Here is a 114,146-nt window from a genome sequence, read left to right on the forward strand (position 1 = left end):
GTCCTCCCTGGAAGGGCCGCCGTGGGCGGGGCCGGGAGGGGCTTGCCGAGGCGGCCTTCAGAGCGGCTCCCACGGGAGCCCCGGACGGAGGAGTCCGTCGGTACCCCGGCTTCAGGCCGTCTCCGTGGGGGCTCCCCGGGCCCGGCGGCGGGTGGCGACCAGTGCCGCCGCGCCGGTCAGGACGGCGACCGAGGCGGCCAGGACCAGGGCGTACAGCGCGCTGCCGGTGCGGGGCAGGGGGCCGGAGCCGCTGCCTGAGCCCCCGCCGGTTCCGGCGTCACCGGTACCGCTCGAACCACTGCCGGATCCGCTGCCCGAACCGCCGCCGGATCCGCTGCCTCCCGGGTCCCCGGAGTCTCCTGAACCACCGGAGCCCCCTTCGTTCCCGGAGCCGCCGCCGAAGGAGACGGGGACGAACACGTCCTGGCCGCGGTCGCTGGAGCGGGTGTGGTCGTTGCGCGTGACCACCGCGCACTCGGTTCCGCGGGCGGTGCAGTCAGTGTTCTCGTCGCTGGCCCGGACCCTCAGTTCGACGCTGAACCCGCCGTCGGTACCGCCGCCGGTGTAGGGGACGGCCAACCCTTCCCCGTAGGGCGGCGGGTTGCTGGAGACCCAGACCGAGGCGCCGCTCGACCCCTCCATGTCCACTCCGCCGACGCAGGGGCTGGGCGCCCGGTCGGGACCGGCGCCGCTGGTGTCGCACAGGGCCACGTAGATCCCCTTGGCGGTGTCGTATCCGGAGCCGGTGACCGTCACGGTCTCGCCCTCGGGGTCGAGTCCGCTGGTCTTGGAGACGCTCAGGGCCGGGTCGCCCGGCTCACGGGGCACGGGGGCCGCGGGCACGGCGGACTGCGGCCGGCTCTGCGGGCTCGTCCCGGGCTCGGTCCGCGGGGCGGGGGCCGAGAAGGCCAGCGGGATCCGGCCCACGACCGCGTCGGGGGCCGGTGCCGAGGGCAGGGCCGCCGGGGCGCTCCTGCCGGGGCCGGCGAGGACCTCCGGAGCCCGCCGGGCGGTGTCCCCGCCCCGGGCGCCGGTGGCCGCCCCCGCCGGGTCCGCGTCGGCCGCGTCGGTCGTCTCCGCGGCGGCGCGGTCCTCCTCGAAGGGCTCCGCGCCCGCGTCGGTCTCCGGGGCCGGGGGAGCGCCCTCGGCGGGGTCCTCGCCGTCCGGCCCGGTGCCGACCTCCACCAGGCGCACCTCGAAGGGGGCGTCTGAGTCGTCCAGGCCGGCGTCGGCGGCGAACTCGGTGCCGGTGTCCAGGCTGAGGCTGAAGGTGCCGCGCTCGTCGACCTCGGCGGTCACCGCGTTCGCGGTGTCGGCGACCGGTTCGCCCCCGCCGTCCTCCGCGTCCGGGACGGCCCAGGTGGCGGCCTCCAGCAGGGAACCGGGCTCGTGTCCGATCCCGGAGACGGTGACGGTGTCGCCCCCGGGGTCCAGGTGCCGGGTCCGGTCCACGGTGGTGACGCGCGGACGAGCGGGATCCTGACCGGGGTTCTGGCCGGGGGAGGGGACGGGCTGGGCGAGTGCCGCCGCCGGGGCGGACAGCACCAGCGCGGCGGTGAGGACCAGGGGCGGGACGAGCCCGCGGCGCCGCCCGTTCCTCGGGCGGAGGGAAAGCGCTGCTTGCATCGGGGGCCTTCGCGTTCGTGCGGGTTCGGTCGGGGTCCGCCACCCGCGTGAGGAGAACTTCGGTGAGGTTATGCTTACCTTTGCGAAGTGAGCCTTACCTAACCTGAAGTCCGAGCCGGAACAGTTGAACACCGAACCATCGGGCTTGTCAAGATGATGACGAGGTGTCATAAAAAGCGTCGTCGCATCCCGCTCTCCCGGCGACAGCGCCCGTGCCCCGGCACACGGAACCCCGAAAGCGACCGCCATGCCCCACACCGTCCCCCGGCCCCTTCCGCGCGAACGCTCCCGACCCGCCGACTCCCGCCCCACCGGCCCCCGGCCCGCCGCACTCCGGGGCCGCCCCGCCGCTCCCCGCGCCCTCGCCGCCGCCTGCGCGCTCGTGCTCGCCCTGACCGGGTGCACCGGCGGCGCCTCCGGAGGCGGGGACCCCGCGGACTCCGGCGACGCGCCCGGCATCCCCGACCTCGCCGAGAACCGCCTCCAGGTCCTGGAGGAGCCCGCGGTGCCCGAGCTGCCCGTGACCGTCGACTCGGTGGTCCTGGACCCCTACCGCACCGGCTCCGACCCCCTGGAGTACGAGCAGGTCGAGGTCACCGACGCCAGCCGCGTCCTCCCGCTCACCGGCAGCCTCGCCGAGATCGTCTTCACCCTGGGCCTGGGCGACAACGTCGTCGGCCGCGACGTCGGCGCCACCTTCGAGGAGGCCGCCCACCTGCCCACGGTCAGCGAGGCGCACGAGGTCTCCGCCGAGAGCGTGCTGTCCCTGGAACCCACGGTCGTCCTCGCCGACACCCAGACCGGGCCGCCCGAGGCCATCGAGCAGATCCAGAGCTCCGGCGTCCCCGTCGTCATCGTGGAGGAGGCCTGGTCCATCGACGACATGTACCCGCGCTTCGAGCGCGTGGCCGAGGCCCTCGGCGTCCCGGCTAGCGGCACGGCCCTGGCCGAACGCACGCGAGGGCAGATGGCCGAGGTCCGGGCCGACTCCACCGCGGTCAGCGGCGACCCCCTCGTCGCCTTCCTCTACCTGCGCGGCACCGCCGGGGTCTACCTCATGGGCGGACCCGGCTCGGGCGCCGACGCCGTGCTGGCCGAGATCGGCGCCCGCGACGCCGGGGTCGAGATGGGCCTGACCACACCCTTCACCCCCATCACCACAGAGGCCCTCATCGCCGCCCAGCCCGACGTGCTCCTGGTGATGACCAAGGGACTGGAGTCGGTCGGCGGGATCGAGGGGCTCGTCCAGATCCCCGGTGTCGCCCAGACCCCGGCCGGTGCCGCGCGCGCCGTCCTCGACTTCGAGGACGGCGTCCTGCTCAACTTCGGCCCCCGCACCCCGCAGGTCGTCGCGGCCCTCGCCGACGAACTCGCCGCCGTCAGCGCGGGGGAGGGGGAACGGTGACCGCTCCCGGCAGGCCCGCGGACGGCGCCGCGGGCGACGACGCCCGGGGCCTCCCCGAAGGGTCCATTCGGGCGGCCAGCGGCACGCCCTCCCCCGGGCAGGGCGGAACCAGCACCCGCGAACCCGGTCCTCCCGCAGTCCCGTCAGGCACGTCATTCACTCCGGCCACCCCGAAGGCCCCTTCCGAAGCAGCCGCTCCCACAACCGCACCGGCCGCCTCGAAAGCCGCGACCGCACCAGCCGCCCCGCGGGACCGGCGCGCCCTGCGCCGCCTGCGCGCCGCGCTCCTGCTCGCCTCGCTCACCGGCGGCCTCGTCGCGGTCGCGGTCGTCGCAGCCGGGGCCGGGGCCTACCCCATCCCGCCCGGTCAGGTCGCCGCCTCGCTCCTGCACGCCCTCGGTCTGGAGGCGGGCACCCCGCCCGACCGGATCGGCCACACCGTCCTGTGGGACGTGCGCCTGCCCCGCGTCGTCCTGGCCGTCATGGTCGGCGCCGCCCTGGGCGCGGCGGGCGCCATGATGCAGGGCGTCTTCGGCAACCCCCTGGCCGAACCCGGCGTCATCGGCGTCTCCTCCGGCGCGGCCGTCGGCGCCATCGCCGTCATCTTCACCGGCCTGACCGTCCTCGGCCACTGGACGATCATCGCCTCCTCCTTCGTGTTCGGCCTGGCCACCACCCTGTTCGTGTACGTGTTCGCGCGCTCGCGCGGGCGCACCGAGGTCGTCACCCTGCTGCTCACCGGCATCGCCGTCAACGCGATCGCCGGCGCGGCCATCGGCCTGATGACCAATTTCTCCCAGGACGCCGAGATCCAGACCATCACCTTCTGGCAGCTCGGCAGCGTCTCCACCGCCACTTGGGCCAAGGTCGCCGCCATCGCCCCGTGCCTGCTGCTCGGGCTGTCGGTCATCCCCTTCCACGCGCGCCGCCTGGACCTGCTCGCCCTCGGGGAGGGGCCCGCCCGCCACCTGGGCGTGGACGTGGAGCGCACCCGCCTGGTCCTCATCTGCGCCATGGCCCTGCTGACCTCGGCCGCCGTCGCCTTCGCCGGGATCGTCTCCTTCGTGGGCCTGGTCGTCCCGCACATCATCCGCATGGTCACCGGCCCCGGGCACCGGGTCCTGCTGCCCGCCAGCGCCCTGGGCGGCGGCCTGCTCCTGCTCGCCGCCGACCTGCTCGCCCGCACCGTCGCGGCCCCCGCCGAGATCCCCCTGGGCGTGGTCACCGCGGCCCTGGGCGGGCCGTTCTTCTTCTACCTGCTGTACCGCACCCGTGCCCGGCAAGGAGGCTGGTCGTGAACGCCCTCGTCCGACTGCGGCGGCGGGTCGCCACCGCGGCCTCCCCGCTGTACCGGCCGCCCGCGCGCCCCGCCCCGGTCCCACCCGGCGAGGAGATACTCCGGGCCGAGGGCGTCACCGTCCGCCGGGGCGGCCGCGCCCTGCTCGACGGGGTCGGACTCACCGTGCGCGCCGGGGAGCTGCTGGCCCTGGTCGGGCCCAACGGGGCGGGCAAGTCCACGCTGCTCGCCGCCCTGTCCGGGGACGTCACCGGGGCGCCCGGCCGGGGGGAGGCCGACAGCGGGACCGTCCGCCTCCACGGCCGCCCGCTCGCCGACTGGACGCCCCCCGAGCTGGCGCTGCGCCGCGCGGTCCTGCCCCAGGAGGCGGCGGTCAGTTTTCCGTTCCCCGTCGCCGACATCGTGTCCATGGGCCGCGCCCCCTGGGCGGGGCTGGCCGCCGCGGCCGAGGACGAGGCCCTCACCGCCGCCGCGATGGAGGGCACGGGCGTGGCCGACCTGGCCGAACGGCGCTTCCCGACCCTGTCGGGGGGTGAGCGCGCGCGGGTGATGCTCGCCCGCGTCCTGGCCCAGGACACCCAGCTGCTCCTGCTGGACGAGCCGACCGCCGCCCTGGACATCCGGCACCAGGAACTCGTACTGGATCTGGCTTCCCAACTCGCGGAGCGCGGCGGTGCGGTTATCGTGGTCCTGCACGATTTGGGGCTTGCGGCAGCCTACGCCCATCGTGTGGCGATACTCTCCCGAGGACGGGTCGCCGCGCAGGGCTCCCCCGCCGACGTGTTCACCGCGTCGCTGCTCAGCTCCGTCTACCAGCACGAGGTCGAAGTCCTACCGCACCCGCGTACCGGAGTCCCGCTGGTCGTCCCCCTCAGGTAGGGGACGGGTGCACACGGAAGCGTCCACAGGAGTAGGTCGTATTGGTGTCCACAACTGAACGGCAGTTCCACGAGGGTCCCCGGCCCGGACGCGGGGAGGGGCGTGGACGTCGGGCCTCCGGCGGCCGACGGCGCCGCCGCCCCAAGCCCAGGGCCACCCCCGGCGACGTCGTGCGCGGCATCGTCCGGTTCTTCGGCGAGATCATGCTGACCGCCGGTCTGCTCATGCTCTTCTACGCCGGATACGAGGTGTACGGCTCCCAGTGGGAGACCGACCGCGAACAGCAGGACCTGGCCCAGGGGCTGGAGGAGGCCTGGTCCGCCGAACAGGCGGCCGCGGAGGCCGGTCCGGACTCCGAGCCCCTGCCGGGCAGCGCCGACAGCCGCCTGTACGTGCCGAGCCTGGACCTGGACTGGGTGGTGGTCAACGGCACCACGCAGGAGGACATCCGCTACAGCCCCGGCCACTACACCGAGTACCCCAGCTCTCCCGGCGGCGAGGGCAACTACGCCGTGGCCGCCCACCGCACCCCCGGCCTGTTCTGGGACCTGGACCTGCTCCAGAACGGCGACGTCATGGTGCTGGAGGACGGGGAGAACTTCTACACCTACGAGGTCTTCCGCGACGAGACGGTCCTGCCCACCGACGTGTGGGTGATCGAGCCGGACCCGTTCGACGAGGCCACCGACGAGGAGCCGGGCAGGTCCCTGCTCACCCTCACCACGTGCGCGCCCAAGCTGAACAACACGCACCGCCTCATCGTCTGGGCGGAGCTGGTGGAGACCACGCCCAAGTCCGAGGGGATGCCCGACTCGATCGCGCACATGGCTCCCCAGGCCAGCGAGTAAGGAACGCGAATGTACGGTCTGATCTGGCGTGTCCTGCCCGGTCCGTGGATCGCCAAGCTCATCATGGCGCTCGGGCTGGTGGCGGGCGCCGCCCTGCTGCTGTGGTTCTTCGCCTTCCCGGCGATCTCGCCGCACATGCCCTTCAACGACGGCGCCGTCGACGTGGGGGGAGTCCAGACCGGGGGCGGCGCGGAGCCCGGGGCCGGTTCCGGCGGGGAGGCGGGGACGGACGGGGCCTCCGGGTAATCCGTGACGATCGTGGACGACGAGGCGACCGGCGGGGACCGGCGGCCTTCCGGGCGGCCGGGACACGCCGTGTGCGCGGCGCCACTGGCCTGCCTCCCGGAACGGTCCACGGTGCCCGCTAACCTCATGGGGGTGAGTAACGGGGGACGATTCGCAGCATGACGGTGACGCAGACCACGACGGAGGACCGGCTCAGAGGCCTCCGCGCATGGCAGCGGGAGGCGTTCGAGGAGTACTTCCGCCGGGAACCGCGGGACTTCCTCGCCGTGGCCACCCCCGGTGCGGGCAAGACCACCTTCGCCCTCACCCTGGCCAGCGAACTCCTCCAACGGCACACGGTGCGCGCCATCACCATCGTGTGCCCCACCGACCACCTCAAGAAGCAGTGGGCCGAGGCGGCCGCCCGGTTCGGCATCGCCATCGACCCCGAGTTCCGCAACGGCCAGGGCGCCCTGGGCCGCCAGTACGTCGGCGTGGCCGTCACCTACGCCCAGGTCGCCGCCCACCCGATGCTGCACCGCAACCGGACCGAGGCGCGCAAGACCCTCGTCATCTTCGACGAGGTCCACCACGCCGGGGACGCCCTGTCCTGGGGCGACGCGGCCCGCGAGGCCTTCGACCCGGCCGGGCGCCGCCTCTCCCTGACCGGGACCCCCTTCCGGTCCGACATCAACCCCATCCCCTTCGTCGACTACGTCCAGGACAGCGCCGGGGTGCGCCGCTGCTCCTGGGACTACAGCTACGGGTACGGGCCCGCCCTGGCCGACGGGGTCGTGCGCCCCGTCATCTTCATGGCCTACTCCGGCGAGATGCGCTGGCGCACGCGCGCGGGCGACGAGCTCGCCGCCAGGCTGGGCGAACCCCTCACCCAGGACGCGCTCTCCCAGGCGTGGCGGGCCGCGCTGGACCCCAAGGGCGACTGGATCAAGCGCGTGCTCCAGGCCGCCGACCGCCGCCTGACCGAGGTCCGCAAGACCCACCCCGACGCGGGGGCCCTGGTCATCGCCAGCGACCACGAGAACGCCCGCGCCTACTCGCGCATCCTGCGCCAGATCACCGGCAAGGGCGCCACGGTCATCCTGTCCGACGACCCCGGGGCCTCCAAGAAGATCTCCCGCTTCGCCGCGGGCGACGACCGCTGGATGGTCGCGGTGCGCATGGTCTCCGAGGGAGTGGACGTGCCCCGGCTGATGGTGGGCGTGTACGCCACCTCCACCAGCACCGCGCTGTTCTTCGCCCAGGCCATCGGCCGCTTCGTGCGCGTGCGCCAGCGCGGCGAGGTCGCCTCGGTCTTCCTGCCCTCCGTGCCCACCCTGCTGGAGTACGCGGGCGAGATGGAGCGCGAGCGCGACCACGTGCTCGACCGGACCCCGGGGGAGGGCGACGGGTACCCGGAGGAGGACCTGCTCCGGGAGGCCAACAAGAAGCGGGACACCCCCGACGCCGGGGAGGAACTGCCCTTCGAGACCATGGAGTCGGCGGCGGAGTTCGACCGCGCCCTCTACGACGGGGCCGAGTACGGCGGTGTGCCGGGCTCCACGGAGGAGGAGGACTTCCTGGGTCTGCCCGGTCTGCTCGACCCGCAGCAGGTCTCCCAGCTCCTGCGCAAGCGCAAGGCCGACCTCAAGGCGAGCGAGGTCAAGGCCCGCAAGGTGGAGGAGCCCGCCGAGGAGGACGGGCCCACCCACCAGGTCCTGGCCGACCTGCGCCGCGAACTGAGCGGTCTCGTGGGCGCCTGGCACCACCGCACCGGCAAGCCGCACGGGGTGATCCACAACGAGTTGCGCCGCGCCTGCGGCGGGCCGCCCGTCGCACAGGCCACCCCGACGCAGATCCGCGAGCGGATCGCCAAGATCCGCGTCTGGGCCGTCGGCGGGCGATAGGCCACCCGAAACGGGCAAACACTTCGCAAGCTCGCGCATGTCCCATAAGCCCCTCGTGTCCGCTTCATTACCTTGTGTGAGATGAGTGGACACAGCCCTCGCGGCGGCTCAGCCGCGCTCTGCACCGGACTGCTGATGTGCGGGTTCGCCCTGGCCGGGATGGTCACGGTCACGGCTCCCGGCACCGTGGCGACCGACTCCCCGCGCGCCCAGCTGGCGCCGGGGGAGTCCGAGGCTCTGGAGCCCTGCCTGCCCGGCGCCGCCAGGGTCACCGACCCCGAAGCGGCCGATCGGCCTCCCGGCGGCAGCGAGGTGACGCCGCGTCAGGCGGCCCTGTACGAACAGCAGCTCCAGGAGGCACTCGTGCCCCTGCGAGGACAGGACCTCCAGCCGCCCCACACCGTCCCGGTCGTGGTGCACGTCATCTCCGCCGAGGACGGCCGCGGCGAGGTCAGCGACGAACGCGTCCAGCGGCAGATCGACGTTCTCAACGCCGCCTACGGCGGCGACACCGCGGCGGACCCGGCCCGGGCCGCCGAGGCGGCCCGCCGGGCCGGGGGCACGAGCGACGCCGAACCCATCGACACCGGTTTCCGCTTCGAGCTCAGCGAGGTCACCCGCACCACCAACGACGAGTGGTTCACCAGCTTCGCCGAGCACCGCGACACCGTCCACGCCAGACTGCGCCAAGGTGACGCGGCGACCCTCAACATCTACACCTCGAACCTGGGCACCGGCCTGCTCGGCTACTCCTCCTTCCCCCAGGATTACGAGGACGCGCCCGAACAGGACGGCGTGGTGATCTCCCACGACACCCTGCCCGGCGGCGACCGCGACCGGTTCAACCTCGGCCACACCGGCACCCACGAGGTGGGCCACTGGCTCGGGCTCTTCCACACCTTCCAGAACGGCTGCTCCTCGCCCGGCGACTACGTGGACGACACCGCCTACGAGCGCGAGGCCGCCTCCGGCTGCCCCGAGGGCCGCGACACCTGCCCCGAGCAGGAGGGCGAGGACCCCGTCACCAACTTCATGAACTACAGCGACGACGCCTGCATGAGCCACTTCACCAAGGGCCAGGCCGAGCGCATGGTCGAGCACTGGGCGGCCTTCCGCGCCTGACGGCCGCGGCTCCGCGGCGCGGGACCGGGGCGTGGCCGGGACCGTGCGCGGGCCCGGCCGCCGCTAGGCTTGGTCCCATGGCAGCGAACACGTACCTGACCGGGATCAAGCCCACCGGCGACTTCCACCTGGGCAACTACATCGGCGCGATCAAGCCCGCCCTGAGCGCGGCCACGGCCTACGACACCTACTACTTCATCGCCGACTACCACGCGCTCAACACCATCAAGGACGCCGACGAGCTCCGCCACAGCATCCGGTCAGGCGCTGCCACCTGGCTCGCGTGCGGGCTCGACCCCGAGCGGACGATCGTCTACCAGCAGTCCCGGGTGCCCGAGACCTTCGAGCTCACCACCATCCTGAGCGCCCTGACCCCCAAGGGCCTCATGAACCGCGCGCACGCCTACAAGGCCGCCCGCGACCGCAACAACGAGGCCGGGATCACCGACCTGGACGCCGGGATCAACATGGGGCTGTACAACTACCCCATCCTCATGGCGGCCGACATCCTCGTCATGGAGGGCACCCACGTCCCCGTGGGCCGCGACCAGTCCCAGCACATCGAGTACACCGCCGACATCGCCGGGTACTTCAACCACCGCTTCGGCGGGTCCTACAGCTTCCCCGTCCCCAAGGGCGTCATCGACGACAGCGACGCGAGCATCCTGCCCGGCGTCGACGGCCGCAAGATGAGCAAGTCCTACGACAACCACATCCCGCTCTTCCTGCCGGAGAACAAGCTCAAGAAGGCCGTGCGCCGCATCCCGACCGACTCCACGCCGGTCGAGGACCCCAAGGACCCCGACAGCTCGGTGCCCTTCCAGCTGCTCACGCACTTCGCCGACGCCCAGAAGGTCTCCGAGGTGCGCAAGCGCCTGGAGGCGGGCGGCATGGGCTGGGGCGACCTCAAGAACGAGCTGTTCGAGGCGATCAACGCCGAGCTGGGCCCCAAACGGGAGCGCTACGAGGAGCTGATGGCCCACCCGGCGCGGATCGACGCCATCTTGGCGGCCGGGTCCGAGCGCGCCCGCGAGCGCGCCCGCGCCACCCTGGAGCGCGTGCGCGCCGCCGTCGGCGTCGTCTGACACGCGGGGGCGGCGGGTCAGCGCGCTGACCCGCCGCCCCCGGCCCCCGCGGGAGACCTCAGCCGACCAGCGGCTCGCCCTCCAGCTCCACGCCCGCCTCGCGCAGCCGCTCCAGCGCCGCGTCCACGGTCGGGCGCGACACCCCGGCGGTCATCCCGAGCAGCACCCGCGTGCGCAGGCCCTCGGCCACCGCGTCCAGGGCGGTCGCCTTCACGCAGTGGTCCATGGCGATGCCCACCACGTCCACCTCGTCCACGCCGCGCTCGCGCAGCCACGAACCCAGCGTCACCCCGCCCTCCCCGGTCACGCCCTCGAAACCGCTGTAGGCAGCCGTGTAGTGCCCCTTGTCGAAGACCTCCTCGGCCAGCGAGGCGTCGAAGCCGGGATGGAACTCCACCCCCGGCGTGCCCGCCTCGCAGTGGCGCGGCCAGCTGTCCACGAAGTCGGGCTCCTCCGAGAAGTGCTCCCCCGGGTCGATGTGGAAGTCGCGCGTGGCCACCACGTGGTCGTAGTCGCTCGCACGGGCGTACTCGGTGACGGCGGCCGCGGTGCTGGCCCCGCCCGCCACCCCCAGGTTCCCTCCCTCGCAGAAGTCCTTCTGCACGTCCACCACGATGAGCGCCCTCACAGCGGCACCCCTTTCCCTGTCGTCGGATCCGCCCGGGCCCGTGTACCACCGCCGCCCCGACCCGCGCTGACCACCGTGTCCGAGGTCACCCGGGCGGTCGTCCGCCGGTGCGCGGGCCCTCACGCACCATCCTCTAGTGGAACACCGTCGGCAGCGCGGCCTCGCCACGCGACATGCGCAGGGCCTCCTCGGGCAGTTCCGCCACTGCCGCCCGGTGCCGCTCCCGGGCCTCGTGCACGCTCTCGTGGCCCACCACCACGCCGTCGGCGACCAGGGGCCGCAGCAGCGGCCGCGTTCCCACCTGCGAGGACGGCGGGTGGGGGTAGATCTCCTCGGACACGGCCGTCCCCTTGTCGTCCAGCCGCCGCACCGCCCACTTGCGCCCGCCCCGGCTCGGCTTGCCCACCGAGCGCTTGGCCACCGGCTCCAGCGGGGCGTCCTCCTCCAGGCCGCGCGCCCGCGCCACCAGCTTGTACACCAGGGACACCGTCGGCGCGCCCGAGCCGGTCACCAGGGAGGTGCCCACCCCGTAGCCGTCCACCGGCGCCACCGCCAGGGCCTGGATGGAGTGCTCGTCCAGGTCCCCGGTCACCACGATGCGGGTGTCCGTCGCGCCCAGGGAGTCCAGCTGCGCCCGCACGCGCCCGGCGTGGGCGGCCAGGTCGCCCGAGTCGATCCGCACCGCGCCCAGTCCGGGCCCGGCCAGCTCCACGGCGGTGCGCACCGCGCGCTCCACGTCGTAGGTGTCCACCAGCAGCGTCGTCCCCTCGCCCAGGGACTCCAACTGCGCCTTGAACGCGTGCCGCTCGCTGTCGTGCAGCAGCGTGAACGCGTGCGCCGCCGTCCCGCCGGTCGGCACACCGTGGGAGCGCCCGGCCTCCAGGTTGGAGGAGGTGGAGAACCCCGCGACGTAGGCGGCTCGGGCCGCGGCGACCGCGGACCGCTCGTGCGTGCGCCGCGAGCCCATCTCGATCAGCGGCCGACCGCCCGCCGCGACCGCCATCCGCGTCGCGGCCGAGGCGATCGCGCTGTCGTGGTTGTACACCGACAGGGCCAGTGTCTCCAGGAGCACGGCCTCGGCGAAGGAGGCCTCCACCACCAGGATCGGCGAGCCGGGGAAGTACGCCTCGCCCTCACCGTAGCCCCACACGTTGCCCGAGAACCGGTAGTCGGCCAGCCATTCCACGGTGCGCTCGTCCACGACCCCGTTGTCGGACAGGAAGTCGAGTTCCTCCGTGCCGAACCGGAACCGCTCCAGCAGTTCCAGGAAGCGGCCCGTTCCGGCCACGACCCCGTACCTGCGTCCCTCCGGCAGCCGCCGGGCGAACATCTCGAACACCGAGTGGCGGGCTGCGGCGCCGCTGTGCAGCGCCCCCTGGAGCATCGTCAGTTCGTAGTGGTCGGTGAGCAGCGCGCTGCTGCTGTCCTCGCTCATGCGCACGAGCCTAATCTGTGCCGGGTGGGACGGAGGAGGTCGCCCCCACCAGCACCGGGCCGCCGCGGCCTCGGCGTTCGCCAACAATACCCATTTGGTTGGTAGGGAACCGGATGTAGGTACCCTGGGGAGCATGCTGAGGATTGATCGCGCGATCTACGACAGGATCGTCGCACACGCCCGCCGCGACCACCCGGACGAGGCGTGCGGCGTCGTGGCCGGACCCGAGGGCTCCGACAGCCCCGAACGCCTCGTCGAGATGGTCAACGCCGAACGGTCGCCGACCTTCTACCGGTTCGACTCCCTCGAACAGCTCAAGGTCTGGCGGGAGATGGACGACCGCGACGAGGAACCCGTCGTGATCTACCACTCCCACACCGCGACCGAGGCCTACCCCTCGCGCACCGACGTCTCCTACGCGTCCGAGCCGGGCGCCCACTACGTGCTCGTGTCCACACGCGAGCCCGACACCGTCGAGTTCCGCTCCTACCGGATCGTCGACGGCCAGGTCACCGAGGAACCGGTGGAGGTCACCGGGCCCGGCGACGGCGCCGCGACCGCCCCGTAGGTTCCACACCACACCGGGCGGCGCCCAGGAATGGGCACCGCGCGCCCCCTGTTGGCAATGAACGCACACCAACGACCGCTAACGGAGAAACCCTCATGGCCATCGAGGTCCGCATCCCGACCATCCTGCGCAACCTGACCGGCGACGCCAAGGTCGTCGAGGGGTCCGGCGACACCCTCGGCGAGCTGTTCGCCGACCTGGACAGCCGACACCCCGGCATCGCCGAGCGCCTGGTGGACGATGGCAAGCTGCGCCGCTTCATCAACGTCTACCTCAACGACGAGGACGTGCGCTTCGTCGGCGGTCTGGAGGCCAAGCTCTCCGACGGCGACAACGTGACGATCCTGCCGGCCGTGGCCGGCGGAAGCCGCTAGGCCGCACATGCGCTACGACTCCCTGCTCGACTCCCTCGGCGGCACGCCGCTCGTCGGCCTGCCCCGGCTCTCGCCCTCGCCGCAGGTCCGGCTCTGGGCGAAACTGGAGGACCGCAACCCCACCGGCTCGATCAAGGACCGCGCCGCGTTCTTCATGATCGAACAGGCCGAGAAGGACGGGCTGCTCTCCCCGGGGTGCACCATCCTGGAGCCGACGTCGGGGAACACCGGCATCTCGCTGGCCATGGTCGCCAAGCTGCGCGGCTACCGCATGGTCTGCGTCATGCCGGAGAACACCTCCGCAGAGCGCAAGCAGCTGCTGGCCATGTGGGGCGCCGAGGTCCACTTCTCCGACGCCGCGGGCGGCTCCAACGAGGCCGTCCGCGTCGCCAAGGAGATGTCCGCGGCCCACCCCGACTGGGTGATGCTGTACCAGTACGGCAACCCGGCCAACGCCCGGGCCCACTACGAGACCACCGGGCCCGAGATCCTCGCCGACCTGCCGGGGATCACCCACTTCGTGGCGGGGCTGGGCACCACCGGCACCCTCATGGGCGTGGGCCGCTACCTGCGCGAACACCGGCCCGGCGTGCAGATCGTGGCGGCCGAGCCCCGCTACGGCGAGCTGGTGTACGGGCTGCGCAACCTCGACGAGGGGTTCGTGCCCGAGCTCTACGACGAGTCGGTGCTCACCACCCGCTTCTCCGTGCCCTCCGAGGCCGCTCTCAGGCGGACCCGGGAACTCCTGGACAAGGAGGGCATCTTCGCGGGCGTCTCCACCGGCGGCGCCCTGCACGCCGCGCTGGGCATGGCCCGCAAGGCCGAGAAGGCGGGGGAGAGCGCCGACATCGCGTTCGTCATCGCCGACGCCGGGTGGAAGTACCTGTCCACCGGCGCCTACGAGGGCACGCTGGAGGAGGCCGAGGAGCGCCTCGACGGCCAGCTCTGGGCCTAGGCTCCAGGGTCTGCACGGACCCGCCCGGCACCCGCCGCGACCCCTCCGGAAGCGGCGGCCCGGGCACGGCGGAGGCCGGCACCTTCGGGTGCCGGCCTCCGTGCCGTTCTGAACACCGGGGAAACACGCCCTGAACAAACAAGACATACGTCGTCAAGCGGTGTGAAAAATTCACACGTGATCGAGGTCGCGTGAGACGCGGGCCACATTTTGTACCACCCGGGCGGGCATTGGGGTACACCCGTAACAACGGGACATCCGCAGAACCAGCCGCCATCCGCACTCCGCACAGTCTCTCGGCGGGAGTGCCACGGACGCCGCGCGGCCCATCGAGAAGGCGACGACGACGTGCGACTCACGATTATCGGGTCCTCGGGGAGCTTCCCCGGGCCGGACAGCCCGGCTTCCTCCTACATGCTCGAAGCGGACGGCTACCGCCTCCTGCTCGACATGGGCAACGGCGCGCTCGGAACTCTCCAGCGGCACGTCGACATCTACTCGGTCGACGCCGTCTACCTGAGCCACCTGCACGCCGACCACTGCTTCGACCTGTGCTCGTACTGGGTGGCCAGGGCGTACCACCCGGGCGGCGCCAAGCCCCGCATCCCGGTCTACGGGCCCGGCGGCGTGGCCCGGCGGATGGCCGAGGCCTACGGTCTGGAACCCGACCCGGGTATGACCGAGGTGTTCGAGTTCCACGAACTCTCCCCCGGGCCGTTCCGGATCGGCCCCTTCCAGGCCCGTGTCGACCACGTCAACCACCCGGTGGAGGCCTTCGGCATCCGCCTGGAGCACGGCGGCGCGTCCATGGCCTACTCCGGTGACACCGGGGTGTGCGACTCCCTGGTGGACCTGGCCGCCGACACCGACCTGTTCCTGTGCGAGGCCGCCTTCCAGGACCACCTCGACCACCCCAAGGACATGCACCTGACGGGCAGCGAGGCGGGGGAGCACGCCAGCCGGGCCCGCGCCCGCAGCCTGCTGCTGACCCACCTGGTGCCGTGGAACGACGACGACGTCACCCTCACCGAGGCGCGCTCCACCTACGACGGGCCCATCGGCCTGGCCCGCAGCGGCCAGGTGCACGAAGTCGGCGGCTGACCGGGGACCGGGCCGGGGCGGACCGCGGGGTTGCGCACTCCAGCACCGCGGGGCACTCCACGGATATACGCTCTTGTCCATGGCCCGACCTGACGGACGCGTTCCGACCCAACTCCGCCCTGTGACCATCACCCGCAACTGGCTCCGCCACGCGGAAGGCTCCGTACTCGTCGAGTTCGGCGACACCCGCGTGCTGTGCGCCGCCAGCGTCGAGGACGGCGTCCCGCGCTGGCGCCGAGGCACCGGCGAGGGGTGGGTCACCGCCGAGTACGCGATGCTGCCCCGCTCCACCGACACCCGGGGCTCCCGGGAGTCGGTCCGCGGCAAGATCGGCGGCCGCACCCACGAGATCTCCCGCCTGGTCGGCCGCTCCCTGCGCGCCGTCGTGGACTTCAAGGCGATGGGCGAGCACACCATCACGCTGGACTGCGACGTGCTCCAGGCCGACGGAGGCACGCGCACCGCCGCGATCACCGGCGCGTACGTGGCGCTGGCCGACGCGATGAAGTGGCTGCGCAAGCGCCGCAAGCTCAAGAACAACCCGCTGACGGGCTCCCTGGCCGCGGTCAGCGTCGGCGTGGTGCAGGGCCAGCCCCGGCTGGACCTGAACTACCTGGAGGACTCGGTCGCCGACACCGACATGAACGTCGTCATCACCGGTGACGGCAAGTTCATCGAGGTGCAGGGCACCGCCGAGGGCGCCCCCTTCGACCGGGACCTGCTCAACCAGCTGCTCGACCTCGCGGTCTCCGGCTGCGGGGAACTGACCGCGATCCAGAAGAAGGCGCTGTCGGAGTGACCGCCACCCCACGGGCCGGTGCCCGTATCGGCGGTGCGCCCCGGGGAGGGGGAACCGTGAAGATCGTCCTGGCCACGCGCAACGCGAAGAAGGTCCCGGAGATGCGGGCCATCCTGGCCGACGCCGGGGTGGAGGCGCAGGTGCTCTCCCTCGACGCCTTCCCCGACGCGCCCGAGGTGCCCGAGACGGAGCCGTCCTTCCTGGGCAACGCGCTGCTCAAGGCCCGGGCCATCGCCGCGCACACCGGGCTGCCCGCCGTCGCCGACGACTCCGGCATCGCCGTGGACGAACTGCGCGGGATGCCCGGAGTGCTGTCCGCGCGCTGGGCGGGCCGCTTCGGCGCGGGCGACCAGGACCGGGCCAACCTGGACCTGGTCCTGGACCAGATGGCCGACACCCCGGCCGAGCGCAGGGGCGCCGCGTTCGTGTGCGCGGCGGTGCTGGTGATGCCGGACGGGACCGAGGCCGTCGCCGAGGGCGTGCTGCGCGGCCGCCTGGTGCGCGAGCGCCGCGGGGAGAACGGCTTCGGGTACGACCCGGTGTTCGTCCCCGAGGGGGAGAGCCGCACCACGGCGGAGCTGTCCCCGGAGGAGAAGAACGCGATCAGCCACCGGGGGATCGCCTTCCGCAAGCTCGCCCGGGAGCTGGCGGACATCCTCTGAGGCCCCGGACGTGTTCCGGGGACCACGTCGGTCCCCGTCCCCGGAGCGGTCTCGCCCCGGGGACGGAAAATCCCGTCCTCCCGTGTTTGGCCCCGCGGCTCCCGGGAAGGGTCTGTGTCAGACGACAAGCAAGCCGACGAACGACCAGGCCCCGGACTGGAGTCCCCTCCGAGTCCAGGCGGATTTGACGCCGCCGCTGAGGTTGCCTAAACTCGATCGGGTCGCTGCGGGACGGCGAGACACCCCACGGGGTCGACTCGGAACCGGACCGCTGTCCTGACCTTCTCTCCAAGCTTCGATGGTTCGAGCACGTGCTCGGGGCGTGTAGGCTCGGGGAGTTGCCTCGAAAGAGGAACTGGTCTTCTTGATCCGGTGCAATTTCGCAAAAACCGCCGATTTGGCGGGGTGCGGAACACCTGATAAAGTAAAGACACAACAAAGCGGAAACGCACAACGCCTTCGGCGGAAAAGCTCACAGCAGCTTGTAAGCGAAGAGCGGTTGTTTCTTGAGAACTCAACAGCGCGTGTTTGATTTTCTTTAAGCCATGTTTGTTTTGGCCCCGTCACACAGAACCATCACGGTTCGTGTGCGGAGGTTCCTTTGATTAGCCGGGGTAACCCGGTTGGTCAGGATTACTTCTAGGTTTACCCGCCCAGACCTTCACGGTCGGGTCGGGTTGAGTGACCTTTATGGAGAGTTTGATCCTGGCTCAGGACGAACGCTGGCGGCGTGCTTAACACATGCAAGTCGAGCGGTAAGGCCCTTCGGGGTACACGAGCGGCGAACGGGTGAGTAACACGTGAGCAACCTGCCCCTGACTCTGGGATAAGCGGTGGAAACGCCGTCTAATACCGGATACGACCCGCCACCTCATGGTGGAGGGTGGAAAGTTTTTCGGTCAGGGATGGGCTCGCGGCCTATCAGCTTGTTGGTGGGGTAACGGCCTACCAAGGCGATTACGGGTAGCCGGCCTGAGAGGGCGACCGGCCACACTGGGACTGAGACACGGCCCAGACTCCTGCGGGAGGCAGCAGTGGGGAATATTGCGCAATGGGCGAAAGCCTGACGCAGCGACGCCGCGTGGGGGATGACGGCCTTCGGGTTGTAAACCTCTTTTACCACCAACGCAGGCTTCCAGTTCTCTGGAGGTTGACGGTAGGTGGGGAATAAGGACCGGCTAACTACGTGCCAGCAGCCGCGGTAATACGTAGGGTCCGAGCGTTGTCCGGAATTATTGGGCGTAAAGAGCTCGTAGGCGGCGTGTCGCGTCTGCTGTGAAAGACCGGGGCTTAACTCCGGTTCTGCAGTGGATACGGGCATGCTAGAGGTAGGTAGGGGAGACTGGAATTCCTGGTGTAGCGGTGAAATGCGCAGATATCAGGAGGAACACCGGTGGCGAAGGCGGGTCTCTGGGCCTTACCTGACGCTGAGGAGCGAAAGCATGGGGAGCGAACAGGATTAGATACCCTGGTAGTCCATGCCGTAAACGTTGGGCGCTAGGTGTGGGGACTTTCCACGGTTTCCGCGCCGTAGCTAACGCATTAAGCGCCCCGCCTGGGGAGTACGGCCGCAAGGCTAAAACTCAAAGGAATTGACGGGGGCCCGCACAAGCGGCGGAGCATGTTGCTTAATTCGACGCAACGCGAAGAACCTTACCAAGGTTTGACATCACCCGTGGACTCGCAGAGATGTGAGGTCATTTAGTTGGCGGGTGACAGGTGGTGCATGGCTGTCGTCAGCTCGTGTCGTGAGATGTTGGGTTAAGTCCCGCAACGAGCGCAACCCTTGTTCCATGTTGCCAGCACGTAATGGTGGGGACTCATGGGAGACTGCCGGGGTCAACTCGGAGGAAGGTGGGGATGACGTCAAGTCATCATGCCCCTTATGTCTTGGGCTGCAAACATGCTACAATGGCCGGTACAATGGGCGTGCGATACCGTAAGGTGGAGCGAATCCCTAAAAGCCGGTCTCAGTTCGGATTGGGGTCTGCAACTCGACCCCATGAAGGTGGAGTCGCTAGTAATCGCGGATCAGCAACGCCGCGGTGAATACGTTCCCGGGCCTTGTACACACCGCCCGTCACGTCATGAAAGTCGGCAACACCCGAAACTTGCGGCCTAACCCCTTGTGGGAGGGAGTGAGTGAAGGTGGGGCTGGCGATTGGGACGAAGTCGTAACAAGGTAGCCGTACCGGAAGGTGCGGCTGGATCACCTCCTTTCTAAGGAGTCTTTACAGGTCGGCATTACTTCTACAGCCGGCCGGACTCGAAAGTGGACCTGGTGCTGCGTGCAGTATCCAGGATGGCTCAAAGACAAATCGGACTTGACCTCGGGCGACTAGAAGCGTCCGGGGGCGCGCTGTTGGGTGTCTGAGGAAACAACCTCTGCTCCAGTACGGAGTGGGTGTTGGTTCCCGCGGACCGCCTCTGAGAACTCTCGGGTCCTTGCCGTTGCGGCTGGGGATGTGAGTGGTGTCGGGGTGTGCGGTTGGTGTTTTGATTTGTGAATAGTGTGCGCGAGCATCTTATTATCTGTAGTGGCCAAGTGATAGTGGCACACGGTGGATGCCTTGGCACCAGGCGCCGATGAAGGACGTGGGAGGCCGCGATAGGCCACGGGGAGCTGTCAACCGAGCTGTGATCCGTGGGTGTCCGAATGGGGAAACCTAGCCCGAGTTGTGTCGGGTTGCCGCCACCTGAATGTATAGGGTGGTTGGTGGTGACGCGGGGAAGTGAAACATCTCAGTACCCGCAGGAAGAGTAAACAACAGTGATTCTCCTAGTAGTGGTGAGCGAACGGGGAAGAGGCTAAACCGCAGGCGTGTGATAGACGGCAGTCGTTGCGTGTGCGGGGTTGTGGGATGCGTCTGTCTGGGTCTGCCGACTCAGAGCGCTGAGTGGTTCTTGTAGCTGAAACCGTTGGGAAGCGGTACCGGAGTGGGTGAGAGTCCCGTAGGTGTAGGAAGAACCTAGGTGTTGGACGTATTCCCGAGTAGCGCGGAGCCCGTGAAAGTCCGTGTGAATCTGGCAGGACCACCTGCTAAGCCAAAATACGTCCTGGTGACCGATAGTGCACTAGTACCGTGAGGGAAAGGTGAAAAGTGCCCCGGTGAGGGGTCGTGAAATAGTACCTGAAACCGTGTGCTGTCAAGCCGTCAGAGCTGAACTTCGTGTTTGGTGATGGCGTGCCTTTTGAAGAATGAGCCTGCGAGTCATGGTGTGTGGCGAGGTTAACCCGGGTGGGGTAGCCGTAGGGAAACCGAGTCTGAATAGGGCGTTGGAGTCGCATGCTGTGGACCCGAAGCGGAGTGATCTACCCATGTCCAGGGTGAAGCGGGGGTAAGACCTCGTGGAGGCCCGAACCCACCAGGGTTGAAAACCTGGGGGATGAGGTGTGGGTAGGGGTGAAAGGCCAATCAAACTCCGTGATAGCTGGTTCTCCCCGAAATGCATTTAGGTGCAGCGTCGCGTGTTTCTTGCTGGAGGTAGAGCTACTGTTTGGCTGATGGGCCCGACAAGGTTACTGACGTCAGACAAACTCCGAATGCCGGTGAAGTGAAGCGCGGCAGTGAGACTGCGGGGGATAAGCTTCGTAGTCGAGAGGGAAACAGCCCAGATCATCAGCTAAGGCCCCTAAGCGTGTGCTAAGTGGGAAAGGTTGTGGAGTTGCTGAGACAACCAGGAGGTTGGCTTAGAAGCAGCCATCCTTTAAAGAGTGCGTAATAGCTCACTGGTCAAGTGGTTCTGCGCCGATAATGTAGCGGGGCTAAAGCACACCGCCGAAGCTGTGAAGCTCAGGACTAGATTCCTGGGTTGGTAGGGGAGCGTCGTGCGTCCGGTGAAGCTGCCGAGTGATCGTGTGGTGGAGGGCGTGCGAGTGAGAATGCAGGCATGAGTAGCGATAGCAACGTGAGAAACGTTGCCGCCGATTGACTAAGGGTTCCTGGGGCAGGTTAATCCGCCCAGGGTGAGTCTGGACCTAAGGCGAGGCCGACAGGCGTAGTCGATGGATAACGGGTTGATATTCCCGTACCCGTGCACGAGCGTCCAGTACTGAATCAGGTGATGCTAACCACGCTGGTTCTTGGTGGTTCCTTCGGGAACTGCCTCTGAGCTGGTCTGGGAACCGAGCTTGTAGTAGGTAAGTGATGGGGTGACGCAGGAGGGTAGCTCTACCCGGCGGTGGTTGTCCGGGGGTAAGCGTGTAGGCCGGTGTGTTGGCAAATCCGCACACCATGAAGGTTGAGACGTGATGCCGAGCCGTTTTTGGTGAAGTGAGTGATCCCATGCTGTCGAGAAAAGCCTCTAGCGAGTTCGTGTGTGGCCAGTACCCTAAACCGACGCAGGTGGTCAGGTAGAGAATACCGAGGCGTTCGGGTGAACCATGGTTAAGGAACTCGGCAAATTGTCCCCGTAACTTTGGGAGAAGGGGAGCCCTGTCTGGTGACGGATCTTGCATCCTGAGCTGGGTGGGGTCGCAGATAGCGGGGGGAAGCGACTGTTTATTAAAAACACAGGTCCGTGCGAAGTCGTAAGACGCTGTATACGGACTGACGCCTGCCCGGTGCTGGAACGTTAAGAGGACTGGTTAGTGGGGGTTCGCCCTTGCGAAGCTGGGAATCTAAGCGCCAGTAAACGGCGGTGGTAACTATAACCATCCTAAGGTAGCGAAATTCCTTGTCGGGTAAGTTCCGACCTGCACGAATGGCGTAACGACTTCCCCACTGTCTCAACCATGGGCCCGGTGAAATTGCACTACGAGTAAAGATGCTCGTTTCGCGCAGCAGGACGGAAAGACCCCGGGACCTTCACTATAGCTTGACATTGGTGTTTGGGATGGTTTGTGTAGGATAGGTGGGAGCCGGTGAAGCTGTCACGCTAGTGGCGGTGGAGGCGTTGGTGAAATACCACTCTGACTGTTTCGGGCATCTAACTTTGGACCGTGATCCGGTTCGGGGACAGTGTCTGGTGGGTAGTTTAACTGGGGCGGTTGCCTCCCAAAGAGTAACGGAGGCGCCCAAAGGTTCCCTCAGCCTGGTTGGTAATCAGGTGTTGAGTGTAAGTGCACAAGGGAGCTTGACTGTGAGACGGACGTGTCGAGCAGGAGCGAAAGCTGGGACTAGTGATCCGGCACCGGCGTGTGGAAGCGGTGTCGCTCAACGGCTAAAAGGTACCCCGGGGATAACAGGCTGATCTTCCCCAAGAGTCCATATCGACGGGATGGTTTGGCACCTCGATGTCGGCTCGTCGCATCCTGGGGCTGGAGTTGGTCCCAAGGGTTGGGCTGTTCGCCCATTAAAGCGGCACGCGAGCTGGGTTTAGAACGTCGTGAGACAGTTCGGTCCCTATCCGCTGTGCGCGTTGGAGACTTGAGAAGGGCTGTCCCTAGTACGAGAGGACCGGGACGGACGAACCTCTGGTGTGCCAGTTGTCCTGCCAAGGGCATGGCTGGTTGGCTACGTTCGGGAGGGATAACCGCTGAAAGCATCTAAGCGGGAAGCTTGCTTTGAGATGAGGTCTCCTGCCTCCTTGAGGGGGTAAGGCTCCCTATAGACGATGGGGTTGATAGGCCGGGTGTGGAAGCCTTGTGAGGGGTGGAGCTGACCGGTACTAATAGGCCGAGGGCTTGTCCGCTGCAGATAATTGGATGTTCGCGCACACTTTTCACGGAGCTTGCTGCTCGCTGTGATTCCTTGCTCCTTTGTGGGGGTGGGTGGAGTCGGGTGGGTGGTGTGTGGTTTCCGTGGTGGTTATTGCTGGAGGGTCACACCCGGTCTCTTTCCGAACCCGGTCGTTAAGTCTCTTTGCGCTGATGGTACTGCCCTGTGGTGGGGTGGGAGAGTAGGTCGCTGCCACGGTTTTTTGTGAGAGGGGGGTCGCCTGTTGGGGCGGCCCCTCTTTTTTTGTGTGGGGGTGGGGTTGTCGGGGAGGCTTCCCCACCCCCTTTTTTTTGTGGGGTTGTTTGTGCGTTTGTGAATGTGGGGGTGGGTGGGGGTGCGGGTCCTTGGGTGGGCCCCCTGTGTTCCAGTGAACCGGGTGCGGGGGTGGGGGCGCCAGGGCCTCTTGCGCGCTGTGGACAACCAGCCGCCCCCTCCGCAGGCGCGGCAGTCCGCTCGCACAGGCCACTGCCCGTTTCTGTTTTCGCTGGTGGGACAATTTCCGCATGACGAAGACAATCCCCTCAGAGCTTCTGGCCGCGGCGGAGGCCGCGAAGGGCTTCATGCCCACGGACGAGGGCACCGCCCTCTTCGAGACCGCCGTCTCCTACGCCCAGGTCGGGCCGATCGTGGAGATCGGCACCTACTGCGGCAAGTCCACGATCTTCCTCGGAGCGGCCGCCCGCGCCACCGGGGTCAAGGTCCTCACGGTCGACCACCACCGGGGCTCGGAGGAGCACCAGGAGGGCTGGGAGTACCACGACGCGTCCCTGGTGGACGAGGCGACCGGCAGGTTCGACACCCTTCCGCACTTCCGGCGCACGATCACCGAAGCGGGCCTGGACGAGGAGGTCATCGCGCTCGTGGGCCGGTCCACCGATGTCGCGGCCGTCTGGGGCACCCCGCTCGGCATGGTCTTCATCGACGGCGGTCACAGCGAGGAGGCCGCCCAGAACGACTACGATGGCTGGAGTCCCCACGTCGCCCCCGGCGGGGCCCTCGTCATCCACGACGTGTTCCCCAACCCCGAGGACGGCGGCCGACCGCCCTACAACATCTACCGGAAGGCCCTCGACTCGGGGGATTTCAAGGAGATGCGCGCGGTGGGCTCCCTGCGGGTGCTCGAACGCACCCCGGGGAAGTGAGCGGGCTAACAGCCTTTCCGATGCACAGCTGCCCAGGGTAAGCCTTGGGTAAGAAGTGACAGTACGCTTACCCGTTCGGACTTGACATGGTTACGGGCGGGTATCGTGGCCTGGAGGGCTGAGCGATGGCGGCGTTATTCCCCGAATTACCGCTTCGGTCCTGACTCGAACTGAACGATCCGGGGCACTCGCGCGTCAAACATCAGGACGGCACGGTGCCGGACGTGATTTGCCATGGGGGCGGGGAACTGAGCGAGAGCACACACGGCGAAAGCGGGGCGGATGGACAGCGTCCCGGGAAGGACACGCCGGACACCAGGAACACCTCTGCCGAAGAGCTGTCCAACAAGCACACTCCCGAGAGTGGAGTACCCAACGTCGAGGGGAACCAATCCACTCATGGCGCTTCTGGAGGAGAAGAAGGCGTAGGAGAACAGCCCGAACCGGAGTTCATCAATCCGGTCACCTTCAAGACCAGCGGTACCTTCCTCCGTGACAAGGTCGCCCAGAACCTCGCGGAACAGGGCTTCGGTTCCGACGACACCGGCGACGAGGACGCGGAGGCCTCCGGCGTTCCCGCCGACGCGCACGGTGCCGATGCCGTCCACACCTCTCCCGCGGCCGGCTCCCCCGCCTCGGCCGGCAGCGCGGGAGCGGAGGAGCCCGACACGCACGAGGACGGGGTCCGGGGGGACGGAGGGTCCTCCCAGGCCGCCTCGCCCTTCGCGGCCGACGACGCGTCCGTCAACCAGGACGGTACGGCCGGCGCCGACGAGCCCCCATCGCCGGTGTCCGACCGGACCGAGCCCATCTCGCTCGACTCCGTCCGCGCCGCCGCCTCCGCGGAGACGGCGGAGACGTCCGACGACTCCTCCGGGAACGCCGGTGCCGAAGAGGGCGGGACAGACCTCTGGAGCCCGCGCGGGCAGGAGCGCACGGGAGCTCCCAAGAGCCCCGTGGCCGGAACCGTGACCGACGTCCAGGACTTCGATGACGAGTCCGCCGAGGCCGCCACGTCCGCTGTGCCCGCCGCACCGGACGCGGTCGCTCCGGACCGTGACGGAGAGCAGAGGATCGACGAGTCCTCCGCGGCCGAGACCGCGTCCCTGTGGCCCGAGCCGCGTCGCCTCTCCTCCTACGTGGCCGATTCGCCCTCCCGGAATCAGGACCGGGGTGCCCGCCCCGGTTCCGCCGCGGCCGCGGCCGGAGCTGCGGGTGCCGCGGGAGCGGCCGCCGCCCACTCCGGGGCACACGGCGACCCCAGCGGTCCGGGTGCCACCACCAGTTCCAGCAACTCCGGTGGACCCAGCGGTCCCACCGGCCCTGGCGGCCCCAAGGGTCCGGCTGGTCCCGGCGGTACCGGGCCCGGCGGGCCCAAGGGCCCGGGTGACCCCAAGGCGCGGGGCAAGAAGAAGGGCGCCGGCCAGAAGGCCAAGAAGCCCCTCTGGTGGAGGATCCTGCGGGTCTTCCTCATCGTCGCCGGCGTGTTCTTCATCATCGGGTGCGGTGTCTTCGCCTTCTTCTACAGCACCGTGGAGGTCCCGGACGCGGCCAAGGCCGACGTCCTGGAGGAGGGTTCGACCTTCTACTTCGCCGACGGCGAGACCGAGTTCGCCTACCGGGGCACCCACCGGGAGATCCTGTCCTACGACGAGATGACCGCGGGCGGCGACCATGTCGTCGAGGCGGTCATCTCCGCGGAGGACCGCGGTTTCTGGACCGAGCCCGGGGTGTCCGTGAGCGGCACCGGCCGCGCGGTCTGGTCCACCGTCACCGGCCAGCAGGTCCAGGGCGGCTCCACCATCACCCAGCAGATGGTCCGCAACTACTACGAGGGCATCTCCCGGGACGTGTCCATCACCCGCAAGGTGCGGGAGATCATCATCGCCCTCAAGGTCGACCGGAGCGAGTCGAAGGAGTGGGTGATGGAGCAGTACCTCAACACCATCTACTTCGGTCGCAACGCCTACGGAGTCCAGGCCGCCTCGCAGGCGTACTACCACAAGGACGTCCAGGACCTGGAGCCCGCCGAGGCCGCGTTCCTGGCCGCCGCCATCCAGCAGCCCACCCCCTTCGGTGAGGCCGACGTGGAGACCACCCCCTCCATGGAGCGGCGCTGGGAGTACGTCGTCAACGGCATGGTCACGACGGAGGCCATCACCCAGGCCGAGGCCGACGCGATGGAGTTCCCGGCGCCCGAGCCGGAGCGGCCCAGCGAGGGCACCGACCTGAGCGGCTACAAGGGCTACATGCTCCAGGAGGCCATGAACGAGCTGGAGCGGCTCGGCTACACCGAGGACCAGATCAACCGCCAGGGCTACAGGATCGTCACCACGTTCGACCAGGACATGATGGACGCCGCCTACGCCGCGGTGGAGGAGATGGTCCCGCTCGAGAACCGGCCCGAGGGCGTCAACGTCGGCCTGACCACCGTCGACCCGGCGACGGGCGAGGTGCTGGCCTTCTACGGCGGCCACGACTACTGGGAGAACCAGTACGACAGCTCCTTCCTCGGTGCCGCGCAGACCGGTTCGGCGTTCAAGCCCTACGTGCTCGCCACCGCACTGGAGCAGGGCTACAGCCTCAACTCCACGGTGGACGGGCGCGGGCCGCGCACCATCGCGGGATCGCGCATCCAGAACGCGGGCAACGCGCCGGGCGGAATCATGACGCTCACGCAAGCCACCCAGCACTCCAACAACCTCGGCTTCATCGAGCTGGCCCAGGAGGTCGGTTTCGAGAACGTCCGCGACACCGTCTACGCCGCGGGCTGGCCCGAGGGGAGCGTCCCCGACAGCCAGCTGGTTCCGGTCATGCCGCTGGGCGCCTCCAGCGCCCGCACGGTCGACCAGGCCAGCGGGTACGCCACCTTCGCCAACGGCGGCGTGCACGTCGAGACGCACGTGGTGCGGGAGATCATCGACTCCGAGGGCGAGAACGTGCGTCCGGAGGTGGAGAGCAACAGGGCCCTGGAGGAGGCGACCGCCGCCGACGTCACCCACGCCCTCCAGCAGGTGGTCAACGCCGGTACCGGTACCGCGGCGCGGCTGGCCAACCACCCCACCGCGGGCAAGACCGGCACCACCGACGGCAGCGTCGCCGCCTGGTTCGTCGGTTACACCCCGCAGCTGTCCACGGCGGTGGGGATCTACAGCGGCAACAACGAGAGCTTCAGTATCCCGGGATACGGCTCCCTGTCGGGCGGTACGCTCCCGGCGTCGCTGTGGAACCGGTACATGAGCACCGCCATGGAGGGTTACGAGCCCGGTTCGTTCCCGAGCCCGGCCTTCAGCGGCACCACCGAGAACTGGGCTCCGGAGGTGTCCACCGAGCAGCCCCAGCAGCCGCAGCAGCCGGAGACGCCGGTGGAGCCGGAGACGCCGGTGGAGCCGGAGGCGCCCACCACGCCGGAGACGCCGGTGGAGCCGGAGGTGCCCACCACGCCCGAGTGGCCGGAGATCCCCGGTCCCGGGACCGAGCCGGGTCCCGGTGACGGCGGCGGCGGAGAGGAAGGCGGCGGCGGTGGCGGCGGCGGTGAGAGCCCGCCGGCCAGGCGCGACGACCTCTGGTGAGGTCCGGGTCCGGTGGTGACCGGAGCCGGTGAGAACGGGTGGAGGGCCCGGCGGTGCGCACCGCCGGGCCCTCCCCGTGTGTCGGGTCCTTGGTGTTCGGCCTCCGCCGCTCCCGTGCCGGTCGGCGGACCGGCGGGTCCCGTCCGCCCGGACCGGCCTCGGTTCGCGGGGGCGGGCGCACACCGGGTGCCGGAGGCGGCGCGGGCGGGACCGGAGCGGAACGGGGCCCGAGAGCACCGCCTAGTCGGAGGGGTCCCCGTCCCAGGTGTGCAGGAAGACCCGCGAGCCCGGTGTGGTCCCGGTGAGCGCGTCCACCGCCAGGATCACGGCGGCCGACGTCCACGTGCTGCGCTCCACCGGCCAGCGCACCTGCTCGGCGAACTGGTAGCCCGTCCAGTACACGCCGTCGTCGGCGTCGCGCAGGTGCTGCACGTCCCGCAGGAGGCGCACGCCCGCGTCCACGTCGCCGACGGCGGCCAGGGCCAGCACCAGCTCCGAGGTCTCCGCCGCGGTCACCCACGGCTGGTCGCTCACGCAGCGCGCGCCCAGCCCGGGCACCACGAAGCGGTCCCAGCGCTCGGCGATGCGCTCCTTGGCGGCGGCGCCGCGCACGGCGCCGCCCAGGACGGGGTAGAACCAGTCCATCGAGAAGCGCCCGCGGTCGGCGAACAGGTCCTCGTGCCCGTTGATGAGCACCGCGAGGCGGTCGGCGGCGGCCGTCCACGCGGGGCGGGAGCGGCCCAGGCGCGCGGCCAGGGCGGTGCCGCAGCGCAGCGCGTGGTGCACGCTCGCGCACACCGTGAGCAGGGCGTGGTCCCCGGGGGCGCCGTTCTCCGAACGGGCCCACAGGATCTCGCCGTGCTCGCCGCGCAGGGCCAGGACGAACTCCAGGCCCTCCTCGACCACCGGCCACATCCGCTCGGCGAACGCGGTGTCGCCGGTGACGAGCAGGTGGTGGAACAGGCCCACCGCCGGGTAGGCGGCGTGGTTGGCCTCGCGCAGCCGCGTCACCGGGACGCCCTGGCGGAACTTGGCGGGCCACCCGCCCCCGGGTGCGCGGCTGTCGGCCAGCCACAGGTAGGCGCGCCGGGCCGCTTCGGCGTGTCCGGGCGCGCTGCGGCCGGTCACGGTCAGGGCCATGGCGCACTCCACGTGGTCCCACACGTCGGTGTGCCCGCCGGGGAACCACGGGATGGCCCCGCTGTCCTCCTGGCAGCGCGCGAGGTAGGAGGCCGAGCGGTGCAGCTGCCCGGCGTCGAGCACACCGGGCAGGCTCAGGGCGTCGTGAGGGGCCGGTCCGGCGGTGGGCGCGGGCGCGGGGGTGACGGACATCAGGCGTCGTGCGGTTTGCGCACGTACACGACCACGCTCTTGCCGATGACCGGGTTGAGCAGGCGCTCGGCGACGCGGGTCACCGCGGGGGCCTTGAGCATGTCCCAGACCAGCATGTCGTGGTAGGCCTTGGCGAGCGGGTGGTCGTCCCGGTCGGTGCCCACCGCGCACTTGATCCACCAGTAGGGCGCGTGCAGGGCGTGCGCGTGGTGGTGCGGGCCGATCTCGAAGCCGGTGGCCTTGAGCTTGGCCTCCAGTTCGGCGCGCGTGTAGATGCGGATGTGCCCGCCCTCGTTGGTGTGGTACTCCTCCGACAGGGCCCAGCACAGGCGCTCGGGCAGGAAGCTGGGTACCGTCACCGCGGCGATGCCGCCGGGCCGCAGTACCCGGAAGAGTTCGGCCATCGCGGCGGTGTCGTGCGGGATGTGCTCGAAGATCTCGGCCGCGACCACCCGGTCGAAGCTGGCGTCGTCGAAGGGCATGTCCAGGGCGTCGCCCTTGACGGTCTCGGCCCTAGCCTCCTCGGGAGCCTCGCCCTCGTGGCGCATCGCGGCGAACATGGTCTCGACCTCGGCGAGGTCGGCGACGTTCTGGTCGAAGGCCACGATGTCGGCGCCGCGTCGGTAGACCTCGAAGGCGTGGCGGCCGCCGCCGCAGCCCAGGTCGAGCACGCGGTCGCCCGGGCCGACGGGGAACAGGTTGAAGTCGACGGTGATCAGTGGAGGCTCCCTGGGGATCTGGCTCGGGGATCTGGGTTCGGGGCTCAGCGGCCGCGGACGCGGGGCGGTGGGCCGCCGCGTGGCCCGACGGGGCGGCGCGCGGCTCGGGCCGGTCAGGCGCCGTTCGCGCGGGCCCGCTCGGGTGCTGGCGCGGCCGCGGGCTCGGCGGGGCCGGGCCGCGTGTCGCCGTCGGCGGGGTGGTTCCCCCGCACGGCGTCGATGGTGGAGGCGTAGCGGCGCGCGGTCAGCTCGGCGACGGCCCTCCAGGTGAAGCGCTCCTGGACCCGGCGCCAGGCGGCGGCGCCCATGCGCTCGCGTTCGGCGTCGTCGTCGAGCAGGGCGGCGAGCGCCTCGGCGAGCGCCTCGGGGTCGCCCGGGGGCACCAGGCGCCCGGCGTCCCCGTCGGTGCCCACGACCTCGGGCAGCGCTCCGGCGTGGCTGGCCACCAGCGGCGTGGCGCAGGCCATGGCCTCCACCGCGGGCAGGGAGAACCCCTCGTAGAAGGACGGGACGACCGCCACCTGCGCGCTGGCGATGAGTTCGGCCAGGGAGGTGTCGTCGATGCCGCTGACGAACTCGACGCGGTCGCGCAGGCTCAGCTCGTCCACCAGCTGGTCGGTGGGGCCGCCGGGCTTGGGTCTGCTGACGACGGTCAGGGTGATGTCGCGTTCGGTGGCGAGTTTGGCCGCGGCCCGCAGCAGGACCGCCACGCCCTTGAGGGGGCTGTCGGCGCTGGCGGTGCACACGATGCGTCCCGGTACGCGCTCCAGTGCGGGGCGCGGGTGGAAGTGGCGGGTGTCCACGCCCAGCGGGGTGACCTCCATGGCGGCGGGGGCGACGCCGAACTCGCGGGCGATGTCGTCGGCGGAGGACTGGGAGGGCACCAGGATCGGGTCGAGTCGGCGGGCGACCCTGGCCTGCATGCCCACGAACCCGTACCAGCGGCGCTTGGTGAGCCTGTGCAGGCCCCGGGCCTCGGCCAGTTCGATCCTGCGGTCCACGCTGATGGGGTGGTGGATGGTGGTGACCAGCGGCAGCCCGGCGGACCTGATGCCGAGCAGTCCCCAGCCCAGTGTCTGGTTGTCGTGGACGACGTCGAAGTCGTCCAGGCGGCGGCGCAGTTCGCGGTTGGCGCGCAGGGAGAAGGTGAGGGGCTCGGGGAACCCGGCGGTCCACATGGTGGCGACCTCCAGGGCGTCGATCCAGTCGCGCCACTCGCGCACGGGCGGGGCCTTGAAGGGGTGGGCGTCGTTGTACAGGTCCAGGGAGGGGACCTTCTCCAGGGTCACGCCCTCGTCCAGGACGGGGTAGGGCTGGCCGGAGAGGACGGTGACCTCGTGGCCCAGGGCGGCCAGTTCGCGCGAGAGGTGGCGGACGTACACGCCCTGTCCGCCGACGTGCTGCTTGCTGCGGTAGGACAGCAGGGCGACGCGCAGGGGGCGCTCGGCAGGGGGCCGTGGGCTCGGTGTGGTGCCCGACTGGGTCAAGAGTCCACCTCTTCGTTGGGTCGCGGGCCCGGTCGCCGTGGGCGCGGATGCCGTCGGCCGGTGACAGGCGTGCGCGTGCCTATGTTACTCGGCAGTTGTGTTCGGACCGGCGTCGGGCCGGTTGGTAAGGGATCCTATGCCGGGCGCCTCGCGGCGGCGTTCCGGCGGGGCGCGTCGCCGCGTTCGGCGCGGCGGGCGCCCGGACGGCCGGGGGAGGGGCGGTGTTCATGTGCGGTACACAAATGAGAACAAATTCTACAAAGCCTGTCAGGCGATCCGAAAACCCCGGTCCTCTTTTCGTATTGCTACTGCTACGTCGGGCGATGAGGTGAGGATCATGGGCTTGGCCGGCCGTCTTCGGGGGAATCCGTTGGATAACGTGTTCTCGTAAAAGCCGCCGCCTCCGGGTGGGCGTCGGCGACGGGCATCAGCGCCGCGGCGAGCGGGCAGCGCGCGGGCTGACGACGAAGGGGAGATCCTGTGGCGGTGCGGGCGGCGAGCGGAACGATGTCACGAAGTCAGACCCAGCGCCGCAGGCGCATCGTGCAGACCGCGGCCGCGCTGGCCGTGCGCGGTGGTGTCGAGGCCATGCAGATGCGTTCGGTGGCCGAGCGCGCGGGTGTCGCCCTCGGCACGCTCTACCGGTACTTCCCCTCCAAGATGGACCTGGTGGTGGCCGTGGTCACCGAGGAGCTGGACCTGTTGGAGGGCGGTATCGTCCGCCGCCCGCCCACCGCCGACACCCCCGCCGAACGCGCGGTCGACGTCCTGCTGCGGGCCACGCGCGGGTTGATGCGCGAGCCGGAGCTGGCCGACGCGCTGGTGCGCTCGCTCATCATGGCCGAGGTCAAGATCGAGCTCGACGTGCGCATCTCCGACCTGGTGTGGCGGGTGGCCACCGGCAACCTGGAGGGCGCCGAGGAGGAGGGCGGCACCGAGGTGGACCGCGACAGCACCGGCTACGTCCTGGTGGGCTCGCTGACCAGCGTGTGGATCTTCGAACTGGTGGAGGTCCTCAAGGGGCGCCGCGACGTGGACGAGGTGGAGCGGCGGCTCCAGACGGCGGCCGAGCGCCTGCTCGCCCCGTTCTGACCCGCTCATCCTCCCCCGCGCCGGCGGGGGACCGGTGTCAGCCACCGCCGAAGAGCAGCCCCAACAGCCCGTCGAGCAGTCCTGTGCCGCCCCCGTCGTCCCCGTCCTCCTCGGGCGGGCCGCCGGGGGCGTCGTCGTCTCCGGGATCCTCGCCCTCGGGCGCGTCCGGGCCGCCGTCGGGGCCCTCGCCTCCGGAGGGCGGGCTCGGCTCCTGCGCGGGCGGTGCGGGCGTGGTCCGCTCCGGAGCCGGGTCGGGGACCTGGTGCCCGCTGCCGCCGCCGTCCTCCGGCCCCGGCTCCGTCGCGGTCCCGGGTTCGGTGGGCTCCGTCGGCGCGGCCGGGGGCTCCACGGTCGGTCCGGCCTCCGGTTTGGTGTCCGCGCTGGTCGCGTCGGTCTCCACCTGCGGGACCAGCGGACCGCGCCCGGCCTCGTCGGGACCGGAGCCGATCATCGTCGAGGGGCCGCCCACGGCGCTGGCCCAGCCCCACAGCGCGACCGCCAGCGCCACGGTGGCGAGGCCGGAGACGGCGGGCAGCGGCCAGCGGCGGCGGGCGGTGCGCTGGTCGTCGGGGTCGTCACCGGAGTCGGGACCGGTGGGGGCTCGGGGTCCGGCCAGCGGGGTGACCGCTTCGTCGCGCACCGGGTGGTCGCGCGTGGTCAGCCGGTCGCCGGGCAGGGCGCGGGGCGGCGCCTCGGGGCCGGGCTCGGCCGCCTCGGCCTCCTCCTCGACCGCCCCGGCGGCGCGGGAGCGGTGCATCGGGTACCCCTCGCCGGTGAGGGGGTGCATCTGCGCGGCGATGCGCTCGCGGGCCGCGGCGAGGCCGGGATCGGTGCAGGTGCGCACCACCGCCTCGCGCAGGCCGGGCGGCGGGCCGGGCGGGCGCAGCAGGGCCAGGGCCTGGGAGACGTCGTGCACCTGGGCGCGCCAGGCGGCGGTCCCCGGGCCGCCGGTGTCCCCGGCGCCGTCCGGTGCTCCCGCCTCCCGGGAGGGGCGGGGGTCCGGGACGCGGCGCCCGCCGTCGCGGCCGTCCAGGTTCTCGGCGGCGCGGCGGATCGCCGAGCGCGACAGCTCGCCGCAGATCTGGGGGTCCAGGCCCAGGACGCGCGCGACCGCGGAGGTGGGCAGCGCGTGCCGCAGGTTCAGCTCCACCAGTTCGCGGTGGCTGGCGGGCAGCCGGGCGAACATACGGGCCACCGGTTCCTCCGCGGGCACCGTGGCCAGCCGGGTGTAGGGGCTCACGTGGGCCAGGCCGCGGCGCTGGCAGGCCGAGCGGACCAGGGCGTACAGCCAGGAGCCGAGGTCGGCCGGGTCCGCGCGCCGCGAGTCGAGGACGACACCGGCGACGAGGCCGTCGTGCACGGCCTCCGCCGCCTGTGCGGTGTCCTCCTCACCCAGTAGCGACCAGGCGTACCGGTACAGGGACGGGGCGAAGGCGTCGTAGAGCGCCTCGACCGTCGACGGTTCGCCTGGTTCGCTACCTCTGGTCACTTTTCAACCCCCCGTTACCCGTGACGGTAGCGAGGGGCGCGGCGACGCGTGGGTGAATCGTCTACCTGTGTCTTGAAGGTAAGTCTTCTGTAACCTCGGGGCCGGACGCGGGACCCGGCGGTCGCGGATCGGCTACTCTCCGCCGCGTGACGGTGACCCGATGGCGATCATCCGCTCGACGGAGCGGCGGGCGCGCGCGGAGGTGTCGGCGTCGACCGTGATCTCGGTCGTGCCGAACCGCAGCGCGTTGAGCAGCTTGTCCGCGTCGATCATCTTCATGTAGTGGCACTCGGCGCGCGAGTTGACCGCCTCGAACTCCGTGTTCGGGTTGGCGTTGCGCAGCTGGTGCAGCATGCCGGTCTCGGTCGCGATGAGGACCTTCTTGGCGCTGGTGTTCTCCGCGGCGGTCAGCATCCCGCCGGTGGAGAGGACCTTGACCCGCTCCTGCGGGACGGCGCCGCTGCCCACGAGGTAGAGGGCGGAGGTGGCGCAGCCGCACTCGGGGTGGACGTAGACCTCGGCGTCGGGCTCGGAGGCGACCCGCTCGCGCAGGGTGTGCCCGTCGATCCCGGCGTGCACGTGGCACTCGCCCATCCACACGTGGATGTTGTCGCGGCCGGTGACCCGCTTGACGTGGGCGCCCAGGAACTGGTCCGGCAGGAAGAGGATCTCGCGGTCCTCGGGGATGGAGCGGATGACGTCCGCGGCGTTGGAGGAGGTGCAGCAGATGTCGGTCTCGGCCTTGACCGCGGCGGTGGTGTTGACGTAGGCGACCACGACCGCGTCGGGGTGCTCGGCCTTCCAGGCGCGCACGTCCTCGGCGGTGATGGTGTCGGCCAGCGAGCACCCGGCGTTGGGGTCGGGCAGCAGGACGGTCTTGTGCGGGGCGAGGATCTTGGCGGTCTCGGCCATGAAGTGCACGCCGCAGAAGACGATGGTGCTCGCGTCGACACCGGCGGCCAGACGGGACAGCGCCAGGGAGTCGCCGGTGTGGTGGGCGACGTCCTGGATTTCCGGGCGCTGGTAGTTGTGCGCGAGGATGACAGCGTCGCGCTCCTTCGCCAGGCGGTGGACCTCTGCGGCCCATTCCTGCCTGGTCATGGTGTCCGCCGTGGCGGTGACCGGTGCCATGTCCAACTACTTCCTTGAGGCTGTGGGCAACGCCGCGCGGGCGCCGTGCCGGGGAGGGTCGGTGCGGATGAGGACAAGTTTTTGTCTGTCAGGCACAAACCTGATGAAGCTTAACATGACGGGTAACGGAAGGGACAGGGTGGACATCCCTCAGGAAAACGGACAGGTCGCGGCGTCCGTCTGCTCCGCGTCCGACCACGCGGAGCTGTCGGTGCACGAGGCGCTCGCGGTCGTGCTCCAGATCCGTGCCGGAGAACTGTGCGTCCTGCTGTGGCGCAGGGCCCTGCCGCCCTGCGAGGGCGCCTGGGCGCTGCCCGGCGGCAGGCTCGGCCGGGGGGAGAACCTGGGCGCCTCCATCCGGCGCCAGCTCGCCCAGAAGGTCGACGTGAGGGATCTGTCACACCTGGAGCAGCTGGAGACCCGCAGCGACCCCGACCGCGTCCCCCGGCGCCGCACCCTGGCCACCGCCTACGTGGGGCTGGTCCCCGCCGACGTGGACCCGGTCGTGCCCGACGACACCGGCTGGCACCCGGCCGCCGACCTGCCGACCATGGCCTTCGACCACGCCTCCATCGTCCGCTCCGGACGCCAGCGGCTGCGCGCCAAGCTCAGCTACACCAACGTCGGGTTCGCCCTCGCGCCGCCGGAGTTCACGATGTCGGAGCTGTCCGGCTACTACCGGGCCGCGCTGGGCCACGACGTGGCCGCCACCAACCTGCGCCGCGTCCTGCTGCGCCGGGGGCAGATCGAGGAGACCGGCCGATCGGTGCCCTCGGGCCGATCCGGGGGCAGGCCCGCCGCCCTCTTCCGGTTCCGCGACCGCAGCCTCCAGGTCACCGACGCCTTCGCGGTGCTGCGCCCGCCCAGCTGAGGGCTCCGCGGGTCGGCCCGCCCGGTTCCGCCCCCCGTGGGGCCGGTCCTCCCGGCCGGACGCCGCGGCCGGTCCCGGGCCGCGGCCCCTCCCCTGCCCGGGGACCGTCGTCGGCGGCTTGTACACTCCCTGACCGTGGCAATTCGTACTGCGGTCTTCGACGTCGGCGAGACACTCGTCGACGAGACGCGGATCTTCGCTCGCTGGGCCGACCGCTTCGGCATCCCGCACATGGCCTTCTTCGGGACCATCGGCGGCGTGCTCGCCTGCGGCGGCACCCTCACCGACGGCTTCCGCCTGCTCGTGCCCGGGTTCGACCTCGCGGCCGAGAGCGCGCGCTGGCGCGCCGAGGACCCCGACGGGGAGCGCGAGCACTTCGGCGAGGCCGACCTGTACCCCGACGTGCGCCCCGCCTTCGCGGCCATGCGCGCGTCCGGGATCTCCCTGGTCATCGCGGGCAACCAGCCGCCCGAGGCCGGGCCCGCCCTGACCGCCATGGACCTGGGCGTCGACGGCATCGGCATCTCCGACGACTGGGGCGTCAAGAAGCCCGAACCCGCGTTCTTCGACCGCGTCCTGTCCCTGGTCCGGGCCGCCCGCCCCGGCACCGAACCCGGCGAGATCGTCTACGTCGGCGACCGCGTCGACAACGACGTCCTCCCCGCCCGCGCCGCCGGGATGCGCACCGTCCTGCTGCGCCGGGGCATCTACGGCTACCGCCACGCCGCCGCCGAGGAGGCGGCCCGCGCCGACGCCGTCCTGGACGACCTGCACCAGCTCGCCGACTGGATCGGCCGTCAGGACTGAGGCGGCACGCCGAGGGGCCGGGTCGTGGGACCCGGCCCCTCGGCGTGTCCGCGCCACCTTCGGTCCCGGTACGGTCACGGCCTCCACCTCACGGTTTGACCAGCGTGCGCGGGGGTAACGTGCGAACGGCCTGCCCCTCGCCACACCTCACCTTTCCGGACCCTCCGGTTCCCCGAATGGAGACGACACCGCCGATGATCGCGTTCGAGGGCGCCGCCAAGCTCTATCCCGACGGCACGGTGGCCGTCGACCAGCTGGACCTGACCGTCGAGACCGGCCAGACGACGGTCTTCGTGGGTCCCTCCGGCAGCGGCAAGACCACGTCGCTGCGGATGATCAACCGCATGGTCGAACCGACCGGGGGCACCGTCCGCATCGACGGCGAGGACGTGCGCGAGCGCGACCCCGCCGCGCTGCGCCGCTCCATCGGCTACGTCATCCAGCAGGCCGGGCTCTTCCCGCACCGCACCGTGCGCGACAACATCGCCACCGTGCCCCTGCTGCTCGGTTGGGGCCGGGCCAGGGCCAGGGCACGCGCCGCGGAGCTGATGGAACTGGTCGGTCTGGAGCCCGCCCAGGCCCGGCGCTACCCCCACCAGCTCTCGGGGGGACAGCAGCAGCGCGTCGGCGTCGCCCGCGCACTGGCCGCCGACCCGCCCATCCTGCTGATGGACGAACCCTTCAGCGCGGTTGACCCCGTCGTGCGCGCCAGCCTCCAGGACGAGCTCCTGCGCCTGCAGAAGGAGCTGCACAAGACCATCGTCTTCGTCACCCACGACATCGACGAGGCCGTCCGGCTCGGTGACCGCATCGCCGTCTTCCGCCCCGGCGGGAGGCTCGCCCAGTACGACACGCCCCAGAACCTGCTGGCCGCGCCCCGGGACGCCTTCGTGGAGTCCTTCATCGGCTACGACCGGGGAGTGCGGCGCCTGTCCTTCTTCCCGGCCGACAGGCTCTCCCCGCGCCAGGACGCCGTCCTGGAGGAGAGCGTGCGCGCGGGCGCCGCGGCCGCCCCGCTCGGGAGCGAGCCCTGGGCCCTGGTCGTCAGCGGAGACCGCATGCCCCTGGGCTGGGTCAGCGCGCGGCAACTGGCCGACGCGCCCGCCGACACCGCCCTGGGCTCACTCGAACTCGCGCCCTTCGGCCACACCTTCGACGTGGGCACCGACTCCCTGCGCGCCGCCCTGGACGCGGCGGTGCTCTCGCCCGCGGGCCGCGCGGTCGGCGTCGACGCCGACGGTCGGGTGGTCGGCGTGGTCTCGCAGGACGACCTGAGCGCCGCCCTGTGGTCGGTGACCGAGTGATCGCCGAGGCCGTCGCCGGGGTCTGGGACGCCGGGTCCGCGGCCGGATCCGGCACCGGGGCGCTCGCCGGGGCGTGGGACTGGGTCGTGCGCGTCGTGGACTGGGGCGTCGAGAACTGGAGCCACCCCGGCGACCCGGACCGGGGCGTCCTGCCCCGCCTGACCGAGCACATGCGGCTGTCCTACCTGTCCATCCTCATCGGACTGGCGGTCGCCCTGCCCCTGGGCCTGGCGTGCGCGCGCTGGAAGCCCCTGTACCCGCCGGTGCTGACCGGTGTGAACGTGCTCTACGCGGTGCCCTCCATCGCCCTGTTCTTCCTCATGCTGCCCTACACCGGGTTCAGCGACTGGACGGCCGTCGTGCCGCTGGCCCTGTACACCCTGGTGATCCTGCTGCCCAACGTGGTGGACGGGCTGCGCCAGGTCCCCGACCACGTGCGCCAGGCGGCCGTCGCCATGGGCTTCGGCCCGCTGCGGCGCCTGCTGTACGTGGAGATGCCGGTGGCCGTGCCGGTGGTCATCGCCGGGTTGCGGGTGGCCTCGGTGGCCACCATCAGCATGGTCAGCGTCGCCTCGCTGGTGGGTCTGGGCGGGCTCGGCCGGCTCATCCTCAGCGAGGGCTTCCGGCGCCAGTTCGACGCGCCCATCGTGGTCGGCATCGTGCTCACCGTGGCCCTGGCGTTCGTCACCGACGCGGTGCTCGTGCTCGCCCAGCGCCTGCTCACCCCCTGGTCGCGCCGCGACGGCGCCGTACCGCGCCGCAGGCGCCGGGCGGTCGCGGCGGAGGCGGCCGCGGCGGACCCGGCGGCGGGTCCGGCAGCGGAGCCACAGGCCGCGGCCCCGGCGGGGGGACGGTCGCCAGCGGACCCGGACACCGGTGACACGGCGGGGGAGAGGTAGCCATGGACATCCTCAACGACCTGGTCGCGTGGTTCGCCGACCCGGCCCAGTGGACCGGCGGCGCGGGCATCCCCGCGCGTCTGGGAGAGCACGTCTACTACTCGCTGCTCGGGCTGCTGCTGTCCGCCGCCGTCGCGGTCCCCCTGGGGCTGCTCACCGGGCACACCGGTGTGGGCGGCTTCCTCACCACCAGCCTCGCCAACTTCGCCCGCGCCCTGCCCACCATCGGCGTCCTGTTCCTCATCGTGCTGGCCGCCGGTATCGGCATCGTGCCCGTGCTGTGCGCGCTGGTGGCGCTGGCCGTGCCCCCGATCCTGGTCAACACCCACGAGGGCGTGCGCGGTGTGGAGCCCCGGCTCAGGGACGCCGCCGTCGGGATGGGCATGCGCGGCCACCAGGTGCTGCTGCGCCTGGAACTGCCCGTGGCCGCGCCGCTCATCCTCATCGGGATGCGCACCGCCGCCGTCCAGGTGGTCGCGACCGCGACCATCGCCGCCTACGTGGGGGTCGGCGGCCTGGGCCGCTACATCGTCGACGGCCAGGCGCGCCAGGACCTGACGATGATGCTCGGCGGATCGGTGCTGGTGGTGCTGCTCGCGGTCCTGACCACGCTCGTGTTCGCCGGACTGCGGCGGCTCCTGGTCGCCCCCGGTCTGCGCCAGGCCGCGCCGCAGGGCTAGGCGGAGCCGGACCGCGCCGCGGAGCCGGGCCACACCACAGAACCGGGCCGGGTCACAGGGCCAGGCCACCCCAGAGAGAAGGTCCCATGTACAAGAGAATCGCCCTGCCCCTGGCCGCGCTGCTCCTGACCGGGTGCGGCGCCAGCGACCCCTACGCGGAGGAGGGCGGCGGCGGGTCCGGAGGCGGCTCCGGCGACGCGGTCGTCATCGGCTCCGCCGACTTCCCCGAGTCCACCCTGCTCGCCGAGATCTACGGCCGGGCCATGGAGGCCGAGGGCGTGGAGGTCGACTACCAGCTCGGCATCGGCAGCCGCGAGGTCTACTACTCGCAGATCGAGTCCGGCAACCTGTCGGTGTTCCCCGAGTACAACGGCGCGATCCTGGCCTACCTCGACGAGGACGCGCCCACCGGCGGCAGCGAGGAGACCAACCAGAGGGTCACCGAGGCGCTGCCCGAGGGCCTGGAGATCCTGGACTCCTCCAGCGCGGAGAACAAGGACTCGGTCACCGTCACCAGCGAGGTCGCCGAGGAGCACGGCCTGGCCAGCCTGGAGGACCTGGCCGGCGCCGCGGGGGAGCTGACCCTGGGCGGTCCGCCGGAGTTCGAGACCCGCCAGCAGGGCGTGGTGGGCCTGGCCGACGTCTACGGGGTGGAGTTCGGCGAGTTCCGTTCCCTGGAGGTGGCGCTGCTGACCCAGGCGCTCCTGGACGGTGACATCCAGGCGGCCAACCTGTTCACCACCGACCCGCAGATCACCGCGAACGACTTCGTGGTCCTGGAGGACCCGGAGAACCTGTTCGGCGCGCAGAACATCACCCCGCTGGTCAACGGCGAGCAGGTGGACGAGACCGCCCGGGGCGCGCTGAACGCCGTCTCCGCCGCCCTGACCACCGAGGTCCTCACCCAGCTCAACGAGCGGGTGGTCATCGGCAACGAGAACGCCGCCGACGTCGCCCAGGAGTGGCTGGAGCAGGAGGGGCTGGCCTGAGTGGTCGGTTCCCGGCGGTCGCGGGGGAGCCGGGGCCGAGGCGGCGGCGCAGCCCGCGCGCCTCGGCCCCGCGGGGTGAGCCGCCCGCGCGCGCCCGCCCCAGGGGGGCGCGGCCCTTCGCCCACCGCACCGGCCCGTCTGCCGAACCGGCCGCCTACTCCACCAGCCGGTAGCGGCCGGAACGGCGGGCCAGGGCCGCGCCCTCGCCCCGCACCCCCGGCAGGTTGGTGACGTCGGCGAAGAAGACCACGTGGTCGCCGACCGCTACCCGCTGGCGCACGGAGCACTCCAGCGCGGCCAGGGCCTCGTCCAGCACGATCGCGCGGGTGCGCTCGCCCCGGTGGTGGGGCTGGTCCGTCACCAGCAGGCGCGCGCTGGGACGGCCCTCGGCGGAGAAGCGCCCGGCCACCGCCCGCTGGCCGCCCCCCAGCACGTTGACGGCGAAGGCGCCGACCTCCTCGATCACCTCGGCCATGTAGCCGCTGGCGTCCACGCTGACCGACACTACGGGCGGGTCGGCCGAGACCGACCCGAAGGCGCTGACGGTGGCCCCCACGTCGTCGCGGCCGTCGGCGACGGTCACCACCGTGACGCCGACGGGCAGCAGGGCCATCGCTTCCAGGTACGTCAACGGATCTCCCACAGCCCCGGCATCATCAGCGGGCCGCCGACCGGCAGCCCCATCGACACGGCCACGTGCTCCAGGGGACCCCAGGCGCTGACCACGGTCTGCGGGCCCGAGGCCCCCACGTCCTCGCTGGACTCGTGCTGGCGGATCCGGTCGAGCGGGTGCGGGCGGGGGAAGGGCCGTACCGGGAGCGGTCCCGCGCCGGCCTTCTCACGGGCCAGCCGAACGGCGGTCTCCAGGCCGCCCAGCTCGTCCACCAGGCCGCGCTCGTGGGCGTCGCGGCCGGTCCACACCCGGCCCCGGGCCACCTCGTGCACCTGCTCGCGGGTCATTCCGCGCGCGGCGGCGACCTTGCCGGTGAAGTCCTCGTAGATCTCGTCCAGGAGCGCGTTGACCCGCTCCCACTCGGACTCGGTGAAGGGCCGGTCGGTGTCGAACATGCCCGCGTGCTCGCCGGTGCGCACGGAGTCGCTGGTCACGCCGTACTGCTCCTTCAGCGCGCCCAGGACCGGTTTGCCGGTGATCACGCCGATGGAGCCGGTCAGGGTGCCCGGCTGCGCGACGACCGCGTCCGAGCCCAGGGTCACGTAGTAGCCGCCGGACGCGGCGACGTCGCCCATCACGGCCACCACGGGGATGCCCGCCTTGCTGGTCAGCTCGGTCTCGCGGCGGATCGCGTCGGAGGCGGTGGGGGAGCCTCCCCGGCTGTCCACCCGGAACACGACCGCCTTGACCTGGGGGTCCTTGCGCGCGGCGCGGAAGGCCGCCGCCACGGTGTCCGAGCCCATGACGGTGCCGCCGCCCAGGGGCGAGCGCCGGGTCCGGCCCAGGCTGATCGTTCCGGTGGCGGAGATCAGCGCGATGTGGCCCTTGGGGTTGCGGGACAGCTGCTGGGGCGCGGTGTGCTTGCGGTGGTAGCGGGTGACGAACTGCAGCTGCGGCTCACCGCCCAGCTCCCCGAACAGCTGCGCGTACACCTCGTCCCGGTGGGCGAGCCCGTCCACCAGCTTGTGCTCGACCGCCTCGCGGGCCAGGAACGGGCCCTGGGAGACCAGCGCGCGCACCTCCTCCCGGGGCAGCCCCCGGGCCAGGGAGACCGCCTCGACGATCTGGTCGCCGAGCGAGGTGACGATCCGGTCGCTGGCCTCGCGCTGGGCGGCGGTGTAACCGGTCTCGGTGACGCTGTTCATCGCGTTCTTGTACTCGTGGCGCGCGCCCACCTCGTAGGACACGTCCAGCTTGTCCAGGGCGCCCTTGACGAAGGTCGTGCGCATCATCAGGCCGGTCAGGCCGAGCACGCCGGTGGGCGCCATGACCACGCGCGAGAACGCGCAGGCCAGGTAGTAGGGCAGGTTGCCCTCGCCGGTCTCGCCGAAGGAGTCGGCCCAGGCCACCGCGGGCTTGCCCGCCGCGCGGAAGTCGGCGACGGTGTCGCGCAGCTCCTGGACCTTGGCGAATCCCAGGGAGCGGGCGTCCACCCGGACCAGGAGGGCCGCCACCCGCGGGTCGCGCGCGCCGCGGCGGATCCCCTCCAGGACGTCCAGGTACTGCTGCCTGCGCCGGTTCATGATCTGGCTGAACGGATCCCCGGGGGCCTGGTCGGCGACCCCCTCCGTCAGGTCCAGCTCCAGCACCAGCGGCCCCTGGGGGCGCTGTCGGGTCTTCATGATCTTCGCGAGGTCCACCATGGGCCCAGCGTAGTGCTCCGGGGGTGTGGAACGCCGTCCGGAACGGGCCGAATCGGGCGATGCGGTCGTCGGGCGCGCTAAGGTCAACGGTGGTTCGAGCACGGGATCCACGAGAGGGACGACGGCATGGCGGGCATCCACGGGCGACGGCGGCGGGCGCGCGCCGCACGCGTCGGCACGGGAACGGGCGCGGCTGCCGCGGCGCTGCTGGTCCTGTCGGCCTGCTCCGGAGGGAGCGAGGCCGAACTGCAGCTCGGCGAGAGCGGGCCCCTGCCCGCGGCGGAGCCCCCGGCGCCGGAGGAGTTCGCCACCGAGAGCATCGAGGGCGTGTCCCTGAAGGTCCCCGAGGGCTGGCAGACCCAGAACGAGGGCGGTGTGCTCTGCGTGAGCCCGCCCGGACAGGAGCCCTGCGGGTACGGCTCCGTGCAGCTGACCCCGCACGCGGCCGAGAAGCACCCCCAGGGCTGGCCGGGCGAGGGCGAGGCGTTCAGCAAGGACGGCGGCTGGGCGGCCGACACCGGCAGCTGCCGCAGCCTCAACACCGCCGCCTCCGGGGGCATCGGCGTGGAGGGGGCCGAGCTCGCGGTCTCCGACTTCACCGACCACGCCGACGGCCTCACCTCGCACCACTCGGTGTGGAACGTGGCGTGCGTCAACGGCGACGCCTTCGAGGTGCGCATGTGGTTCCTGCCGGTCAGCGACGTCCTGCTCTACGTGTGGTCGGCCGACTCCCAGTACTCCGCCGTGTACGACGAGATCGCCCTGTCCATGGACACCAGCGAGTACCAGAGCTGACCGCCGCGGTTTCGGTTCGACCGATTACCCGATCGGGTGTCCCCGCGGTCCGATGAGGCCGTAGGGTCGTACTCGTTACGACGACGGCCGCCCGCGCGGGCGGCGCGGTCGCAGGCGACGTGAATCGGGGGCAGCACTGGTGACCACCATCGGAGCGGCGGGACGTGTCGTTCAGTACACGCTCGACAACGGATTGCGTCTGGTGACCGCTGCGGCCTCCACGGGCCAGGTCGCCTCCGTGAACCTGTGGTACGGCGTGGGGTCCCGGCACGAGGTCCCCGGGCGCACGGGGTTCGCGCACCTCTTCGAGCACCTGATGTTCCAGGGCAGCGGCGGTGTCGCCAAGGGCGAGCACTTCGAGGAGGTCGAGCGGCTCGGCGGCGACATCAACGCCTCCACCTCGACCGACCGCACCAACTACTACGAGACGGTCCCCGAGCACGCCCTGGACCGGATCCTGTGGCTGGAGGCCGACCGGCTGGCGACCCTGCGCGAGGGCATGACCCAGGAGGTCCTGGACAACCAGCGCGACGTCGTCAAGAACGAGCGCCGCCAGCGCTACGACAACCAGCCCTACGGCACCGCCCTGGAGCGCATCCTGCGCCTGGCCTACCCCGAGGGCCACCCCTACCACCACCCGACCATCGGCTCCATGGCCGACCTGGACGCCGCCGACCTCGACTACGTCAAGTCGTTCCACAAGGCCCACTACGGCCCGGACAACTGCGTGCTCACCGTGGTCAGCGACCTCGACCCCGAGGACGTCCGCGGCCGCGTGGAGAAGTTCTTCGGTCCCATCCCGGCCCGCGAGAGCGTCCCCGAGGCGCCCGACGCCGCCCTGGAGGCCCCGCTGGGCGGCCCGGTCCGCGACGCGGTCACCGAGACCGTGCCCGCCGCCGGGGTGTTCCTCGGGTTCCGCGTCGCCCCCTACGGCGAGCGCGGGTTCGACGTCATGCACCTGGCCTCGGCCGTCCTGGGCCAGGGGCAGGGCAGCCGCCTGTACCGCTCCCTGGTGGTGGACCGCCCCATCGCCGCCGACGACGGCGGCGGCGCCGCCGACATCCTGCCGTTCCGCTACACCGACAGCCTGATGCTGGTGAACATGCTCGCCCGCGAGGGCGTCAGCGGCGACGTGCTGGAGGAGGCCATGCGCGAGGAGATCGCCAAGCTGGCCGCCGGGATCACCGAGGAGGAGCTGGACCGGGCCCGCGCCGTCCTGGAGCGCGACCACCTCCAGTCCATCTCCAGCCCCTCCGGGCTCGCCGACAGCATCAGCAGCTGCACCCAGCTGTTCGACGACCCCGAGCTGGCCTACACCTGGCCCCGGCGCTGGGACGACATCACCGCCGAGGAGGTGCGGGCCGCCGCCGAGCGCGTGCTGGTCGACGACAACCTGCTCGTCGTCCGCTTCGACCCCGAGGAGTCCGAGGCCGCCGAGGCGGCCGGGGCCGACACCGTCGACGCCTGATCCGGGTTCCGTTACCGCAAGCCGCAGAAAGAGCCGCAGAGCATGCCGCAGACACGCCCGGACCTCGGTGCCGTAGCGTCCTACACCTTTCCCAAGCCCCGCCGCCTCACCGTCGGCGGCGGCACGGTCGTCGCCATCGACGTACCCGGCCAACAGCTCGTCTCCCTCCGCCTCGTGCACCCCCACGGCGGTGCCTCCGAGCCGCTCGACGCCATGGGCGTCGGCGCTCTGACCAGCGAGGTCCTGGAGGACGGCCCCAACGGCAACAGCTCCCTGGCGCCCGCCCTGGAGCGTCACGGCGCCGAGTGGGTCTCCCGCGTCAACTGGGACGCCTTCATCACCGGCCTGGACGCCCCCGCGGGCCGCCTGCCCGAGGCGGTGCGCCTGTTCGCCGACGCGGTGCGCCGTCCCGCGCTCGACCCCGACGACGTCGTCCGCCGCCGCGACCAGCTGCTGGAGCGGTTCTGGCTGGAGGCGGCCTCGGCCGGCACCCTGGCCATGCGCAGCCTGGGCGGTCAGCTGTTCACCGGCCGCTACGCCACGCCGCTCGCGGGCGGCCCGGTCAAGCTGGCCGACGTCACCCCCGAGACCGTGGCGGCCTTCCACGCCGACTCCGTCGCCTCGGTGGCCGGAACCCTCGTGGTCGTCGGCGACCTCACCGGGATCGACCTGGAGGACCTGGGCAAGACCGTGTTCGGCGACGCCGCCGCGGTGCGCGCGCCCGAGCCGACCGAGCCCGCCCCGCCGCCCGGGGAGCTGCCCCGCGTGTTGATCGTGGACCGGCCCGGCTCCGTGCAGTCCGCCCTGGTCATCGCGCACCGCGCCCCCTCCCGCTCGCAGGTGGACCTGCCGCGCGCCGAGGGCGTCAGCGAGGTCCTGGGCGGCATGTTCACCTCCCGGCTCAACCTGGAGCTGCGCGAGCGCCTGGGCTACACCTACGGCGCCGGGTCCCGCTTCGACCTGCGCCGCGACAGCGGGGTGTTCTTCATGTCCGCCCAGGTCGAGGCGGACACCACCGCCCACTCGGTCACCTCCTCGCTGGAGCAGGTCGCCAAGCTGCGCGAGTCGGGGGTCACCGAGGAGGAGCTGGCCGCCGTGCGCGACTCCAACACGGTGGGCCTGCCGGTCACCTACGCCACGGCGCGCGCCATGGCCGGAGCCCTGGTCGACATGGTGGTGCACGACCTGCCCGAGGACCACGTGGACCGCGTCCGGGCCGGGTACGAGAGGCTCACCAAGGAGTCCCTGGACAGCGCCGCCACCGAGTACCTGCGCCCCGAGGAGTCGGTCGTGGTGGTCGTCGGCGACGCCGAGCGCCTGCGCCAGCCGCTCACCGACACCGGGGTCGGCCCGGTCGAGGTGCGCACTCCCGACTCGCTCTGGACCTGAGGCCGACGGGTGCGCGGACGGTCCGCCCGCGCACCCGCGCCACCCGCGCCAACAGGCACGGGAGCCTCGGAGTGAGACCCACGTCACTGCATGCTCGGGTCGTCGTCGGACATAACGAAAGCGAACCTATGTGTCCGTGATGTGGCAACCACCAGCATGGATCCGGCGTCCTGCTGGTATAACGAGTGATCCGTGCACCTACGTGGTGACAGCGACCGCAATGCTCCCGCAGGAGGCCACCATGGCCGGTGAATGGACCCGTGGATAACCGTGTCCTCCCTAGAGAACCCCCACACGCAGCGCCCTGAGGCGTCGCGCTCCTCCGCACGGGCGGAGGCGGCCGACGCCGCCGAGCCCCGTCCCGAGGGACGCCTGCTCAAGGGGCGCTACCAGTTGGTGTCGGAGATCGCCCGCGGCGGTGTCGGCACGGTCTGGCGCGCCACCGACCTGGTCATCGACCGCGAGGTGGCCGTCAAGGAGCTGCGCCTGCCCGCGGACCTGAGCCGCTCCGAGCGCGAGTCGCTCCTGCAGCGCACCACCCGTGAGGCCCGCGTCGCCGGACGCCTCACCCACCCCAGCCTGGTCACCGTCCTGGACGTCGTGGACGAGGACGACCGCCCCTGGATCGTCATGGAGCTGGTGGAGGCCTCCACCCTGGAGGAGCTCATCCAGGTGGGCGGCCCGCTGCCCTACCAGCGCGTGGCCGAGATCGGCCTCCAGCTCATCGACGCCCTCAAGGTCGCGCACGCCGAGGGCATCGTGCACCGCGACGTCAAGCCCGACAACGTGATGATCAGCCAGGCCGGGCGGGTCGTGCTCACCGACTTCGGGCTGGCCGCCTGGAACGGCGAGTCGGCGCTGAGCGCGTCCGGGCGCATCATCGGCTCCCCGGCCTACATCCCGCCGGAGCGGGCCAAGGCGGGCCCGGTGGGACCCGAGTCCGACCTGTGGTCCCTGGGCGCCACCCTGTACGCGGCGGTGGAGGGGCACCCTCCCTACGACCGCAAGGGCTACATCAAGATCCTGCGCCAGGAGCAGCTGGACGAGCCCGCCGAGGCCGCCAGCGCGGGCCCGCTGGCGCCGGTGCTGGCCGGTCTGCTCCGGGTGGAGCCCTCGGAGCGGTTGACCGCCGAGAACGCCACCAAGATGCTGCGGATCGCCGCTCTCGCGCCGTGGGCGCCCGAGACGAGTCCGGAGACGGCCGCGAAGGGCACCGCCACGCCCGCCGAGCCCCGTCCCGAGGGCGAGGAGCGCGAGTCGGCCCGCGAGCACTTCAAGGCGGGCGCGCACGTGCTGGCGGAGTCCATCAACGAGCGGCTGCGCAACAGCCCCGAGGCGATGAACTCGATCATGACCTCGATCCGCGAGTCCACGGACACGCTGGGGCTGACCAGTTCGGGCAAGCACGCCGAGCGCAGCCGCCTGCCCGCGGTGGCCACCATCGCCGCGGTCTCCCTCGGCGTCCTGCTGCTGCTCGCGGTCATGCTCTGGGCGCTGCTCGGCCGGTAGCGCCGCCGCGGAGGGATCCCCCGCGCGGGCTGGGCGGGGTGGGCTGGGTGGGGCCGGCGGGATTCGAACCCGCACTGTACAGCACCTAAAGCTGCCGTCTCCTGCCAGTTGGACTACGGCCCCTCGCGGACAACTGTACCGGTGCCGGGCGCGGGGCCCGGCCGCGGCGTGCACACGGGCCCGCCGCCCCCGGGGGCCGCCCCCGGCACCCGTGTCACAGGCCCAGTTCCCTCTTGATCCGGTCGACGTGGCCGGTGGCCTTCACGTTGTAGAAGGCCTTCTCCACCCGGCCGTCGGTGCCCACGACGACGGTGGAGCGGATGACGCCCTGCACGACGCGGCCGTAGTTCTTCTTCTCACCGAAGGCGCCGTAGGCGTGCAGGGTGTCCTTGCCCGGGTCGCCCAGCAGCGGGAAGGTCAGCCCCTCCTTGTCGCGGAACCTGGCCAGCTTGTCGCTCGTGTCCGGGGACACGCCCAGGACGGTGAGGCCCGCGGAGTCGAAGTCGCGCAGGTTGTCGCGGAAGTCGCAGGCCTGCGTGGTGCACCCGGGGGTCATGGCCGCCGGGTAGAAGTACAGGACGACGCGCTTGCCGGTGGAGGCCAGCACCTCGCTCAGGGTGACGGGCTTGCCGTCGGCGTCGTCGAGGGTGAAGTCGGGTGCCTGGTCGCCGGGCTCCAGGCGGATCGGATCGCTCACGTGGTGTCCCCCTTGGGTTCGCGGGCGGGGCGCCGCCCCGCCGACTCTCGCACTCACCCTAACCACACCCGCCTTCCGGTGCCCCGTGAGTCGACGCTTCGCGGGCTGTGCCAGGCTGGAGGCACGGTGTTCGGTTGCGATTCCGGTTCGGTTCGCCCGCATCCGGAGTGACCAGCGACGCGATCACCTATTGTTGACCGCACTCGTCCCGTCGTTCGGCCCCGGCGACGTCCGCCGCGCACCGGGGACGCCGCGTCGGCGGCGCCCGGCGGGCCGGAACACACCCGCTTCGCTTGGAGAGTATTGGCGACGATGCCTGGATTCACACTCGACGAGGTCAGGGCCCGGACCCTCAAGGAGCGCGACTCCTGGTGGACGGTCTACCTCGTGGACCCCATCGCGGTCCGGCTCGTGCGCCTGGTGGCCAACCGCACCTCGATCACACCCAACCAGCTGACGGTGGTCGCCCTCTTCCTGGGGCTCGGCGCGGCCGTCTGCTTCTCGCTGGGCTACCGCCACTTCCTGGCGCTGGGCGCGCTGCTGTACCTGCTGTCCTTCCTGATGGACTGCACGGACGGCAAGCTGGCCCGGCTCACCGGCTCGGAGTCGCTGTTCGGCTCCTGGATGGACTACGTCTCCGACCGGTTCCGGGTGCTGGTGTGCGTGGTCGCCCTGATGGGCGGGCAGTACGTCGTCGCCGAGAACGCCGAGGGCGACGGGCCGGTGTGGTTCGTGTGGCTGGCCCTGGCCGTGGTGTTCCTGGACATGCTGCGCTACCTCAACGCGCTCCAGGTGTACAAGGTCCGCAGGGAGATGCGCTCGCACCTGGCCGCCGCCCTGGAGAGGGCCCGCGCCACCCTGTCGATGCTGGAGCCGGAGGAGGACGACACCGGCTCGGCCACCGGCGCGGGCGGGCGGACGATGAGCGACGGCGGCGAGCAGGCGGTGCTGCGCCACGGCATCGGCGTGCTGGAGCAGATCCTGCACAGCCAGAACGAGCGCGAGGCCCGCAACCAGCGCACGGCGGGCAAGCAGCCCGACCTCACCCTGCCCAAGGTGGACCTGCACCAGGAGTTCCGCAACCGCTTCCCGTGGTACCAGCGGTTCTGGTCGTCCCTCAGCGCCAGACGGGTCAGGACGCACCTGGTGGGCGGCATCGAGTTCCAGATGTCGGTGTTCGTGATCGCGCCGCTGGCGGTCGCCGCCTTCGGCGCGCCGTCCCTTATCGGGTGGATCACCGCTGTGGCGGGCGTTTTGCTCCTCGCCTTCGAGATCGCCATCATCTATAAACTGTGGTTGTCCACGCGGGACTTCTTCCGCGTGGTCGACGGAATCGACAGCGCGCTGAGATTCTCCGGTCCGTCCGACGGCGCGGAGGAAGGGAGCCGGGACACCGGCTCGGACACGGGTTCTCAGACGACCCTGCGCTAGTGGAGAGAGGCACCCATGACGGGACGTGACACCGAACCGCGCCTGACCCCGGCGGACGTCGTCGCCGAGATCAACCGCGAACAGCGCCAGCTCGCCGAGACCCTGGACGAGTTGAGCGTGCAGGCCCGGCCCGCCAACATCGCCCGCAAGCAGATGGAGAGGGTCCGCGAACGCGGCGCCCGGATCGTGGACGAGGCGCGCGCCCTGGTGGTCGGGGGCGGCGCGGTGCGCGTGGAGAGCCACCCGGTGGAGCCCGAGGAGGGCAGCATCGTCGTCAAGGGCGACGGCCACGTCGTCACCACCTACCAGTCGCGCGGTCAGCTCCCCCCGGAGGCACTGCTGCTCGCGGTCGGCGTCGGCGCGGTCGTCGCGGTGGGCGTGGTGGCCTGGGCGGTGCACCGCAGGAGGAAGTAGCGCCGGACCGGCGCACGTTCGGAGGGGTCCGCGTCAGCGGGCCCCTCCGTGTGTGCGGCCACCGCCGGGCCGGGTGTCCAGGGGCCGCTGGGGCGGTGTCCGGCACGGGCCGCGCCCGGGCCCGGGGGCGCCGCCTTCAGGCGGGAGAGGAGGTCAAAGGAAGGTCTGGCCCTCGCCCCGGTAGGTGGGCACGGCGCCCGCGTACTCGCCGGTGTCGGAGTCCACCAGGTGCAGGGTGTCGAAGCGCTCGCACAGTTCTCCCGCCTTGGCGTGGCGCATCCACACCCGGTCGCCGACGGACAGGCCGTCGGCCGCGGCGCCGAGCAGGGGCGTCTGCACCTCGCCCGCGCCCTCGTTGACGCTGTAGGAGAGCCCGGCGGGCAGGTGGGGGAGCGGGGCGCGGTGGGCGTTCACGGGGCCCGAGGCGGGGTAGCCGCCGCCCAGGGCGGTGGCCACGCCCGGTCCGGGCCGGCGCACGACGGGGAGCGCGAACAGGGCGGCGGGGCGTCCGCCGAAGGAGCGGTAGTGGTCGAACAGGTGCGGGTGGTAGAGCCCCGAGCCCGCCGCCAGCTCGGTCACCGCCTTCTCCCGGCCGGTGGTGTGCAGGCTGCCGGTGCCGCCGCCGTTGACGAAGCGCAGGTCGGCGACCTCCCTGACGGCGTGGACGATGGCGGCGCGGCGCTTGGCCAGCTCCACGGCCGAGCGGCGCTGGACGGCGCGCAGGAGGCGTCCGTAGAGCGGCCTGCCGGGCGGGGCGTCGCCCACCCCGGCGATCTGGCCCTCGTAGGCCATGATCCCGTCCAGCTCCAGTTCGGGGCGGGCCGCGACCGCGCGGGCGAACGCGGCGGCCTGGGCCGGGGTGCGCACGGGGGAGCGGTAGGTGCCCACGCGCAGGCGCGGTCCCACGGGCTGCCAGCTGGTGTCGACGTCCAGGCACACCCGGACCGGCGGGGCGTCGGGGCCGCGGGACCCGGCGGCGTCGGCGACGGCGGCGCCGATCAGGTCCAGGTGCGCGGTGTCGTCCACCATCAGGGTGATCGCTCGGGCGGCGCGGGGGTCGCGCACGAGCCTGGCCAGGGCCTGGCGGTCGACGGTGGGGTAGGCGACGAGGACGTCGTCGCTGAGGGGGCGGTCGCCGGTGGCCAGCCAGAGGGCCTCGGGCAGGGTGAAGGCCATGACGCCCGCGTAGCCGGGCAGGGCGAGGACGGTGCGCAGCAGTTCGCGGCTGCGCACGGACTTGCTGGCGATCCGGATGGGCCTGCCGTGGGCGCGGCGGGTCAGGTCGGCCGCGTTGGCGCGCAGGGCGGCGAGGTCGACGAGGGCGAAGGGGGCTTCGAGCCCGCGTGTGGCGGACTCGTACGTTTCGCGCAGACTTGTCATGTCCTGAGCATGCCAGAACATGAATGTCTTTCATATTCTCGGCGCAAAAGGGGACGCGGTACCCCGCGGCGGGCGGTCCGCGGAGGGCCTCGCGACAACCGGTCCCCGGTGTCGCGGGGGCGATACCCTGGGGTGTCACGGCTGATCAGCCGTCCGACCCCGGGAGTGGTTCTTTCCATGAGTGAGCGTGAGTACGTCCTGACCCTTTCGTGCCCCGACAGCCGGGGCATCGTCGCCGCTGTGGCCAACCTGCTGTCCGACCACGGTTGCAACATCACCGAGAGTCAGCAGTACGGCGACCACTACACGGGACGCTTCTTCCTGCGGATGCAGTTCGTGGCGGAGCGGGGCGGCGACGGCGTGGTGGGGGAGGACGTCCTGCGCGGCGCCTTCGCGGCGCTGGCGGGCGACTTCGGCGGCCGGGGCGGCGACGCGTTCGTGGAGTGGACCCTCAACCCCCGCGACGTGCGCCCGCGCATGATCGTGATGGTGTCCAAGTTCGGCCACTGCCTCAACGACCTGCTCTACCGCCAGCGCAGCGGCCTGCTGGACGCCGACATCGCCGCCGTGGTCTCCAACCACCCCGACCTGGAGTTCCTGGCCGACTCCTACGGTGTGGACTTCCACCACCTGCCGGTCACGGCCGGGAGCAAGAAGGAGCAGGAGGCGCGCCTGCTGGAGCTGGTCGACTCCTACGACGTGGACCTGGTGGTCCTGGCGCGCTACATGCAGGTGCTCTCCGAGCAGCTGTGCGCCAAGATGTCCGGCCGCATCATCAACATCCACCACTCCTTCCTGCCCAGCTTCAAGGGTGCCCGGCCCTACCACCAGGCCCACGCTCGCGGTGTGAAGCTGATCGGCGCGACCGCCCACTACGTCACCGCCGACCTCGACGAGGGCCCGATCATCGAGCAGGAGGTGTCCCGGGTGGACCACACGCACAGCCCGGAGCAGCTCACGGCGATCGGCCGGGACCTGGAGTCGGTGGCGCTGGCGCGAGCGGTCAACTGGCACGCGCAGCGCCGCGTGCTGCTCAACGGGGACAAGACGGTCATCTTCGGCTGAGCCGGACGCCCGCCGCGCGGCGGCGGGGTGCGGTCCGCGCACGGGGGCGCCCACGGGCGCCCCCGTGCGTTTTCCTGCCCCGACCAGATTCTCGACGCTGTTTTGGGTCGGAGATGGGACTGACCTTGCCCGTTCCGACCAGGAAAAATTACTCACAGTGCTTTGTCGGATACAGTGTGTATGTATATGGTGTGGTCAGTTCGACATCCTTCCGGCCATGACACGGGCCCGGGTTTCGGTCCGGCTCTCTGGGAGGGCACATCCGCCGGGAAGGCGCGGGGAGCGGTCCGGGGGCGCCTTCGGCGCCGCGACCGCCCGTGCGGCCCGCACACTGCGTAGGGGGATCCAGTGACGGACATGAGAACCGAGACCAAGGTGCCGGGAGCCCGCGAGTCGGGCCGGACCAGCCGGGGGGACTCCTCGCGAGAGGAGGGCGGGCGCACCCAGATCGCGGACGGCGTGGTCGCCAAGATCGCCGGCATGGCCGCGCGGGAGATCGGCGGCGTCCACGCCATGGGCGGCGGGACCGCGCGTGCGGTCGGCGCGGTCAGGGACGTCGTGACCCGGGGCGGCGACAGCGGTTCGGTCGCGCGGGGCGTCGCGGTCGAGGTGGGCGAGCGCCAGGCCGCCGTCGACATCGACCTGGTCGTCGAGTACGGCGTCGCCATCCAGGACCTGGCCGCGGCCGTGCGCCGCAACGTCACCTCGGCGGTGGAGCGCATGACCGGGCTGGAGGTCACCGAGATCAACCTTCGGGTGGACGACATCCACCTGCCCGACGACGACCGCGGCGAGGACGACGGCGAGTCCGCGCCCCGAGTGCAGTGATGGCGGCCGCCGACGGGGACCCGGGCGAGGTCGCCCGGCGCCTGGTGCGGGAGGCCGAGCGCTTCCCGGACGTGGTGGAGCTGTCCTCGGGCGGTTTCGGCACGCTGACCACGCCCGTCCCCGGAGGACGGGTCCTGGGGGTGGCGGTACGCGACGACAGCGTCGAGGTCGGCGTCGTGCTCCGGTTCGGGCGGCCCCTGCCGGAGATCGCCGCCGAGCTGCGCCGCGGCCTGACCCCGGTCGCCGGGGGCCGTACCGTCCACGTGTCCGTGGAGGACGTGGTCGCGGGACTGCGGGACGGCGCCCGTACGGGCGGTTGAGCAGGCAGCATCGGGTGCTGGACAAGAGGGGGAAGCCATGTGGCCCATCGTCGGACTGTCCTACGGGACGGTACTGGGTCTGGCCGCCGCGTTCGGCGGGTTCACGGCCTTCGCGCTGGTCCTGATCCTGGGGCTCGCGGGGTTCGTCGCCGGTCGGGCGATGGAGGGCGAGATCGACCTCACCGCGATGTTCTCGCGGCGCTCCGCCTGAGACGTGAGGGAGCGGACGTGGCCGGAGTGCGGACCAGTACGGTTCCCCGACAGAGGGAACGCCCGGGCGACGAGGTCGCCCGGGAGCGGAGCGGGGGCGGGGGGGAACGCGACCCCGGCGGCCGCACCGTCATCGAACCCGGTGTGGTCGAGAAGGCGGCCGCGCGCGCGGTCCGCGAGGTCCCCGGCGCCCTCCCCGCCCGGTCGCGCACGGCGCGGGCCCGGGTGAGCGGCGAGGTCGTGCTGCTCAGGCTGAGGGTCGGCGTCCGCTACCCGCACTCGGTGCGCGAGGTCGCCGCGCGGGTGCGCGGGCACGTGGGGCGGCGGATCGAACAGATCACCGGAAAGCGGGTCCACCACATCGACATCGAGATCGCGGAGTTGGTGCGCTGACATGACCACCGTGGAAGAGGTGCTCGGACGCCCCGACCAGGGCGTCGACCGCCGGGCCAGGCGGGTGGCCGTCCACACGTTCCGTCCGCGGCGGTCCTGGCCCGCGGTGATCACGGGCTTCGTGATCCTCCTCGTGGCCGTCGTGGCCGCCGCCGAGGTGATCTCGGCCCTGGCGGGAAGCCCGCTGGGGCTGATCCCGGTCGGCGCGGCCAGCGGGTACGCGGCGACCACGACCTGGTCGATGCCGTCGGTGCAGATCGCCTCGGCGGTCCTGGCGCTCATCGGGCTGGCCCTGATCGTGGCCGCCCTGGCCCCCGGACGGGGGCGCTGGACGGCCCTGCGCACCGACGACCCCGCCCTGGTGGTGGGGCTGACCCGGCCCGCGCTGCGCCGGGCGGTGGCCGCCGCGGCCGAGGGCGTCAGCGGCGTCGACGGCGTGCACGTGACGGTGCGCGGAAACAGGATCCGGGTGCACGCGCGCACCGGGATGCGCGGGTCGGAGGGGCTGCCCGCCGAGGTGACCGCGGCCGTGGAGCGGCGGTTGGAGGAGCTGGCGCCGCTGCGCAGCATGCGGATCGCCACCCACGTGCGGTACGCGGAGGGTTGACCATGGCTGGTGACAGGTCGCGCAGGTCGGCGCGGGGGAATCGGTGGGGGCTGGCGGTCGTGGGGGCGGTGCTGCTCGTCGCCGGGCTGGCGTCGCTGGCCGCCGGGCGCGGCCTGTTCGGCGGGGGAGCGGCCGACAGCGTCCTGCTCGGCCCCGGGGCCCGGGAGGCGCTCGACCAGCAGTGGGTGCCCTACGCGGTGGTCGCGGTGGCCTTCGTCGCCGGTTTCCTGGCCCTGCGCTGGCTGATGTCCCAGGGGCTCAACGACACGGTGGGGCGCCTGGTCCTGGAGCGCGGTGAGCAGGGGCGGGTGGAGATGTCCGAGAACGTGGCCCGCGGCGCCCTGGAGCAGGAGGTCGCCGACTACCCGGGCGTGCGCCGCGCCCGCGCGAGGCTGACCGAGTCCGCCGAGGCGCCGCACCTGCGCCTGGCGCTGACCCTGGACGACGACGCGGACGTGGCCGGGGTGTGGCGGCGGGTGAGCTCGGAGGCGCTGGCGAACCTGCGCCGGGCGCTGGACCTGGAGCAGGTCCCGGCCGTCGTGCGGATGTCGATGACGGCACCGGCCAAGAACCCGCGGCGCAGCCTGGCCTGAGCCGTTGCCGCCGATTGTCGGCGCCTGCTGTTAGCTTCGCCACATGACTCGAACGACTTTCGTGAACCTGCCCGTCAAGAGCGTCGACGCCACCCGGGAGTTCTTCAGCGCGCTGGGCTTCGGCTACGACGAGGCCTTCTCCGACGACAGGGCGCTGTGCATGGTCGTCAGCGACACCTCGCGCGTCCTGTTCCTGTCCGAACCCTTCTTCGCGGAGTTCACGCCCTCGGGGATAGCCGACACCTCCGCGGGCGCGGAGGTGATCACCTGCCTGAGCGCCGACAGCCGTGAGGACGTGGACCGGATCGCGGAGGCCGCCGCCGTGGCCGGGGCGACCCACGCCAGGACCATCGAGCACACCGGCATGTACTCGCGCTCCTTCGCCGACCTCGACGGCCACCTGTGGGAGTTCCTGTACATGGACGCGACCGCCGCCATCTCCTGAGCGACGGCGGGCACGGGCCCCGGGGCCCGCACCCGCCGATCGCGTCAGCGCACGGCGTCGCGCTCGTGGCGGATCCGGCCGTCGCGCAGCACGGTGCGCACGCTCGTCTCCGGCGAGGCCAGGACCCCGATGTCGGTGAGCGGGTCGCCGTCGACCACGACGAGGTCGGCCCGCGCCCCGTCACGCAGGGTGCCGACGACCCCCTCCAGCCCCAGCAGCCGGGCGGCGTTGACGGTGGCGGCGCGCAGCACGTCCGCGGCGGGCTGGACCCGGCCGCGGATGGCGAACTCCTGGCTCTGGCGGTCCTGCATGCCGCCGAGCAGGTCGCTGCCGAAGACCAGGTTCACCCCGGCCTCGTGGGCCATGCGCAGGGCGTCCAGCCCCCGGTCGAGCACGGTGTCCACCTTGGCCTGGCTGGCCGCGGGCAGCCCGTTGGCGGCCCCCTGCCGGGAGAGTTCCTGGTAGGTGACCAGCGTGGGCACCAGGTAGGCGTCGTGCTCCAGGAACAGCTCGATGCTGCTCTCGTCGATGAGGTTGCCGTGCTCGATGCAGCGCACGCCCAGGCGGAGCCCGCGGTTGACGGCGCGGGCGGTGTAGGCGTGGCCGGTCACGTAGCGGTTGGCCGCCTCGGCCTCCTCCACCACGGCCCGGATCTCGTCCTCGGATGACTGGGTGGAGTCGATGCGGTCGGTGGGGGAGGCGACGCCGCCCGAGAGCATGATCTTGAGGTGGTGGGCTCCGGTGCGCAGCTGCTCGCGGGCCGCGCGGCGGAACTCCACGGGCCCGTCGCAGACGATGCCCGCGCCGGGGCAGCAGGCGTGGGTGTCGTTGCCCTGGCGGCCGGGCGTGCGGAAGTCGCCGTGGCCGCCGGTCTGCGACAGCGCCTTGCCGCCGAACATGAGCCGGGGGCCGTCGACGAGCCCCTCCTCGACCGCCCTGGCCAGCCCCCAGTCGCCCCCGGCGACGTCGCGGACGGTGGTGAAGCCGCGCCTGAGCATGTCGCCCAGGGACCGTCCCGCGTAACTGGCGACGTAGGCGGGCGACTGGTCCATCGCGGCGCCGAGGTCGGCGCTGAAGGCGGTCGGGTGCACGTGGGCGTCGATCAGGCCCGGCATGAGGGTGGCCCCCGCCAGGTCCACGGTCGGCACCTGCGGTCCCACCTCGGGCGGAGTTCCCCGGCCGCTGCCCGCGACGAGGCCGTCCCGCACCAGGAGCCAGGAGCCGGGGGTCCTCGTGCCCGCCTCGGGGTCGAGCAGCCCGGCTCCCGTGAAGAGGATGTGCGGTTCTGACTGGCGGGTCATGGATACCTCCGTCGGGGTTCGCGTTGTTGCAATATATGTTGCACCACGGGGAGGGGGCCACCCCGCGGGGGTGGTATCGCTTGGGGGTGCGGCGCGGTCCGGGGCGCCGGGACGGAGGGGTGATGGCGGACTGGATCGAGGCCGCGCTCGGCGGCGGACGCCTGGGCCGCGCGGCCGAGCGCGTGGTCAGGGTGCTGCGGGACGAGCCGAGGTTCGCCTCCTACGCGAGCACCGCCGAGCTCGCCGAGCGGGCCGGGGTCAACGTCGCCACGGTCGTGCGGGCCGCGCAGGCCCTGGGGTTCACCGGCTGGCCCGCCCTGCGCGTCGAACTGCGCTCGCGCTACCTGGCCTCGCTCAGCGCCGGAGAGGTCCTGGCCGAGCACGCCGGGTCCGACGCCGACCCCGTGCGCGAGGCCTTCCGCGCCGACCGCGAGGGGCTGCGCGACCTGGAGCGGACCCTGGACCCCGCCCGGGTGCGCGCCCTGGCGGGCGCGGTGCACGGGGCGCGCCGGACGCGGGTGGTGGGCTCGGGCACCTTCGCGGCGCCGGGCGTGCAGCTCGCGCACGCCGCGGGGATCATGGGCTACGACGTGGAGCGCCTGGATCTGGGCGGCACCGGCCTGGTCAGCGCGCTGGCGAGGATGGGCCCCGGCGACCTGCTGCTGGCGTGCGACCTGTGGCGGCTCCCGGTCGCGCTGCGCTCGGCGGCGCGGGTGGCCCGTGAGCGGTCGGTGCCGGTCGCGGTGATCACCGACCGCAGGGACTCCCCGCTGGTGGAGGGGGCGGCGCACGTGCTGCTGGTGCCCAGCGAGGGCGTGGGCATGTTCCCCTCGCTCACCCCGGTGATGGCGGTCGTCCACGCGGTGCTGGCCGAGCTGGCCCGCCTCGGCGGGGACGCGGTGCTGGCCGCGGTGCGCGACACCGAGCGGCTCTGGGAGAGCACGGAGCTCTTCTGAGCGACGCAGGGGGGAACGACCTGGGAAGACGCGGTGACACGACTGTGACGTGATCAGGGTCACGTTCGCTGCAATAAGTGTTGCACTTCACGCGGCGGGGCTGCTTACATGGCCCGGTCGGACCGCCTCCGGAAGGCCGGTCCCTCGCGTCCACATCCCCTGCTTTCTGAACCTCGCCGCGAAGGTGGCCCATGCAGACGACCCATCTCGTGATCCTCGCCGTGTACATCCTGGCCATGATCGGGATCGCCCTCTACTTCGCGCGCTCGGGCAGGCTGCGCGGCGGTGACGACTTCCTGTTCGCCGGACGCAGCCTCCCCCGTCCCGTCATGATCGCCACCATGCTGGTCACCTGGGTCGGCTCGGGCACCATCATCGGCGGCGCCAACTTCGCCTACACCTACGGCCCCATGGCGGGCATGGTCTTCTTCGCGGGGACGCCGCTGGGCATCCTGGTCCTGCTCCTGGCGGCCCGCCGGATCCGCCGGGCGTCCCGGCACACCATCCCCGAACTGCTGGAGGTGCGCTTCGGCATCGGGGTGCGCACCGTCGCCGCCGTGGTCACCACCATCGCCTTCCTGGGGCTGACCGCCTCGCAGTTCGTCGGCGGCGGGTACGTCGTCAGCCTGGTCACGCCGCTGACCGCGACCCAGGGGACGCTGTTCGTCGCGGCCGTCGTGACGCTGCTGACCGTCACCGGCGGCCTGTTCTCGGTCGCCTACACCGACTTCGTCTCGGCCATCCTCATCGTGCTCGGCCTGTTCGTGTCGCTGCCGCTGGTGTTCGCCACGGTCGGCGGCCCCGGCGCCTACTGGGAGGGCCTGCCCGAGCAGGCGACCACCTTCAGCGGCGGGCTCACCGCCCTCCAGCTCCTCGGCTACTTCCTCCCGCTCTTCCTGCTGCTGCTCGCCGACCAGAACATGTACCAGCGCCTGGCCGCGGCCAAGGACGAGCGCGAGGCCCGCTCCTCGACCGCGGGCATGCTCGTGGGCAGCTTCTTCGTCTTCGTGCCCGTCGTGCTGCTCGCCACCTGCGCCGCCATCCTCATGCCCGGCATCAACGGCGACATGGCGGTGCTCAGCCTGGCCTCCGAGGGCTACCTCCCGGTGGTGCTGGGCGGCCTGATCCTGGCCGGGGCGGTCGCCTTCGTCATCACGACCGGGTCCTCGTACATGCTCTCCTGCGCCTCCAACGTCGCCTACGACCTGTACGCCCGCTTCGCCGGGGACGGTGTGGACGAGCGCCGCAAGCTCGTGGTCCAGCGCCTGTCGGTCGTGGGCATCGCGCTCGCGGGCCTCGCGCTGAGCCTGTTCTTCCCGACCGTGCTGGAGCTGCAGATGTACTCCTACACGGTCTACGGCGCCGCGATCACCCCGGTGGTCCTGTCGGTGCTGTTCTGGAAGCGCGCGACCACCGCGGGCGCCGTCGCGGCGCTGGTGGTCGGCGCCGCCACCACCATCGGATGGCAGGTCGCCGGGACCCCGGGCGGCCTCAACGCGGTCATCGCCGCCCTGCCCGCCGCCCTGGTCGCGCTCGTCGTGGCCAGCCTGGTCACCAAGGCCCCCGACCCCGCGCGGGTGGCCGCGGCCGAGGCGCCCGCACCCACCGGGACCGACGCCTGACACACGCGGGGACCGCTCCCGACCGGGCGCGGTCCCCGTGCTCTCCTCCCACGCCCCGGCGGGCGGGCCACGGCGGCCGGGAGGAAGACCGGCCCCTCAGCACTCGATGACGTTGACGGCCAGGCCGCCGCGCGAGGTCTCCTTGTACTTGTCCATCATGTCGCGGCCCGTGTCGCGCATGGTCCGGATGACCTTGTCCAGCGACACGAAGTGGCTGCCGTCGCCGCGCAGCGCGATACGCGCGGCGCTGATCGCCTTCACCGAGGCCAGCGCGTTGCGCTCGATGCACGGCACCTGCACCAGGCCGCCGATGGGGTCGCAGGTCAGCCCCAGGTTGTGCTCCATGGCGATCTCGGCGGCGTTCTCCACCTGCGCGGGGGTGCCGCCCAGCACCTCGGCCAGCCCGGCGGCGGCCATCGAGGAGGCCGAACCCACCTCGCCCTGGCAGCCCACCTCGGCGCCCGAGATCGACGCGTTCTGCTTGAACAGGATGCCCACGGCCCCCGCGGTCAGCAGGAAACGCACCACGCCCTCGTCGCCCGCGCCCGGGCTGAAGTGCAGGTAGTAGTGCAGTACGGAGGGCACGATGCCCGCGGCCCCGTTGGTCGGCGCGGTCACCACGCGGCCGCCCGCGGCGTTCTCCTCGTTCACGGCCAGCGCGTAGAGCGTGATCCAGTCGCTGCCGCGCATGGGGTCGGAGTCCACCCCCGTCGGCGCCAGCAGCCCCGACTCGTCGCAGTTGCCGCCCAGCTGCCGGTACAGGCGGTGCGCCCGCCGGGGCACCTTCAGCCCGCCGGGCAGGCTGCCCTCGGTGGTCACCCCGCGGCGCACGCACTGGCGCATCGCCTCCCACAGCACGAGCAGCTCGGCCCTGATCCGCGCGGGGGAGCGCCCGAAGGCCTGCTCGTTGGCGAGCATCACCGCGCTGATCGACATCCCGGTGTCGGCGCAGATCCCCAGCAGCTCCTCGGCGCTGGAGAAGGGGTGGGGCACCCGGGTGTCGTCGGCCTTGATCCGGTCCGCGCCCGCAGCGCGCTCGTCCACGACGAACCCGCCGCCCACCGAGTAGTACACCTTCGCCGCCAGTTCGGCGCCGGAGGAGTCCAGTGCCACGAACCGCATTCCGTTGGGGTGGTCGGGCAGGCTCTCCCTGCGGCGGAAGTCCACGTCCACGGCCGGGTCGAAGGCCACCGGCGGCCCTGCGGGCCCGCCCAGGTACAGGGTCCGCTCCCGGCGCACCCCCTCCACCAGTTCGGGCACCGCGTCCACGTCCACGTGCTCGGGGGTGTGCCCCATCAGTCCCAGGACCACCGCGCGGTCGCTGCCGTGCCCCTTGCCGGTGAGCGCCAGGGAGCCGTACAGCTCCGCGCGCACGCGGGCCACGCCGTCGAGCAGGCCCTCCTCGCGCAGTCCGGCCACGAACGTGCGCGCGGCCTTCATCGGCCCGACCGTGTGCGAGCTGGACGGTCCGATTCCGATCTTGAACAGGTCGAACACGCTGATGGCCATGGCTGTCCTCCTCGTCGAGTACAGGGCCCGGGGCATGAGATCGCCGTGCGGGGCCGCCCGGCCCCGCACGGCACGGCTCTACAGGTTCGGGTAGAGCGGGTACTTCGCGGTCAGCGCCTGGACCCGGCCGCGCAGCGCGGCCTCGTCGAACTGCGGCTTGAGCGCCTCGGCGATGACGTCGGCGACCTCGGCGAAGTCCTCGTCGCCGAAACCGCGGGTGGCCAGCGCCGGGGTGCCGATCCGCAGGCCGGAGGTGACCATCGGCGGACGCGGGTCGTTGGGCACCGCGTTGCGGTTGACCGTGATCCCGATCGAGTGCAGGCGGTCCTCGGCCTCCTGGCCGTTGAGCTCGGAGTTCACCAGGTCCACCAGGACCAGGTGCACGTCCGTGCCCCCCGAGAGCACCTTCACGCCGACCTCGGCCGCGTCCGGCCGCGTCAGCCGCTCGGCGAGCAGCCTGGCGCCCGAGACCGTGCGGCGCTGGCGGTCGGCGAACTCCTCGCCCGCGGCGACCTTGAGGGCCACCGCCTTGGCCGCGATCACGTGCTCCAGCGGCCCGCCCTGCATGCCGGGGAACACCGCGGAGTTGATCTTCTTGCCCAGCTCGGCCCTGGCCAGGATCATGCCGCCGCGCGGGCCGCCCAGGGTCTTGTGCGTGGTCGTGGTGACCACGTCGGCGTGCGGCACCGGGTTGGGGTGCAGCCCCGCCGCGACCAGACCGGCGAAGTGCGCCATGTCCACCATCAGGAGCGCGCCGACCGAGTCCGCGATCTTGCGGAAGCGGGCGAAGTCCAGCTGGCGCGGGTAGGCCGACCACCCGGCGACGATCATCTTGGGCCGGTGCTCCTCGGCGAGCGCCTCGACCTCGTCGTAGTCGACGGTGCCGTCCTCGTCGCGCACGTGGTAGGCCACCGCGTTGAGGATCTTGCCGGAGTAGTTGATCTTCATGCCGTGGGTCAGGTGGCCGCCGTGGGCCAGGTCCAGGCCCAGGATGGTGTCACCCGGCTTGAGCAGCGCGAAGTACACGGCCGTGTTGGCCTGCGCGCCCGAGTGCGGCTGCACGTTGGCGTGCTCGGCGCCGAACAGCGCCTTGGCGCGGTCGATGGCGAGCTGCTCGACGACGTCGACGTGCTCGCACCCGCCGTAGTAGCGGCGGCCCGGGTACCCTTCCGCGTACTTGTTGGTCAGGACGGTGCCCTGAGCCTCGATCACCGCCTGGGGGGCGAAGTTCTCCGAGGCGATCATCTCCAGGGTGTCGCGCTGGCGCGCCAGCTCCGCGTCGACCGCGGCCGCCACCTCGGGGTCCAGTTCGCCCAGCGTCTGGTTGAGCGTGTTGTCAGTAGCCATCGGGGGCCTACTCCTCGCCTTCGGTCAGCTTGGTGTACTCCTCGGCGGAGAGAAGGTCGGAGGGCTCCTCGGAGATCCGGGCCCTGAACAGCCAACCGTCCTCGAAGGGCGAGGAGTTGATGGTCTCGGGCTCGTTCTCCAGGATCGCGTTGACCTCGGTGACCTCACCGCTCACGGGCGAGTAGACGTCGCTGACGGACTTGGTGGACTCCACCTCGCCGCACGGCTCGTCCGCGGTCACCTCGCTGCCGACCTCGGGCACCTCGACGTAGACGATGTCGCCCAGGGACTCGGCGGCGAACGAGGTGATCCCGACGGTGGCGATCCCGTCCTCGACCACGACCCACTCGTGTTTGGCGGTGTAACCCAGCTCCGTGGGAACGCTCACTTCAACTCTCCTTGGAGGTGTTCCATTTTCCTGCCGCGCGCCCGTACGGCTGCCCGGCCCGGCCTACGCCCGGTCGCGCCCCGTGCGTGCGGGTCCCCTGTGGGGGGATCCCGCCGTGCCGGGGGCGTGCGGGCCTTCGGGGTGTGAAGGCCCCTGCTCCTACGACTGCCGCTTGTAGAACGGCAGCTCGACCACGTCGACGTCCTCGCCCCGCCCGCGCACGTCCACGGTGAACGCGCCGGTCGAGGTGTCGAGGTCGCCGTCCACGTAGGCCATGGCGATGGGGCGGCCCAGGGTGGGTGAGGGCGCGCCGCTGGTGATGGTTCCGACGGGGGTGCCGTCGCGCAGGACCTCCTGGCCCTGGCGCAGCGGGCGGCGCCCGCGCGCGACGAGGCCGATGAGGCGGCGGGGGCGGGAGGAGCGGGAGGCCTCCTCCAGGGCCGCGCGGCCCACGAAGTCGCCCTTGTCGAACTTCACGACCCGGCCCAGACCGGCGTCGAAGGGGGTGAGGTCGGCGGTCAGCTCCTGCCCGTACAGCGGCATCCCGGCCTCCATGCGCAGGGTGTCGCGCGCGGAGAGCCCGGCGGGGACGAGGCCGTGCCGTTCGCCCTCGGCCATGAGGGCCTCCCACACCTTGGGGGCCCTGTCCGCGGGGCTGACGAAGATCTCGAAGCCGTCCTCGCCGGTGTAGCCGGTGCGGGCGAGCAGGACGGGCTCACCGGCGACGGTGTGCTCGTACCCGGCGTAGTAGCGGATGCCGTCCAGGTCGGCGTCGGTCAGCGGTGCCAGGACGTCGACGGCTCGGGGTCCCTGGACGGCGATCAGCGCGTACTCGGCCGACTCGTCGCGGACCTCGACGTCGAAGTCCGCGGCCCGCTCGGCCAGGGCCGGGGCGACGACCGCGGTGTTGGCGGCGTTGGCCACGACGAGGTACTCGTCCTCGCGCAGCCGGTAGACGATGAGGTCGTCCAGGACACCGCCGTCCTCGGCGGTGATCATGGAGTAGCGGGCGCGTCCCACCTTGACCTGGGACAGGTGGCCGACCAGCGCGTGGTCGAGGGCCTGGGCGGCCTGCGGGCCGGTCAGCCGGATCTCGCCCATGTGGGAGAGGTCGAACAGGCCCGCGGCCTCGCGCACCGCCCGGTGCTCGGCGGTCTCGCTGCCGTAGCGCAGCGGCATGAGCCATCCGGCGAAGTCGACGAGGGTGGCGCCGGCCTTCTCGTGGACCTCGCGCAGCGCTGTCGCGCGCGGCGCGGATGCGGCATCTGACATGGGCACTCCCGAGAGGATGGGCGTCGTGACGTGCGTGGCGTTGCCATCCTCCCCCTCTGTCATCTGTGCCTGAGAGCTTCGCCGCGCGCTCGGCGCGGCTTGCACCTTCGGCGAGGGACGGCTGTCCCTGCTTTCCAGAGTGGTCTCGCCCGTACGGTCCGCTGTGCCTGAGAGGTTGTCTTCGGGGAGGGATTGCTCCTTCGGCGGCCCGCGCTGGATACGCGGGCACTCTCCCGTACGGGGTCAGCAACACGTTCAGCCTAGCAGCGGCCGTGAACGGCACCCAAGGGTGCCCGGCGCCGCGCGGGAGCTCCCGCGCGGCGCCCGTGAGCGGCACCGTCGCGCGCCGTCCGCGCCTGTCCGCCGCGCTCCCTCCGGTCTCCGACACTCCGGCCGCCTCCACCCTGGAGCGGGAACGCGGGGATTAGCGTGTGCGGAGAGTTGCGGAGAGTACCGAGCGGGGAGGGAGACGGATGCGAACCGACACCGGGAGGGCGGCGCGCGCGCTCGCGGCCGGATGCGTCCTGTCCCTGGCCGCGGGCACGGGGTGCGCCGGGGCCGTGGACGGACCGCGGGAGCCGGACGGGCACTCCCGGGAGGGGGCGGAGGCCGGGCCCCCGCCCCTGACGCGGGGCGACGTGGCCGCCGTCGAGCGCGGGGACCTGGAGGCGGTGTTCGCCGACGCGGGCGTGGAGGGCACCTTCGTGCTCCACGACGTGATGGAGCGGGAGGCGACCGTGGTGGGGCCGGAGCGGGCCCGCGAGCGCGCGGTCCCCGCGTCCACCTTCGACCTCGTCAGCACCCTGGTGGGGCTCCAGACGGGCGCGGTCGGGGACGTGGACGAGGCGGTGCCCCACGGGGGCGGATCCCGGCCCGTCGACCGGCGGGAGCGGGACACGGCCCTGCGCGAGGCCCTGCCCGCCTCGAACGTCCCCGTCTACCAGGAGGTGGCCCGCCGGGTCGGGCACGGCCCGATGGCGGCCTGGGTGGACCGGCTGGACTACGGCAACCGTTCGGTGGGCGACGCGGACGCGCTGGACCGGTTCTGGCTGGAGGGACCGCTGGAGATCTCCGCGATGGAGCAGACCGCCTTCCTGGCCCGGCTGGCCCGCGACGAACTGCCCGTGGACGACGCGCACCAGGAGGCGGTGCGCGCACTCGCCGCCCTGGAGGAGGGCGACGGCTACGCCCTCCACGCCAAGGCCGGGCGTGGCCGGGAGGCCGACCCCGCGCCGGGCTGGTGGGTCGGCTGGGTCGAGCGCGGCGGGGACCTGTACACGTTCGCGCTGCGCGTCGAACCGGAGGGGGACCAGGACGCCGAGCTGGGCGAGTCCCTGGGACGGGAGATGCTCGTGGAGCTGGAGGTCCTGCCCGAGGAGGGGCGCACCGCCTGAGCGCCGCGCGGGCCCCGCGACGCGCGTCGGCCCGCCCCCGTCACGGGAGCGGGCCGACGCGCGTCCTCCGGGGGAGGCTAGGCCTTGCGGCGCTGGCGCACGGCCTCGGCCAGCTGGGTCAGCACCTCGCCGGTGGTCTCCCAGCCCATGCACTTGTCGGTGATCGACTGGCCGTAGGTCAGGGCGGCGGGTTCGCCCAGCTTCTGGGCCCCCTCGACGATGAAGCTCTCCAGCATCACGCCGATGACGCCCTTCTGGCCCTCGGCGACCTGGGCGGCGATCGCGGCGGCCACACCGGGCTGGCGGGTGTGGTCCTTGCCGCTGTTGGCGTGGCTGGCGTCGATCATCAGGCGGCGGGGCAGCCCGGCGCCCTCGATGACGTCCAGGGCGGCGTCGACCTGCCCGGCGCCGAAGTTGGGGCCGCTGCGGCCGCCGCGCAGGATGACGTGGCAGTCCGGGTTGCCCTCGGTGACGACCACCGAACCGGCGCCGGTGGGGTCGATACCGAAGAAGGTGTGCGAGGCGGCGGCGGCGCCGACCGCGTCCACGGCCACCTGGACGTCGCCGTCGGTGCCGTTCTTGAAGCCCACGGGCGTGCTCAGGCCACTGCTCAGCTGGCGGTGCACCTGGCTCTCGGTGGTGCGCGCCCCGATCGCGCCCCAGGAGACGACGTCGGCGATGTACTGCGGCGTGATGGGGTCGAGGAACTCGGTCCCGGCGGGCAGCCCGAGCGCGTTGATGTCCAGCAGCAGCTTGCGCGCGGTGCGCAGGCCCCGGTGCACGTCGTAGGTGTCGTCCAGGCCGGGGTCGTTGATCAGGCCCTTCCAGCCGACGGTGGTGCGCGGCTTCTCGAAGTACACGCGCATCACGACGCACAGCTCGTCGCGCAGGGAGGGCACCAGCTCCTTCAGGCGGCGGGCGTAGTCCATGGCGGACTCGGGGTCGTGCACCGAGCAGGGGCCCACGACGACCAGCAGGCGGTCGTCGTCACCGTCCAGCACCCGCTTGACCTCGGCGCGGGACTCCTCGACCAGGGCGCTGCGCTCGGCGCCCAGCGGGAGCTCGGCCAGCAGGTCCCGGGGCGCGATGAGCGGCTTGTAACTGGCCACCCGGGTGTCGTTGGTGCTCGGCATGGTGTTCCCCTCGGGTCCCGTCTGTCGTGTTTTCCGCTGTAGCCACGAAAACCGTCTTATGAAAACAGTAGCGCGGACGGTTCGGCGCTCCGCTGCCGCGTCGGCCGGCACGGTTCGGGTGACAGAAAACACCACACCGGTTTCGGGCGCCGAAAAGCGTCTCATAGCGTGAGACGGAATTCTCCCGGCTCGCGCGGCCATTTCCGTCGGGGGCGGCTCCGGAGCCCGGTCGGTCACCGCTCCAACCCCGGGAGGTCCTCCTCCCAGTACTCGCGCGGGTTGCGCGCGCCGTCGGCGACCGTGCCGCGTTCGGCCTCGGCCCGACGCAGCTGCACGCGACGGATCTTACCGGAGACGGTCTTGGGCAGCTCACCGAACTCCAGGCGGCGCACCCTCTGGTGCGGTGACAGGCGCTCGCGCGCGTGGGCCAGGATCGACCGCGCGGTCTCGGCGTCGGGGGCCACCCCTTCGGCCAGGGCCACGTACGCCTTGGCCACCGCCAGCCGTAGCGGGTCGGGAGAGGGAACGACGGCCGCCTCGACCACGTATTCGTGCTCGACCAGAACGCTTTCGAGTTCGAATGGTGAGATGCGGTAATCTGAGGCCTTGAACACATCGTCGGATCGACCGATATAGGTAATGTAACCGTTCGAATCCCGGCTGGCGATGTCACCGGTGCGGTAGCGGCCCCCGCGGACCACCTCGCGGCTGAGGCCGGGGTTGTCGGCGTAGCCTTTCATCACCCCCACCGGCTCCCGGGCCAGGTCCACGCAGATCTGCCCGGTGTCGGCGGGCTCGTCGGTGGCCGGGTCCGTCAGCACCACGTCGTAGCCCGGCATCTCGCGCCCCATCGACCCGCGCACCACCCGCTGACCGGGGCCGTTGCCCAGCAGTACGGTCGTCTCGGTCTGCCCGAACCCGTCGCGCACGGTCACGCCCCAGGCCTCGCGCACGCGGTCCACCACCTCGGGGTTGAGCGGCTCCCCGGCGGCCACCGCCTCGCGCAGCCCCACGTCCCACGCCGCGGGGCCGGCCTGCGCCAGCGTCCGCCACACCGTCGGCGGCGCGCACAGCGTGTCCACCCCGCAGCGCACGACCGCGTCCAGCAGCCCCGCCGCGTCGAAGCGCTCCTGGTTGACGACCAGCACCGTCGCCTCGGCGTTCCACGGCGCGAACACGCTGCCGTAGGCGTGCTTGGCCCACCCCGGCTCGGACACGTTGAGGTGGACGTCGCCCGGCCGCACACCCAGCCAGTACATGGTCGACAGGTGTCCCACCGGGTACGAGCGCTGGGTGTGCACGACCAGCTTGGGCAGGGCGGCGGTGCCGGAGGTGAAGTACAGCAGCAGGGGGTCGTCGGGGTGGGTGGGGTGCGGGGGGTGGAAGTCCAGACCGGCGTGCTCGGAGTCGGCGTAGTTCAGCCACCCCTCCATGTAGCCCGTGCAGATCCGCGTCCAGTGCCCCCGCAGCGGGGCGAACTTCTCGGTCTCGGCGGCCGAGCACACCACGTGCGCGATCTCGCCGCGCTCCAGCCGGTCCAGCAGGTCGCCCTCGGACAGGGAGGTGGGGGTCGGGCAGACCACGGCGCCGAGCTTGGTCGCGGCGAGCAGGGTCTCCCACAGCTCCACCTGGTTGCCCAGCATCAGCAGGATCCGGTCGCCCGGGCGCACGCCCTGGTTGTTCAGCCAGTTGGCCACCTGGGCGGAGCGCTCCGACATCCGCCGGTAGGTGTACCTGGCCTGGCCGCCGTCCTCCTCCACGATCCACAGCGCCGTCCTGTCCGGGCGGCGCCCGGCCACCTCGTCGAAGTAGTCCAGCGCCCAGTTGAACCGGTCCGACCGGGGCCAGGCGAACTCCCGGTGCGCCCTCTCCTGGTCCTCGCGCAGGTCCAGGAGCAGGTCCCGGGCGGCGCGGAACTCGGCCGCGCCCTCGGCTGCCGTCTCTCTCGACATGTGGCGACCTCCGGTTCGTGGACAGGGCGCCGACCGCACTGTCCGCCGGTCCCGCCCGGGCGGGGCGGTGCAACGGGTGTGCCCCGCTGGTCCTACCCGGGATGCGCCGCCGTGACGCTTGGGGCCCGTGGTCCGGACGGGCCCTTGACCTCGGGGGACGGTCCGGGCGTCCGGGCGGGGGCGGTGACCGCATGCGGCCCCGCGGGGCGGGTCCCGCTGGCTCTAGGATGTGTGGACATGGAGGAACTTCGCGGACACCACGGAACCTGGCGGATCGACGACGAGACGATCCGTGTCCGCTTCGACTCCGGCCGCAAGGTGCCCGCCCTGTTCCGGTCGCTGGGGAGCTGCTCGGTTCCGCTGGCCGCCGTCCGCGAGGTCGACTTCGACCGGGGCACCCGCAAGCACGGGTGGCGGCTGCGTCTGCGGCTGCTGGAGGGCGGCGACCCCTACGCGCTCCTGGGAGTCCCCGGCCGGGACGCGCTCACCCCGCTGCTGATCACCGGCCCGCACGACGGAGAACTCCTCGCCGAGTACTACTCCGAGCAGATCGCCTCCTCGGCCCGCTTCGCCCGCGAGACCCTGGCCGGGGAACTCGACCCGCGCGAGGTCGCCCGGGGGCTGGTGGCCCGGCCCCCGCTCCAGGTCCGCACCGCCGAGGGCACGGCCTCCTTCGACGGCACCCGCGTGCGCCTCCAGTGGGACAACTGGCTGGCCAGCACGGCCAAGCAGAAGGAGAAGGCCCGCGACTACCAGCTCTCCGAGATCGAGACCGCCCACTGGCACCCGCCGGTCGACGTCACCGAGGGTTACCTGCGCATCGTTCTGCGCGGGGTGACCCTCCCCGAGGCCACGGCGCTGGACCACGACTTCTTCACGCTCGCCTCGCACGGGACCAAGGGCAGCGAGGAGACCCTGCTGATGGCCGCCACCGTCAACGCCCACGTCGCGGCGGCCGAGGACCCCCGGCAGGAGCGCGTCGCGCTCGGAGCGGCGGACGACGACGGCAGCGAGGCGATCTTCGCCAAGATCCGCGAACTCGGGCGGCTGCACGCCGAGGGCCTGCTCACCGACGACGAGTTCAGCGCCAAGAAGGCCGAGCTGCTCGACCGCCTCTGACGGAGTCCCGCGTGTGTTCGCGCCCGGTGGACGCCTGGGACGCCGTACCCTCTCCTCGTCGTTCCCCGTCAGGCGTCCGCCGGACACCTCCGTCCGCGGCGCCCGACTCCGCCGGGGTCCCCGGGGAGGAACCACGTCCACGAACACGTCCACGAAAGGCCCCACGCTTTGCGTACCTTGTACCCGCCCATCGAGCCGTACGACTCGGGGATGCTCGACGTCGGCGACGGACACCGCGTCTACTGGGAGCTGTGCGGCAACCCCGCGGGCAAGCCCGTGGTGTTCCTGCACGGCGGCCCCGGCGGCGGATGCGTGCCCGACCACCGCAGGCTCTTCGACCCGGAGCGGTACCGGATCCTGCTGTTCGACCAGCGCAACTGCGGCCGCTCCACCCCGCACGCCAGCCAGATGGACACCGACCTGTCCACCAACACCACCTGGACGCTGGTGCAGGACATGGAGCGGCTGCGCGAGATGATCGGCGCGGAGTCCTGGCAGGTCTTCGGCGGCTCCTGGGGCAGCTGCCTGGCGCTGGCCTACGCCCAGCGCCACCCCGACCGCGTCAGCGAACTGGTCGTGCGTGGAATCTTCACCCTGCGCGAGAGCGAGCTGCGCTGGTTCTACCAGGAGGGCGCCTCCCAGCTCTTCCCGGACCTGTGGGAGTCCTACCTGGCGCCCATCCCCGAGGAGGAGCGCGGCGACCTCATCGCCGCCTACGCGCGCCGCCTGAACTCGCCCGACCGTGAGGAGCGCCTGGCCGCCGCGCGGTCGTGGAGCGTGTGGGAGGGGTCCACGGTCACCCTGCTGCCCAACCACGAGCTGCGCGAGCACCACGCGGACGAGGACTACGCGCTGGCCTTCGCGCGGATCGAGAACCACTACTTCGTCAACCGCGGGTTCCTGGAGCCCGACCAGCTCATCGACGGGGCGGAGGCGATCCGGCACATCCCCGGCGTGATCGTGCAGGGCCGCTACGACGTGTGCACCCCGGCCCGTACCGCCTACGACCTGCACAAGGCGTGGCCGGAGGCGGAATTCCACATCGTGGACGACGCGGGGCACGCGTTCAGCGAGCCGGGCATCCTGGACCACCTGATCGAGGCGACCGACCGCTTCGCGAAGTAGGCGGTCCGGCCCCGGGGCGGGAGGGCCGCCCCGGGTCTGCGCGCGGGACGCGGGGGTGGGGCCCCCACACGCCCCGCGCCCCTGGGCCCCGCGCCCCGACCGGTCCGGCCGGGGCGCGGACGCGGCCGGGGCCGTGCGCGGGAGGGGCAGCGCGAGGCGTTCGCCGGGAGCGGGGCGGCGGGGACGTGCGCCCGCCGCCCTCCCTAGTAGCCGCGCTCGTAGGAGCAGCTCATCCCGGCCTGGCCGCCGATCTCGAACAGGCCCAGTTCGTCCAGCTGCTGGAGGCCCCGGTGGCGGGACAGGTTCCACGACGCGAACCCGGCGTCGTCGGCCTCCTCCACGAGGTCCTGGAACCCCACCAGGGCGCAGTCGCGTTCGCCGCCCTCCAGTTCGAGCAGACCGGGGATCGCGTCGGCGGACAGGTCGCGCAGGTACCAGGTGTCGACCGTGGACAGGTCCAGGTCCCGGTGGCTCTCGGCGATCCGCAGGTCCGGGTTGCCGTAGGCGAACACGGCCAGCGCCGTTCCGGCCAGGGCGGCCGTGACCCGGGGCAGCCAGGCCGCCGACCGGCCCAGGGTGTCGAGCGCGCCCGCCACGAGCAGCAGGCCGAACACCCCCGCGCTCCACACGATCCACGCCTCGGCGCTGGCCCGCATCCGGGTCAGCCCGTAGGTGTCGATGTACAGCTGCAGGCGCAGCATCGCCGAGGCCAGGATGACCAGGGTGAGCGTGCACAGCAGCCCGAGCAGGGCGTTGCGCAGGACACGGGTGGTGCTGGAGGGCAGCACGCGCACGACCACCGCGATGACGCACAGGACGAGCAGGCTGACCACGACCAACTGGAAGAAGCCCTGGCGTGCGTACTCGGCGTAGGTGACCCCGGCGACGCGCTGGACGTACTCGTCACCGCCGAACATCGCTACGGCCTGCACCGCGAGGAACGCGGTGAACAGGAGGACCAGGGCACCGAGCGGGATCGTCCACACCCACACCGGCAGGGGAGTCCGCTCGCGGGAGGGGCTCAGGGGGAGGGGGTCCACGGGAGTGGTGTGGGGGGCGTGCCTCTGCGCGTGGCGGCGGCGCGCGGCCAGCACGGCGGAGCCGGTGAGCAGCATGGCCGTCACCATGGCGAACAGGTCGCCGAACGGGTTGAAGTCGCCCTCCCGGAACAGGTCGGTGAACATCCGGCCCAGGTAGCTGCCGAACACCGGGTCGGCGAAGGCGAAGAGCACGCCGAAGACGAGCAGCAGCCCGACGGTGGCCACGGTGGTGACCAGGACCGGTCCGACCAGGCGGCGGGACCGCGAGCTCTGTAGCGGCGCGGCCAGGAACCGCGGTGTGGAGGGCAGGTTGCGCAACAGGGCGAGCGAGCCGGTGACGACGCCCACCGCGCCCTGGCGGGAGGCGGGGTCGCGCGCGGCGAAGGCCATCGAGGCGAAGAGGAAGGACGCGGTCAGGGTCCACAGGAGCACCCAGCCCGCGTCGCGGAACACCGCCGTGAACAGCAGGGCGGCGGCGAGCGCGCCGTAGACCGCCGACCAGGTGTAGGAGTAGCGGTCAGGTGCGGATTCGGGGGCGGGGGCGGCGGAGGAGTGAGGAACAGAGGGGTGAGGAGTAGGGGAGACGGGGGCGTGTGGGGCTGCGGGGTCGGCGAGGGGCCGGGGTGAGGGCGTGACGGCTGGAGCGGTCCCGGTGGCCCCAGCGGTTTCGTCAGCACCGGCGGGGGCGGCCTCGGCGGCCTCACCAGGCTCGCCGGTCTCGGTAGTACCGGTGGCCTCCTCGCTTCCAGGAGCGCGTGTTCCGCTGGTGTCGGACCCGCTGTCCTCCGCGGCCTCGGGCCTGCCTGCGGCCCCGGTCGAGGGGGCGTCCCCGGAATCCTCACGGTTCTGTGCGGCCTCGGATGTGTTCCCGGTGTCCTCGGCCTCCGTCGCGGTACCGGAGGAGCTCCCGGACCGCGGTCCCCCGTGGTCCCCCGCGGGGTCGGGGAGGCCGGGGGCCTCGGTTGTGCGGGCCTTCGCGCCCCCATCGGCGTCGGAGGGGTTCTCGGGTCGCGGTTGCCCGTCGTCTTCGGCGGGACCGCCCTGTGCGACCGGACCGGAAACACCCGAACCCTTGGCCACGTGGGCTTCTGGAGCCCCCATGGTGCCAGAAGCGCTCCCGGGCCCGGGTTCCCCGCTTCGCTCCTCCCCGTCCTCCATGCCGCTCCCGGGGATGGCCGGGCGCGCCATCAGCGCGGCGAAGGCGGTCAGACCCGCGACCACACCGGTGATGACCAGGCCGATCCCGGGCCGGTCGAACGTGGCCAGCAGCGCGGCCACCACGCCGACGCCGAGCACGGCGACCGGCAGCCACGCGGGCGCACGGGGCAGGGGCACCCGCGGCCGCTCCCGGTACCGGTAGGCCGGGTCGTGGTACGTCTGCTGGTAGTGCTGCGCGTAGGACAGGTGCGCGAACGTCGTACCGTACCGCTGCGGTTCCTGGTGGGGGCTCCGCGGCCTTGCCTGCCCCGCCTGTCCCGGGTGACCCGTCTGACCCGGAGGGACCGGATACCCCCCATGCTCCGGCGGGCCCGGCTGTCCTGAGGCTTCCGACGGACTCGGCCGCCCGGTTCGTAACGGTGGATCCACCTGCCCTGGTCGCCCCTCCCGCTCCACCCGCCCCGGTGGACCCGGTGGCACGGGGGTCCCGTGCGGTCCCGGCACGGGGGCGGCCTCCGCCGCCGACCCACGGCTCTCGGGATTCCCGGTGGTCTCGTCCTCGCTCACCCGTGTGCCCCTTTCCCGACGGCACCGGACGGCCCGGTGCTGTCGGCAGTGGGACAGCGTGTGCGCACTGGTGGTTCACACAACATCCGTTTTATGGACAAAAGCGAAGTTTTGGACGTGCGTCGGTGTGCCCGTCCGAGCCCGTACAGCACGGCCGTCCCGGCTAGAGTCGGGGGTCACACCCCTTCCGCGCGAGGAGTCCAGCGACGATGCGAGTCGAGGTCGACTACGACCAGTGCGAGAGCAACGCCCTGTGCATGGCCGCCGCACCGGAGGTCTTCGAGGTCCGCGACGACGACTTCCTCTACCTGCTCACCGAGGAACCCGCCGCCGCGTCCCACGAACGCGTCCGCCAGGCCGAGCGCATGTGCCCCAAGAGGGCCATCACCGTGCGGGAGTGACCCCCGCGGCCGCCAACGCCTCGTCCCACGTCGTCGGCTTCTCCAGCAGACCCCGGTAGCGCATGGTCTTGGGCGTGGAGCGCAGCCCCAGCACACCGGTGAGCATTCCGCTCCGGCCGAGGAAGGCCACGAACTTTCGGTCCTCCGGGGAGCCGTGCACGAAGGCGACCTGATCGGCGGGCGCGCCCTGGCCCAGCAGCTGGACCTTCATCTTGTATTGGTCGGACCAGAAGTAGGGCACCGGAGTGAAGGGCGTGCGCCCGCCGTCGCCCGCCAACAGGTTGTGGGCCGCGGCCTCGCCCTGCTCGCCCGCGTTGGTCCAGTGCTCCAGGCGGATCCGCCCGCCGTAGCGCGGGTGCGGCCAGTTCGCCAGGTCGCCGACCGCGTACACGTTCGGCACCGAGGCCGCGGAGTACTCGTCGCACGCCACCGAGCCGTCGGCCAGCAGCTCCACCCCGGACCCGCGCAGCCACTCGGTGTTCAGGTGCACGCCGATCCCGGCGACCACGAGGGAGGCCTCCACCGCCGAGCCGTCGGCGAGCCGGACCCGCTCCACCCGGCCCCGGCCCTCGAAACCGGCCACGCCCACGCCCAGACGCACGTCGACGCCGTTCTCCCGGTGCAGCTCCGTGAGGACCTCGCCGATCCTCGGGTCCACGACCCGGGTCAGCGGTGTGGGCGCCGCCTCCACCAGGGTCACGTCCATGCCCACCGCGCGGGCGCTGGCCGCCACCTCGGCGCCGACGAAACCGGCCCCGACCACCACCAGGCGGCCGCCGGAGTCGAACTCCGACCGCACCGCCTCGGCGTCGTCCAGGGTGCGCAGCACGTACACGCCCGCCAGGTCGGTGGCGGGGCGGCGCGCCCGCGCGCCCGTGGCGATCACCAGGCCGTCGTAGCGCACCGTCGAGGCGGCGCCGCCCGGACCGGACACGCTCACCTCACGGGCCGCGGTGTCCAACCCCACGGCCCGGCTGCCCGGACGGAAGTCCAGGTCCAGCGCGTCCACGGCCTCGTCCTCGCGCAGGCGCAGCGCCCGGTGGCCCACCAGCCAGCCCGGGCCGCCGCCCGCGGGCTCCATGCCCACCCCGGTCAGGACCTCCTTGGACAGCGGAGGCCGCGAGTAGGGCCGGTGCGCCTCCTCTCCCAGGAGCGTCAGCCGCCCCTCGTACCCGCGTTCGCGCAGCGCCTCGGCCGTGTGCAGCCCGGCCATCCCCGCGCCGACGACGACGATGTCGTTGAGGGTGTCCCGCACGGTGGTGTCCCTTCCGGTGGTGGTTCCCCGAGGTCGGGGTCGGTCAGAGCGGGCGGACCTCGCCGACGGGGGCGCCACCTCCGAGGACGTCCACGCGCAGCCGGTCCTGGACGGGGGAGACGTCCACACCGAGGGTCCGCAGCGCGTCGAGTGCGACCAGCGTACGCGCCCGCTCCTCGGCGTCCCCGTCGCTGATCTTGACGGCGACGGTCTCGCCGGTGGCGGCGCTGAGCACCAGCACCCCGTCGGCGCCGATCTTGGACACCAGGCCGGGCATCCGCCTCATGAGGTCGGTGTCGATCCGGTCGCTGCCCGCCACGTACAGCGGGTGGGCGCTCATCGCCTCGACCACGGCCCGTTCCGGGCCGCCCTCGGGGGCGGTGCGCATGCGCCACAGGCCGCGGGCCAGACCGGTCAGGGAGACCGCCATCTGGGGCGCCCCGCAGCCGTCCACGGCGGTGTGCGCGACCGGCTCTTCGCACAGCTCCTCGATGGTCTCGCGGACCAGGACCTGGAAGGGGTGTTCCGCTTCCAGGTAGTCCCCGGTGCTCCACCCCCGGGCGACGCAGGCGGCGAGCATGCCCGCGTGCTTGCCCGAGCAGTTCATCAGCACGCGCTCGGGCTCGCGTCCGGCGCGTACGAACGCGGCGCGCGCCTCCTTGCCGCCGGGGGCGGCCGGGGGGCAGCCCAGGGCGTCGGCGGTGAGCCCGGCCGCGGCCAGGATGCGCTCGGTCTCGGCGGTGTGCGCCTCCTCACCGGAGTGGCTGCCCGCGGCGATGGCCAGCGAGGGCCCCTCCAGGCGCGCGCCCGCCCGCAGCATCGCCAGCGCCTGGAAGGGCTTGGCCGAGGAGCGCGGGAACATGGGCTGGTGCACGGGGCCGCGCGCGTAGGCGATCCGGCCGTCCGCGGCCAGTCCGACGACCGCGCCGTAGTGGACGCTCTCCAGCATTCCGGACCGGAGGACCTGTGCCAGGGGGACGTACTCGGGCAGCGGGCTCTGGGGCATGCGGGCTTCTCCTCGCCGTTGAGGTCGGGTCAGGGTGCGCGTGGAGTGTCCGCCTGTGGGTGGACACGACTGAGAACGTTACATAACCCCCCTTTCTTCCGGTCGCCGCGCGGTCGCGGAACCGGCCCGACCGCGGGCGCCCCGCGGCCTGGGGGCCCGCCCGGAGGGGTCGGCCGTCCCGCCGCCGGGAGGGGCCCGCCACGTGCGCGGGGTCCGCTGTCGGACGCGGGGAGTAAGGTCGTTGCCGGTACGCGGCGAGGTGGGACGGCCGTTCGGCACGAGGTACGAGGGAGTGGGGCACACGATGGGAACGCTGCGGATGGGCGCGCTGACCCGGCGCAGGGTCGGCATGCGGGCGGCGGACCTGGAGTACGCGGTGCTCGACATGGAGACCACCGGCCTCGAACCGCGCGAGGGCGCGCGCATCGTGGAGATCGCCGTGGTGCGCGTGCGCGGCGACGGCAAGTTCGTGGAGGAGTTCAGCACCCTGGTCGACCCGCGCGCGCCGGTGGGCGGCCGGGAGTTCCACGGCATCGGCGAGGGCGACACGGTGGGCGCCCCGACCGCGGCCCAGGTGGTGCCCAGACTCACCGAGCTGCTCTCCGGGGCGGTCGTGGTCGGCCACAACCTCGACTTCGAACAGCGCTTCCTCGCCTCGGAGCTGGTGCCCGCCGGGCTGCCCACGGGCCAGGCCGGGCTGTGCACGCTGCGCGCGCTGCGCTCCCAGGTGGAGCTGGAGCGGTACTCGCTGCCCAAGGCCTCCCACCGGCTCAGCGGCGACTGGCCGACCGGACAGCACACCGCGCTGGGCGACGCCCGGGCCTGCGCCAAGCTGCTCGCGGAGATGCTCGCCAACGCCCCCGGCGAACTGCGCTACGGCGGTCCCGCGCCCAAGCGGCTCGCGGTGCCGGACCCGGTCCCCGGCCCGGGCGGTGCGGCGGGGTCCGTCCGCTGGAAGCCGCGCACGTCGTCGGCGCCCGGCGGACTGCCCCCGCTGAGCCCCTGGCAGGCGCGGTGGCGGCCCCAGGAGCTGGACCCGCTGCTGTGCGGCGGGGCCTTCGGCGCCACGGACCGCGCCATCGCGGAGATGGCCGCGCACCGCGACACCCGCTTCCGCGAGCGGCTGGCCGCGGCCGCCGCGGTGACGGGCGGGCTCGCGGCCACCGCCGCGGGCGGCCTGCTGCTGCGCATGGCCGGCGGCGGGAGCACGCGCGACCCCGGTTACCCGGCCGGACGCGGCGACGGGTCCCCGGCGCGGCTGCTCGGCCGGATCGGCCGGTCCGTGCTCAGGGACCGGCCGGGGTTCACAGACCGGACAGGGTGAGGAAGAACGCCACGATCAGCGCGCTTCCGCCGAGTGTGGTGAGCAGCGCCTTGCCCGGTTCGGTGAGCCGGGCCGACACCAGTCTCACGCGGGGGCGCACCATCTCGGGGCTTCGCACGGCGGCCACGGAGCCGCCGCGGGCGGGGCGGGGCGCCGGAATCCGCCCGGGGACGTAGCTGGGGACCTTGTTGAACATGGCGACCGCCACCAGGACGGCGCCGAGGAGGATCAGTACGAGGGACACGTCGGAGAGGGCCTCACACTCGGTCGAAGGGGCGACCGCCCCGAGGGGCGGGCGGGGTCACCGATTCTGACCGATGTCGCCGTACCGTTGCGACTTGATATCGCCTCGCCAACGTTGTGGCGCAGGTTATGGGCCAGCCCTTATGACTGCTTGCTCACGAGTCACCACTGTGGGTGTTCCTCGCGGCGGTTTGCGGAAGAACGGTGTCCACGGTTTCGGTCGCCACGCCGAGGGCGCGGAGCACGAACCGTGTGACCAGGGCGTGGGTCTCGTCGAGGTCGATCTCCCCGCTGACGAGGGGCAGGCGCTGGGAGCCGACCATCGACAGGGCCAGCCGGGAGACGGGCTCGGCGGGCAGGGGGTCGAACTCTCCCGCGGCGGTGCCCTCCTCCAGGATCTCGGTCAGCAGTCGCTGCATGGGCGCCACGTGGGCGGCGAGCGCCTGGTAGGCGTCCGGGCCGAGGCTGGCCCCGAGTTCGGCGGCGGGCGGGTGCGGATGCGCCATGATGCCCTCCAGCTGGAGGCGGACGAACGCCGAGAGCCGCCGCGCCGCCGAGACGCCCGAGGGGAGTTCGCGCCTGTACCGCTCGACGAACGCGCTGTTGATCTGCTCGGTGAAGGCCAGGAGCAGCGCGGGCTTGTCGGGGAAGTAGTTGTACAGGGCGGTACGGGTGATCCCCGCGGAGTTGGCCACGTCGGTCATGGAGATGCGGTCGATCCCCTGGGTCCGGATCAGCTCGTCGACGGCGTCCATGATGCGATCCCGTGTGCGGGCACGGTGGGCGGCGATGGTCGGCGCCGTGATCTTGGGCATCCTCCTATGGTGTCACGCCCGGGGGCGGACCGTGGCGGTGTTCGGTGACCGTGCGCGACGGTGGTGACAGGGCGGCGGGGAGGGCCGGCGGGCGGTCGGTGGCGCGCACGCCGGCCACCGGTTCCGCCCGCGCGGGCGTCATCCCCGGGGCGCCGTCAGCGTACGGGTCAGGAAGTCCCGGATGTGGTCGGCGGTGCCGTCCAGGTGGCTCTCCAGCAGGAAGTGGCCGCCTCCGGGCACCAGGCGGATCTCGGCGTCCGGCAGGTCGCGGGCGAAGGCGCGCGCGCCGTCGGGGCCGAAGATGCGGTCCTCGGCTCCCCACACGGCCAGGAGCGGGACGCGGCTCTCCCGGAAGTACGCGTGCACCCGCGGGTAGAGGGGCGGGTTGGTGGCGTAGTCGCGCAGGAGGGCGAGCTGGACGAGGTCGTTGCCGGGGCGGCTGATGTCACGGTGGTCGGCCGTCCAGGTGTCGGGGTCGACCAGTTCGGGGCGGTCCACCCCGTGCAGGTACTGCCAGCGGACCGCGTCCAGGCCGAGGGCGGTGCGGACCGCCGGTTCCGTCGCGGGCCCCGGGTCCTTCGCGTAGGCCCACACGGGCGCCCAGAACTCGGGGACGAAGCCGTCCTCGTAGGCGTTGCCGTTCTGGGTGACCACCGCGGTGACCGCGTGCGGGGCGCGCAGCGCGAGCCGCCACCCGACGGGAGCGCCGTAGTCCTGTACGTACATGGCGTAGCTGGTGACGCCGAGCCCGGCCAGGAGCGCCTCCGTGACGTCGGTGAGCGCGTCGAACGTGTACGCGAACGCGTCGGCGGGTGGGGCGTCGGAGTGGCCGAAGCCGAGGTGGTCGGGGGCGATGACGCGGAACCGGTCGGCCAGCCGCGGGATCAGTCGGCGGAACATGCGCGAGCTGGTGGGGAACCCGTGCAGGAGCACCAGGGCGGGCGCGTCGCGGGGTCCGGCCTCCCGGTAGAAGACGCGGTGTCCGCGCACGGTGGCGTACTGGTGGCGGATCTCCGTCATGACTAACCCTCCAGGGGAACTTTGATGGTTATCTCCGCCCCCAGTGGAGCGGATGCGGGGTAACCTGTCAAATCGTTGAATAGGGTTAGCTTGGGAGGCGGGTGGACATGGTCGACGAGGAGGCGCTGCTCGAAGCGCTGAACAGCACCCCGGTGGTGGACGGCCGGCGGCGGGACCTGTGGGCCGACGACGCCGCGCCGCGGCGGTGGGCGCGCGAGCACGGCGGTTCCGATGACGCGTCGGCGATCGACTGGCTGCGGACGGCGAGGGACGTGCTCCAGGCCGCCACGCGCGGACCCGTGCCCGAGGCGCGGATGCGGCGGATGCTCGCCGGGGTCTCCCGGACCCCCGACGTCGACGGGTCGGACCTGCGGTGGACCCTCCGGGCGCCGCCCGAGCGGACGCTCGCGGTGGAACTGGTGCTCGCCTGGTACGACGTCCAGGAGCGCAGGCCCGGGCGGCTGCGCCCCTGCGGCAACGACGAGTGCCGCCTCTTCCTCCTCGACCGCAGCCGCGCCAACACCGCCCGCTGGTGCTCGATGAGGACCTGCGGCAACCGCCTGAAGGCCCGCCGCCACCAGGAGCGCGCCCGTCAGACCCCGGAGCCCTGACGGGCGCACGCGGTCGGGGTTCAGGCGGCGTCGGCGTCGGCCCCGGTCCCCGGCGCGTACATCCGGCCCAGGTCGGCGAACACCTCGGTGTTGAGCTGGTAGGCCAGCCGGGTCTCGGCCACCAGGCGGGCGGCCGCGGCCCCGTCCAGGGCCAGGGAGTCGAGCCGCTCGCGGTACCCGGCGCGGAAGCGGGGCAGGCTGCCCAGCGCGTCGAAGACGTAGAAGGAGACGCCGGCCGCGTCGGTCAGGCCGTAGGCCTTGGCGGCCGCGCGGCGGATGAACTGCCCGCCGGACACGTCGCCCATGTAGCGGGTGTAGTGGTGCGCGACGAACCCCTCGGGGTGGTCGGCCATCTGCTCGATGCGCGCCGCGTAGGTGCGGGTGGCCGGGGTGGGGGCGATCCTGTCGCGCCAGTCGGCGCCGAGCAGGTGCTCCAGGTCGCGGACCAGCGCGGGGACCCGCTCCAGCTCCGGGTGGTGGAACCTTCCGGCGACGGGGTCGTCCGCCAGGCGCCGACCGGTCTCCTCCAGCGCGACGTAGGCGAAGTAGTGCTGGGCGACCATGCCGGTGTACCCGTCCAGGGAGAGCGTGCCGTCCATGAGGGCCCGGGTGAAACCGTGGTCCTCGGCGGCCTGGTGGTCGCTCCAGGTCGCCGCGCGCAGGCGTTCGGAGAACGTCCCGGGGGTGTCGGGGGCGGTCGTCGCGGGAACCTCGGCCGTTGCGCTCATCGGTGCTCTTCCGCCTTCCGTCCGACACGTTTATGACATCATGTCATTTAGACGGAGGCCGCTGTCAAGGGGTATATGACACCCTGTCATGAAAATCTGCCGGCGCGCCGAGGGGTGCCGAGCCCGACTCCCCTCCGCCTCCGGGCCCGCCGACCGGCACTTCCTCCCGGAGGCCGCCGCGGCGCTTCCGGGCGCGTCTCACGCAGGGGCGCCGACCCCTCCGGAGGGGTCTCGGGTACGCTCGAAGAAATCCAGCGCGTGTCCCCCGTCACACCCTGCATGTGCTCGTGCATGGGCACATGCCCGTTCCGTCCGCACGTCGGGGCGGAGCGTCAGCGGGTTCCCACCCCGGGCCAACAGGCCCTCACACAGGGAGAACAGGACTGTGATCCCGGTCTCCGGCGTCGGATGTGTCTCGTCACGGCCGCTGGTCAACAGGTCATCGGGGCGATTATCGTTTGGGTGTCGTGCGGTCCGGACCGCCGGGAGAACCCGGGGCGCTCCCCGGGATCACACGGCGCGACACGGCACCCACGAACCGGCAGACCAAGGGCGATGAGTGGATACCAGGAGAACAGGGCACGATCCCGTGACGGTGATCGGCGGGGAGGCGGCACGGGCCGCCTCCGCCAACGACGCTGCCCCGCACGACGGGGCCTTCCTGGGCGACGACACCGTCCCGAACGAGCGGGTGGAGGCTGCTGTCGAACCGGTTGACGTCCTACTCATAGAAGACGACCCCGGGGACGCCTTCCTCGCCGAGGAACTGCTCGACGAGACGGCCCTGCCCACGCACATCACCTGGGTCCCCACGCTCGCCGAGGCGCGCCGCCACCTGGAGGGCTTCCGGGGCTGCGTGCTGCTCGACCTCAACCTCCCCGACGCCCACGGGCTGGACCTGCTCCGCGAGGTCCTGGAGGGCGCGCCCGCGGCCGCCGTCGTCGTCCTCACCGGACTCGACGACGAGCACGAGGGCGTCGCCGCCGTGGCCGCGGGCGCCCAGGACTACCTCGTCAAGGGCCAGGTCGACGGCTCCCTGCTCGGCCGCAGCCTGCGCTACTCCCTGGAGCGCCGCCGCGCCGACGAGAACGCCCGCCAACTGCGCGAGGCCCGCATGAGCGCCCGCGAGAACATGCGCCTCGAACGCGGACTCCTGCCCCAGGTCCTGCTCCAGCGCTCGCCCCTGGAACACCTGGCCTACTACCGTCCCGGCCGCAAGCGCGCCCTGGTCGGCGGGGACTTCTACGACGCGGTCGAAAAGGACGGCACCACCCACGTCATCATCGGCGACGTCAGCGGGCACGGCCCCGACGAGGCCGCGCTCGGAGTCAGCCTGCGCATCGCCTGGCGCGCCCTCATCATGGGCGGCGTCGACGAGGCCAAGGTGCTGACCAGCCTGGAGGACATCCTGGTCACCGAGCGGGCCCAGGAGGAGATGTACGCCACCCTGTGCATGGCCAGCCTGGACACCGGCGACGACCGGGTCAGGCTCCGAGTCCTGGGCCACCCGCCGCCCATGGTCCTGCGCGACGGCTCCGTCGAGGAGACCCGCGTCACCCCGCAGCCTCCCCTGGGCGTCTTCCCCGTCGAGCAGACCGACACCGACACGGTCGTGCTCCCCACCGGGGCGACCATGCTCTTCTACACCGACGGCCTCGTGGACGCCTACGACGGCGCCCCGCCCGCCCGCCTGGAGGTCGCGGGCCTGCGCCGGATGGTCTCCGGCGTGCTGGAACGGGGCACCTCCCTGGCCGGGCTGCCCGAACGCCTGGTGGACGAGGCCGAGCGCAGCAACGGCGGACCGCTCCAGGACGACGTGGCGATGCTGCTCATCACCCACGGAGAGCCCGAGTGACACCGGCGACCGGAGAGGGGACGGCCATGGAGACCGAGGGGTCCGGGCCCGCCCCGGACACCGGCGTGCGCGGCGCGGCCTCGACCGGCGGCACGCACTTCGTCAACGGCACCAACCGCGAGGGGAAGCGCTCGGCCCACCAGTCGTGGAGCCTGCGGCGGCGCGTCACGAGCCTGCTGGCCGTGGTCGCCGTCGTCCTGGTCGTGGCGGTGTCCGTCATCACCCTGGCGGCGTTCCAGGCACGCGAGTCCCTGGCGCTCCAGGTCGACTCCCTGACACCCGCCGTGAGCGCGGTCGAGCAGACGCACTCGGCCTACCTCACCCAGGACCACGCCCTGCGCGGCTACATCCTCACCCAGGACCGCGAGTTCCTCCAGCCCTACGTCGAGAGCCAGCTGACGCTGACGGAGAACCAGGCCGTCCTGGCCCAGCTGGCCGAGGACAACCCCGAGGTGGCCACCAACGTCGACGACCTGCTCACCGCGGGCCGGGTGTGGACCGAGGACTTCGCCGAGCCCGCCCTGGAGCGGGTCAGCGGCGGCCAGGAGGTCACCCAGGAGGAGCTGCGGCGCGGCCGGGTCCTCTTCCTGGAGCTCAGCCGGATCAGCGACGCCACCACCAGCCAGCTGGAGGCGGAGATCAAGGAGGCCCGCGAGGGCCTGACCCTGGCCACCCAGCAGGTCGTGGCCCTGCTGGTCCTGGTCGGCCTGGTCGTGGTGTTCCTGTCGGTGTTCCTGTGGGTGATGCTCCAGCAGTGGGTTCTGCGCCCCCTGGAGGAACTCGCCGGACACATGCGCCAGGTGTCGGAGGGCTACTACGCCCACCGGATCTCCCTGCACGGCCCGCCGGAGATCGTCCGGCTCGGCCAGGACGTGGACGCCATGCGCGAGCGCATCGTGCAGGACCTGGACGAGGTCGCCTCCGCGCGGCGCAAGCTCCAGGAGCAGTCCGTCCTCATGGAGAACCAGACCGAGGAGCTGCGCCGCTCCAACCTGGAGCTGGAGCAGTTCGCCTACGTCGCCTCCCACGACCTCCAGGAGCCGCTGCGCAAGGTGGCGAGCTTCTGCCAGCTGCTCCAGCGCCGCTACCAGGGGCAGCTGGACGAGCGCGCCGACTCCTACATCGACTTCGCGGTCGAGGGCGCCAAGCGCATGCAGACCCTCATCAACGACCTGCTGGCCTTCTCCCGGGTCGGCCGGGTCAGGAACTTCGCGCCGGTCGCCCTCGACGGCGCGCTGGACGACGCCCTGAGCAGCCTGTCCACCCGTCTGGAGGAGGCCGACGCCGAGGTCACCCGGGACCCGTTGCCGACCGTGCAGGGCGACCGCACCCTCCTGACCCAGGTGTTCTTCAACCTCGTGGGCAACGCCGTGAAGTTCCGCGGCGAGGAGGACCCCCGGGTCCACATCAGCGTCGAACGGCGCGGTGACGAGTGGGTGTTCTGCTGCTCCGACAACGGGATCGGAATCGAACCGCAGTACGCGGAGCGCATCTTCGTGATCTTCCAGCGGTTGCATACCAGGGACAAGTACACGGGGACCGGCATCGGCCTGGCGATGTGCAAGAAGATCGTGGAGTTCCACGGGGGGCGGATCTGGCTGGAAACCGGCTCCCAGGACCCCGGGGAATCCGAAACCTCAGGTGACCGGGACTCTGGTCGAACCGGAACGCGCATATGCTGGTCCTTGCCCGCCGACCCCGCGGAGGACGAGGACCCGGCCCCCGACAGGGGAACCGCCGAGCCCCTCGCCGTCGATAACGGGGACGAGGGCACCGAGGAAGCCGAGACCACCCCCGAGGACTCGGCTCCGACGGCCGCACGACAGCCCACGGGTACGGACAACCCTGGGGAGGACAGCGCCGAACCGGGCGACAGGCCCGGCGGCGTCCGCTCCGCCCAGCCCGACACCGGTGGCGGTACGGTTCCCCCCGGTCACGGGGCGGGACCCTGAGCAGGGGTCTGGAAGCTTGAGCGAGGTCATGTTGGTGCATCCCATCGAGGTGCTGCTGGTCGAGGACGACCCCGGCGACGTCCTGATGACCAGGGAGGCGTTCGAGGAACACAAGCTGGGCAACCGCCTGCACGTGGTCTCCGACGGTGTCGAGGCGCTGCGCTTCCTGCGTCGCGAGGAGGAGTTCGCCGACGCGCCCCGTCCCCACCTGATCCTGCTCGACCTCAATCTGCCCCGCAAGGACGGCAGGGAGGTGCTGGAGGAGGTCAAGAACGACGAGGACCTCGCGCACATCCCCGTCGTGGTGCTCACCACCTCCGAGGCGGAGGAGGACGTGCTGCGCAGCTACCGCCTGCACGCCAACGCCTACGTTCCCAAGCCGGTGGACTTCGACCAGTTCATACGGGTGGTCCGGCAGATCGACGACTTCTTCGTCAGCGTGGTGCGCCTGCCCAAGGGGTAGGCGGCGCGCCCGTCCCACCGCAGGGCGCGGCAGCGCCGGAGGCCAGCGCGGGGACCGGCAGGGGAGGCCCGCGCGGTCGCGGCGGGCCCTCCGCGGGGGTTTTCCACAGCCGCGCGCGGGGACTACCGCGGCGCGCCCGCCTGCGGTTGCATGGATACAGGGGGGCCACCCACCCCTCCCGCTTCGCGCTGCCCCGCGTGATGCCCCGCCCCGTCCGGCGAACGCGCGGGAGCCACAACACGTGGCCGCAACGGTTTTTCGTTACGGTAAGGGCATGAGCTTGCCGGAACCGCGTGACCCCGCTGGTCCCTACCGCGTCAGTGTGGTGTGCCTGGGCAACATCTGCCGCTCGCCCATGGCGGAGAAGATCCTCGCCGCCGACCTCGAACGCGCCGGGATGAGCGACCTCGTGGCGGTGGACAGCTTCGGCACGGGCGACTGGCACGTGGGCGGCGGCATGGACCCGCGCGCGGCCTCCACCCTGCGCGTGCACGGATACCTCACCAGTCACACCGCCCGCCAGTTCGCCCACGACGTCCTCGCCGACCGGGACCTCGTTCTCGCCATGGACCTGGACAACGTCGACGAGATCCGGCGCATCGTCGACGAGTACGGTGAGGAGTACGGGTTCGACATGTCGCGGGTCCGCCTCTTCCGCTCCTTCGCGCCCGGCACCGGACCCAACCCGGAGGTCCCCGACCCCTACTACGGAGGCGACGACGGGTTCACCGCCGTACTCAACATGGTGGAGTCCGCGGCCAAGGGCCTCACCGGCGAACTCGTCACCCGGTTGAGGCGGTAGCGCGGGTGAGGGGGGAGCGGATCGTGCGGGACTTCGGAGGCGACGGCGGCGACGGGCCCGGGGAGGGCCGCCGCAGGGACCCGGTCAACGGAACCATGGCCGAACGCCTCACCGTCCTGCTCGACCGCGACGTCAGGCGCGCCGCCCGCGCGGGCAGCAGCCACGACTGGGACATCTACTACGCCGAACTCGCCGACGGCACCCGCCTGTTCGTCAAGTCCCTGGTGCGCGGAGCCCCGCCCAACGGGGTGCTCACCGCCGAGGCGCGCGGCCTGGACTGGCTGGGCCGGACCTTCGGCTCACCCGCCGTCGACGTCGTGGCCTGGGACGACCGCATCCTCGTCCTGCCGTGGATCGAGGAGCGCGAACCCACCGCCCAGGCCGCCGAGCGCCTCGGCCGCCAACTCGCCGGGATGCACCTGACCGGCGCCGACCACTTCGGCGCCGACTGGCCCGGCTACATCGGCCCCCTGGCCATGGACAACACCCCCTCCCGGGACTGGCCGCGCTTCTACGCCGAGCAGCGCCTGCGTCCCTACCTGCGCCAGGCCCTGGACCAGGGCTCCCTCACCCCGTCCGACGGCCGCGTGGTCGAGAAGGTGGTCGACGCCGTCGCCGACCTGGCCGGAGAACCCGAGGAGCCCGCGCGCGTCCACGGCGACCTGTGGAGCGGCAACGTCCTCTGGCGGGCGCAGGACGCGGTGGTCATCGACCCGGCCGCGCACGGCGGGCACCGTGAGGCCGACCTGGCCATGCTGGCCCTGTTCGGCCTGCCCCACCTGGAACGGGTCCGCGACGCCTACAACGAGGTGGCGCCGCTGGCCTCCGGATGGCGGTCGCGGGTCGCCCTGCACCAGCTGCACCCGCTGCTGGTCCATATGTGCCTGTTCGGCGCCGCCTACCGCACCACGACCCTGGAGGCCGCGCGCACCGCCCTGCGCGGCGGCTGACCGTGTCGGCCGGCCTGGACGGTGGTCGGCCGTGCTGAGCGTCCCGCGTGCTGGTCGTTCCGCGCGGTGGTTGGCGGTGCCGAGCGTTCTCCGTGTTGGTCGTTCCGCGCCGTGCTCGGCTGTGCCCGGCGTCCCGCGTGCTGGTCGGCCCGCACGGTGGTTGGCCGTGCCAGGCCTTGTGCGTGCTGGCCGCCCCGTGTGCTGGACCTCCTGCGCGGCGGCTGACCGTGCCGACCGTCCGGTGCCGGCGGGGCCGGGGGAACCGCTGGAGCCGCTGGGCCCCTCCGGCGGGGACGGATGGGGGCCCGCACTATGCTCACCAACGTGCCTGGCGGATCACTGAACCCTCCTGTAACTGAGTCCCCACACATCCCGGGTGGCGCAGCGGAGGAACCTAGGGAGCGCTTCCCGTGACTTCACCCTCCGACATAGACGTGATCGTCTTCGACGTTCTGGGGACCATGGTCGATGAACCCGGTGGTATCGGGCGCGGCATCCGGACACTGCTCCCGGACATCGACGACGCGAGGGCGCGCGAGCTCGTCCAGGTGTGGAACAGGCATGTCGACGAGCAGCAGCAGGAGATCCTCGCGGGCCGCCGCCCCTACGCAGACAGCACGGTGATCGACCTCGGAGCGGCCACACGCGTCGCGGCCGAGGCCGGTGTCGACGACGCGGACGCGATCCGCTCGCTGGCGGCCTCCGCGCAGCGGTTGGCGCCGTGGCCTGACTCCGCCTCCGCGCTGGACCGGATCGCCTCGTACTTCCCGGTGGTCGGCCTGTCGAACGCCAGCCACTCGGCGCTCACCCGCATCAGCGCACATGCCGGGCTCCGCTGGCACCAGGTGCTCTCCGCCGAGGACGCGCGCGGCTACAAACCCCATCCCGACGTGTACCGGCTCGCGATCGCGAACGCGGGCTGCCCGCCGGACCGCCTGCTCATGGTCGCCGCCCATGCCTGGGACCTCCGGGGCGCGCGGGCCCTGGGTATGCGGACCGCCTATGTCGAACGTCCCGTCGGGGATCCTCCGCGCGCGACGGACCGCTTCGACCTGGTCGTGAAGAGCCTCGACGAACTGGCCATAAGCCTCAACGCGATCTGACGGCCCGAGGAGCCCGCACCTGGAACCCGGGGGTTCTGGTCTCCGGAGTCTGGGATCCCAAGCCGGGAGTCGAGGGCCTGGAACCCTGAACCCGAAGTCCTGATTCTGGGATCGAGGGTCTGGACCCCGGCTTCTGGGACCCCGAGCCGAGAGCTCAGGGCCTGGAAGCTGAACCCTGGGGCCTCGAACCTGGATCCGAGGGTCTGAAAGCCCGATCATGGAACCTCGGATCGAGAGCCCGGCAACCGAGGCCCGTGACCCGCGTTCGGCGGCTCGGCCCGGTTCGGCCCGGTTCGGCCAGGCGGACCCGGCCAGGCGGACCCCGGAAATCTCCTCGCTCCCGCTCGCCTCACCCGGTACGGTCTCGGAGTGCCGCCGCCGCGGATTCAGGAGATCCGCGCGGTCACCCCGTCAGTTCCCACGAGGAGAGCAGGTTTCGTCCATGGCATGTCGTATCAGTGAGCTCGTGCTCTCCTGCCGCGACCCCGAGGCGTTGGCGCGGTTCTGGTGCGAGGTCCTGGACTTCGTCGTGCTCGACCGCGAGGAGGGCTGCATCGAGATCGGGCCGCGTGAGGGGTTCGGCGGCCTGCAGCCGACGATCATCCTCAGCCGCACCGAGGAGCCGGAGAGGGCGAAACCCCGGCTGCACATCGACGTCAACGCCACCGACCGCGACCAGGACGCCGAACTCGAACGCCTCCTCGCCGCCGGGGCCGTGTTCGCCGACATCGGTCAGAGCGGGGAGGAGCCCTGGCACGTCCTCGCCGACCCCGAGGGCAACGAGTTCTGCCTGCTCAGGGCCCGCCTCGACCAGCTCTGACGGCCTCCGTCGTCACCGGCGGCCAGCCCGCCTCCGTGGTCGCGGCCGGTAACGGCGCCGGTCGCGCCCACCGTTCACCACCCGCCGCGCACCGGCCGGGCCGGACCGTCGGTTCCCCGCCTTCCCGGCCTCGACCGCCGAGGCCGGGGAGACAAGGTCCCCGGCGGTCGCCGCTCCCGCCGAACCCAGGCTGTGGCAGTGGGCGGTGCGCCCTCACCCGGCGGTGAGCTCCAGAACGGCCTTGCCCCGCAGGCGGCGTTCGAGGAGGGCGGCCACGGCCTCGTCGGCCCGGTCCCACGAACCGCGCCAGGAGACCCCCGGATCGAGGTCCCCGGAGGCGACCCGACCGGCCAGCCAGCCCAGGTCCCCGGCCGGCGCCACGCCGTCCTGGAGGTGGAACGTGGTGATGGAGCGGCCGTGTCGCCCGTCGTCCACGAGGAACGCGTCGAGCGGGAAGTGCTCGGGCTGCCCGGTCACGTGTCCGACGGCCACCAGGGTTCCCCCGGCGTTCAGCCTGTCGAAGGCCGCGACCAACTGGGGGCCTCCGACACAGTCCACGACCCCGTCGACCAGGTAGTCGAGTTCCCCGGGCTCCGACACCACCTCGTGGGCGCCCAGGTCGCGCAGTCCGGCGCCGTGGGCCCGGGGGTCAGCGGTGCAGGCGGTCACGTGGGCGCCGCCCATGCGGGCGAGCTGGACCGCGTACCGCCCCACGCCACCGGTGGCCCCGGTGACCAGGATTTTCCTGCCGAGGAGGAACCCCACTTCGCGCAGGGCGCGCAGGGCACTGGTGGCCGCCACCGGGACGGTGCTGAGGGCTCCGTGGTCCGCGCCGTCCGGGACGGCTCCCAGGAAGCCTGTGTCCACGGCGCGCAGTTCGGCCCAGCCCCCCGCCGCACCCAGGGTGACCACCGCGGTTCCGGCGGCGGGGCCGGATCCGTCGGCGGCGGGGCGTTCCACGAAGCCCGCGGCGTCCCACCCCGGCACGGTCGCGTCGGGCAGACGGGAGACGGTGGTCACCTCGCCGAAGTTGAGTGACGTGGCGGTGACGCGGACCAGTGCCTGGTGCGGGGCCGCAACCGGTTCGGGGGCCTCTCCGAGTCGCAGACGGCGGGGTGCGGTGCGGTCGACGACCAGGGCGCGCATGTCCGGGCTCCTTCACGGGACGGGATGGCCAGGGTCAGAATATGGCACTTAGTGGCTTTATGCGTCAAGGGGCTAAAGCGTCCAAGGGGCCAAAGCCTCCAAGGCGCTATGGGCGTCGAGTGGCGGTCCGCTTCGGTACACTTCGGCCATGGTCAGCACCCGTCCCCGCCCCGCCGCCTCCGAGGAGTCCCTGCGCGAGCGCAAGAAGCGCCGCACCCGCCGAACCCTGGTCGACACCGCACTGGAGCGTTTCACCCGGGCGGGGTACGACCGGGTCACGCTGGACGAGGTCTGCGCGGAGGCGGAGGTCTCCAAACGCACCTTCTTCCGCTACTTCGCGAGCAAGGAGGAGTTGGCCATGGCTCCGTTGCAGGACCTGTGGGGGGCGTTCCTCCGGGTGCTGGAGGAGAGGGGGCCCGACGGTCGGCCCCTGGTGGAGCTGGCACGCGACGCGATCCTCGAAGCCGTGGAACACGTGGCCGACCGGGAGTGGACGCACGCCGCCCGGCTCAGCCTCAGACTGGCGGGGGACACCCCGGCGATCAGCGCCCACAACCTCCAGTTCTGCGAGCGCACCACGGTCCGGGCCCTGGCCGTGCTGGGGGTCGGCGACCAGGGCGACCCGCGCTCGCGGCTCGCCCTGGACATGGTCGCCTCCGCGGCCCGGTACGCGCTGGACGACTGGGCCGCCGCGCCGGGGACCCCCGCGGTCCCCGACCTGCTCGCCCGGTACCGCCGGGCCTTCGACGCCCTGCCCGGCGGCCTCACCGTGTCCGCCCCCGAGCGCTGACGGCGTCCGCGGGCCGCGGGGGAACGGCACGTGCCGCCCGCCACCAGCGGGTCGGGGCGGCACGCCCTAGATTGGTGGCATGGCTGACGCACCCGAGGCACAGAGCACACCCGAACACGACGGCCCCGAACTGCACGTCGCCCTCATCGGTTACGGCAAGGGCGGTGAGGTCTTCCACGCGCCGCTGATCGACGCGGTCCCGGGGCTGCGCCTGTCCGCGGTGGTCACGGGCAACCCCGACCGCCGCAGGGCCGCCGAGGCGCGCTACCCCGGCGTCACCGTCTACCCGAACGTCGCCGAACTGTGGGCCGACGCCGAGCGTTACGAGATCGCGGTCGTCACCACGCCCAACGACACCCACGCCCCGCTCGCCCAGGCCGCCCTGGAGGCGGGCCTGGCCGTGGTGGTGGACAAGCCCTTCGCCCTCACCGCCCTCCAGGCCCGGGAGCTCACCGACCTCGCGGACAAGCTGGGCCGGGTGCTCACCGTGTACCAGAACCGCCGTTGGGACGCCGACTTCCTCACCCTGTGGGGCCTCATCGAGGAGGGGAGGCTGGGCCGCGTGCACCGCTTCGAGTCGCGGTTCGAGCGCTGGCGTCCCCGGGCCAAGGGCACCTGGCGCGAGAGCGGCGGGGTCGAGGCCGGGGCCGGGCTGCTCTACGACCTGGGCCCGCACCTGATCGACCAGGCGGTCAACCTGTTCGGCCCGGTCTCCTCCGTCTACGCCGAGATCGACGCCCGGCGCGAGGGCGTCAACGCCGACGACGACGTCTTCCTGGCCCTCGACCACGCCCGGGGCACGCGTTCCCACCTGTGGATGAGCGCGCTCACCGCCCAGGGCGGGCCGCGTTTTCGGGTGTTGGGGGACGAGGGGGCGTTCACCAGCCACGGCATGGACGGCCAGGAGGCCCGGCTGACGGCGGGGGAGCGGGCCGACGCCGCCGACTGGGGCGTGGTCCCCGAGGCGGACTGGGGCGTGTTCGGGGTGGACGGCCACACCCGGCCGGTGCCCAGCGCGCGCGGCGCCTACCCGGAGTTCTACGCCGGGGTGCGCGACGCGGTCGGCGAGGGCGAGCCCCTGCCGGTGGACCCGCACGAGGTGATCCACGGACTGGAGGTCATCGAGGCCGCCCGGCGCAGCGCCCGCACGCGGTCGGTGGTCGACGTCTGATTCCCGGCTCCCGCGGGAGGGCCGGGCGCTCCCCGGACCACCCGCGTGGGCCTATGTTGGAAGGACCCACCCCAGCTCGCCCCGGGGTTTCGCCGAACGCCGAAGGAGACGCGCCGTGGCCCAGGTCCTCGTGGTCGCCGACGAACTCACCGGTGCCAACGCCACCGGTGCCCGGTTCGCCCGTACCGGGATGCGTGTGGCCACGGTGACTCCCGAACACGTGAGCCGGGTCGTGGGGGACTACGACGTGGTCGTGGCCAACCTGGACAGCCGCCATGTCCCTCCCGAGCACGCCGCCGACCTGGTCACGGACGTGGTCGAAGCCGTGTGGCCGGTGGGGCTGGTGGTCAAGCGGACCGACTCCACGCTGCGCGGCAACATCGGTGCCGAACTGGAGGCCACCTACGACGCCGTGCGCGAGCGCGTACCCGCCGGAACGCGGGTGCGGGTGCTGTTCGTTCCGGCCTTCCCGAGTTCGGGGCGCATCACCGAGGACGGGTTGCAGTTCCTCAACGGGTTGCCGCTGGAGCGCACCGAACTGGCCGATGACCCGCTGTGCCCGATGACCACCAGTTCCGTCGCCGACATCCTCGCCGTCCAGACCGACCTTCCGGTGCGCCACGTGCCCGTGCGGCAGGTGACGCAGACGATGCTCACCGCCGAACTGCTCGCCGGTGACGAGCCCGTGGTCGTGTGCGACGCGAGCACCGAGCAGCACCTGACCGACATCGCCGAGGCCGCGGCCGCCGCGCACCACGACACGGGGATCGTGTGGCTGGCGGCCGACCCCGGGCCCACGGGGGCGCTGCTGGCCTACGCGCTGCGGTTGAGGGGTCAGGCGGGTTCGCGCGGGCCGCTGCTGGGGGTGGTGGGCAGTACCACCGAGCTGACCCGGCGGCAGTTGGCCACCGTCGCGCGCACGGGCGCGGTGCGGTTCGTGGACCTGGACGCGGTGGAGTTCAGCGTGGGGGAGCGCGCGGACGAGGTCGCCGAGCGGACCGCGCGGGAGCTGTCCGAGCAGCTGACCTCCTCGGGCTTTCCGGAACTGTGCGTGCTGCGGGTGGTGACGCCCTCCGACCGGGTGCGCGCACTGCCCGCCCAGGTCCGAGCGGAACTGCCCGGCCGGATCGCGCGGCTGGTGGCGGACGTGGTCAACGAGGTCGCCGACACCACGGGGGCGCACGCGCTGCCCAGCGGGCTGTACCTGACCGGCGGGGACCTGGTGGCGAGCCTGTTGGACGAGTTGGACGTGCACGCGTTCGATGTGGGGGGCGAGATCGTTCCGCTGACGGTGCACGGGCACCTGAGCGGGGGGCCGCTGGACGGAACGCCGGTGGTGGCCAAGGGGGGCCTGGTCGGGGACGACATCACCCTGGTGGAGTGCCTGACGAAGCTCCGGCGGGCGGTGCAGACACGGTTGCACCAGGTGCACTCGGAGGTGTCGGAGCACGTGGTGCCGACGCCGCTGCGCGACACGGTCTGACCCGACTCGACCGGGGGACCTCACCCACCGCGGGCTGACCGAGGTCGCCGAGGCCGAGGTGGGGTCGCCGGTATTCTGCGGCCACGGTCTTTCCAGGGCCGAGCGCATCGTCCGTTTTTTCTTTTTTCAAGAAGTTGGAAGAACGGCTGTTGGCCGCTGGTGAGTTCGCAGCTCGTTGACACTCCCCGCGCACGCGGGGACGGGCCGTTCCACGTTCGGCACGGATGTCGCAGGACCTGGAATTCCCGGAGTGACCGAGTTCCGCCAACACCGGTGCTCCACAGCGAATGCCGCGTTACATTCCTTCTCGGAACAGAAATCCGAGGAGGTACTCCCGGTGGGTAGTCACGGCAAGCCGGACAGCGAGGACAAGAAGCCCGACCCGAAATGGCAGCAGGACGGCCAGAAACCGAGCCCCCACGGCGGCGGTGGGAAAGAAGGCAGCGGCAAGTAGTGGGTTCCCCCGACACCAGTGCCCGTTTGGCCGCCCTGGTGGACGACCTCCAGACGACGGGCGCGCTCACCGACCCCCGGTGGCGGGACGCCTTCCTGCAGGTGCCCCGGCACCTCTTCATTCCCGACCCCATCTGGGCCGACGACGGTGCCCGTGCCGACGGGTGGATGGTCCCCGTTGGCCGGGACGATCCGTACTGGTGGGAGAACGTCTACGCCGACTACGCCTTGCCCACCCAGGTCGATGACGGAACCCCGGCCGGAACTGACGGCCGGGGCCGGTACACCACCAGTTCCGCCTCACAGCCCTCCCTGGTCGCCCGCATGCTGGAGGCCCTTCAGGTAACCGACGGTATGCGGGTGCTGGAGATCGGTACCGCCACCGGATACAACGCGGCACTGCTGTGCGCCAGGCTGGGCTCGCACAATGTGACCAGCATCGAGGTGGACCCCGCCTTGGCTGAGTTGGGTGGTACGGCTCTGGAAGCCACTGGGTGGAAGCCGGCCCTGGTGTGTGGGGACGGTGCCCAAGGTGTTCCCGGAGCCGCCCCGTTCGACCGGGTTCTCGCCACCGTCGCCGCCAAGCAGATCCCCTACGCCTGGGTGGAGCAGACCAGGCCGGGCGGAATCATCCTGACCCCGTGGGGAAACGACTACGCGGCGACCGTGCTGTTGCGCCTGGTGGTGGACGCGGACGGTACCGCGACCGGCCGCCCCATCGGCGACGCTCCGTTCATGTGGCTGCGTGCTCAGCGCGCTCACCGGGGCCGTTGGTCGGATCACGTTGACTTCGACGCTCCGGTGCGCACCTGCCACACCAGTGTGGACCCGCATCACGTGGTCGCCCACGGGTCAGGCGCCGAGTTCACCGTTGGTGTGGCGGTACCGGGTCTGTGCCGGGCCTGGTTCGATGCGGACGACGATTCGGGGGAGAGCACGCTGTGGCTGTACGACACCGCGGGCTCGTGGGCGTCGGTGGACTACGTGCCAGGTGCCGAGGTATACGCGGTCGAGCAGGCTGGCCCCCGCAGTTTGTGGGTGGAGGTTGAGTCCGCCTGGAGGTGGTGGGAAACGCACGGGTGCCCTGACCGGAGCCTGTTCGAGGTCACTGTGGGCGCTGAAGGCCAGCGGGTACGTCTCGTCCCTTCAGGTGTCCGGACACAACCCGCCGGCCTTCCGAAGGGCCCATGACCGATCACCCAACCGTTACGGCCACGGTCTCCGAGGGTTACGTACTTCGTCCCTTTTGTCTCTTTTTCAAGAAGTTGGAAGAACGGCTGCTTGCCGCTGGTAAGTTCGCAGGTCGTTGACGTGCTCCCCGCGCACGCGGGGATGGTCCCCTCCCACCCAGGGGGAGGGCTTGCAGCCCTCCCGTGCTCCCCGCGCACGCGGGGATGGTCCCATCGGCACCGGCCGCGCGACCACCCGGCGGGAGTGCTCCCCGCGAGCGCGGGAACGGTCTGTGGACGTCATCCAGCCGGGGTGCGCGGCACCCCGGTGAAGCGCGGCCTGGTCACCCGGCCTTCCAGCACCGAGGGTGGAGAGCGTTCCCGAGACGCACCCACACCCTTCGGAAGTAGACCATGAGCACCGAGTTCTTCGACGAGGACCTGCTGAGGACCATCGCCGCCGAGCCGCCCCGCCCGCTGATGTTCGTCAACGCCGCCGTGTACACGTTCGACCCGCTGATCGGCGACCTGACCGGCGCCGACCTCCTCCTGGACGGGAAGGAGATAGCCGGGGTCGGCCCCGGCCTCCACACGGCCGCCGAGGACGACGGCGCGGTCGTCGTGGACTGCTCGGGGCTGACCGTCGTCCCGGGCGTGGTCGAGAACGACACCGTCGCCGGGCTGCGCAGGATCCCCTCCGACAGGGTCGGCACGCTGGCACCCGGAAACCCGGCGACCTTCGTCGTGCTCTCCGGGCACCATCCCGGGACCACGGCGCTGGAGCAGGTGATCTGGCGCCCTGAGCGGGCCGCCGCGGTCGTCATCGACGGCGGGTTCGCCCTGTTCAACGGCCGACGCCTGGTCGAGCCCCGGACCGAGCGGTTCCCGGGGCCGACGCGGACACCGGCGGACAGCCCGTACCTGGGGACGTGGATCGACGAGACGGGCTTCATCCACCAGGAACTGACCGCCGACGGCCGCTACGACGAGACGCGCGGCGGACGCCCCCACGCCTACCAGGGGTCGTTCTGGATCGAGGGGGACCGCATCGTCTACCGCGACGACCTGGGGTTCTGGGCCTACGGCCGCTTCGCCGACGATGTGCTCCACCACGCGGGCTACGTCTTCCACCGCGGCTGAGCGCGCACTCACGACCACCCCGACAGAACGGAGGAGGACCATGAGCGGGACGCTGTTCACCGGCGGGACCGTCGTCACGATGGACCCCGGGAGCCAGGACCTGGAACGCGGCGACGTCCTGGTCCGGGATGACCGGATCGTCGCGGTCGGTGCGGACCTGGGAGAGCACCCGGACGCGGCCGACGCGACGGTGGTCGACACGACCGGGCGCGTCGTCGCCCCCGGATTCGTCGACACCCACCGCCACGCCTGGCAGTCGCAGATGCGCCGTAGCATCCCCGACGTCTCCGACCTGGGCTCGTACGTGGCGTCCACCCTGGGCCGGGTCGCACCCCTGTACACGCCCCACGACATGTACGTGGGAACCCGGCTGGCGGCGCTCACCGCGCTGGACTCCGGGATCACCACGATGCTGGACTTCTCGCACAACTCGCGTACGCGCGCCCACTCCGACGCGGCGATCCGCGCACTCGCCGACACCGGTATCCGAGGGGTGCACGCCTCCATGGGCCCGCACTTCGGGAACTGGGACCACCAGTGGCCCGGGGACCTGGAACGGTTGTGCGCCACCCACCAGGGAGCGGGGGACGGGCTGGTCACCATCCGTCTGGCGGCCCTGGCCACCGACGCGGTCGCGGGCCCTGACCTCGCCTACGGGAGGGAACTGGCGGCGGTGGCCCGCGCCCTCGGCCTCGGGGTGAGCATCGACGCGGTGTTCGGGTCCGACTCCTCGGAAGCGATCCTGGGCTGGGCCGACGCGGACCTCCTCGGTCCCGACATGTGCCTGATCCACGCCACCGGCCTGTCCCCGTCCGCGTGGCGGGCCATCGGCGAGGCTGGGGCCACCGTGTCGCTGGCGCCCTCCTCGGACGCCCAGATCGGTCTGGAGAACGCCGTCCCGGCGATCGATGAGGCGCTCGCGGCCGGTATCCGCCCGGGTCTGAGCATCGACGTGGAGGTGGCGCTGGCCAGCGACATGTTCACGCAGATGCGGACGCTGCTCGCGATCCAGCGCATGCGCGCGGTGCGGGGGGCGTACGGGAGCGGCGACCCCGTGCCGGACCGGATCACCACCCGCGACGTGCTCGACTTCGCCACCCTCCAGGGCGCACGCACCATCGGACTGGGCGAGGTGACCGGGTCGCTCGCCCCGGGCCGGCAGGCGGACCTGATCGTGGTCGACGCCGGTGACGTCAACACCATGCCCCTGAACGACCCGGTGGGCACGCTCGTGCTCGGCGCCGACGCCCGCAACATCGAGACGGTGATGGTGGCCGGTCGGATCCGCAAGGCGCACGGACGCCTGGTCGGGGTGGACGTGGACGGTCTGCGCGAGGAGGTGACCGCGTCCCGGGACCGGATCGTCGAGGCCCTGGGCGGGACCGACACCGACACCTGACGCGAGGGGCCGTAGGGGGAGTCCGCCGTCGGACCGCGTGGGCGCCCCTCCGACCGGGTCGGCGCACCGCTCATCGGCGGGGCCCTCGCCACGACGGCCCCGAGGCCCGGCCCCCGCGCGCAGACGTCGGGGGCCGGGCCCTCAGGGGCGGATGCGCCTTGTGCGACGGGGACGGAGGTCCCGGGGAAACCGACCCGGTGTCAGTCGTCGATCGCCTGGTAGAGGGTGGTCCAGAAGTCGTGGATGAGCCGGGCCGAGTCCGGGACGGACATCCCGACCTGGGTGAGCACGATGCCGGTGAGCCGGTTCTGCGGGTCGGCGTAGGTCGAGGTGCCGCTTCCGCCGTCCCAGCCGAACTGGCCGACGGGTGCGTAGTCGCCCCGGTAGGTGCGCACCGCCATTCCGAAGCCCCATCCGCCGTGCTGCCCCTGGCCGAACGACACGTGGACGTTCTCGGTGGCCATGGCGTTCCGGGCGGCCTGCTGCGCGGGCGTGAGGCGGTTGGTGGTCATCAGCTGGACGGCGGGCCGGGACAGGATCCGCTCGCTCCCGTGCATCCCCTGGTTCAGCAGCATCCGGAAGTAGGCGTGGTAGTCGTCGACGGTGGAGACCAGCCCACCGCCACCGGCCTGGAACGCCGGAGGCTGGCTGTGCCGTCCCCCCTCGGCCGGGTCCCACACGTGGAACTCCCCGGTCTGCGGGTCGGGGGCGTAGAGCGGCGGCAGCCGGTCCATCTTGTCGGCGGGCACGTGGAAACCGGTGTCCCCCATACCCAGAGGCTCGAAGACGCGCTCGCGCAGGAACGCCTCGAACGACTTCCCCGTGACCCTGGAGACGAGCACGCCCAGCAGGTCGTTGCCGACGTGGTACTGCCACTGCTCGCCGGGCTGGTGCATCAGCGGGAGCGTGCCCAGGCGGCGCGTCCACTCGTCGGGCTCGGGCATCGGCTCCGGCAGGTCGGGCGTGAGCCCCTGTGCGAAGAGCGCGTCCATGATCGGGGTGCCCAGCGCGCTCCGGTCGATGCCGAGCCCGAACGTGGAGGTCAGCACGTCCCGTACGGTGATCGGCCGCCGCGCCGCAACGGTGTCGTCCAGCGGGCCGTCGATCCTCCTCAGCACCTGCCGGTCGGCGAGTTCGGGCAGCCACTGCTCCACCAGGTCGTCCAGCCGCAGCCCGCACTCGTCGAGCAGGACCATCGCCGCCGCCATCGTGACCGGCTTGGACGTCGAGGCCATCCGGAAGACCGTGTCCCTGCGCATCGGGGCGCCGCCGTCGTGGCGCATCGTCCCGATCGCCTCGACGTGCGTCTCACCGCCCCGGCTGACCAGGGCGACCAGCCCGGGGATCCTCCCGCTCTCGACGTGCCGTGTCAGTACGTCGCGCATCCGGCGCAGTCCCGCCTTGGAGAAGCGGCCGTTGTCGTTTTCCATCGTGGATCTCCGTAAGTCGTCGGGTGGCCGGGGGGATACGGCTGATCAGAGGCCGCGGGCGGTGATGTCGCCGTGGGAGGTGGTGGCGCGGATGCCCAGGGTGGTCTCGCCGTCGTTCTTGAGGGCGTTGTGGACGCGGCCGTGGGGAGCGCCCGCGTCCAGGGCGGCGGAGGCGCCGGGGGCGGCGCTCACGGTGATGTCGCCGGACCCGGTGCGCACCTCGACCGTGCCCCGGGTGGCGTGGGCGATGTCGATGTCGCCTCTGGCGGTGCTGATCTGGGCGGGGCCGCCCAGGCGGCCGAGCGTGACGTCGCCGTCCTGGAGGGTGAGGCGGGCGCTGGCGGCCTCGTCGAGCTTGACGGGGCCCCGGGCGGCCTCGAAGGCGACCTGGCCCAGGCGTCCGACGCCGCGCAGCTCGGCGCTGGCGGCGGTGGCCTGGAGGTGGGAGCCGGTGGGCAGCTGGACGGTGATCTCCACCGATCCGGAGGGGCCGAAGGCCCGGTTCTTGGCGGGCGGGGCCTGGACGCGCAGGACACCGTCGTCGTAGGTGACGGTGACCTGCTGGGCGGCCTTGACGTCGCGGTTCTTGTCGGGGTTGGCGGGCTGGACCTGGACGGTGGTGTCGGTGCGGTCGGCGGCGATGAGCTGGACGCGTCCGGCGGGGATGTCCAGGACGGTGGTGATGGCGGTGGGGGTGGGGAAGGTGTGCATCGTACTTCTCCTTCTTCCGGTGCGGCGCCGGTGCGGCCCGCTGTTTCCGATGATGGAAAAGCTACGTTGCGTTCATGGTTATGGCAACAGAGGTATCGCGAAAGATCCCTGTATTAGCAGGTAGATCCGGGGGAATTATTGCAATGGTTCTGAATCTAATGCAACGTTCTTCGCTCATTGCGTTGCAATGGTGAGAAAGTAAACGCTAGGGTGGGCGCACCCACGCACCACGAAGGAGACCGCGATGCCCGGAGGCAGGCTCACCCAGTCCGAACGCCAGCAGATCGAACTGGGACTGGCCCAGGGACTGGCCTACGCGCGGATCGCCAGGGACCTGGACCGCCCCACCTCGACCATCACCCGCGAGGTGACGCGCAACGGCGGCCCCACCTCCTACCGCGCCGACCTGGCCCACCGAGCCACCCAGCACCGCACCCGCCGCCGCGTCAAGACCGCGACCCGGGCCGCACAGGCGCCTCCGCAGGCCTACGGACGCGACGCCGAGGCCGTGCGCGAGTACGAGGAGGCCTTCACCGCCGTCTTCATGCAGTCGGGTCTGCCCAAGATGACGTCCCGGGTCCTGGTGTCCCTCTACACCACCGACGAGGGCAGCCTCACCGCGGCCGAACTCGTCCAGCGCCTCCAGATCAGCCCGGCCTCGGTCTCCAAGGCGATCACGTTCCTGGAGGGCCAGGGCCTGGTGCGCCGCGAACGCGACGAACGCCGCCGCGAGCGCTACGTCGTCGACGACGACGTCTGGTACCAGTCGATGCTGGCCAACGCCCAGGCCGAAGCACACCTCGTCGAGACCGCGCGTCAGGGCGTCCAGGTCCTGGGCCCCGGCACTCCGGCCGCCGTGCGCCTGGAGAACATCGCCCGCTTCGTCGACTTCGTGCGCGAGAGCATCATCCGCGCCTCGGAGCAGGCACGCGAGGTCCTGCACACCAGACCCGAACCCGTCCCGGACGGCACCGGCGAGCCGTCCCCGGAACCCCGGTAGGCAGCCGCCTCGGCGGTCACGACCACGGGCGGCCGCTTCTCCCAGCGGCCGTCCGGGAACACGCGGTGAGCCCGGTGCGCAGACGGACCGGCCCGGGCGGACCCGGTCCGCGCGGCCCGGAGCGCGTGTTCCCCGCGCCTTCGGGGTCTTCGCACGCCGACGCCCCCGGCCGGGAAGCCGGGGGCGTCAGCGCGGAGCCGGGGGTCAAGCGGCCCGTGTCCGCGGCTCCAGGTGCTCGGCGGCGAGCCTGCCCACCGTCTCGGCGAGAGCCCTCGGGTACTCCAGCGGTCCCATGTGGCCCGCGCCGGGGATCTCCCGCACCTCCCGGCAGTCCTTCAGCAGCGACGCGATGTGGTGCGCGTGCCAGGGCGGGGTCAGCTTGTCGTCGGTGCCCACCATCACCACCGTGGGCACCGAGATCTGCCGGGCGGTCTCCTCCGCCTCCAACGTGCAGATCACCCGCCCCCACGCGCCCCGGGACACACCACCGCACGCGTGCACCATCCTCATGCACAGCCGCACCATGCGTGGATCGGCTCTCCTGCCCATCACCATGGACTTCAGTACCGCCGTGGTGAGGGCGTTGCGCGGGCCCAGCGGTATCGGGGCCCTGAGGAAGACCTGCGCGCCGAACGTGCCCAGCGGACCGGGCAGCGGGATCGCGGTCGACCGCATCGGCAGTTCCTTGCACCCGGTGTTGGTGAGCAGCACCGCGGCGGCCCTCTCCCGGAACACCGGGTGCGCACCGGCCGACATGATGGTCATCCCGCCCATGCTGTGCCCGGCCACCACGGCTCTCTCACCTTCGGGCACGGTCGCCTCCAGGACCGCGCACAGGTCCTCGGCCAACTTCCGGGCGCCGTACCCCGCCCTGGTCAGCGGCGCCTGGGTGCGTCCGTGACCGCGCTGGTCGTAGAGCACCACCCGCAGGGACGGGTCCAGTTCGCGCACCACCGGTCCCCAGGAGGCGAGCGAGGTCGCCCAGCAGTGCGCGAGGACCACGGTCGGCCCGTCCTCCGGGCCGCGCACCTCGACGTGCAGCAGTGTGCCGTCGTCGGAGCGCACCTGGAGTTCTCGGACCTGACCCACGTGTCGGGTTGCCATCGGGGATACCTCTCACTCGGGGGAAGACCGCGCCGGGTGCCGGAAAGGGGCCGCCCCGGGTCGGCGCGGGCCGGGGGCGTGCGCGGACGCATTCAGTCGTCGGACGCGTCGATGTCCACGCGGGGCACGGCGAAGGGCGGTGAACCGGCCCCGTTGACCGGATGGCCGCCCCACAGGTTGGGTTCGTCCAGAACCCCGGTGCCCTCGAACCCGTCGGGGGTGCGCACCACGACCGTACGCACGCCCGCGCGGAAGGCCGCGGTCACCTCGGGGCTGGGGGACAGCCGCCCCCGCCAACGGTAGTCACCGGTCAGGGGGGAGAAGTGGCCCGCCAGGTGGGCCTGCACCCGCACGGCGACGCCCTCGTCCGCCGCACCCTCCGCATCTGCCGCACCCCGCGTATCCGCCGTGTTCTCGACACCCGGCGCACCCGACCCATCCGTCACACCGCCAGGATCCGGTGACTCCGGCGACCCCTCAGCATCAACCGCAACCTTCGTACCAGGCACCCGCTCCGACCGCTGCGCGCCGCCGGCGGTGGGCAGCACGACCGTCACCGGGCCCCGGTACTCCTCCTCCCCGTCACCGAACCCGCTCATACCGCTCCCCTTCCGGAGCCGCTCCGGCGCGGACCGCGGGCCGCCGGGCGCCGCGGCCGCGGGAGCGGTCCACCCGCAGGTCGTAGTTGTGGGGATCGAACCAGCGCGTGCGCAGCGCGAACTCCCAGGTGAAGGTCGGCCACAGCGTGGTGTTGCGGCCCTGCTCGTTGAGGTACCAGCTGTCGCAGCCGCCGGTCACCCAGACCGTGCCCTCCATGGCCTTGGCGACCATCTCGTTGTAGTCGCGCTGGGCCTTCGGGAGCACGTCCATGCGGTCCAGGCCGTTGCGGCACAGGTACTTCAGCGCCTGCATCGTGTACCGGATCTGGGCCTCGATCATGAACAGCTGCGAGGTGTGCCCCAGCCCGGTGTTGGGCCCCGCCAGCACGAAGGCGTTGGGGAACCCGGCCACGGTGGTGCCGCGGAAGGCCTGCACGTCCGTGCCCCAGTGGTCGGAGAGAGAGCGCCCCTCGGCGTTGAAGATCCGCCGCGCCACGGGCGGGTCGCTCACGTGGAACCCGGTGCCGAGGATGATCGTGTCGACCTCGTGCTCGGTCTCGCGGCCCGAGGCGTCGCGGGTGACCACGGCGTGGGGGCGCACCTCCACGATGCCGTCGGTGACCACGTCCACGTTGGGCCGGGCCAGCGCCGGATAGTAGTCGTTGGACATCAGGATGCGCTTGCAGCCCGCCCGGAAACTCGGCGTGAGCTTGGCCCGCAGCTCGGGGTCCTTCACGCTGCGGCGGATGTTGGCCCGGCCCAGCCCCTCCACGATCGAGAGCAGCCTGGGGTTCTTGGCGAAGCCGAGGACGTAGGACTCCCGGCCCCAGTAGATGCTCTTGCGGGCGATCTGCTGGGTGAGCGGCACGTTGCGGTACAGCCAGCGCTCCAACCGGGTGATGTCGCGGTCGTGCCGGAACATCACCCACGGGGCCGTGCGCTGGAACAGCGTCAGCCTTCCGGCCTTGGGCTGGATCCTGGGCACGAACTGGATCGCGGACGCCCCGGTGCCGATCACCGCGATCCTGCGGCCGGTGAGGTCGTGGTCGTGGTCCCAGGCCGCCGAGTGGAACATCGTCCCCTCGAAGGTGTCCAGGCCCTTGATGTCGGGATAGGAGGGGTCCGCGAGCGGTCCCGCCGCGCTGATGAGGAACTGGGCGGTGACGGTCCCCCGGTTGGTCTCGATCCGCCACCGGTTGCCCTCGGGCTCCCAGTGCGCGGACCTCATGTCGTGGTCGGGGCGCACGTGCTCCCGCACCCCGTACTCTCCGGCGACCCGCTTCATGTAGTCGTGGATCTCGGGTTGGGGGGAGAAGCTGCGGCTCCAGTGCGGGTTGGGCGCGAAGGAGAACGAGTACAGGTGGGAGGGGACGTCGCAGGCGGCGCCCGGGTAGGAGTTGTCGCGCCAGGTGCCGCCGATCCCGTCGGCGCGTTCCAGAACCACGAAGTCCTTCAGACCGGCCTGCTTGAGGCGGACGGCCATCCCGATCCCGGCGAAGCCGGAGCCGATGACGGCCACCCGGAAGTGGGGTGGTGCTTCGGTCACGTCTTGGTCCCTTCGTGCGGACCGGCCCGGACGTGTCGCCGTCCGGATCGGCGGGTGTGTCCCCCGGGGGCGCGGCGCGTTTCGCCCCCGGGGGAGTTGTCACCCCGTGAGGCGCGGCGTGTTCCGCCTCCGGGGAGCGGGCTCCCGGGGACGTGGCGCGTTTCGCCCCCGGGAGGCGGGTCCACCGCCGGGGGACGCGGCGCGTTTCGTCCTCCGGCGGTGGGGTCTGGGACCCGCAGGCCGCGGTGCTTCCGGACCGGAGTCCGCGGCCTGCGGGTTCGGGGGCGGACGGGGAGCGGGCCCGTTCCCCCGAGGGGACCCGGCGGCGGGGCGTCGACAGGAGAGACGTCCGCAGCCGGGGAGGGGCAGGGTCAACCGAGCAGGCCGGCCTTCTTCCAGAAGTAGCGGCCCAGGCCGGTGATGGCACCGGCGGTGTCCAGGGTGCTCACCACCTTGCGGGCGGCCCAGGTCTTGGTGCCGATCCAGTGGGGGTTGTTGCGGGCGACCCGGGAGGCCTCGCGGGGGTCGAGCCCGACCTGCGCGTACACCTTGGGGTTGATCAGCCGGGTGGCCGAGTAGTAGGTGACCAGGCCGAGGATGATCCGGCTGTAGGCCCGGTTGAGCGGGCCGCGCGTGGCCCAGTCGCGCTGGAACTCCTCGCGGGCGTAGCGCATGTGCCGCGCCTCCTCCACCACGTGGATGCGCGAGACCGAGCGCACCAGCGGCAGGATCTGCTCGTCGGGCACCGCCTCGCGCTGGAGCTGGTCGAGGACCTCCTCGACGAACAGCGCCCCGGCGAAGATCAGCGGGCCGTGCGCGATGGTCTTGAAGAGGTTGCCGAGGTGGAAGGCGACGGGGTCGAGCTTGTGCGTCTGCCAGCCGAGCTTGCCCACCATCTTGGCGAACATCACCGTGTGGCGGCACTCGTCGGCGATCTCGGTGTAGGCGTACTGGACGTGGTTGGTGCTGGGGTCGTGGTGGTAGGCGTGGCGGACCAGCATCTGCATGAGGATGGTCTCGAACCAGATGCCGATGGTGGCGACGCTGGCGATCTCCAGCCGGGAGAGCTCCTTGCGCTGCTCCTCGGTGAGCCGGTCCCACAGGTAGGTCCCGTACAGCGAGAGGCGCTCGGGGCGGATCGCCCACATGTCCTTGTCCACGGGGGCGTCCCAGTCGATCTCGACGAGCGGGTCGAAGGAGGCCTTGGCCGAGCCGCGCAGCAGGCGCTTGGCGATGTCCTCGCGGTCGGTGATCTTGGGCTTAGGGGTGATCTCAACGGTCAACTGTGTGTTCCTCCTCAGGACGCGTCCGGCCGGACCAGGGGGTTGGCGTGCCGCGAGTGGAGTCCCCGGGCGATCTCCGCGTCGCCGAAGGCGCCGTCCGACAGGAGCAGGCCCACCTGGAGCGACACGATCTGTTCGGTGGTGCCGGGGAAGTGCCGGAACAGGTGGAGCCCGGCGGTGCCGAGCGCGGTGGAGGCGGTGTCGCGGCGGGCGTACCTGGCCCCGGCCGCGCGGACCACCGCCATGACGGTGTCGCGCTCGCTCTCGGCGGGGACGAGGCCGTCGAGGGCGACGCCGGTGGCCCGGGAACTGTTGTGGATCGGGGTGTCGACGTAGCCGGGGTGGACGGTGGTGACGCCGATGTGCGAGCCGTACTCGGCGCGCAGGCAGTCGGCGTAGGCGGTCAGCGCCCTCTTGGAGACCGTGTAGGCCCCGGCGAAGGGCAGCGACAGGTTCGCCAGGAGCGAGGCGGTGATGAGGACGCGTCCCCTGCTGCGCAGCAGCGCGGGCATCGCGGCGGCGGTGACCCGCCAGGTGCCCAGCAGGTTGACCTCCAGCGCCTGGTGCACGTGGACGTCCGGGGCCTGGCCGATGTCCACGGCCGGTCCGACGCCCGCGTAGTGGATCAGCAGGTCCAGGCGGCCGTCGAGCCGGTCCAGGGCCTCGGCTACGCCCTCGCGCACCTGCGCGTCGTCGGTGATGTCGCAGCCGACGACTCCGGGGGCGGGCTTGCGGTCGATGCCGACCACGTTCACACCCAGGTGGCGGAGGACGGCCACCGTGGCGCTGCCGAACGCGCCGGAGGCGCCGGTGACGAGGGCGTTCTGGCCGGGCAGTCGTCGCAGGTGACGCGGTAGGGGGGTCCTCATGTGATCTCCTCCACAGTTCCTGCCGGAACGTTACAACGGGCATTGTCACAATGCAATGGGGTGACGCGGGAAATTTACTGACGGGTAAGGTTCGCGGTTGTCCCTAGGCTGGACCCATGGCCGAATACCGCATTGACGAACTCGCCCGGCTCGCCGACACGACGGTGCGCAACGTCCGGGTGTACCAGGACCGTGGCCTGCTCGCGCCTCCCCGCAGGGAGGGCCGCGTGGGCATCTACTCCGAGGCGCACCTGGCGCGTCTGCGGCTGATCGGCCAGCTGCTCCGGCGCGGCTACACCTTCGCCAACATCGGCGAGATGTTCCGGGTCTGGGAGCGAGGAGGGGACCTCTCCGACATCCTGGGCTTCGAGTCGGCCATAGGGGACGCCTGGAGCGACGAGATCGCCGGCTACCTGACCATGGGCGACCTGCGCGAACTCTTCGGCCACGGCGTCACGCCCCGCACGGTGAAGCGCTCCCTGGACCTGGGCGTGCTCGAACGCGACGGGCTGCGTTTCCGGGTGCCCAGCCCGCGGCTGCTGCACGCCGGGGTGGAGCTGGTGAAGCTGGGCATGACCGTGGACTCGGTGCTCGACATAGCGGAGAACCTGCGCGACAAGGTCGGCCACGTCGCCGAGCACATGGTCCGCCTGGTCGCCGACCACATCATCGCCGAGTACGCGCCCGGCACGGTGGTCCGCAGCGAGGAGACCGCCGAGATGGCCGAGCTGATCCGCCGGGTGCGCCCTCTCGCGCAGCAGGCCGTGGACGCGGTCCTGGCGCAGGCGATGGCGGAGAACCTCACCAACGTCATGGGGGAGCACTTCGCCCTGGCGATGGAGTACCTGGACAAGGAGGGCGCGGCCAAGGAGGGCGTCGGAGGGGGCGCGGCGGCGCCGCCGAAGGGCTGACGGGGTGCGCCCGAAGGCCTTCGGCGCACTCGCCGGCCTTCGCGGCCCGCGGATGCCGGGTTCGTGGGCGGTTCCGGTGCGCGAGCGCGTCTGAGCGCTGGCTACCTGTTGGAGGACCGGGTGTCGCGGCGGTTCCACCGCGCGAGCGCGTTTCCACAGGCCGAGGAGCGGTCTGGCGGACGCGGGGCGGGCGGGGGAGACTGGGATCCGGGGGCGGTGCGCCCGCCCGGAAGCGGCGCGCGGCGCCCCCGAAATCCAGCCTAGACCGGTTCCCCCGACGCCACCGGGGCGCCCGCCGTCCCTGTGGACGACCGGCCCCGGGGCGCCGGCCTCACGTTCGTGCGTCCTCCCCAGCGGCCCCGCTCTGCCCAGCGGCCCCGGTCGTCTCGCCGACGGCCGCCGCGTCCGCTGACGGCGCCTCCGAGTGCACCACCGAGAGCGGGAGCGGGGCGGTGAACCGCAGCTCGGCGAAGGCGCCGGCCGGAACCGCCGGGGAGGCCGGGAACACCGGCCCGACCCGCCGGTACCGCTCGCCCTGCTCCGGCCGGGTGTCCTCCTCGCCCTTGTTCGGCCACATCGACATCGCGCGCTCGGCCTGCGCGGTGATGGTCAGCGACGGGTTCACCCCCAGGTTCGCGGTGACCGCCGAGCCGTCCACCACGTGGACGCCCGGGTGGCCGTACAGCCGGTGGTAGGGGTCGATGACCCCCGTCTGCGGGCTGTCGCCGATCGGGCAGCCGCCCAGGAAGTGCGCGGTCATCGGGACGTTGAACACGTCGCCCACCGTGCCCCCGGGAAAGCCGTCGATGCGCTCGGCCAGCCGGGTGGCCGCGTCCTGCCCCGCCGGGATCCACGTCGGGTTCGGCTCGCCGTGGCCCTGGCGGGAGGTCAGCCTCTTCCTCCCGCCCAACGGCCCCCGCCGCACCGACGTCGTCAGCGAGTTGTCCAGCGACTGCATCACCAGGCCGATGATGGTCCGCTCCGACCAGCGGCGGGCGGAGAGGCTGCGGGCGAACACCACCGGATGGCGCGCCGCCAGCCCCAGGAACCGCAGCCAGCGCGGGACCCGCCCGCCGCCGGGCACCTGCATCGCGGTGAGCAGCGCCATCGCGTTGGAGCCCTTGCCGTAGCGGACCGGTTCGATGTGGGTGTTCTCGTCCGGGTGGATCGAGGACGTGATGGCCACGCCCCGGGTCAGGTCCTCCTGCGGTCTCACCCGGCGGGTCATCGCGCCGACGAGAGCCTCGGAGTTGGTGCGGGTGAGCGTGCCCAGCCTCGCCGACAGGCGGGGCAGCGCGCCCGAGTCGCGCATGCGGTGCAGCAGCGTCTGGGTGTTGTAGGTCCCGGCGGCCACGACCACCTGGCGGGCGGTGAACGTGCGGGCGTTCGACCGCCGCCGGGGCGCGTCGGTCCTGACGGTGTCGGCGGCGAAGCCGCCGCCCGGCAGTTCGCGCAGCCGCTCGACGGTGGTCAGCGGGTGCACCTCGGCGCCGTCGCGCTCGGCGAAGTACAGGTAGTTCTCGGTCAGGGCGTTCTTGGCGCCGTGGCGGCATCCGGTCATGCACTCCCCGCACTCCGTGCAGGCCCGCCGGTCGGGGCCCGCGCCGCCGAAGTAGGGGTCCCCCACGGACGCGCCGGGCTCGGCCCGGCGGCCGTCGCCGTCCAGGCCGTCGCCGAAGCACACGCCCACCGGGGTGAGGCGGAAGGTGTGACCCACGCCCATGTCCTCGGCGATCGCCTTCATGTGCACGTCGGAGGGGGTGACGGTGGGGTTGGTGCGCACGCCGAGCATGCGGCGGGCCTGGTCGTAGAACGGCGCCAGCTCCGACTTCCAGTCGGTGATGTGCCGCCACTGCGGGTCCTCGAAGAACGGGTCCAGCGGGTGGTACAGCGTGTTGGCGTAGTTGAGGGAACCGCCGCCGACGCCGGCGCCCGCCAGGATCACCACGTCCCGCAGCAGGTGGATGCGCTGGATGCCGTACATGCCGAGCCGGGGCGCCCACAGGAAGTTGCGGACGTCCCAGGACGAGGAGGGCAGCGTCTGGGGCGTGAAGCGGCGCCCCGCCTCCAGGACGCCGACGCGGTAACCCTTCTCGGTGAGGCGCAGGGCGCTCACCGAGCCGCCGAAGCCCGAGCCCACGACCAGGACGTCGTAGTCGAAGCGGTCGGCGCGGTCACCGGTCGCGGATCCGGTCTCGGCCCCGGTCGGGGTTTCGGTCGGGGTTTCGGCCGCGGTCCGGGAGGTGGGAGCGGAGGAGTTGGGGGTGGCGGTGGGATCTGTGCTGCGCTCTGGGGGCACGGTTGGACTCTCTCCAGGTCAGACGCGGTTTCCCGTAGTGCGCCGGATACGGGTCCGCAACATTGAATGCGCCATCTAGAAATGTGACAACAACTATTGTAATGTTCGTCACTACCGCCGAGTAGGGTGTGTTCCATGTAACACACGTGGCGTGCCTCGGCGCAAGTTCGGCTCCCCCTCGCCGCTCACGGGCGGCGGAACACTGGAGGTACTCATGCCCAAGGCTTCCGGCGAGGCGTCCGAGGCGCCTCAGGACGCGCCTGAGCAGCACGAAGCCGGTGGCGGGACGCGCTGGCGCAGGTTCGCCCTCGTGGCCGTCCCCGGGTTCGCGGCCGCCGCGGTCCTCGGAGGCATGACCACCCAGGGCCTGCTCGCCGCCTCCTTCGCGGTGTCCGGGGACAGTTTCAAGATGTCCGCCGACCAGCTCGTCGGCACCGGCTTCACCCAGTACGGCGACGCCGCCACCTCCGTCGACGGCTCCTCCCGCCCGGTCGGCCTGTCCTCGGTCGGCTCCGCCGAGCTGACCAACCTGTGCATGTCCTCCCTGTGGGACCTGCCCATCGGCCAGGCCACCCTCGTCATCACCGCGGGCGAGTCCACCCCCGTCCAGGGCACCAACCTCGTCCTCGACATCGAGCAGCTCCAGGGCGACGCCGAGTTCGGCGCCATCGAGATCGGCCGCGACGCCAGCACGCTGGACAGGGCCGAGGGCGGCCAGGGACCGGCGGGCGGCTTCGGCCTCCAGTCCCAGAACATCACCGTCTCCGACATGGAGCTGACCACCTGGGCGGTCACCTCCGGATCCCTGAAGCTGTCCGGTCTGAGCCTGGCCGTCCGGCCCGGCGAGCACGAGTGCTTCTGATCCCATGGCCCACGCACTGACCCTGCTCCGCGGGGGCCGGGCGCGCCTGCGCGACTGGCGGCGCGGCCGCCCGTTCTGGGGCGGGCTCATCCTCGTCATCGCCGGAGTCGAGCTGCTGGTCGCACCGGCCGCGCAGAGCCTGATCCTGCCCATCGACCTGATCGCCTACACCGGTATCGCCGGTGTGTCGGGCCCGCTCATCGCGGTGCTGCTGATCACCCTCGGAGTGCTGAGCTGGTTCCAGCCCGCGCAGCACCTCTTCTTCGGGGTGGTCGGGCTCATGCTCGCCCTGGTGTCCTTCGTGACCTCCAACTTCGGCGGCTTCGTCATCGGGATGCTGCTCGGCATCGTCGGCGGCTCCCTCGTCTTCGCGTGGGCGCCCCGCGTGGACCGCCGCCGAAGGCGCGGACGCCGACGGGCCGCGGACGCCGACGCCACCGGCCCGGAGGCGTCTTTTGGGGCCTCTCCAGGGGACACCGCCCCCCGCGGTCCCGAAGCGCCGGACGGGACCGGTGGGCGTGCGACCGGGGAGGGGCCCCCGACCGCTGTCCCCGCCGAGACCGCGCCCGACGCGGGCGTTCCCGAGCCCCTCCCCGGCAGGGACACCGGTTCCGCGACACCCGACGGAGCCGTCAGCGCCCCCCGGCCTCCGTCCCGGCCGCTGGCCGCGCTCGCCCTGCCCCTGGCACTGGCCGTGACCCTGGTCGGCGCCGCCGCGCCCGCCGACTGGCCCTGGGACTGGTTCCTGCCCCCGGGCGACGAGGAGGAGCAGCCCTCGCCCTCTCCCTCGCCCTCCCCCTCGGACGAGCCCTCGGCGAGCCCCACCGACCGGCCCACCCCGCCGGGGCCCGGGCCCGGCGCGGGCGAGGGGGACGGACCGGACGAGCGGCCCGAGGACCAGCGGCCCGGGGAGGAGGAGACCGAGGAGGAGCCGGAGGAGGACGGGCGGGACCGGGAGGCGAACCCGGACGAGTGCGAGATGGGCACCGGCGAGTCCGCCCTGGCGGGGTCGGAGGAGGAGTTCCTGGAGGCCGTCCGCGCCTGCCAGGCGGCCCAGGACGCGGGGGAGCTGCCCGAGGTTCCGGTGGAGGAGGCCCACGACTGCTCCACCGGTTCGGTCCGCACCTCCGGCCTGACCGCCGACCGGCTGACGATGAGCGGCGCCCGCTACGACGGCGTGGTGGAGTGCCCCACCCTCGACGGTCCCCGCAGGTACATCCGGCTGACCATGAGCCGGGCCGACTTCGTCAACGCCGAACTGTGGTTCGAGGACGCCGGAACCCGGATGAGCCTGGACCTGCCCACCATGGTCATGGACGGGTCCGTCCAGATGCACATCACCCGCATGCACGTGCGCATCCTGGGGATCCCGCTCACCTTCACACCGGACTTCCCGCCCCCGCTGCTGCTGCCGTACATGATCGTCACCGACGTGGACGTGGACGACCCGCTGGCCAGCACCGACGTCATGAACATCCCCGACCTCAACGGCCGCTACGGCGGCGCCTGACCGCGCCGCCGCACACGGGGGCGGGGGCGCCGCCTCCGCGGCGCCCGCGCCCCCGCGCCGTCACAGACCGGAGTCGATCAGACGGCTGGCCCGGCCCACGTGCGACACGTACAGCGCGTCACGGGCCCGGGTGCAGGCCACGAACAGCAGCGTCCGCTCCTGCTGGAAGGCGTGCTCCAGCGCCACCTGGTCGCCGTCGGCGGCCTCGATCGCGGCCTTGGGCGGCAGCAGGTGGTCGCTGACGCCGATCAGCGCCACGCACCGGAACTCCTGGCCCTTGAGCCGGTGCATCGTCCCCACGCGCACCGCCTCGGCGGCGCCGCTGTCCTCCAGCTGGGCGGTGGGAACGCCCCTGGCCTCCAGCTCCTTGGCGATGCCGCGCACGGTCCACTGGTTGCGTCCGGCCACCGCGATCTCCGCCGGGTTGACCCCGGCCTCCAGCCACACCCGCACCCAGTCGCCCAGCGCGGTGAGCTCCTCGGCGCGGTCCTCGCAGCCGCGCACCACCGGCGCCGGACCGCGCAGCAGCGAGCGGTACCCGGCCAGGGTGTCGGCGTTGTCGTCCATGCCCAGGGCCGCACGGCGGTCCAGGATCGGCATGCTCCAGTCCAGGATCTCCTGGGTCACCCGGTAGCTCACCCGCAGCCGCTGGCCGCGCCCGCGCACGTTGATGCCGAGCGAGGCCAGCGACACCCGGTTGTCGGACACCCGCTGGTGCGGGTCACCGACGATGAACAGGTCGTCCGGCCCCTCCGGGACGGCGGCGCGCAGCATCCGCCACTGGGCCGGGTGCAGGTCCTGGGCCTCGTCGACCACGGCGTGCCGGAACAGCGGCTCGCGGCGGCCCAGGATCCGCGCGGCCTCGGCGGCCAGCTGGGGGTAGGACCACATCCCCTCCACCCTCATGGCGCCGACGTAGCGCCGCACGGTCTCCCACACCTGGCGGCGGTGCTCGGGCGCCAGGTGCTGCACCCGCCCGCTGCGCTCGCAGCGGATGTAGTCGGGCAGCAGCTCCAGGCCCTTGGCGAGGATGACCTGCTCCCACTCGTCCACCAGGAAGCGGCCGGAGAAGGGCAGGCCGTCGGCCACCGCCACCGCGCGCCAGCGCCGGGCCAGCTCGTCCTTGCCGACCATGCGGGGCGCCACGCTGGTGTGGGTCTGCACGACAGAGCGGGCGAGGCTGTCGATGGTGGCCACGCGCACGCGGGCGCGTACGGCGGGGTCGGGCAGCAGCTGGTCCAGCCGCTCGGCCAGGGACTGCGCCAGTGCCCGGTTGTAGGTGGTCAGGAGCACCGACTCGCGGGTGTCCTCGGGGCGGGCGGCGGCGTCGCGCTCGGCCAGGTAGGCGGCGCGGTGCAGCGCGATCACGGTCTTGCCGGTCCCCGGACCGCCGGTGACCTGCGTGGACCCGTTGTAGTGCGCCTCGGTGATCCGGTGCTGGTCGGGGTGCAGGGTCAGCTGCCACTGGTCGAAGGGGGCCCTCAGGGCCCCGGCCAGCTCGGGCGGGCCGCTGGGCGTGGGGTCGGCCTCGGCGGGGTCGATCCCGGCCGATGCCTCGGGGCGCAGGTCGCGCGCGAAGCGCAGGGCCTCGTCGCGCGGGCGCACGGTGACCAGGCGGTAGCGGGTGCCGTCGGCGAGGCCGCCGTCACCGGTCCGGCCGCGGCCCGCGGCGTCGGGGACGACGACGCCGGACCAGTCGGGGGCGATGCTGACGACCCGGACGCCCGGGTCGGCGGCGCCCGCGACGGACTCCAGGTCGGGCTCGTCGCCGACCTGGCAGGCGCGCATCACGGCCAGGGTGTTGAGCTGGACGTCGGGCGTGAGGCGGGTGAAGTCGCTGAGAAACGTCGGGGCGATCGCGAGGGCGGACACGTCGTGGTTTCCTCCGGTCTTCGACCAAGGTGGTGTCTGTGGTGCTCGGGGAGGTCGGAGCGGATGGTCTGGCCTGGGAGAACGGCCTGTGCGGCCGCGGCTCCCACAGGAAGGATGCTCGCCGCGCAATTCCGGCAAACGCCGCTCCCGACGCGTTTCCCGTCCGGTTTCGGAGGCTTTGAATCCTTCGTGTTTTACCTGTTCAGGGGGGTGTTTGCGGA

General features: G+C 72.0%; 99 protein-coding genes, 1 tRNA gene, 3 rRNA genes and 1 riboswitch. Of the genes, 66 read left to right on the forward strand and 37 right to left on the reverse strand.

Translation table 11 applies throughout. The features are described 5' to 3' along the window. Positions 1–111: 111 nt before the first annotated feature. On the reverse strand, positions 112–1,626 hold the full coding sequence (locus tag EV372_RS16060; protein ID WP_130396631.1) for an LPXTG cell wall anchor domain-containing protein: 1,515 nt from the start codon (positions 1,624–1,626) through the stop codon (positions 112–114). Between the two features lie 247 nt (positions 1,627–1,873). Here EV372_RS16060 and EV372_RS16065 point away from each other — a divergent pair, with 247 nt between their 5' ends. The 8 genes from EV372_RS16065 to EV372_RS16100 all read left to right on the forward strand — a co-directional run bounded on the left by EV372_RS16065 (position 1,874) and on the right by EV372_RS16100 (position 10,391). Beyond that, positions 1,874–3,031, forward strand: coding sequence for an ABC transporter substrate-binding protein (locus EV372_RS16065; RefSeq protein WP_130396632.1), 1,158 nt, complete (start codon positions 1,874–1,876; stop codon positions 3,029–3,031). Continuing rightward, the gene (locus EV372_RS16070; RefSeq protein WP_130396633.1) at positions 3,028–4,329 is read left to right on the forward strand and encodes an iron ABC transporter permease; all 1,302 of its coding nucleotides are present in this window, start codon (positions 3,028–3,030) and stop codon (positions 4,327–4,329) included. The genes EV372_RS16065 and EV372_RS16070 overlap by 4 nt, the downstream gene beginning before the upstream one ends. Then, entirely contained in the window at positions 4,326–5,207 is an 882-nt protein-coding gene (locus tag EV372_RS16075; RefSeq protein ID WP_130396634.1) for a heme ABC transporter ATP-binding protein, read from the forward strand. The genes EV372_RS16070 and EV372_RS16075 overlap by 4 nt, the downstream gene beginning before the upstream one ends. Before the next feature lie 41 nt (positions 5,208–5,248). After that, positions 5,249–6,055, forward strand: coding sequence for a class E sortase (locus EV372_RS16080; protein ID WP_130396635.1), 807 nt, complete (start codon positions 5,249–5,251; stop codon positions 6,053–6,055). 9 nt (positions 6,056–6,064) lie between these two features. Beyond that, positions 6,065–6,301 carry a hypothetical protein gene (locus EV372_RS16085; RefSeq protein ID WP_130396636.1) on the forward strand — a complete coding sequence of 79 codons (237 nt, stop codon included), beginning with the start codon at positions 6,065–6,067 and terminating at the stop codon, positions 6,299–6,301. 158 nt (positions 6,302–6,459) lie between these two features. Further along, positions 6,460–8,184, forward strand: coding sequence for a DEAD/DEAH box helicase (locus EV372_RS16090; protein ID WP_130396637.1), 1,725 nt, complete (start codon positions 6,460–6,462; stop codon positions 8,182–8,184). A 135-nt stretch (positions 8,185–8,319) separates the two neighbouring features. Beyond that, positions 8,320–9,306 (forward strand): zinc metalloprotease, encoded by a 987-nt coding sequence (locus EV372_RS16095; RefSeq protein WP_130398949.1) that lies wholly within the window; start codon positions 8,320–8,322, stop codon positions 9,304–9,306. Positions 9,307–9,383: 77 nt separating this feature from the next. After that, entirely contained in the window at positions 9,384–10,391 is a 1,008-nt protein-coding gene (locus EV372_RS16100; RefSeq protein ID WP_130396638.1) for a tryptophan--tRNA ligase, read from the forward strand. Between the two features lie 58 nt (positions 10,392–10,449). On the opposite strand, the gene EV372_RS16105 is transcribed toward EV372_RS16100, so the two are convergent. Together EV372_RS16105 and EV372_RS16110 are read right to left on the reverse strand one after the other, a co-directional pair. Continuing rightward, positions 10,450–11,019: a nicotinamidase gene (locus EV372_RS16105; RefSeq protein WP_130396639.1), complete on the reverse strand. Its 570-nt coding sequence runs from the start codon at positions 11,017–11,019 to the stop codon at positions 10,450–10,452. A 133-nt stretch (positions 11,020–11,152) separates the two neighbouring features. Further along, positions 11,153–12,454, reverse strand: coding sequence for a nicotinate phosphoribosyltransferase (locus tag EV372_RS16110; RefSeq protein ID WP_094801113.1), 1,302 nt, complete (start codon positions 12,452–12,454; stop codon positions 11,153–11,155). Positions 12,455–12,587: 133 nt separating this feature from the next. Here EV372_RS16110 and EV372_RS16115 point away from each other — a divergent pair, with 133 nt between their 5' ends. The 11 genes from EV372_RS16115 (at position 12,588) to EV372_RS16165 (ending at position 27,287) form a co-directional block, all read left to right on the forward strand. Continuing rightward, the gene (locus EV372_RS16115) at positions 12,588–13,022 is read left to right on the forward strand and encodes a M67 family metallopeptidase (protein ID WP_017567443.1); all 435 of its coding nucleotides are present in this window, start codon (positions 12,588–12,590) and stop codon (positions 13,020–13,022) included. Positions 13,023–13,117: 95 nt separating this feature from the next. Beyond that, a complete protein-coding gene (locus EV372_RS16120; protein WP_130396640.1) occupies positions 13,118–13,396 on the forward strand; it encodes a MoaD/ThiS family protein in 279 nt (92 codons plus the stop codon). A gap of 7 nt (positions 13,397–13,403) precedes the next feature. Next, positions 13,404–14,351, forward strand: a complete 948-nt coding sequence (locus EV372_RS16125) for a PLP-dependent cysteine synthase family protein (protein WP_130396641.1) — start codon at positions 13,404–13,406, stop codon at positions 14,349–14,351. Between the two features lie 348 nt (positions 14,352–14,699). Next, positions 14,700–15,452: an MBL fold metallo-hydrolase gene (locus EV372_RS16130; RefSeq protein ID WP_013151439.1), complete on the forward strand. Its 753-nt coding sequence runs from the start codon at positions 14,700–14,702 to the stop codon at positions 15,450–15,452. Between the two features lie 79 nt (positions 15,453–15,531). Then, positions 15,532–16,251 carry a ribonuclease PH gene (gene rph / locus EV372_RS16135; RefSeq protein ID WP_013151440.1) on the forward strand — a complete coding sequence of 240 codons (720 nt, stop codon included), beginning with the start codon at positions 15,532–15,534 and terminating at the stop codon, positions 16,249–16,251. Between the two features lie 56 nt (positions 16,252–16,307). Then, the gene (rdgB, locus tag EV372_RS16140; protein WP_130396642.1) at positions 16,308–16,913 is read left to right on the forward strand and encodes an RdgB/HAM1 family non-canonical purine NTP pyrophosphatase; all 606 of its coding nucleotides are present in this window, start codon (positions 16,308–16,310) and stop codon (positions 16,911–16,913) included. 687 nt (positions 16,914–17,600) lie between these two features. Further along, positions 17,601–19,133 (forward strand): 16S ribosomal RNA (locus tag EV372_RS16145). Positions 19,134–19,451: 318 nt separating this feature from the next. Next, positions 19,452–22,548, forward strand: a 23S ribosomal RNA gene (locus tag EV372_RS16150). A gap of 107 nt (positions 22,549–22,655) precedes the next feature. Beyond that, positions 22,656–22,771 (forward strand): 5S ribosomal RNA (gene rrf, locus EV372_RS16155). The 16S, 23S and 5S rRNA genes sit together here, the layout of an rRNA operon. Positions 22,772–23,076: 305 nt before the next feature. Beyond that, positions 23,077–23,715, forward strand: a complete 639-nt coding sequence (locus EV372_RS16160; protein ID WP_130396643.1) for a class I SAM-dependent methyltransferase — start codon at positions 23,077–23,079, stop codon at positions 23,713–23,715. Positions 23,716–23,930: 215 nt separating this feature from the next. Beyond that, complete coding sequence (locus tag EV372_RS16165) at positions 23,931–27,287, forward strand: transglycosylase domain-containing protein (protein WP_130396644.1); 3,357 nt, start codon at positions 23,931–23,933, stop codon at positions 27,285–27,287. Between the two features lie 240 nt (positions 27,288–27,527). Here the strand turns inward: EV372_RS16165 and EV372_RS16170 are convergent, their stop codons facing one another. The 3 genes from EV372_RS16170 to EV372_RS16180 form a co-directional block, all read right to left on the reverse strand. Next, the gene (locus EV372_RS16170) at positions 27,528–28,619 is read right to left on the reverse strand and encodes a prenyltransferase (RefSeq protein WP_130396645.1); all 1,092 of its coding nucleotides are present in this window, start codon (positions 28,617–28,619) and stop codon (positions 27,528–27,530) included. Continuing rightward, positions 28,619–29,338 (reverse strand): class I SAM-dependent methyltransferase, encoded by a 720-nt coding sequence (locus EV372_RS16175; RefSeq protein ID WP_026338750.1) that lies wholly within the window; start codon positions 29,336–29,338, stop codon positions 28,619–28,621. Before EV372_RS16175 ends, EV372_RS16170 begins: the two co-directional genes overlap by 1 nt. A 113-nt stretch (positions 29,339–29,451) precedes the next feature. Further along, on the reverse strand, positions 29,452–30,825 hold the full coding sequence (locus EV372_RS16180) for a glycosyltransferase family 4 protein (RefSeq protein WP_130396646.1): 1,374 nt from the start codon (positions 30,823–30,825) through the stop codon (positions 29,452–29,454). 480 nt (positions 30,826–31,305) lie between these two features. Between EV372_RS16180 and EV372_RS16185 the strand changes: the two genes are divergently transcribed. Further along, positions 31,306–31,917: a TetR family transcriptional regulator gene (locus EV372_RS16185; protein ID WP_130396647.1), complete on the forward strand. Its 612-nt coding sequence runs from the start codon at positions 31,306–31,308 to the stop codon at positions 31,915–31,917. Between the two features lie 37 nt (positions 31,918–31,954). Here EV372_RS16185 and EV372_RS16190 read toward each other — a convergent pair whose 3' ends face one another. Together EV372_RS16190 and nadA are read right to left on the reverse strand one after the other, a co-directional pair. After that, positions 31,955–33,406, reverse strand: a complete 1,452-nt coding sequence (locus EV372_RS16190) for a sigma-70 family RNA polymerase sigma factor (RefSeq protein WP_130396648.1) — start codon at positions 33,404–33,406, stop codon at positions 31,955–31,957. Positions 33,407–33,538: 132 nt separating this feature from the next. Beyond that, positions 33,539–34,537 carry a quinolinate synthase NadA gene (gene nadA, locus EV372_RS16195; protein ID WP_071621357.1) on the reverse strand — a complete coding sequence of 333 codons (999 nt, stop codon included), beginning with the start codon at positions 34,535–34,537 and terminating at the stop codon, positions 33,539–33,541. Positions 34,538–34,676: 139 nt separating this feature from the next. Between nadA and EV372_RS16200 the strand changes: the two genes are divergently transcribed. The 6 genes from EV372_RS16200 to EV372_RS16225 all read left to right on the forward strand — a co-directional run bounded on the left by EV372_RS16200 (position 34,677) and on the right by EV372_RS16225 (position 40,087). Beyond that, on the forward strand, positions 34,677–35,408 hold the full coding sequence (locus tag EV372_RS16200) for an NUDIX hydrolase (RefSeq protein WP_013151450.1): 732 nt from the start codon (positions 34,677–34,679) through the stop codon (positions 35,406–35,408). Positions 35,409–35,543: 135 nt separating this feature from the next. Further along, positions 35,544–36,215 (forward strand): HAD family hydrolase, encoded by a 672-nt coding sequence (locus EV372_RS16205; protein WP_130396649.1) that lies wholly within the window; start codon positions 35,544–35,546, stop codon positions 36,213–36,215. Positions 36,216–36,409: 194 nt separating this feature from the next. Then, positions 36,410–37,519, forward strand: a complete 1,110-nt coding sequence (locus EV372_RS16210; RefSeq protein WP_130398950.1) for an ABC transporter ATP-binding protein — start codon at positions 36,410–36,412, stop codon at positions 37,517–37,519. Continuing rightward, a complete protein-coding gene (locus tag EV372_RS16215) occupies positions 37,516–38,418 on the forward strand; it encodes an ABC transporter permease (protein ID WP_197044438.1) in 903 nt (300 codons plus the stop codon). The genes EV372_RS16210 and EV372_RS16215 overlap by 4 nt, the downstream gene beginning before the upstream one ends. Before the next feature lie 2 nt (positions 38,419–38,420). Then, entirely contained in the window at positions 38,421–39,098 is a 678-nt protein-coding gene (locus EV372_RS16220; protein WP_130396650.1) for an ABC transporter permease, read from the forward strand. Between the two features lie 86 nt (positions 39,099–39,184). Continuing rightward, complete coding sequence (locus EV372_RS16225; protein ID WP_130396651.1) at positions 39,185–40,087, forward strand: ABC transporter substrate-binding protein; 903 nt, start codon at positions 39,185–39,187, stop codon at positions 40,085–40,087. A gap of 154 nt (positions 40,088–40,241) precedes the next feature. On the opposite strand, the gene EV372_RS16230 is transcribed toward EV372_RS16225, so the two are convergent. Next, the gene (locus tag EV372_RS16230; protein WP_130398952.1) at positions 40,242–40,700 is read right to left on the reverse strand and encodes a flavin reductase family protein; all 459 of its coding nucleotides are present in this window, start codon (positions 40,698–40,700) and stop codon (positions 40,242–40,244) included. A 14-nt stretch (positions 40,701–40,714) separates the two neighbouring features. Further along, a complete protein-coding gene (sppA, locus tag EV372_RS16235) occupies positions 40,715–42,403 on the reverse strand; it encodes a signal peptide peptidase SppA (RefSeq protein WP_130396652.1) in 1,689 nt (562 codons plus the stop codon). 126 nt (positions 42,404–42,529) lie between these two features. On the opposite strand from sppA, the gene EV372_RS16240 reads away from it, so the two are divergent. The 4 genes from EV372_RS16240 to EV372_RS16255 all read left to right on the forward strand — a co-directional run bounded on the left by EV372_RS16240 (position 42,530) and on the right by EV372_RS16255 (position 47,564). After that, a complete protein-coding gene (locus tag EV372_RS16240; RefSeq protein ID WP_130396653.1) occupies positions 42,530–43,198 on the forward strand; it encodes a hypothetical protein in 669 nt (222 codons plus the stop codon). Between the two features lie 139 nt (positions 43,199–43,337). After that, on the forward strand, positions 43,338–44,666 hold the full coding sequence (locus EV372_RS16245) for a M16 family metallopeptidase (RefSeq protein WP_130396654.1): 1,329 nt from the start codon (positions 43,338–43,340) through the stop codon (positions 44,664–44,666). Positions 44,667–44,708: 42 nt separating this feature from the next. Further along, positions 44,709–46,055, forward strand: a complete 1,347-nt coding sequence (locus EV372_RS16250; protein WP_130396655.1) for a M16 family metallopeptidase — start codon at positions 44,709–44,711, stop codon at positions 46,053–46,055. Between the two features lie 252 nt (positions 46,056–46,307). Then, on the forward strand, positions 46,308–47,564 hold the full coding sequence (locus EV372_RS16255; RefSeq protein ID WP_275101160.1) for a serine/threonine-protein kinase: 1,257 nt from the start codon (positions 46,308–46,310) through the stop codon (positions 47,562–47,564). Positions 47,565–47,612: 48 nt separating this feature from the next. Here EV372_RS16255 and EV372_RS16260 read toward each other — a convergent pair. Together EV372_RS16260 and bcp are read right to left on the reverse strand one after the other, a co-directional pair. Further along, positions 47,613–47,687: transfer RNA gene (locus EV372_RS16260), tRNA-Leu, on the reverse strand. 91 nt (positions 47,688–47,778) lie between these two features. Continuing rightward, positions 47,779–48,261: a thioredoxin-dependent thiol peroxidase gene (bcp, locus tag EV372_RS16265; RefSeq protein ID WP_130396656.1), complete on the reverse strand. Its 483-nt coding sequence runs from the start codon at positions 48,259–48,261 to the stop codon at positions 47,779–47,781. A gap of 312 nt (positions 48,262–48,573) precedes the next feature. Here bcp and EV372_RS16270 point away from each other — a divergent pair, with 312 nt between their 5' ends. Both EV372_RS16270 and EV372_RS16275 read left to right on the forward strand, forming a co-directional pair. Then, positions 48,574–49,692, forward strand: a complete 1,119-nt coding sequence (locus EV372_RS16270) for a CDP-alcohol phosphatidyltransferase family protein (protein WP_130396657.1) — start codon at positions 48,574–48,576, stop codon at positions 49,690–49,692. A gap of 15 nt (positions 49,693–49,707) precedes the next feature. Beyond that, on the forward strand, positions 49,708–50,106 hold the full coding sequence (locus EV372_RS16275) for a DUF3618 domain-containing protein (protein WP_013151464.1): 399 nt from the start codon (positions 49,708–49,710) through the stop codon (positions 50,104–50,106). 153 nt (positions 50,107–50,259) lie between these two features. On the opposite strand, the gene EV372_RS16280 is transcribed toward EV372_RS16275, so the two are convergent. After that, complete coding sequence (locus tag EV372_RS16280) at positions 50,260–51,486, reverse strand: amino acid deaminase/aldolase (RefSeq protein ID WP_130396658.1); 1,227 nt, start codon at positions 51,484–51,486, stop codon at positions 50,260–50,262. A 177-nt stretch (positions 51,487–51,663) separates the two neighbouring features. Here EV372_RS16280 and purU point away from each other — a divergent pair, with 177 nt between their 5' ends. From purU to EV372_RS16315, 8 genes are all read left to right on the forward strand, one after another. After that, positions 51,664–52,551 carry a formyltetrahydrofolate deformylase gene (purU, locus tag EV372_RS16285; RefSeq protein ID WP_013151466.1) on the forward strand — a complete coding sequence of 296 codons (888 nt, stop codon included), beginning with the start codon at positions 51,664–51,666 and terminating at the stop codon, positions 52,549–52,551. Positions 52,552–52,908: 357 nt separating this feature from the next. Further along, positions 52,909–53,379, forward strand: a complete 471-nt coding sequence (locus EV372_RS16290; RefSeq protein WP_130396659.1) for an Asp23/Gls24 family envelope stress response protein — start codon at positions 52,909–52,911, stop codon at positions 53,377–53,379. Further along, a complete protein-coding gene (locus tag EV372_RS16295) occupies positions 53,379–53,699 on the forward strand; it encodes a hypothetical protein (protein ID WP_130396660.1) in 321 nt (106 codons plus the stop codon). Before EV372_RS16290 ends, EV372_RS16295 begins: the two co-directional genes overlap by 1 nt. A 37-nt stretch (positions 53,700–53,736) precedes the next feature. Further along, the gene (locus tag EV372_RS29090) at positions 53,737–53,910 is read left to right on the forward strand and encodes a hypothetical protein (RefSeq protein WP_013151469.1); all 174 of its coding nucleotides are present in this window, start codon (positions 53,737–53,739) and stop codon (positions 53,908–53,910) included. A 17-nt stretch (positions 53,911–53,927) separates the two neighbouring features. Then, the gene (locus EV372_RS16300; protein ID WP_094801137.1) at positions 53,928–54,302 is read left to right on the forward strand and encodes an Asp23/Gls24 family envelope stress response protein; all 375 of its coding nucleotides are present in this window, start codon (positions 53,928–53,930) and stop codon (positions 54,300–54,302) included. A gap of 1 nt (position 54,303) precedes the next feature. Further along, a complete protein-coding gene (locus EV372_RS16305) occupies positions 54,304–54,909 on the forward strand; it encodes a DUF6286 domain-containing protein (protein WP_130396661.1) in 606 nt (201 codons plus the stop codon). Between the two features lie 2 nt (positions 54,910–54,911). Beyond that, positions 54,912–55,502: an Asp23/Gls24 family envelope stress response protein gene (locus EV372_RS16310; RefSeq protein ID WP_130396662.1), complete on the forward strand. Its 591-nt coding sequence runs from the start codon at positions 54,912–54,914 to the stop codon at positions 55,500–55,502. A 43-nt stretch (positions 55,503–55,545) separates the two neighbouring features. Next, a complete protein-coding gene (locus EV372_RS16315) occupies positions 55,546–55,947 on the forward strand; it encodes a VOC family protein (RefSeq protein WP_253796734.1) in 402 nt (133 codons plus the stop codon). A gap of 44 nt (positions 55,948–55,991) precedes the next feature. Here EV372_RS16315 and EV372_RS16320 read toward each other — a convergent pair whose 3' ends face one another. Beyond that, positions 55,992–57,248, reverse strand: coding sequence for a metal-dependent hydrolase family protein (locus EV372_RS16320; RefSeq protein WP_130396663.1), 1,257 nt, complete (start codon positions 57,246–57,248; stop codon positions 55,992–55,994). Positions 57,249–57,370: 122 nt separating this feature from the next. Between EV372_RS16320 and EV372_RS16325 the strand changes: the two genes are divergently transcribed. Both EV372_RS16325 and EV372_RS16330 read left to right on the forward strand, forming a co-directional pair. Next, positions 57,371–58,204 (forward strand): MurR/RpiR family transcriptional regulator, encoded by an 834-nt coding sequence (locus tag EV372_RS16325; protein WP_130396664.1) that lies wholly within the window; start codon positions 57,371–57,373, stop codon positions 58,202–58,204. A 191-nt stretch (positions 58,205–58,395) separates the two neighbouring features. Next, positions 58,396–59,826, forward strand: coding sequence for a sodium:solute symporter family protein (locus EV372_RS16330; protein WP_130396665.1), 1,431 nt, complete (start codon positions 58,396–58,398; stop codon positions 59,824–59,826). Between the two features lie 96 nt (positions 59,827–59,922). On the opposite strand, the gene EV372_RS16335 is transcribed toward EV372_RS16330, so the two are convergent. The 4 genes from EV372_RS16335 to gcvT all read right to left on the reverse strand — a co-directional run bounded on the left by EV372_RS16335 (position 59,923) and on the right by gcvT (position 64,342). Beyond that, the gene (locus EV372_RS16335) at positions 59,923–61,335 is read right to left on the reverse strand and encodes an L-serine ammonia-lyase (RefSeq protein WP_130396666.1); all 1,413 of its coding nucleotides are present in this window, start codon (positions 61,333–61,335) and stop codon (positions 59,923–59,925) included. 78 nt (positions 61,336–61,413) lie between these two features. Continuing rightward, entirely contained in the window at positions 61,414–62,682 is a 1,269-nt protein-coding gene (gene glyA / locus EV372_RS16340) for a serine hydroxymethyltransferase (RefSeq protein ID WP_130396667.1), read from the reverse strand. A gap of 7 nt (positions 62,683–62,689) precedes the next feature. Next, the gene (gene gcvH, locus EV372_RS16345) at positions 62,690–63,070 is read right to left on the reverse strand and encodes a glycine cleavage system protein GcvH (RefSeq protein ID WP_019611404.1); all 381 of its coding nucleotides are present in this window, start codon (positions 63,068–63,070) and stop codon (positions 62,690–62,692) included. 159 nt (positions 63,071–63,229) lie between these two features. Further along, positions 63,230–64,342, reverse strand: coding sequence for a glycine cleavage system aminomethyltransferase GcvT (gene gcvT / locus EV372_RS16350; RefSeq protein WP_130396668.1), 1,113 nt, complete (start codon positions 64,340–64,342; stop codon positions 63,230–63,232). A gap of 144 nt (positions 64,343–64,486) precedes the next feature. Then, positions 64,487–64,588, reverse strand: a riboswitch (glycine riboswitch). A 227-nt stretch (positions 64,589–64,815) separates the two neighbouring features. Between gcvT and EV372_RS16355 the strand changes: the two genes are divergently transcribed. Next, a complete protein-coding gene (locus EV372_RS16355; protein WP_130396669.1) occupies positions 64,816–65,736 on the forward strand; it encodes a penicillin-binding transpeptidase domain-containing protein in 921 nt (306 codons plus the stop codon). 77 nt (positions 65,737–65,813) lie between these two features. Here EV372_RS16355 and EV372_RS16360 read toward each other — a convergent pair whose 3' ends face one another. Both EV372_RS16360 and EV372_RS16365 read right to left on the reverse strand, forming a co-directional pair. Continuing rightward, positions 65,814–66,869 (reverse strand): 3-deoxy-7-phosphoheptulonate synthase, encoded by a 1,056-nt coding sequence (locus EV372_RS16360; RefSeq protein WP_130396670.1) that lies wholly within the window; start codon positions 66,867–66,869, stop codon positions 65,814–65,816. A gap of 233 nt (positions 66,870–67,102) precedes the next feature. Beyond that, complete coding sequence (locus tag EV372_RS16365; RefSeq protein WP_130396671.1) at positions 67,103–68,821, reverse strand: AMP-binding protein; 1,719 nt, start codon at positions 68,819–68,821, stop codon at positions 67,103–67,105. A 237-nt stretch (positions 68,822–69,058) separates the two neighbouring features. Between EV372_RS16365 and EV372_RS16370 the strand changes: the two genes are divergently transcribed. Both EV372_RS16370 and pip read left to right on the forward strand, forming a co-directional pair. After that, positions 69,059–69,940 (forward strand): DUF4429 domain-containing protein, encoded by an 882-nt coding sequence (locus EV372_RS16370; protein WP_130396672.1) that lies wholly within the window; start codon positions 69,059–69,061, stop codon positions 69,938–69,940. 168 nt (positions 69,941–70,108) lie between these two features. Next, positions 70,109–71,065 (forward strand): prolyl aminopeptidase, encoded by a 957-nt coding sequence (gene pip, locus EV372_RS16375; RefSeq protein WP_013151485.1) that lies wholly within the window; start codon positions 70,109–70,111, stop codon positions 71,063–71,065. A 203-nt stretch (positions 71,066–71,268) separates the two neighbouring features. On the opposite strand, the gene EV372_RS29455 is transcribed toward pip, so the two are convergent. Further along, positions 71,269–73,440, reverse strand: coding sequence for a DUF4153 domain-containing protein (locus tag EV372_RS29455; protein WP_486483985.1), 2,172 nt, complete (start codon positions 73,438–73,440; stop codon positions 71,269–71,271). Between the two features lie 599 nt (positions 73,441–74,039). Between EV372_RS29455 and EV372_RS16385 the strand changes: the two genes are divergently transcribed. Continuing rightward, positions 74,040–74,231 carry a ferredoxin gene (locus EV372_RS16385; RefSeq protein WP_130396673.1) on the forward strand — a complete coding sequence of 64 codons (192 nt, stop codon included), beginning with the start codon at positions 74,040–74,042 and terminating at the stop codon, positions 74,229–74,231. Here the strand turns inward: EV372_RS16385 and EV372_RS16390 are convergent. Then, positions 74,215–75,486, reverse strand: coding sequence for an FAD-dependent oxidoreductase (locus EV372_RS16390; RefSeq protein ID WP_130396674.1), 1,272 nt, complete (start codon positions 75,484–75,486; stop codon positions 74,215–74,217). The two genes, EV372_RS16385 and EV372_RS16390, sit on opposite strands and share 17 nt — an antisense overlap. 43 nt (positions 75,487–75,529) lie before the next feature. Continuing rightward, positions 75,530–76,492, reverse strand: a complete 963-nt coding sequence (locus EV372_RS16395; protein ID WP_130396675.1) for an asparaginase — start codon at positions 76,490–76,492, stop codon at positions 75,530–75,532. Positions 76,493–76,796: 304 nt separating this feature from the next. On the opposite strand from EV372_RS16395, the gene EV372_RS16400 reads away from it, so the two are divergent. Continuing rightward, positions 76,797–77,816 carry a 3'-5' exonuclease gene (locus EV372_RS16400; protein WP_130396676.1) on the forward strand — a complete coding sequence of 340 codons (1,020 nt, stop codon included), beginning with the start codon at positions 76,797–76,799 and terminating at the stop codon, positions 77,814–77,816. Here EV372_RS16400 and EV372_RS16405 read toward each other — a convergent pair. The 3 genes from EV372_RS16405 to EV372_RS16415 all read right to left on the reverse strand — a co-directional run bounded on the left by EV372_RS16405 (position 77,797) and on the right by EV372_RS16415 (position 79,894). Beyond that, positions 77,797–78,060 (reverse strand): hypothetical protein, encoded by a 264-nt coding sequence (locus tag EV372_RS16405; protein WP_130396677.1) that lies wholly within the window; start codon positions 78,058–78,060, stop codon positions 77,797–77,799. The two genes, EV372_RS16400 and EV372_RS16405, sit on opposite strands and share 20 nt — an antisense overlap. A gap of 154 nt (positions 78,061–78,214) precedes the next feature. Further along, the gene (locus tag EV372_RS16410) at positions 78,215–78,874 is read right to left on the reverse strand and encodes a TetR/AcrR family transcriptional regulator (RefSeq protein WP_130396678.1); all 660 of its coding nucleotides are present in this window, start codon (positions 78,872–78,874) and stop codon (positions 78,215–78,217) included. Positions 78,875–79,012: 138 nt separating this feature from the next. After that, entirely contained in the window at positions 79,013–79,894 is an 882-nt protein-coding gene (locus EV372_RS16415; protein ID WP_130396679.1) for an alpha/beta fold hydrolase, read from the reverse strand. Positions 79,895–80,001: 107 nt separating this feature from the next. Between EV372_RS16415 and EV372_RS16420 the strand changes: the two genes are divergently transcribed. Further along, positions 80,002–80,505: a CGNR zinc finger domain-containing protein gene (locus tag EV372_RS16420; RefSeq protein WP_130398956.1), complete on the forward strand. Its 504-nt coding sequence runs from the start codon at positions 80,002–80,004 to the stop codon at positions 80,503–80,505. Between the two features lie 20 nt (positions 80,506–80,525). Here the strand turns inward: EV372_RS16420 and EV372_RS16425 are convergent, their stop codons facing one another. Next, positions 80,526–81,233, reverse strand: a complete 708-nt coding sequence (locus EV372_RS16425; RefSeq protein WP_130396680.1) for a biliverdin-producing heme oxygenase — start codon at positions 81,231–81,233, stop codon at positions 80,526–80,528. 589 nt (positions 81,234–81,822) lie between these two features. On the opposite strand from EV372_RS16425, the gene EV372_RS16430 reads away from it, so the two are divergent. From EV372_RS16430 to EV372_RS16460, 7 genes are all read left to right on the forward strand, one after another. Beyond that, complete coding sequence (locus EV372_RS16430) at positions 81,823–83,088, forward strand: PP2C family protein-serine/threonine phosphatase (RefSeq protein WP_130396681.1); 1,266 nt, start codon at positions 81,823–81,825, stop codon at positions 83,086–83,088. Positions 83,089–83,114: 26 nt separating this feature from the next. Further along, positions 83,115–85,040, forward strand: a complete 1,926-nt coding sequence (locus tag EV372_RS16435) for an ATP-binding protein (RefSeq protein ID WP_130396682.1) — start codon at positions 83,115–83,117, stop codon at positions 85,038–85,040. A 28-nt stretch (positions 85,041–85,068) separates the two neighbouring features. Beyond that, on the forward strand, positions 85,069–85,503 hold the full coding sequence (locus EV372_RS16440; RefSeq protein ID WP_013151498.1) for a response regulator: 435 nt from the start codon (positions 85,069–85,071) through the stop codon (positions 85,501–85,503). Between the two features lie 274 nt (positions 85,504–85,777). Next, positions 85,778–86,305, forward strand: a complete 528-nt coding sequence (locus EV372_RS16445; protein ID WP_130396683.1) for a low molecular weight protein-tyrosine-phosphatase — start codon at positions 85,778–85,780, stop codon at positions 86,303–86,305. 23 nt (positions 86,306–86,328) lie between these two features. Further along, on the forward strand, positions 86,329–87,255 hold the full coding sequence (locus tag EV372_RS16450) for a fructosamine kinase family protein (RefSeq protein ID WP_130396684.1): 927 nt from the start codon (positions 86,329–86,331) through the stop codon (positions 87,253–87,255). A 410-nt stretch (positions 87,256–87,665) separates the two neighbouring features. Next, complete coding sequence (locus EV372_RS16455) at positions 87,666–88,358, forward strand: haloacid dehalogenase type II (RefSeq protein WP_130396685.1); 693 nt, start codon at positions 87,666–87,668, stop codon at positions 88,356–88,358. 442 nt (positions 88,359–88,800) lie between these two features. Further along, positions 88,801–89,178, forward strand: a complete 378-nt coding sequence (locus EV372_RS16460) for a VOC family protein (RefSeq protein ID WP_130396686.1) — start codon at positions 88,801–88,803, stop codon at positions 89,176–89,178. 213 nt (positions 89,179–89,391) lie between these two features. On the opposite strand, the gene EV372_RS16465 is transcribed toward EV372_RS16460, so the two are convergent. Then, positions 89,392–90,324 carry a zinc-binding dehydrogenase gene (locus tag EV372_RS16465; protein WP_130396687.1) on the reverse strand — a complete coding sequence of 311 codons (933 nt, stop codon included), beginning with the start codon at positions 90,322–90,324 and terminating at the stop codon, positions 89,392–89,394. A 148-nt stretch (positions 90,325–90,472) separates the two neighbouring features. Between EV372_RS16465 and EV372_RS16470 the strand changes: the two genes are divergently transcribed. The 7 genes from EV372_RS16470 (at position 90,473) to EV372_RS16500 (ending at position 97,929) form a co-directional block, all read left to right on the forward strand. Then, positions 90,473–91,114, forward strand: coding sequence for a TetR/AcrR family transcriptional regulator (locus tag EV372_RS16470; protein ID WP_130396688.1), 642 nt, complete (start codon positions 90,473–90,475; stop codon positions 91,112–91,114). Positions 91,115–91,193: 79 nt separating this feature from the next. Then, a complete protein-coding gene (locus EV372_RS16475) occupies positions 91,194–92,285 on the forward strand; it encodes a Gfo/Idh/MocA family oxidoreductase (protein WP_130396689.1) in 1,092 nt (363 codons plus the stop codon). A gap of 115 nt (positions 92,286–92,400) precedes the next feature. Then, positions 92,401–93,768, forward strand: a complete 1,368-nt coding sequence (locus EV372_RS16480; RefSeq protein WP_130396690.1) for a four-carbon acid sugar kinase family protein — start codon at positions 92,401–92,403, stop codon at positions 93,766–93,768. A 250-nt stretch (positions 93,769–94,018) separates the two neighbouring features. Next, complete coding sequence (locus EV372_RS29095; protein ID WP_165435995.1) at positions 94,019–94,222, forward strand: hypothetical protein; 204 nt, start codon at positions 94,019–94,021, stop codon at positions 94,220–94,222. A 26-nt stretch (positions 94,223–94,248) separates the two neighbouring features. Then, a complete protein-coding gene (locus EV372_RS16485; protein ID WP_165435996.1) occupies positions 94,249–95,412 on the forward strand; it encodes a methyltransferase domain-containing protein in 1,164 nt (387 codons plus the stop codon). 392 nt (positions 95,413–95,804) lie between these two features. Continuing rightward, positions 95,805–96,530 (forward strand): Atu4866 domain-containing protein, encoded by a 726-nt coding sequence (locus tag EV372_RS16495; RefSeq protein ID WP_130396693.1) that lies wholly within the window; start codon positions 95,805–95,807, stop codon positions 96,528–96,530. Between the two features lie 40 nt (positions 96,531–96,570). Next, positions 96,571–97,929, forward strand: a complete 1,359-nt coding sequence (locus EV372_RS16500) for an amidohydrolase family protein (RefSeq protein WP_130396694.1) — start codon at positions 96,571–96,573, stop codon at positions 97,927–97,929. 200 nt (positions 97,930–98,129) lie between these two features. Here EV372_RS16500 and EV372_RS16505 read toward each other — a convergent pair whose 3' ends face one another. After that, entirely contained in the window at positions 98,130–99,359 is a 1,230-nt protein-coding gene (locus EV372_RS16505; protein ID WP_130396695.1) for a serine hydrolase domain-containing protein, read from the reverse strand. A gap of 45 nt (positions 99,360–99,404) precedes the next feature. Next, positions 99,405–100,070 carry a DUF4097 family beta strand repeat-containing protein gene (locus EV372_RS16510; protein WP_130396696.1) on the reverse strand — a complete coding sequence of 222 codons (666 nt, stop codon included), beginning with the start codon at positions 100,068–100,070 and terminating at the stop codon, positions 99,405–99,407. A gap of 244 nt (positions 100,071–100,314) precedes the next feature. Between EV372_RS16510 and EV372_RS16515 the strand changes: the two genes are divergently transcribed. Next, the gene (locus EV372_RS16515; RefSeq protein ID WP_130396697.1) at positions 100,315–101,070 is read left to right on the forward strand and encodes a GbsR/MarR family transcriptional regulator; all 756 of its coding nucleotides are present in this window, start codon (positions 100,315–100,317) and stop codon (positions 101,068–101,070) included. Positions 101,071–101,274: 204 nt separating this feature from the next. On the opposite strand, the gene EV372_RS16520 is transcribed toward EV372_RS16515, so the two are convergent. The 5 genes from EV372_RS16520 to EV372_RS16540 all read right to left on the reverse strand — a co-directional run bounded on the left by EV372_RS16520 (position 101,275) and on the right by EV372_RS16540 (position 106,471). Then, positions 101,275–102,174 (reverse strand): alpha/beta fold hydrolase, encoded by a 900-nt coding sequence (locus EV372_RS16520; protein WP_197044267.1) that lies wholly within the window; start codon positions 102,172–102,174, stop codon positions 101,275–101,277. 92 nt (positions 102,175–102,266) lie between these two features. Continuing rightward, entirely contained in the window at positions 102,267–102,527 is a 261-nt protein-coding gene (locus EV372_RS16525; protein ID WP_130396698.1) for a DUF4873 domain-containing protein, read from the reverse strand. A gap of 229 nt (positions 102,528–102,756) precedes the next feature. After that, complete coding sequence (locus EV372_RS16530) at positions 102,757–104,319, reverse strand: flavin-containing monooxygenase (protein WP_197044268.1); 1,563 nt, start codon at positions 104,317–104,319, stop codon at positions 102,757–102,759. A 371-nt stretch (positions 104,320–104,690) separates the two neighbouring features. Further along, positions 104,691–105,602 carry an AurF N-oxygenase family protein gene (locus tag EV372_RS16535; protein ID WP_130396699.1) on the reverse strand — a complete coding sequence of 304 codons (912 nt, stop codon included), beginning with the start codon at positions 105,600–105,602 and terminating at the stop codon, positions 104,691–104,693. A 14-nt stretch (positions 105,603–105,616) separates the two neighbouring features. Then, a complete protein-coding gene (locus tag EV372_RS16540) occupies positions 105,617–106,471 on the reverse strand; it encodes an SDR family NAD(P)-dependent oxidoreductase (RefSeq protein ID WP_019606688.1) in 855 nt (284 codons plus the stop codon). A 116-nt stretch (positions 106,472–106,587) separates the two neighbouring features. On the opposite strand from EV372_RS16540, the gene EV372_RS16545 reads away from it, so the two are divergent. Next, complete coding sequence (locus EV372_RS16545) at positions 106,588–107,382, forward strand: MerR family transcriptional regulator (protein WP_130396700.1); 795 nt, start codon at positions 106,588–106,590, stop codon at positions 107,380–107,382. Positions 107,383–107,713: 331 nt separating this feature from the next. Here the strand turns inward: EV372_RS16545 and EV372_RS16550 are convergent, their stop codons facing one another. Next, the gene (locus EV372_RS16550) at positions 107,714–109,681 is read right to left on the reverse strand and encodes a GMC family oxidoreductase (RefSeq protein ID WP_130396701.1); all 1,968 of its coding nucleotides are present in this window, start codon (positions 109,679–109,681) and stop codon (positions 107,714–107,716) included. A 214-nt stretch (positions 109,682–109,895) separates the two neighbouring features. Here EV372_RS16550 and EV372_RS16555 point away from each other — a divergent pair, with 214 nt between their 5' ends. After that, on the forward strand, positions 109,896–110,543 hold the full coding sequence (locus EV372_RS16555) for a DUF6230 family protein (protein WP_130398959.1): 648 nt from the start codon (positions 109,896–109,898) through the stop codon (positions 110,541–110,543). 4 nt (positions 110,544–110,547) lie between these two features. Further along, entirely contained in the window at positions 110,548–112,053 is a 1,506-nt protein-coding gene (locus EV372_RS16560) for a DUF6114 domain-containing protein (RefSeq protein WP_130396702.1), read from the forward strand. 60 nt (positions 112,054–112,113) lie between these two features. Here EV372_RS16560 and EV372_RS16565 read toward each other — a convergent pair whose 3' ends face one another. Beyond that, positions 112,114–113,925 carry a UvrD-helicase domain-containing protein gene (locus EV372_RS16565; RefSeq protein ID WP_130396703.1) on the reverse strand — a complete coding sequence of 604 codons (1,812 nt, stop codon included), beginning with the start codon at positions 113,923–113,925 and terminating at the stop codon, positions 112,114–112,116. Positions 113,926–114,146: the final 221 nt, after the last annotated feature.

Source organism: Nocardiopsis sp. CNZ308 (assembly GCF_004217075.1).

Coding starts and splice junctions, on each gene's coding strand:
- EV372_RS16060 (WP_130396631.1), bottom strand. CDS start 1,626: ATGCAAGCAGCGCTTTCCCTCCGCCCGAGGAACGGGCGGCGCCGCGGG.
- EV372_RS16065 (WP_130396632.1), top strand. CDS start 1,874: ATGCCCCACACCGTCCCCCGGCCCCTTCCGCGCGAACGCTCCCGACCC.
- EV372_RS16085 (WP_130396636.1), top strand. CDS start 6,065: ATGTACGGTCTGATCTGGCGTGTCCTGCCCGGTCCGTGGATCGCCAAG.
- EV372_RS16090 (WP_130396637.1), top strand. CDS start 6,460: ATGACGGTGACGCAGACCACGACGGAGGACCGGCTCAGAGGCCTCCGC.
- EV372_RS16095 (WP_130398949.1), top strand. CDS start 8,320: ATGTGCGGGTTCGCCCTGGCCGGGATGGTCACGGTCACGGCTCCCGGC.
- EV372_RS16100 (WP_130396638.1), top strand. CDS start 9,384: ATGGCAGCGAACACGTACCTGACCGGGATCAAGCCCACCGGCGACTTC.
- EV372_RS16110 (WP_094801113.1), bottom strand. CDS start 12,454: ATGAGCGAGGACAGCAGCAGCGCGCTGCTCACCGACCACTACGAACTG.
- EV372_RS16115 (WP_017567443.1), top strand. CDS start 12,588: ATGCTGAGGATTGATCGCGCGATCTACGACAGGATCGTCGCACACGCC.
- EV372_RS16120 (WP_130396640.1), top strand. CDS start 13,118: ATGGCCATCGAGGTCCGCATCCCGACCATCCTGCGCAACCTGACCGGC.
- EV372_RS16125 (WP_130396641.1), top strand. CDS start 13,404: ATGCGCTACGACTCCCTGCTCGACTCCCTCGGCGGCACGCCGCTCGTC.
- rph (WP_013151440.1), top strand. CDS start 15,532: ATGGCCCGACCTGACGGACGCGTTCCGACCCAACTCCGCCCTGTGACC.
- EV372_RS16160 (WP_130396643.1), top strand. CDS start 23,077: ATGACGAAGACAATCCCCTCAGAGCTTCTGGCCGCGGCGGAGGCCGCG.
- EV372_RS16170 (WP_130396645.1), bottom strand. CDS start 28,619: ATGTCCGTCACCCCCGCGCCCGCGCCCACCGCCGGACCGGCCCCTCAC.
- nadA (WP_071621357.1), bottom strand. CDS start 34,537: ATGGCACCGGTCACCGCCACGGCGGACACCATGACCAGGCAGGAATGG.
- EV372_RS16210 (WP_130398950.1), top strand. CDS start 36,410: ATGATCGCGTTCGAGGGCGCCGCCAAGCTCTATCCCGACGGCACGGTG.
- EV372_RS16220 (WP_130396650.1), top strand. CDS start 38,421: ATGGACATCCTCAACGACCTGGTCGCGTGGTTCGCCGACCCGGCCCAG.
- EV372_RS16225 (WP_130396651.1), top strand. CDS start 39,185: ATGTACAAGAGAATCGCCCTGCCCCTGGCCGCGCTGCTCCTGACCGGG.
- EV372_RS16230 (WP_130398952.1), bottom strand. CDS start 40,700: ATGGCCCTGCTGCCCGTCGGCGTCACGGTGGTGACCGTCGCCGACGGC.
- sppA (WP_130396652.1), bottom strand. CDS start 42,403: ATGGTGGACCTCGCGAAGATCATGAAGACCCGACAGCGCCCCCAGGGG.
- EV372_RS16240 (WP_130396653.1), top strand. CDS start 42,530: ATGGCGGGCATCCACGGGCGACGGCGGCGGGCGCGCGCCGCACGCGTC.
- EV372_RS16250 (WP_130396655.1), top strand. CDS start 44,709: ATGCCGCAGACACGCCCGGACCTCGGTGCCGTAGCGTCCTACACCTTT.
- EV372_RS16255 (WP_275101160.1), top strand. CDS start 46,308: ATGGACCCGTGGATAACCGTGTCCTCCCTAGAGAACCCCCACACGCAG.
- EV372_RS16270 (WP_130396657.1), top strand. CDS start 48,574: ATGCCTGGATTCACACTCGACGAGGTCAGGGCCCGGACCCTCAAGGAG.
- EV372_RS16275 (WP_013151464.1), top strand. CDS start 49,708: ATGACGGGACGTGACACCGAACCGCGCCTGACCCCGGCGGACGTCGTC.
- EV372_RS16280 (WP_130396658.1), bottom strand. CDS start 51,486: ATGACAAGTCTGCGCGAAACGTACGAGTCCGCCACACGCGGGCTCGAA.
- purU (WP_013151466.1), top strand. CDS start 51,664: ATGAGTGAGCGTGAGTACGTCCTGACCCTTTCGTGCCCCGACAGCCGG.
- EV372_RS16290 (WP_130396659.1), top strand. CDS start 52,909: ATGAGAACCGAGACCAAGGTGCCGGGAGCCCGCGAGTCGGGCCGGACC.
- EV372_RS16295 (WP_130396660.1), top strand. CDS start 53,379: ATGGCGGCCGCCGACGGGGACCCGGGCGAGGTCGCCCGGCGCCTGGTG.
- EV372_RS29090 (WP_013151469.1), top strand. CDS start 53,737: ATGTGGCCCATCGTCGGACTGTCCTACGGGACGGTACTGGGTCTGGCC.
- EV372_RS16305 (WP_130396661.1), top strand. CDS start 54,304: ATGACCACCGTGGAAGAGGTGCTCGGACGCCCCGACCAGGGCGTCGAC.
- EV372_RS16310 (WP_130396662.1), top strand. CDS start 54,912: ATGGCTGGTGACAGGTCGCGCAGGTCGGCGCGGGGGAATCGGTGGGGG.
- EV372_RS16315 (WP_253796734.1), top strand. CDS start 55,546: ATGACTCGAACGACTTTCGTGAACCTGCCCGTCAAGAGCGTCGACGCC.
- EV372_RS16320 (WP_130396663.1), bottom strand. CDS start 57,248: ATGACCCGCCAGTCAGAACCGCACATCCTCTTCACGGGAGCCGGGCTG.
- EV372_RS16325 (WP_130396664.1), top strand. CDS start 57,371: ATGGCGGACTGGATCGAGGCCGCGCTCGGCGGCGGACGCCTGGGCCGC.
- EV372_RS16330 (WP_130396665.1), top strand. CDS start 58,396: ATGCAGACGACCCATCTCGTGATCCTCGCCGTGTACATCCTGGCCATG.
- EV372_RS16335 (WP_130396666.1), bottom strand. CDS start 61,335: ATGGCCATCAGCGTGTTCGACCTGTTCAAGATCGGAATCGGACCGTCC.
- glyA (WP_130396667.1), bottom strand. CDS start 62,682: ATGGCTACTGACAACACGCTCAACCAGACGCTGGGCGAACTGGACCCC.
- gcvT (WP_130396668.1), bottom strand. CDS start 64,342: ATGTCAGATGCCGCATCCGCGCCGCGCGCGACAGCGCTGCGCGAGGTC.
- EV372_RS16355 (WP_130396669.1), top strand. CDS start 64,816: ATGCGAACCGACACCGGGAGGGCGGCGCGCGCGCTCGCGGCCGGATGC.
- EV372_RS16360 (WP_130396670.1), bottom strand. CDS start 66,869: ATGCCGAGCACCAACGACACCCGGGTGGCCAGTTACAAGCCGCTCATC.
- EV372_RS16365 (WP_130396671.1), bottom strand. CDS start 68,821: ATGTCGAGAGAGACGGCAGCCGAGGGCGCGGCCGAGTTCCGCGCCGCC.
- EV372_RS16370 (WP_130396672.1), top strand. CDS start 69,059: ATGGAGGAACTTCGCGGACACCACGGAACCTGGCGGATCGACGACGAG.
- EV372_RS16385 (WP_130396673.1), top strand. CDS start 74,040: ATGCGAGTCGAGGTCGACTACGACCAGTGCGAGAGCAACGCCCTGTGC.
- EV372_RS16395 (WP_130396675.1), bottom strand. CDS start 76,492: ATGCCCCAGAGCCCGCTGCCCGAGTACGTCCCCCTGGCACAGGTCCTC.
- EV372_RS16400 (WP_130396676.1), top strand. CDS start 76,797: ATGGGAACGCTGCGGATGGGCGCGCTGACCCGGCGCAGGGTCGGCATG.
- EV372_RS16410 (WP_130396678.1), bottom strand. CDS start 78,874: ATGCCCAAGATCACGGCGCCGACCATCGCCGCCCACCGTGCCCGCACA.
- EV372_RS16415 (WP_130396679.1), bottom strand. CDS start 79,894: ATGACGGAGATCCGCCACCAGTACGCCACCGTGCGCGGACACCGCGTC.
- EV372_RS16420 (WP_130398956.1), top strand. CDS start 80,002: ATGGTCGACGAGGAGGCGCTGCTCGAAGCGCTGAACAGCACCCCGGTG.
- EV372_RS16425 (WP_130396680.1), bottom strand. CDS start 81,233: ATGAGCGCAACGGCCGAGGTTCCCGCGACGACCGCCCCCGACACCCCC.
- EV372_RS16435 (WP_130396682.1), top strand. CDS start 83,115: ATGGAGACCGAGGGGTCCGGGCCCGCCCCGGACACCGGCGTGCGCGGC.
- EV372_RS16440 (WP_013151498.1), top strand. CDS start 85,069: ATGTTGGTGCATCCCATCGAGGTGCTGCTGGTCGAGGACGACCCCGGC.
- EV372_RS16445 (WP_130396683.1), top strand. CDS start 85,778: ATGAGCTTGCCGGAACCGCGTGACCCCGCTGGTCCCTACCGCGTCAGT.
- EV372_RS16460 (WP_130396686.1), top strand. CDS start 88,801: ATGGCATGTCGTATCAGTGAGCTCGTGCTCTCCTGCCGCGACCCCGAG.
- EV372_RS16465 (WP_130396687.1), bottom strand. CDS start 90,324: ATGCGCGCCCTGGTCGTCGACCGCACCGCACCCCGCCGTCTGCGACTC.
- EV372_RS16470 (WP_130396688.1), top strand. CDS start 90,473: ATGGTCAGCACCCGTCCCCGCCCCGCCGCCTCCGAGGAGTCCCTGCGC.
- EV372_RS16475 (WP_130396689.1), top strand. CDS start 91,194: ATGGCTGACGCACCCGAGGCACAGAGCACACCCGAACACGACGGCCCC.
- EV372_RS16495 (WP_130396693.1), top strand. CDS start 95,805: ATGAGCACCGAGTTCTTCGACGAGGACCTGCTGAGGACCATCGCCGCC.
- EV372_RS16500 (WP_130396694.1), top strand. CDS start 96,571: ATGAGCGGGACGCTGTTCACCGGCGGGACCGTCGTCACGATGGACCCC.
- EV372_RS16505 (WP_130396695.1), bottom strand. CDS start 99,359: ATGGAAAACGACAACGGCCGCTTCTCCAAGGCGGGACTGCGCCGGATG.
- EV372_RS16510 (WP_130396696.1), bottom strand. CDS start 100,070: ATGCACACCTTCCCCACCCCCACCGCCATCACCACCGTCCTGGACATC.
- EV372_RS16515 (WP_130396697.1), top strand. CDS start 100,315: ATGCCCGGAGGCAGGCTCACCCAGTCCGAACGCCAGCAGATCGAACTG.
- EV372_RS16520 (WP_197044267.1), bottom strand. CDS start 102,174: ATGGCAACCCGACACGTGGGTCAGGTCCGAGAACTCCAGGTGCGCTCC.
- EV372_RS16540 (WP_019606688.1), bottom strand. CDS start 106,471: ATGAGGACCCCCCTACCGCGTCACCTGCGACGACTGCCCGGCCAGAAC.
- EV372_RS16545 (WP_130396700.1), top strand. CDS start 106,588: ATGGCCGAATACCGCATTGACGAACTCGCCCGGCTCGCCGACACGACG.
- EV372_RS16555 (WP_130398959.1), top strand. CDS start 109,896: ATGCCCAAGGCTTCCGGCGAGGCGTCCGAGGCGCCTCAGGACGCGCCT.
- EV372_RS16560 (WP_130396702.1), top strand. CDS start 110,548: ATGGCCCACGCACTGACCCTGCTCCGCGGGGGCCGGGCGCGCCTGCGC.